Source organism: Streptomyces sp. SP18BB07 (genome assembly GCF_036322545.1).
Taxonomy (GTDB): domain Bacteria; phylum Actinomycetota; class Actinomycetes; order Streptomycetales; family Streptomycetaceae; genus Streptomyces; species Streptomyces deccanensis.
In genome coordinates this window covers 172,706-288,048 of sequence record NZ_JAQYWT010000340.1, presented here as the reverse complement: position 1 = coordinate 288,048, position 115,343 = coordinate 172,706, and the positions used below count along the sequence as shown (strand labels likewise).

Sequence of the window (115,343 nt, the reverse complement as noted above, 5' to 3'; positions counted from 1 at the left end):
GCGGGAGCGCAGCCACAGGGTCAGCATGCGTGTCGTCATCATCAGGGTCATGGCGCCCCAGAGGGCGGTCAGACCGCCGCCGAAGGTGGGGATGAGCAGGGCGGTCGGGACGAAGATCGCCAAGGTCAGGAGCATGGCTCGGGCGAGGTAGGGGCCGTCTCCCGCGCCCATCAGTACGCCGTCGAGCACGAAGACGATGCCGGAGATCGGCTGGGCGAGCGCCACCACGATCAGAGCGGGCAGTGCCGCTTCCTGGACTGTCGGATCGCTGGTGAAGAGCGGGATGAACAAGGGCCGGGCGGCGACCACCAGGAGTCCGAGCAGGGAGCCCGTGGCGATTCCCCACTGCACCATCCGGCGGCAGGCATCGCGGGCTCCTTGGGCGTCTCCAGCGCCGAGATAGCGGCCGATGATGGCCTGCCCGGCGATGGCGATCGCGTCCAGAGCGAAGGCGAGCAGGCTCCAGAGGGAGAGGATGATCTGGTGTGCGGCGATGTCCTCGTCTCCGAGGCGGGCCGCCACCGCGGTGGCGATCATGAGGATCGCCCGCAGCGAGAGCGTACGCACCAAGAGAGGTACACCCGCCTGAGCCGAGGTTCGTATGCCGGCGATGTCCGGACGCAGTGAGGCGTCGTGTCTGCGGGCGCCGCGGATCACGACCCAGAGGTATGCGGCAGCCATGCCGAGTTGGGCGATGACCGTGCCCCATGCGGACCCCGCGATACCCAGGTCGGCTCCGTAGACGAGGCCTGCGTTCAGGGCGCCGTTGGCGACGAAGCCGGCCACGGCGACGTACAGAGGTGTCTTCGTGTCCTGGAGACCGCGCAGGACACCGGTGGCTGCCAGCACGACGAGCATGGCCGGAATGCCGAGGGCCGAGATCCGTAGATAGGTCGTGGCGTAGGGGGCCGCGGTGTCCGAGGATCCGAAGAGGGCGACCAGGGTGGGGGCCGTGGGGACGACGACCGCGACGACGGCTGCTCCCAGCAGGAGGGCGAGCCAGATACCGTCCATGCCCTGGCGGATGGCGGCACGCAGATCTCCGGCTCCGACGCGCCGGGCGACGGCGGCCGTGGTGGCGTAGGCGAGGAAGACGAAGACGCTCACCGCGGTGACGAGGAGGGCCGAGGCGACACCGAGACCGGCCAGTTGTGCGGTACCGAGGTGGCCGACGATGGCGGTGTCGACCATGAGGAAGAGTGGCTCGGCGACGAGCGCGCCGAAGGCCGGAACGGCCAGCGTGATGATCTCTCGATCATGCAGACGTCGCGTGGCCCTGGTGGTCGCGGAAGCCTGTGTCATGAGCACCAATCTAATCTTCCACAGGTAAGAGATGCAATGCGCTTGTGGCTATTACACTCTGCCTGGTCGGGTGTGTTCTCGCGCACTGATCCTGATGATCTTGATCCGGTCGTGGAAGTTTTTCTTCTGCACAGCCCGTGGACGGCAAAAGTGCAGTTCAAGGCGGTAGGCCAGGCGCAACTGGAGTCTTGTTCACAGGGCTGTCCACCGAGTCGTGCACAGGTTTTGCGGGGTTCTCCACAGCATCTGGGCCGTCGTCCACATGGCCTGTGGATAACCAGATTGGCTGACGGTGCAGACGGGCCTACGGTGGTGCGGCGCCCACTCCCTGGCCGATCACGGAAACCTCGCAAAACCGACGTGCCAGAACCGGAGTTGGGCCTCTCATTTGTCAGTGTCGTGCCGTAGAAATGAGAAGCACGGCGAGGTCCGCTCGGCGGACGGGAGGAGGTCGCTCGGTGAGCATTTCCGAGCCCTTGGACGACCCGTGGGCCGACAGCGGGCCCAGTGATCGTCTGCCCCCTTCCCGTCGGCGACCGGACGGCGACCGGAGCAGGGACGAGCGGCACGACCGGGGCCGGGACAACAGGGAGTGGGACGGCGGAGGTTCGGCCTTCGAGCGCGTACCGCCGCAGGACCTCGATGCCGAGCAGTCCGTCCTGGGCGGCATGCTGCTCTCCAAGGACGCCATCGCCGACGTGGTCGAGATCCTCAAGGGGCCCGACTTCTACAAACCGGCGCACGAAACCATCTACCAGGCGATTCTCGACGTCTACGCCAAGGGTGAGCCCGCCGACCCCATCACCATCGCCGCCGAACTCACCAAGCGCGGCGAGATCACCAAGGTGGGCGGCGCCTCCTATCTGCACACGCTCGTCCAGACGGTGCCGACTGCGGCGAACGCGGAGTACTACGCGGAGATCGTCCATGAGCGGGCCGTCCTGCGCCGCCTGGTCGAGGCCGGCACTCGCATCACCCAGATGGGATACGCGGCCGACGACGACGTGGACGAGATCGTCAACAGAGCCCAGGCCGAGATCTTCGCGGTGACCGAGCAGCGCACGACCGAGGACTATCTGCCGCTCGGCGACATCATGGAGGGCGCACTCGACGAGATCGAGGCGATCGGCTCGCGGTCGGGAGAGATGACCGGTGTACCGACCGGGTTCACGGACCTCGACCAGCTCACCAACGGTCTGCACCCGGGCCAGATGATCATCATCGCGGCCCGTCCCGCGATGGGTAAGTCCACGCTGGCGCTGGACTTCGCGCGCGCTTGTTCGATCAAGCACAACATGCCGAGTGTGATCTTCTCGCTCGAGATGGGGCGCAACGAGATCGCGATGCGTCTGCTGTCGGCCGAGGCACGCGTGGCTCTTCACCACATGCGCTCCGGCACGATGACGGACGAGGACTGGACGCGGCTGGCACGCCGGATGCCGGACGTGTCCGCCGCGCCGCTCTACATCGACGACTCCCCGAACCTGTCGATGATGGAGATCCGGGCCAAGTGCCGGCGCCTGAAGCAGCGCAACGATCTGAAGCTCGTCATCATCGACTATCTGCAGCTGATGCAGTCCGGTGGCAAGCGGTCCGAGAGCCGCCAGCAGGAGGTCTCCGACATGTCGCGAAACCTGAAGCTGCTGGCCAAGGAGCTGGAGCTGCCGGTGATCGCCCTGTCGCAGCTCAACCGTGGTCCCGAGCAGCGTACGGACAAGAAGCCCATGGTCTCCGACCTGCGGGAGTCGGGATCGATCGAGCAGGACGCCGACATGGTGATCCTGCTGCACCGCGAGGACGCCTACGAGAAGGAGTCGCCGCGCGCCGGCGAGGCCGACATCATCGTGGGCAAGCACCGTAACGGTCCGACGGCCACGATCACGGTCGCCTTCCAGGGCCACTACTCGCGGTTCGTGGACATGGCGCAGACCTGATCCGGGGAAATGCGCTCGACTCCTGGTCCCGGGCCCGGTGGACTGAGCGCATGACAACACCTCACGAAGAGCTGCTTCCTGCCACGCGCCGGGCACTGTTGCACCGCATCGCCGTCGCTCAGGCCGAGGGCCGGGCACCGTCACTGGTCGCGGCGGTGGTCCGGGGCGGGGAGACGGTGTGGAACGGGGCGCGGACCTCGGTGGAGGGGCACGGGCCGGACGCGAACGTGCAGTACCGGATCGGTTCGATCACCAAGACCTTCACCGCTGTTCTGGTCATGCGGCTGCGTGACGAGGGCGCCCTGGATCTCGGTGACCCGTTGGAGAAGCATCTGCCGGGCACCGGCGCGGGGGAGGCGACCATCGCCGAACTGCTCGCCCACACGGCAGGACTTGCGGCGGAGTCTCCTTCGCCCTGGTGGGAGCGGACCTCGGGGTCCCTGCGTCCGGAGCTCGCCGATGTGCTCGGGGAGCAGCCGCACCGCCATCCCGTAGGCCGTCGCTTCCACTACTCCAACCCCGGCTTCACGCTGCTCGGTGCGCTCGTCGAGCAGTTGCGTGGTGCTCCTTGGGAAGAGGTCCTGCGACGAGAGGTGCTGGAACCCCTTGGGCTGAGCCGCACGACCTGGCACCCGGAGGCACCGCATGCCGGTGGCTGGGCCGTGCACCCCTGGGCGGACGTGATGCTGCCGGAGCAGGTCGAGGACCTGGGCCGCATGGGGCCAGCCGGTCAACTCTGGTCCACGGCCGGTGACTTGGCCCGCTTCGCGGTCTTCCTGGCGAGGGGGGACGAGCGCGTGTTGAGTGCTAAGTCGCTTCTGGAGATGCGGACGCCGGCCGCGCCGGGGGAGGCCGCCGACGTGGTGGCCGGAGCGGCGTACGGGCTCGGGATGCAGCTTCAGCACCGAGATGGCCGGTTCCTCGTCGGTCACGGAGGCTCGGTGCCCGGCTTCCTCGCCCAACTCACCATCAGTGTCGAGGACGATATGGCTGCCGTCGTGCTGACCAACTGCACCTCAGGACCGGTGTTGTCGGAGGTGGCTGCCGACCTCGTACGCATCGTGGCGGAGGCCGAGCCGCGGATCCCCGAGCCATGGCGGCCGTTGACCGAAGTGGACCCGTCGGTCCTGGAGCTGGTCGGTCCTTGGTACTGGGGGACGTACAGCTTCGTGCTGCGGCTCACCCTCGAGGGAGGACTCTCACTGGAGCCGCTGGCTGCCACCCTGCGCGGAGCTGGTTTCCGACGTAACGACGACGGCAGTTGGACGGGGCTCAACGGCTATTTCGCGGGAGAGCTGCTGCGGGCCGTACGGAGGCCCGACGGGACCGTGAGCCACCTGGACCTCGGATCGTTCGTGTTCACGCGTCAGCCGTACGACGAGGGGGCTCCGGTGCCCGGTGGAGTGGATCCCGAGGGGTGGCGCGCGATCGGGTAGGCACGGTTCTGCCGCTGTGCGGGTCCCGGCTCGCGATGTTTCACGTGAAACAGGACCCCACGGCGGTCCCCGGGGCCGCACTCACAGCGGCAGTTTGAAGCCCACATGGCTGGCCTCGAAGCCGAGCCGCTCGTAGAACCGATGGGCATCGGTGCGTGTGGCATCGGACGTCAGCTGAACCAACTGACAGCCCTGAGCCCGTGATGACTCGATCGCCCTCTCGATGAGCCGTGAACCGAGGCCGCTGCCGCGCTCGTCGGCGTGGACCCGTACGCCTTCGATGATCGCGCGGGTGGAACCGCGTCGGGAGAGACCCGGAACGATCGTCAGCTGGAGCGTCCCGACGACGCGGCCCTGACGGACGGCGACCACCACGTGTTGGTGGGGGTCACCACTGAGACGTTCCAGGGCGGCGAGGTAGGGAGCCAGATCGTCCGGTGACTCGCGCTGGGCGCCCAAGGGGTCGTCGGCCAACATCGCGACGATCTCCGGGACGTCGTCCTCGGTCGCCGGGCGAATCTCCAGATCTCCCATGCCCGCACCCTACGCGGGCACGTTCAGCGACTCCACGACGCGGACGAGTGGGGCCAGTTCGGGGTTCTCGGCGGCCGCGTCCAGGGCCTCACGCAGGGCGGCGTCGTTGGTGGGGCGTGCCGCCGCGAGGAGTTGCAGGCCTGCCTCGGAGACATCGGTGTAGATGCCCCGACGGTCGGTCGGGCACAGGTAGCGCGCAAGCAGTCCGCGATCCTCGAGCCGGGTGACCAGGCGGGTGGTCGCGCTCTGACTGAGGACGACCGCGTCGGCGACCTGCTTCATCTGGAGGTGCCCGCCCTCGCCGTCGTGCTGTCGACTCAGCACGTCCAGCAGGGAGTACTCACGCACGCTCAGGTCGTGTCCGGCCTGCAGTGCGCGTTCGATGTGGGCCTCGATCCGCCCGTGCAGCAGGGAGAGGGCGCACCAGCCCTGCGCCAGGGCGGTGAGCGCGGGATCCGTCGCTGTCATCGGTGGTCCTCCGTCCCAGAGCTGTTGTCCCAGGATAGGCCAGGTGCGCGATAGTCAGCCCAAGCACATATGGCGCGTCTGCAAGTATTGTGTACGCTCGTAAAGCGCACATGCAATCTTCTGGAAGGTGCACGCCCTCATGCCTCTCGCGCTTCTGGCTCTCGCGATCGGGGCCTTCGGCATCGGAACGACCGAGTTCGTGATCATGGGCGTGCTGCCCGAGGTCGCCGACGACTTCGATGTCTCCATCCCCACAGCGGGGTTCCTCGTGACCGGCTACGCACTCGGTGTCGTGCTCGGAGCGCCGATCATGACCGCCCTGGGCACGCGGGTGTCCCGCAAACGGATGCTCATGCTGCTGATGGGGCTGTTCATCGTGGGCAACCTGCTCTCCACGCTCGCCCCCGCCTACTCCGTCATGCTCCTCGGGCGTGTGGTCGCCTCCCTGGCACACGGGGCCTTCTTCGGTATCGGCTCGGTGGTCGCGGCCGACCTTGTCGCCCCGGACCGCAAGGCCGGTGCTCTCGCGATGATGTTCAGCGGCCTGACCGTCGCGAACGTCGTCGGAGTGCCCCTGGGCACTCTGATCGGGCAGTCCGTCGGCTGGCGGGTCACCTTCGCCGGGGTCACGGCGCTGGGCGTCGTCGGGCTGCTGGGCATTGCCCGGCTGGTCCCCGAGATGCCCAGGCCGGCAGAGGTCCGCCTCCGGCATGAACTGGCAGCGTTCAAGAACGTTCAGGTTCTGCTGGCCATGGTGATGACCGTGCTGGGCTTCGGAGGGGTCTTCGCGGCAGTCACCTACATCGCGCCGATGATGACGCATGTCGCCGGCTTCGCCGATTCCTCCGTCACCTGGCTCCTCGTTCTCTTCGGCCTCGGCATGGTCGGCGGCAACCTGGTGGGCGGCAAGTACGCGGACCGCGCGCTGATGCCCATGCTGTACGTCTCGCTGGGCGCCCTGGCCGTCGTCCTCGCCCTGTTCTCATTCACCGCTCATGACAAGATCACCGCTGCTGTGACCCTCACACTCGTCGGCGCGCTGGGCTTCGCGACCGTACCGCCGTTGCAGAAGAGGGTCCTCGACCAGGCGCACGGCGCACCGACACTGGCCTCGGCCGTGAACATAGGCGCCTTCAACCTCGGCAACGCGCTCGCCGCCTGGCTCGGCGGCCTCGTCATCGACGCGGGCCTCGGATACACGGCACCCAACTGGGTCGGAGCCGCGCTCGCTGTGAGCGCGCTCGCGCTGGCGTTCGTCGCGGCGGCACTGGAGCGCAGGCAGAGCGTCATCGGCACGGGCGTCGCGGAATCCGCGGGAGCGGACGCTCGGCGGACACCTGCCCACCACTGACGGCCGGTGGGCCGAGACCGCGGTCGTGAGCCTCAGCCCGCTGCCACGGTCAGCGGGGCGTAGCGTCGGCCCCAGTCACCGGGCAGCTCGGAGATCCCGTACGTCATCACGGCGTTGAAGGCGATCGACACCAGACCACGTTCCTTCACCCACGTCAGCAGCTCCTCGTGGCGAACGTCGAGGTCGGTGCGCAACGGCCGGTCCGTGTGAGCGGCGAGGGAAGCGATGAGCGCCTTTGCCGCCTCCGTGTCGCGGGCGATCAGTGGACCGACGACCTGGTCGTTCAGATTGGGCCAGGCGGCCGCGTATCCGATGATGCGGCCGTTCTCCTCCGCGACGCGCAGTTGATCCGCGAAGGCGGGCAGGCGGGTGAGGACGTGGGTGCGGTCCGTGCCGAAGACCTCTGCGTCGAGCCTAAGGATCGTGGGGAGGTCCTCGGCCGTGGCCGAGCGAGTGGACACCGCGGGGTCCGCACCCCCTGCCGTGAAGTGCCCGCGCACCATCTCGGCCCGTCCGGTGACCTTGAAGCCCAGCTCCTCGTAGAGCGGGCGTCCGTGCGGGGTGGCGTGCAGGGTCAGCGGTGTCGTGCCCATCTCCGCGAGGACGTGGCGCATCAGACGGCGGCCGATGCCCTGGCGGGCGTGCCGCTCGGCGACCAGCACCATGCCGATCGCTCCCAGATCCGGGCGACCCGCGGGGCCGTACTCGGTGACGACGCAGGCGGTGATCAGCCCGCCCTCGGGGTCATCGACGCCATATCCCGTGCCGGCGGACAGCAGCAGCCCCCACTTGTGCTCCTCGCGAGGCCAGCCTCGGTCCTCGGACAGGTCGGCGCAGGCGACGAGATCGCGAAGCGTCAGACGGCGAATGGGCAGAGAGGTGGAAAATGGTGTCGACACGCAGGTCAGGTTGTCCGACACACGCCTTTGACGTCCATCGGTTTGCCGTCGGACGTGCGCCGTTTTGGCCATCTCGTGCACAACCGCACAGCGCGCGGACGGATGTTTCACGTGAAACATCCGTCTCCGGGCATACGCGTGCAGGCGTGTTCGCCGCGCATCCAACCTGACGGATTCGGGGCAGGTGAACGAAGTGCACAATCGGGGGAGCGTCGTTCGCCTGCGCGCACTCGACGCCAGGATCTGTGGGATGCCTATGAATTGGTGTGACGCGCCCGGTAATTGAAGGAATCGCGGATTCGCGCCCGTTGAATTACCGGTATGGCCAGGGGGGACTTGTGTGTGACGGCCCTGCCGGTAGGGTCGAGTCCGGTTCGTGTCCGAAGCGAGATGCAGTCGTCTCATGGCGGGGGTACGAACGCAGCTCAATGCAGCCTAACCGGACAGGGAGATCGAGAACCTGCGTTTACCGTTACGGGGCGGGGGCGTTCGCGCGCTGTGGAACGCTGCCGTGAGTGCTGCGGCTCACGTCACACTCTCATCTACTTGTCCGTACGGAGCGGAAACCCGGGTTGAATGTGGCCGCATTGGTCGACGGGGAACGAACGGGGATCAGCAAGGCCGTCCGCGGGGGAAAACGTGCGACTTCCGTCTGGAGGGCGTACGCAGATCGACCGAAAGATGCTCGAGGCGAGGCAGACCATGGACGCTCCGACCACCACGTCGGCCGGCAACGGTACTTCGGGGGACACTGACGGAGGCGGTTGGTTCACGCCTCGCACATCGCCGCCGCCCCCTGGCGGGGAGCAGGAGCCGGAGGGCAACCGTCTCGCAGCCCTGCGGCCCGTCGGTCGTTCCCAGGAGCCGCCGAAGAGCCCGCAGCCGAACCGGGAGAGCGCCGCACCGGAGCGAATACCGACCGGTCCGGATTTTCCTCCCGGTGTCCCACTCAGCCCTCCGCCCGCCCCGGATCACGGCTCCGACCACTCCGTCTTCGACCCCCCTGTGTCGGACGAGCGTGCCGGACACACCGCCACCGCCTCCCCCGACGCCGTTCTCATCCGGCGGACCATGGCGGAGGTCGGACCCGTCGCCGACAAGGTCACCTCGTACTTCTACGCGCTGCTCTTCGTCCAGCACCCGGAGCTGCGCTCGATGTTCCCCCCGGCGATGGACGCCCAGCGGGACCGCCTGCTCAAGGCACTGCTGACCGCGGCCGAACACATCGACAACACCCCCGTCCTCGTCGACTACCTGCAGAACCTCGGTCGTGGCCACCGCAAGTACGGGACCCAGGCCGAGCACTACCCGGCCGTCGGCGAGTGTCTGATCGGTGCGCTGAGCCGGTACGCCAAGGGGAGCTGGAACGACGAGACCGAGGCCGCCTGGGTCCGGACGTACACCACGATCTCCCAGGTGATGATCGACGCGGCGGCCGCGGACGAGCTGCGATCCCCACCATGGTGGCTCGCCGAGGTCGTCTCACACGATCTGAGAACCGCGGACACAGCGATCCTCACCGTCCGTCCGAACCAGCCGTATCCCTTCCTCGCCGGGCAGTACACCAGCCTGGAGACTCCCTGGTGGCCGCGGATCTGGCGGCACTACTCCTTCGCCTCCGCGCCGCGCTCGGACGGGTTGCTGTCGTTCCATGTGAAGGCGATCTCCGCTGGCTGGGTCTCCAACTCGCTCGTGCACCGTGCCCGGCCCGGCGACGTGCTGCGACTGGGGCCGCCGGCCGGTGGCATGACCGTCGACCACACCAGCGACAGCGGCCTGCTCTGTCTGGGCGGGGGCACCGGTATAGCGCCGATCAAGGCCATCGTGGAGGAGGTGGCCGAACACGGACGGCACCGCCCCGTCGAAGTCTTCTACGGAGCCCGCACCGGCCAGGACCTCTACGACCTCGACACCCTGCTGCGGCTGCAGCAGAGCAACTCCTGGCTCGAAGTGCGCCCGGTCGTGGACAAGCACGGACTGCTTCAGCTGCCCGACGCCATACGTGACCACGGACCCTGGAACGGCTACGACGCGTACCTCTCCGGCCCGCCCGGCATGATCCGCAGCGGTGTGGACGCACTGAAGGCAGCCGGGGTCCCCGCGGACCGCATACGCCACGACTCGGTGGAGGAACTGGTGGCAGCCGGGGACTGACGTCCGAGATCAGGACGGCGGTGGTTGCCGCTGGTCGTCGGTGGACGGTCAGCCCAGGTCGGGCGCGTGCATCGCCCGTACGCCCTCGATGTTCCCGTCCAGGTAGTGCCGCAGCGACAACGGGACGAGGTGGACGGAGGCGATGCCGACCCGGGTGAAGGGGATGCGCACGATCTCGTACTCCCCCAGGGGCTCCTCCACCTCGGGGCCGTGCCGCTTGGAGGGGTCCATGGACTCCAGACGGCAGACGAAGAAGTGCTGCACCTTCACACCGGTGGCGCCGCCGTCCTCGCCGATGTGCTCGACGGTGTCCACGAAACAGGGCACCACATCAGTGATCTTGGCGCCGAGCTCCTCGTGCACTTCGCGGTGGAGCGCGTCGACGACCGTGGTGTCCTCCGGCTCGACCCCGCCGCCCGGCGTGAGCCAGTAGGGATCCACGCCCGGCTTGGTCCGCTTGATCAGGATCAGGTCGTCGCCGTCGAGCAGGACGGCGCGGGCGGTGCGCTTGACCACGGGTCGTACGGTCATGGGAGAAATGTGGCCCCGCATGTTCCACGTGAAACATCACCGGGGCGAGGAAGAGGGGCACCCCGGCGCTCGCTGTTGGTCCGAGCTCGGCACCCCCCTCTGTCCAAGGGCTCCATGCTTGCCTCAGGACCAGTTCGCCGCGGTCTCCAGCAGCCACTCGTGCGCCCGCGCGATGTGCGGCATGGCCAGGGTGCCGGTACGGACCACCAGGAAATAGGTCCGCAGCGGGGGCACCGCGGGTTCGAGAAGCGTGACGAGGTCACCGCGCTCCAGGGCGGAAGCGCACAGGTAGCGGGGGACCACGGCCAGCCCGGCGCCCGAGATCGCACAGGCGATGACCGCGCGCAGGTCCGGGACGACGACGGTCCCGGAGGTGGCGGGCCGGGCGTCGAAGACCGAGGCCCAGTAGCGGGTGATGAAGGGCAGTGACTCGTGTACCTCGACGAGGGGAAGCTCCTCCAGCGTGTGCGCCCCCTTGCGCCCCGGCCTCCCCGGACCGATCACGTCTGCCCACCGGGGGGCGGCCACCAGGACGTGCTCCTCGTCACAGAGGGGGGCCGCTGCGAGGAGGGCACCACGCGGCTGGGCGGTGGTGATGGCCAGGTCGTGGTGTCCGGCGGCAAGGCCCTCCAGCGCCTCGTCGGAGTTTCCGAAGGAGACCCGCAGCGCGAAGCCCTGGCCGTCGTCGCCGGTCAGGGCGGTGAGCGCGGGCAGGGCCCGCTCGGCGGTGAACTCCGGCGGGCCGGCGAGATGGAGGGTCCGTAAGGAGGAGTCGTCGTCGAGGCCGGTCTCGGCGATCTCCGCCAGCGCGTCGAGATGCGGGGCGGCCTTGTGGGCGAGCTCGTCGCCGATGGTCGTCGGCGTCACCCCCCGGGCCTTGCGCAGGAAGAGCGGGCGGCCGAGTTGCCGCTCGAGAGTGCGTATCTGCGAGGTGACGGCCGGCTGCGACAGGCCGAGCAGGGCGGCGGCACGGGTGAAGGAACCGGCCCGGTGCACGGTCACGAACGTCCGCAGTAAGGCCAGATCCATGGTCGCCTCCCCTCGCCGCCTCCGGAGCGCCCAACTATAAATAAGTCGATAGGTCTCTGTCGCTACTGTGATTGGACACTGACACAGAGTCAACTAGCCTTGTTCGCGCGGTTCTTCGCGCGCGGAACCGGGGGCGGTCCGAGCCACGAGGGGGGAGGCTCGGACCGTCCGTTGTACGTAGCGCGGTACTACTCGGTAGCGACAGCGAGCGCCCGCAGTACGTCCGCCACGAGGTCGTCCGTGTCCTCCGCACCGGCCGAGAAACGGATGAAGCCCTCCGGCACCGCGTCGCCTCCCCAACGGCCGCGTCGCTCGGCGGTGGAGCGCACCCCGCCGAAGCTCGTGGCGTCGTCCACCAGGCGGAGCGCGTCGAGGAAACGGTCGGCACGCGCGCGCGTGGGCAACGCGAACGACACCACGCACCCGTAGCGCCGCATCTGCTGCGAGGCGATCTTGTGCGAGGGATCGTCGGGCAGCCCGGGGTAGCGCAATCCGGTGACCTCGGGCCGGCCCTTGAGCGCCTCGGCCACCGCCAGGGCGTTGACGTTCTGCCGGTCGGCACGCAGCTGGAGCGTGGCGAGCGAGCGGTGCGCCAGCCAAGCCTCCATCGGGCCCGGGATCGCTCCGACGATCTTGCGCCATCGCCTCACACCGGCCATCAGCGCGGGGTCACGCCCGGCGACGTACCCGAGCAGCACATCCCCGTGACCGGTCAGCTGCTTCGTTCCGCTGGCCACGGCGAAGTCGGCACCCAGATCCAGCGGGCGCTGCCCCAAAGGTGTCGCCAGGGTGTTGTCGACGGCCACCAGACACCCACGCGCGCGTGCCGCCTCGCTGAGGCGCCGCACGTCGCACACGTCCAGCCCCGGGTTCGAGGGTGTCTCGATCCACAGCAGCCTGGCGCCGTCCAGAGCGTCGAGCTGGGCGTCGCCGCCCGTCGGTGCGCTGCGCACCTCGACGCCGTAGGACCGCAGCTGCTCGCCGGCCAGCGGAAGCACGTTGTAGCCGTCGCTCGGCAGGACGAGGACGTCACCGGAGCGGACCTGGGAGAAGAGGACGGCCGAGATGGCGGCCATGCCGGAGGCGAAGGCGACCGTCTCGACGTCGTCCTGCCCGGGGGCCTCCAGTTCGCCGATGGCCTGTTCCAGAAGGGTCCAGGTGGGGTTCTGGTCGCGTCCGTAGGCGTACGGGCCCGTGGGCTCGCCCGGCAGGTGGTAGTGGGCGGCGAAGACCGGCCCGGGGAGGGTGGGTTCGTGCTTGACGGGCTCGGGCAGTCCGGCGCGCACCGCGCGGGTGCCCTCGCCGGGGCCCGAAGCTGGGTTCTCCGCGCTCATGCGGCCCCTACCTCCACCTTTTCGCGTACGGCGGCCAGCAGACCCGGGCTCGCGGCCTCCACGAGTTCCAGGCACTCCTCGAACCCGTCCATGCCCCCGTAGTAGGGGTCCGGAACGTCGAGGTCGTCTCCGGCAGCGGGGTCGTAGGAGCGCAGGAGCCGGACCTTGTCCGCGTCCGCCGCCGTCGGCGCGAGGCGGCGCAGGGCCTTGAGGTGGCCCTCGTCGAGGGCTATGACGAGGTCGAGGCGGGAGAACCACGAGACCTGGAACTGCCGGGCCGCGTGGACGCTGTCGTAGCCGTTGGACTCCAGGACGGAGACCGTGCGCGGATCGGCGGCGTCGCCCTCGTGCCAGCCCCCGGTGCCCGCGCTGTCGACCTCGACCAGTCCGCCGAGGCCCGCCTTCTCTATGCACGTGCGGAAGACGGACTCGGCCATCGGGGAACGACAGATGTTGCCGGTGCAGACGAAGCAGACTCGGTACGTCATGCCGGACCCTCAGTCCCCGTCGGGCAGGACGAGGGAGAGCGCCCAGGAGACGATCGAGATGATCAGGCCGCCGAGAACGGCGGTCCAGAAGCCCTCCACCTGGAAACTCAGATCGAGGACGTCGGCCAGCCACGAGGTGAGCATCAGCATCAGGGCGTTCACGACCAGCGTGAACAGGCCGAGCGTCAGGATGAACAGGGGGAGGGTCAGCAGCTGCACCAGCGGCTTGACCACCGCGTTCACCAGACCGAAGACGAGGGCGACCAGCAGCAGCGTGCCGACCTTCTTGCCCGTGCTGTCCCCGGTCAGCGTGATCTTGTCGACCAGCCACACCGCGACCGCCAGGGCGCCCGCGTTGGCGATCGTCTTGACTAGGAAATTCATCATGTGTCTGATCGTGGCAGAAGCGATCGGTGCGAGTACTGGGCAGGGGCGACTAAGTCGATGAAGGCATTCCGCTTGGACGAGCTTGAGGCGGAGCGCGCCGCCAACGACGGTGCCTACCTGCAGTTCCTGCGCGAGCGGAACATGTCGGTCGGCCTGTACGCGCTCGATGCCGGTGAACTCGATCCGCAGAAGCCGCACGGCCAGGACGAGGTGTACCTCGTCGTGAGCGGCCGTGCCTCGCTCACGGTGGGGCTGGAGACGACCCAGGTGGCGCGCGGCAGTGTCGTGTACGTGCCGGCCGGGGTCGCCCACAAGTTCCACCACATCACCGAGGACCTGAGGGTCGTGGTGGTGTTCTCTCCGCCGGAGGGCTGACGTCCGCTTCGGCGTTCCCTAGGGGGACGATCAGGGTCGGACAAGGGGTGCGAAGCCCCCGGAACACCCATGCGCGGCCCTAGCATCGATGACAGACGGCAGAAAGCCCGGAATCAGTGCCCCGGTGGCGGGCGACGGGTGGAGACACAAGGAGCAAGGGCGATGCGGGAGATCTTGGCGGGGATGCCGTGGTGGGTGAAGTGGATCGCGGTGCCGGTCATCGCCCTGCTGGTGTTCGGTGGGCTGATAGTCAGCGTCGTCCAGGTCGTGGTGGGCCTGCTCTTCAAGGTGCTGGTCTTCGTGGCCCTGGTCGGCGGACTGATCTACGTCGTCAGGAAGTTCACGGCGGGATCCTCGTCGCGCGGCGACTGGTGAGACGTCAGCGGCGTGCAACGGCTGAGGCGTGAGTGGGTGAGCCCGGTCAGGGCACGCCGGTAACAGGAACGTGAGGTTCCCTCGCCAGGGGGAAGTTTCCCGGCGGGGCCGTATGCGCGCGGTGACGGGCGGCTAGAGTCCGGAAACTCGTCGCGGGCTCGATCCCCGCGGGCGGCGCATCTCCTCCCGTGTCCCCCGCACGGGCGGCCCTCCTCGCGCTTCGGGAGTGACCCTTGGCCACGGCTGACACCGCACCAGCAGAACCGCTCTCCCCGTCCGCCCGGCCACGTTCCCGGTCGGCCCAGAGCGCGGTTCCTCCCACCCAGCCGGGCCCACGATCGACACCTGCGACGGCTGCCGAGCAGTCCCGTGTGCGGGCCCCGGAGACGCACGGCCCACCATCACCTCCGCGTACGACGCCCTCGACGGCCTCGGCTCCCCCGGTGCAGCCACGTACCTCGCCGGGCGAGGAAGACGTGCGGCGGCCAGAGTCTCCCGCGCCCCGGGCGCGGACGCAGCGGCCGGCTGCCTCGGGTTCGTCCCCGGCTCAGGCACAGACGCCGTCATCATCACCGCCTACTGAAGCCCAGCTGCTGACATCACCTCGGGGCCAGGCGACAGGGCTCGTCCGCTCTGTGCCCTCGCACGGGCACGGGCCGGGGAGGAGCGCGCGCATCCCGTCTCCCGCGCCGCCGACCGTGCCGGAGTCGAATTCCGGCACCCTGATCGGTTCCGTGCAGCGGGCGATGCGGCTGCTGGAGGCCGTCGCCGAGCGGGAACACGGAGCTCCCGCCAAACAGTTGGCCCGGGACGCCGGGCTCGCGCTGCCCACGGCGTACCACCTGCTCCGCACGCTCGTCCATGAGGGCTATCTGCGGCGGGAGAAGGGATTGTTCTTCCTCGGCGAGGCGGCCGAGCGGCTGAGCAGCAGCGGAGCGCAGCAGAAACGTCGCAGCACGGTGAGCGAGGCACTGGCGCACTGGCGGGACGCCCTGGGCGTGCCCGTCTACTTCGCGATCTACCGGGACGGCGAGATCGAGGTCATGTGCGTCGCCGACAGCCCGAGCGCCCCGGCCGTCGAGGAATGGGCCGACTTCCGCGAGACGGGGCACGCCCACGCCATCGGGCAGTGTCTGCTGTCCCAGCTGAGCGAGGAGGCCCGCCGCGACCATCTGGACCGCTATCCGGTGCAGTCGCTCACCCCGTACACGGTCCGTGACGAGGAGACGCTGCTGCGGCGGCTGGGGCGCCTCGGGCGCATGGAACCGGTGGTGGAGCAGCAGGAGTACGCCCTCGGGACGGTCTGTGCCGCGATTCCCATCACCGTGGGGACGACTGCCGGGACGCTCGCCATCTCGCTGCCCGCGCACCAGGCGGCCCGGCTGATGCCAGTGGCCCGTCAGTTGCAGACGGAGATCGGAAAGCTACTAGGGACACTCGCGATCTCTATCAGCATCTGAAAAATCACTCCTTGTGATCTCACGTGTACTTTCAGCAAACTTCCAGGGGTGTCAGGCGGATGATCCTGGCCAGTCGACGAACACGGCGGGGTAGGCGATGCGCGAGTCGGTACAGGCAGAGGTCATGATGAGCTTCCTCGTCTCGGAGGAGCTCTCCTTCCGCATTCCCGTGGAGCTGCGTTACGAGACCTGTGATCCCTATGCCGTGCGGCTGACCTTTCACCTGCCCGGAGATGCCCCGGTGACCTGGGCCTTCGGGCGGGAGCTGCTCATCGACGGAGTGGGCCGACCGTGCGGGGACGGGGACGTCCACATCGCGCCCGCAGATCCGGAGACGTTCGGCGAGGTCCTGATCCGGCTTCAGGTGGGAAGCGACCAGGCGATGTTCCGGGTCGGCACGGCGCCCCTGGTGGCCTTCCTGGACCGCACGGACAAGCTCGTGCCGCTGGGCCAGGAGCGTTCCCTCGCCGACTTCGACGCACTGCTCGACGAAGCGCTGGACCGCATCCTGGCGGAGGAACAGAGCGCGGGCTGAACGTTACGGCGCCGGGGGTGCCGTAACGCTTCAGCGCTTGCGCCGACGGCCCCTTCCGCCATGGGCCGGAGCGGGCACGGACGTCGCTTCGGCGGTGTTCGGGCGGTCGGCGGAGACGACGAGGGCGGCCAGCGCGGTGGTCACCGGCACCGATGCCACCAGGCCGATCGAGCCGACGAGCGTGCGCACGATCTCCTCGGCGACCAGCTCGCTGTTGGCGACCGTGCCGACGCTGCTCTGCGCGATCGAGAAGAGCAGCAGCAGCGGCAGCGCGGCACCGGCGTAGGCGAGAACGAGGGTGTTGACCACCGACGCGATGTGGTCGCGGCCGATCCGGATGCCCGCGCGGTACAGGTTCCGCCAGCCCATCATCGGGTTGGCCTCGTGCAGCTCCCAGACCGCCGACGTCTGTGTCACCGTCACGTCGTCGAGCACACCGAGCGAACCGATGATGACGCCCGCCAGCAGCAGACCGCTCATGTCGATCGTCGGGTACAGCCCATGGATCAGACCGGTGTTGTCGTCCGTGTTGCCGGTCAGGTAGGCCCAGTCGATGAACCCCGACCCCAGCACGCCGATCAGCAGCAGCGAGATCAGGGTGCCGATCACCGCCACGGATGTCCGGGCCGAGAGCCCGTGGCACATGTAGAGGGCGATGAGCATGATGGCGCTCGCCCCGACCACCGCCACCACCAGCGGGTTCGAGCCCTGCAGGATGGCCGGCAGGATGAAGAGGGTCAGCACCAGGAAGCTGACGGCCAGCGCCACGAGGGCCATGACGCCCCGCATCCGGCCCACGACCACGACGGCGAGCGCGAAGATCCCGGCGAGCAGCGCCATCGGCAACTTCCGGTTCACATCGGTGACCGAGTACTGCAGGTCCTTCGGCGCGGCCGGTTCGTACGCGACCACGACCTCCTGACCCTGCTCCAACTGCCGTGACTGGTCCGGCTGGACGATCTCCGTGAACGTGCGGCCCTTGTCGTCACCGGTGTCGATCCGGACCGTGGCCTTCTTGCAGGTGCCGTTCGCCTGCTGCTGGGCGGACGAGCCCTCGGCGGTGGATGTGTCGCCGGTCGGAGTGCCGCCCGAGGCGTTCACCGACGAGCAGCTGACTTCTTCGACCTTGGTGACGGTGGCCTGCTGCGTCTGTCGGTCGAAACCCACCCCCGTGCGTTCGTGCGCCGGGGCGCCGCCGGGCCAGAGCACGACGAGTCCCACGACGACCGCGGTCGCGAAGGGGATCAGCACCGCCGCGATGACCTTGCGCAGATGCTGCGAAACGGGCGCGGCGGGGCCGTGGCTATGACTGTGGGAATGGCCGTGGCCGCCGTCGGAGCCATGCCCACGGCCGTTTCCGGGGCCATGGCCGTGGGGCGGCTCGGAGGGCGGAGGCGGGGGCTGCTGCGTCGTGGTCACCGACCGATCATCGCAAGAACGAGCGATGCCCACTGTTCACCGCGCCACATCTGCCGCTAGCGTGGAGGCACCTTTGCACACGCGGGAGCTCGGAGCACCGGGCTGAGAGGGCGCTGACCTCCGCAGACGCGATGTTTCACGTGGAACATCGTCGGGCGGAAATCGCTGCGTCGACCGCTGAACCTGTTACCGGGTAATGCCGGCGTAGGGAGTAGGTCTCATGACCATCGAGGACACACGCACGCCTGCCTCCAGCCAGACGGGCGGAGCCTCCGCTGCGTCCGAGGGCGACAACAGTCAGGGTGAACAGTCCCTGGAGGCCGGGAAGTCCATCGGCTGGCACAAGGCGTACATCGAGGGCTCACGCCCCGATCTGCGCGTGCCGGTCCGCCAGGTGCACCTCACCAACGGACAGTCCGTCACCCTGTACGACACCTCCGGCCCGTACACCGATCCGACCGCGGAGACCGACGTCAGGCGGGGCCTGCTCCCCCTGCGCGAGAACTGGATCATCGCCAGGGGAGACACCGAGGAGTATGCGGGCCGTCCGGTCCGCCCCGAGGACGACGGGATCAAGCACACCTCGCCGCGTGGCGGGCTGCGCAACCTCGACGCGGTGTTCCCGGGGCGACCGCGCCAGCCCCGCCGGAGCCGCGACGGCCAGGCCGTGACCCAACTCGCGTACGCACGACGCGGGGAGATCACCCCCGAGATGGAGTACGTGGCCGTTCGGGAGAACGTCTCGCCGGAGGTCGTCCGTGAGGAGATCGCCGCGGGCCGGGCCGTACTGCCCGCGAACGTCAATCACCCCGAGATCGAGCCGATGATCATCGGCAAGCGGTTCCTGGTGAAGGTCAACGCCAACATCGGGAACTCCGCGGTCACCTCCTCCATCGAGGAGGAGGTCGAGAAGATGACCTGGGCGACCCGCTGGGGCGCCGACACGGTCATGGACCTGTCGACCGGCCGGAACATCCACACCACCCGCGAATGGGTGCTGCGCAACTCCCCCGTCCCCATCGGCACGGTGCCGCTGTACCAGGCGCTCGAGAAGGTCGACGGCAAGGCCGAAGAGCTCACCTGGGAGATCTACAAGGACACCGTCATCGAGCAGGCCGAACAAGGTGTGGACTACATGACGGTCCACGCGGGCGTGCGCCTCGCGTATGTGCCGCTCACCGCGAACCGCAAGACCGGCATCGTCTCGCGCGGTGGCTCGATCATGGCGGCCTGGTGCCTCGCCCATCACAAGGAGTCGTTCCTCTACGAGAACTTCGAGGAACTGTGCGAGATCCTCGCCGCCTACGACGTCACCTACTCCCTCGGTGACGGCCTGCGGCCCGGCTCCATCGCGGACGCCAACGACGAGGCGCAGTTCGCGGAGTTGCGCACGCTCGGGGAACTCAACCGGATCGCGAAGCGTTTCCACGTACAGACCATGATCGAGGGCCCGGGACATGTCCCGATGCACAAGATCAAGGAGAACATCGACCTGCAGCAGGAGATCTGCGATGAGGCTCCGTTCTATACGCTCGGCCCGCTGACGACGGACGTCGCTCCGGCGTACGACCACATCACCTCGGGCATAGGCGCCGCGATGATCGCATGGTGGGGTACGGCGATGCTCTGCTACGTCACTCCCAAGGAGCACTTGGGACTGCCCAACCGTGACGACGTGAAGACCGGCGTCATCACCTACAAGATCGCGGCCCATGCGGCGGACATCGCCAAGGGACACCCGGGCGCACAGGAGTGGGACGACGCGTTGTCGGATGCCCGCTTCGAGTTCCGCTGGGAGGATCAGTTCAACCTGGCCCTCGACCCCGACACGGCCCGTGAGTTCCACGACGAGACGCTCCCGGCCGAGCCGGCCAAGACGGCTCACTTCTGCTCCATGTGCGGGCCGAAGTTCTGCTCGATGAAGATCTCCCAGGACATCCGCCGTGAACACGGCGGCTCCCGGGCCGAGATCGAGGCGGGCATGGCCCAGAAGTCCAAGGAGTTCGCGGAGGCGGGGAACCGGGTCTATCTGCCGATGGCGGACTGAAGTAGGTGGGCGGGAGCTTCGCGCACGGCCGTGAGTGGGTTCGTTCGCGGCTCCCGCCGCCGCGGGTGGGCGGTGGTATCGGAGGCCGGTCGTCAGTCCGGCTGGTGCTCCGGTCCGCCGAAGTCCGGGCTGGAGAAGTCCGGGCTGCTGTAGCTGGGCCGGGAGCCGGCGCTGCCGCTCTCCGGGCTGCTGCTGAAGCTCGGGCGGTTGTAACCGAGGTGCGGCATACGGCTGGGCGGGGCCGGACGGTCCGGCTCGAGCAGCAGCGCCGGACCCGGGTTCGCGAGGGCGTCACGGAGGAACGGCAGGATGCCGCGCTCCAGGAGGGCCTCGCGCCAGGCGTCCCTGGCCCGGGTCAACTCCTCGTTCAGCTCGCTGCGCACTCCGTCGTCGAGGAGCGCCGTGGCGTTGTTGCGCAGGGCGGTGAGCAACAGGCCGACGGCGGCCACCAGGATCGCGGCCGCGGTGACCGCGCCGAAGACCCAGCCCGTGGTGAGGAGGGTCTCGGCGATCGCCCGGTCGGGGTCGAGCACTTTCATGACGTACCCGACGAGCAGGAAGAGGACCGCCGCGGTCCCGGCGAGGACCGGAGCGAGCACCGCGGCGACGGCACCGGCGCCCGCACCCTCGGTGACCTCGCCCACGGTGGCGGCGAGCCCCACCGTGGAGCCGTCCGGCTCGCTGGAGCCGGACGCCGTCCCCTCGGCGGCGGGCGTGGTGGCCGACGACGGGCTGCGGAATTCGTCGCGGACCTTGACGTAGTACTGGTATTCGGTCGCCGCGGCGGCTGTGATGATCGCCGAGGCGTTGAGGGCCATGGTGCGCAGTTGTTCGAGGTTGAGCCGCTGGAGGCCTGCGGCGAATTCCGGGCGGTGTGGTGCGGAGCGCAGCGCCTCGCCGAGGATCCGCTCGTACTCCTGGCGGTCCTCACTGAGCAGGTGCTGCGGAACGCTGTTCATGTGCATCCCCCGATGCTCCGTAGGGCTTGTGGCTCGGCATGCTGACGAGCCGTCGGGCAGAAACGGAGGGGAGCCTGCTACGGATAAGCCGATGGTAGAGCGGTGACGGCAGGCGGTGACAGGGGGTTTGAAGAAATTGGCCCCTGGCCAGCGAAGTCTTCCGACGGGGGACGCCTGCCCGTTGACGGCTCAGGTAGGCAGCGGAAGTTCCTGGACCAGCAGCTTTCCGGCCATGGTCACACCGCCGTCCATGGCGACGGCCAGACCGTCCGCATAGGTGTACGGTCCGTCGACCGAGGGCCCCGTGCCGTCTTCGCCGTCCTCCGAGCCGACCTCTCCCAGGAGGTACGGAATCGGGCTATGACCATGGACGATGCGGCTGCCGCCGTAGGTCTCGAGCAGTGAGCGCACGGCATCGGCGCCCTCGTCGCGGAAGGAGAAGCGACGGGTGAACTTGCGGAAGAGGTCCCAGACCTCGTCCGGGTCGTTGCGCGTGATCGTCTCGCGGACGGTGTCATTGACCGCCTCGATGGAGTCGCCGTAGTCGCGGTAGGCGGTGGTGTCGGAATGCACCAGGAGGTGGCCGTCGACCTCCTCCATGGCGTCCAGACGGGCCATCCACTGGAGGTGGTGGTCCTGGAGGCGGTCCATGTCGGTCTTCTGGCCGCCGTTGAGGAGCCAGGCGGCCTGGAAGGTGGCCGTGCCCGCGCCGGAGTTGACGGGGGTGTCGCCGAAGCGCTTGGCGCCCAGCAGCAGCAGCTCGTGGTTGCCCATGAGGGCCTTGCAGTAGCCGCCGGCCGCGGCGGCCTCGGCGGACAGGCGCATCACGAGGTCGATGACGCCGATGCCGTCCGGGCCCCGGTCGGTGAAGTCGCCGAGGAACCAGAGCCGGGCGGTGCCCGCCGACCAGTTGCCCGCGGCGTCGACGAGGCCCTTCTCGCGGAGCGCGGCGAGGAGTTCGTCCAGGTAGCCGTGGACGTCCCCGACGACGAAGAGCGGGCTCGGCCGGGCGGAGGAAGGCTCGGCCGCCGTGGTCTCCGGGTCGATCACGACCTGGAGTGTGTCGCCCCGGTTGATCACCGGAAGGTCGCGCTGGGTCGGGGTGTACCCCTCGGGGTAGCCCTCAGGATCCTCGGCGGGCCCGGAGGCTTCGCCCGGGTCCGCGGAGTGTCCGTACGGACCGGCCTCGTGGACGTACGCGGGCACGCGGAAATCGCGCACCGTCGGCGTCCGCACCTCGGGTCCCTGACCGGCCCCCTGAGTCATCGACCCCTCCACCACCATCGCCCGCATCTGCACCGTGTCGGACTGCCTGGTCGCAGCGGCCCGCGCGGTGTGTGCGCCCATCATAGGAATGCGGATCGCGCCGTGTGATGACCCAGGGGTGGTGAAATGGCGCAGGGCCCCAGTTCACCGCGGTTTTCTCCCGAATTGGGCGGGGCTCTCCCCGCCCAATTCCCGTTCGGATCCTCAAGTGGGGCGTCAACCCGCTTCAGGTGATCGTGGTGGACTGACCGTCGTACGCGGTGGACGCCGCTCGGACGAGGTCCGCACGATCAACTCCGTCGGTATCACCTGCTCGACCGGTTGGTCCGATTCGACCCCCTCGATCGCGTCGATGAGGAGTTGGACCACAGCCGTGCCGATCCGACGCGGCTTCAGCGAGAGCGTGGTGATCGGCGGCTCGGTGGTCGCGTACACCGCCGACTCGCTGCAGCAGACCAGCAGCAGGTCGTCGGGGACGCGCAGACCGTAACGCCGGGCCGCGGCCAGCAGGTCGGTGCCGTTCGGATCGAAGAGGCCGTAGACCGCGTCCGGGCGGTCCGGCCGGGCCAGAAGTCGGTCGGCCGCGACGGCTCCGGCGCACGGATCGTGCGCCGGATAGGCCTCGTAGACAGGATCCTGGCCCACGCGCTCGCACCAGCGCAGGTATGCGGTGGTGGAGAGATGTGTGTACGTGTCCGTCGACGTGCCGGTGAGGAGCCCGATCCGGCGGGCGCCCGCGTCGGCCAGGTGGTCGAGGATGCCGAGGACGGCGGCCTCGTGGTCGTTGTCGACCCACGCGGTGACCGGCAGTGAGCCGGCCGGTCGGCCGTCGGAGACCACCGGTAATCCCTGGCGGACCAGTTCACTGACGACCGGGTCGTGGTCGGAGGGGTCGATGACCACGGTGCCGTCGAGGGCGACGTTCGACCACACGTCGTGCCGCGAGGTCGCGGGGAGGATGACCAGGGCGTAGCCCCGGGCCAGCGCGGCCGAGGTGGCGGCCCGCGCCATTTCCGCGAAGTACGCGAACTCGGTGAAGGTGAAAGGTTCATCCCCGTAGGTGGTCACGGTCAGGCCGATGAGGCCCGATTTGCCGGTTCTGAGAGTTCGGGCGGCCGCCGAGGGGCGGTAGCCAAGTCGGTCGGCGACCTCGCGTACATGGCGTCGGGTGGCGTCCGGGAGCCGGCCCTTGCCGTTGAGGGCGTCGGAAACGGTCGTGATGGAGACTCCGGCGGCGGCGGCCACGTCCCGGATGCCCGCTCGGCCCGACCGGCTGCCTCGGCGGGGAGTTTCCGCGCGGCTCACCTGGTGCTTCCCTGCTGCTGTCATGGCGAGCCGATAGTAGGGCTCATGCGGTGGGGTAGTGCGGACGCATATGCACTCGTTGACAGGCACGTTTCTGCAAGGTCACGAAGGGCCAATTTCCTTGCATTGTAAGGGAGTTGGGTCATCCCAAGTAAGGACGTGACTTGTCGACGCGCATGGGCCTGCCAAGTAGCTGATGTTTCGAAGAGGTCTCAACTCACCTGGACGGGTGATGCGCGCTACGGCGTGAGCCACCGGCGCGTGCGTTCCTGAGCGGTGCGCCCCCTGATTCGTACACCTTCGTGCCCTGATGCCCCTGGGGCGGATGTGACGGTGGAGGAGTGGGCGTGGGAGGGCGGAGGAACGGACGTGGGACGGACGGGGAGCAGACGCGGTTGTCCACAGGCCATTCGCAGGGGCGCCGAATCCTCATAAGGTGAGAAGCATTACGTCGACGAGGAGGACTGCGGTGAGCGAGACGAGCCCCAAGCTGCGAGCCGAGCTGGAGGGTATCCCCACCTACAAGCCCGGCAAGCCGGCCGCGGCGGGCGGCCCGGTGGCGTACAAGCTGTCCTCCAACGAGAACCCGTATCCGCCGCTGCCCGGTGTGCTGGAGAGCGTGACGGGTTCGGCCGCGTCCTTCAACCGGTACCCGGACATGGCGTGCACGGGGCTGATGAGCGAGCTCGCGGACCGGTTCGGGGTGCCGGTCACGGACCTCGCCACGGGCACCGGCTCGGTCGGTGTGGCTCAGCAGCTGGTGCAGGCGACCTCGGGGCCGGGCGACGAGGTGATCTACGCCTGGCGGTCGTTCGAGGCGTATCCGATCATCGCGCAGATCAGCGGGGCCACGTCCGTGCAGGTGCCCTTGACGCCGGGCGATGTGCACGACCTGGACGCGATGGCGGACGCGATCACCGACCGGACCCGGTTGATTTTCGTCTGCAACCCGAACAACCCGACGGGTACGGCGGTCCGCCGCGCCGAGCTGGAGCGGTTCCTCGACCGGGTACCCGGCGATGTGCTGGTCGTGCTGGACGAGGCGTACCGCGAATTCGTGCGGGACGTCGAGGTGCCGGACGGCGTCGAGTTCTACCGGGAGCGGCCGAACGTGTGTGTGCTGCGCACCTTCTCGAAGGCGTACGGGCTCGCGGGACTGCGAGTGGGCTTCGCGATCGCTCACGAGCCGGTGGCGGCCGCGCTGCGGAAGACGGCCGTGCCGTTCGGTGTGAGCCAACTCGCACAGGACGCCGCTGTCGCCTCGCTGCGCGCCGAGGACGAGCTGCTCGGCCGGGTCGGTTCGCTGGTCTGCGAGCGGAACCGGGTGCTCGAGGGGCTGCGCGGTCAGGGGTGGACGGTGCCGGAGACGCAGGCGAACTTCGTCTGGCTGCGGCTGGGGGAGCGCACCGTCGACTTCGCCGGCGCGTGCGAGCAGGCCGGTGTCGTCGTGCGGCCGTTCCCGGGCGAGGGCGTGCGGGTGACGATCGGCGAGACCGAGGCCAACGACATCTTCCTCAAGGTGACGGAGACGTTCCGCAAGGAGCTGTAGTCGGGGTTCCGGGCGGCCCTGCGGGGCCGTTGACCAGGGGTCCGGGGATTCTTCTCCGGGCCCCTGGCCTTTTTTGGGGACCCCTGGATCCCGCCTCGAACGGCCATGCCATAATTGCTTGTGAATGTGAACGCGTTCACAAGCGCATCCTGGTTGTCCTGAGATGTACGTGTCACCCGGGACAGGCTGCCGCAGTGCCACGGCATGTAAGGAGAAGACGTGGATCTCGCTCTGGCGCCGGAGACTCTGGCGCGATGGCAGTTCGGCATCACGACCGTCTACCACTTCCTCTTCGTCCCCCTGACGATCTCGCTCGCCGCGCTCACCGCGGGCCTGCAGACCGCCTGGGTGCGCTCGGGGAAGGAGAAGTACCTCCAGGCCACCAAGTTCTGGGGCAAACTCTTTCTGATCAACATCGCGATGGGTGTCGTCACCGGCATCGTGCAGGAGTTCCAGTTCGGCATGAACTGGTCCGACTACTCCCGCTTCGTCGGTGATGTCTTCGGAGCCCCGCTCGCCTTCGAGGCGTTGATCGCCTTCTTCTTCGAGTCCACCTTCATCGGCCTGTGGATCTTCGGCTGGGACAAGCTCCCGCAGAAGATCCATCTGGCATGCATCTGGATGGTCTCCATAGGCACGATCCTGTCGGCGTACTTCATCCTCGCGGCCAACTCGTGGATGCAGCACCCGGTGGGCTATCGGATCAACGAGGCGAAGGGCCGGGCCGAGCTCACCGACTTCTGGCTCGTCCTGACCCAGAACACCGCGCTGACGCAGGTCTTCCACACCCTCGCGGCGGCCTTCCTCGCCGGCGGAGCCTTCATGGTCGGCATCGCCGCCTTCCACCTGGCCCGCAAGAAGCACATCCCGATGATGAAGACCTCGCTGCGCCTCGGCCTGGTCACCGTCGTGGTGGCCGGCATGCTCACCGCGATCAGCGGCGACCTGCTCGGCAAGGTCATGTTCAAGCAGCAGCCGATGAAGATGGCCGCCGCCGAGGCCCTGTGGGACGGTGAGGCGCCAGCGCCGTTCTCCGTCTTCGCCTACGGCGACGTCGACGAGGGCCACAACAAGGTCGCCGTCGAGATCCCCGGCCTGCTGTCCTTCCTCGCCAACGACGACTTCGACTCGTACGTCCCCGGCATCAACGACGTCAACAAGTCCGAACAGGAGAAGTTCGGGCCCGGCGACTACCGGCCCAACATTCCCGTCGCCTACTGGGGCTTCCGCTGGATGATCGGCTTCGGCATGGCCTCCGTCGCGATCGGCGCGGCCGGCCTCTGGCTCACCCGCCGGAAGTTCCTGTTGCCGCAGCATCTGCGGGTCGGCGACGACGATGTGCCGCATCTCGTCCTGCTGCCGAAGAAGGCCCTCGGTCCGACGCTCACCAAGTGGTACTGGCGCATCGCGGTCCTGACCCTCGGTTTCCCGTTGATCGCCAGCTCCTGGGGCTGGATCTTCACCGAGATGGGCCGCCAGCCCTGGGTCGTCTACGGCGTGCTGCGCACCGAGGACGCGGTCTCCCCCGGGGTCTCCCAGGGCGAGATCATCACCTCGATGCTCGTCTTCACCACGCTGTACGCGATCCTCGCCGTCGTCGAGGTCAAGCTGCTCGTGAAGTACGTCAAGGCGGGACCGCCCGAGCTGACGGAGGCCGACCTCAACCCGCCCACGAAGATCGGCGGCGACTCCCGTGACGCCGACAAGCCGATGGCCTTCTCGTACTAGGCCGCACCGGGCCAAGGGAGCACAGTCATGGAACTTCACGACGTCTGGTTCGTCCTCATCGCCGTCCTGTGGATCGGCTACTTCTTCCTGGAGGGCTTCGACTTCGGGGTCGGTGTCCTCACCAAACTGCTGGCCCGGAATCGTCCGGAGAAGCGGGTCCTCATCAACACCATCGGGCCCGTCTGGGACGGCAACGAGGTCTGGCTGCTCTCGGCGGGCGGCGCGACCTTCGCCGCCTTCCCCGAGTGGTACGCCACCCTCTTCTCCGGCTTCTATCTGCCGCTGCTGCTCATCCTGGTCTGCCTGATCGTCCGCGGTGTGGCCTTCGAGTACCGGGTGAAGCGGCCCGAGGAGAACTGGCAGCGCAACTGGGAGACGGCGATCTTCTGGACCTCGCTGCTCCCGGCCTTCCTATGGGGCGTGGCCTTCGCCAACATCGTGCGCGGGGTCAAGATCGACCGTGACTTCGAGTACGTGGGCAGCCTCGCCGATCTGCTCAACCCGTACGCCCTGCTGGGCGGTCTGGTCACGCTGACCCTGTTCACCTTCCACGGAACGGTGTTCGTCGGCCTCAAGACCGTCGGGGACATCCGTGAGCGGGCGCGCGAGCTGGCCCTGCGCGTAGGTGCCGTGACGGCAGGACTGGCGCTTCTCTTCCTGCTCTGGACGCAGATCGAGAAGGGTGACGGCGCCTCCCTGGTCGCCGCGGTCGTGGCGATCGCAGCGCTGCTGGTGGCGCTGGCGGCGGTTCGGGCGGGACGCGAGGGCTGGGCGTTCGCCCTGTCGGGGGTCACCATCGTGGCCGCCGTCGCGATGCTCTTCCTCACGCTCTTCCCGAACGTCATGCCGTCCTCGCTGAACGAGGACTGGAGCCTCACGGTCACCAATGCCTCGTCCAGCCCGTACACCCTGAAGATCATGACGTGGTGCGCGGCCATCGCCACCCCGGTGGTCATGCTCTACCAGGGGTGGACCTACTGGGTCTTCCGCAAGCGGATCGGTACACAGCACATCGCCGAGTCGGTGCACTGAATCCCGGCGAGGAGGTGTGTTTGACGATGTTTCACGTGAAACACACATCCCCAGACCGAAGAGGCATGTTTCACGTGAAACATGCCTGCTGAGAAGAGGGTGTTTCACGTGAAACCGATCGACCCACGACTGCTCCGGTACGCGCGCGCCACTCGCCTCTTCCTGGTGGTCGTCGTCGGACTGGGTGTTGCGGGAGCCGCGCTCGTCATCGCGCAGGCCATGCTCATCGCCGAAGTGGTGGTAGGCGCCTTCCAACACGGGATGTCGGTCTCCGAACTTCGGACTCCCCTGCTGCTCCTGGCCGCGGTAGCACTCGGCCGGGCTCTGGTCTCCTGGCTCACCGAGCTGGCCGCTCACCGCGCGAGTGCCGCGGTGAAGTCGGAGCTGCGGGGTCGGCTGTTGGAACGGGCCACCGCCCTGGGCCCCGGCTGGCTGAGCGGGCAGCGCACCGGCTCGCTGGTCGCCCTGGCCACCCGTGGGGTCGATGCGCTCGACGACTACTTCTCGCGCTACCTGCCCCAGTTGGGTCTCGCCGTCGTCGTGCCCGTCGCGGTCCTCGCGAGGATCGTCACCGAGGACTGGGTGTCGGCGGCGATCATCGTCGGAACGCTGCCGCTGATCCCGGTCTTCATGGTGCTCATCGGCTGGGCCACCCGCTCGCAGATGGACCGTCAGTGGCGGCTGCTGTCGCAGCTGTCGGGGCACTTCCTGGATGTTGTCGCCGGACTGCCGACGCTGAAGGTGTTCGGCCGGGCCAAGGCTCAGGCCGAGTCGATCAAGCGGATCACCGGCGAGTACCGACAGGCGACCATGCGGACGCTGCGGATCGCCTTCCTGTCGTCCTTCGCGCTGGAACTGCTCGCGACGATCTCGGTCGCGCTCGTCGCGGTCACCATCGGCATGCGGCTCGTACACGGCGAGATGGACCTGTACATCGGTCTGGTGATCCTCGTCCTGGCTCCCGAGGCGTATCTGCCGGTGCGGCAGGTGGGTGCCCAGTTCCACGCGGCCGCCGAGGGGCTCGCGGCGGCCGAGGAGATCTTCGAGGTCCTGGAGACGCCGGTGCCGGCGTCCGGGACCGGAGAAATACCGCCTGCGGGCGATCTCCGCTTCGACGGGGTGACCGTCCGCTATCCCGGCCGGTCGTACGACGCCGTCACGAACGTCTCCTTCACCGTGGCACCCGGCGAGACGGTGGCCCTCGTCGGGCCGAGCGGTGTGGGCAAGTCGACCCTGCTGAACGTCCTGTTGGGGTTCACCGAGGCCACGGCGGGTTCCGTGCGGGTCGGTGGAGCCGATCTCGCCCAGCTCGACCTGGACGCGTGGCGAGCGCGAGTGGCCTGGGTGCCGCAGCGGCCGCACCTGTACGCCGGGACGATCGCCGAGAACGTCCGGCTGGCCCGGCCGGACGCGGACGACGCGGCGATACGGCAGGCGCTCACCGACGCGGGAGCGCTCGACTTCGTGGACGCCCTGCCCGCCGGGGTCGACACGGTCCTCGGTGAGGACGGCGTGGGGCTCTCCGCCGGACAGCGACAACGCCTCGCCCTCGCCCGGGCGTTCCTCGCCGACCGGCCCGTGCTGCTCCTCGACGAGCCGACGGCCTCGTTGGACGGGGAGACGGAGGCGGAGGTCGTCCAGGCGGTACGGCGGCTGGCGGTGGGCCGGATCGTGCTGCTGGTGGTCCACCGCCCGGCCCTGCTGGGGGTGGCGGACCGGGTGGTGCGGCTGGAGGAGGCCTCGGGGCACGGGGCGGCACCGGCCGCCGAGCGTGACCGAGCGGTCGCCGTGTCCGCTCTGCCGGAACGACAGGACGCGCTGGGGCCGGCGCCCGGGGAAGACCTGCCGCTGGAGCGGAGCGGGGGCGTGCTGACCCGGGTCCGTCGGATGGCCGGGCCGCGACGGGGACGGCTGGCCCTCGCGCTGCTGCTCGGCAGCCTCGCGCTGGGCAGCGCGGTCGGGCTGATGGCGACCTCCGGATGGCTGATCTCGCGGGCCTCGCAGCAGCCCCCGGTGCTGTATCTGATGGTCGCGGTGACGGCGACGAGGGCGTTCGGGATCGGACGGGCGGTGTTCCGGTACACCGAGCGGCTGGTCTCGCACGACGCCGTGCTGCGGATGCTGGCCGACACGAGGGTGGCCGTCTACCGGCGGCTGGAGCGGCTCGCCCCCGCCGGACTGCGGACGATCCGACGGGGCGACCTGCTCTCACGGCTGGTCGCCGATGTGGACGCGCTGCAGGACTACTGGGTGCGTTGGCTGCTGCCCGCGGGTGCCGCGGTGACCGTCTCCGCCGCCTCCGTCGGGTTCACCGCGTGGCTGCTGCCCGAGGCGGGAGCCGCTCTGGCCGTCGGTCTGCTCGCCGCCGGTGCCGGGGTTCCTCTCGTGACCGGTGCCGTGGCCCGGCGGGCGGAGTACCGGCTGGCGCCGGCCCGTGGGGTGCTGGCCACCCGCGTGGCCGATCTGCTCACCGGCACCGCAGAGTTGGCGGTCGCGGGCGCCCTGCCCGCGCGTACGGCGGAGGCGCGCCGGGCCGACCAGGTGCTGACCCGGATCGCCTCCCGGGCCGCCACGGCGACCGCGCTCGGCGACGGGCTCACCGCGCTCGTCTCCGGGCTCACCGTGGCCGCCACCGCGCTCTTCGGCGCGCAGGCGGTCGTCGACGGGCGGCTGAGCGGCGTGGCCATGGCCGTCGTCGTGCTCACCCCGCTGGCCGCGTTCGAGGCGGTACTGGGGATGCCGCTCGCCGTCCAGTTCCGCCAGCGGGTGCGCAGGAGCGCGGAGCGCGTGTACGAGGTGCTGGACACACCCGATCCCGTTCGTGAACCGGAGGAGCCGGCCGAGGCGCCGCTGTCGCCGTTCCCGCTACGGCTCGAAGGGCTCGGCGCACGGTACGCAGGGCAGGACCGGAACGCGCTCACCGCGCTGGACCTCACCCTGGAGGAGGGCCGCAGGGTCGCCGTGGTCGGTGTCTCGGGTGCGGGCAAGACGACGCTCGCGCAGGTGCTGCTGCGGTTCCTGGACCCGCGCGAGGGGACCTACACGCTGGGCGGCGTGGACGCGGGCACGCTCGACGGGGACGCCGTACGGCGGCTCGTGGGGCTGTGCGCCCAGGACGCGCACCTCTTCGACAGTTCGGTGCGGGAGAACCTGCTGCTCGCGAGGAAGGACGCCGGCGAGGCGGAGCTGCGGGACGCGCTCGCGCGGGCACGACTGCTCGACTGGGCCGACGAACTGCCCGACGGGCTCGACACCTTGATCGGGGAGCACGGGGCACGGCTGTCCGGCGGCCAGCGTCAGCGGCTCGCTCTCGCCCGCGCGCTGCTGGCCGATTTCCCGGTGCTCGTTCTCGACGAGCCCGCGGAGCACCTGGACCTGCCGACGGCCGACGCGCTCACCGCGGACCTGCTGGCCGCGACCGAGGGCCGTACGACCCTGTTGATCACCCATCGGCTGGCCGGCCTCGACGCGGTGGACGAGGTCGTCGTCCTGGCGGAGGGACGCGTCGCTCAGCGCGGTACCTACGCGGAACTGGCCCTGGTGGACGGCCCCTTGCGGGAGATGCTGGAACGGGAGGCGGCGGGGGAACTGCTGGCCGGTGTCTGAGCGCCGCGCGGCTTCGCCGGGGCTTCCGCAACGGTGACCGACGGTCGGCCGGTGTCCGGTCGGCCGCCGCGGTGCAGCTGACCGGGCCCGTTCGGTGCGGGGGCTGCCTCGGTCGCGAGGACCCGCGCCGACCGCCTCAGTCTCGGTCGCGAGAGTCCGTGCCGACCGCCTCAGTCTCGGTCGCGAGAGTCCGTGCCGACCGCCTCACCGTCTAGGTCGCACGGATCCGCGCCGAACGCCCCACCGTCCGGACCCTGTTCGGCTCCATTTCTTGGCCCGTCCGGGGCATGGTGTCCCCCGGCCGTACGACGCGAACAGGACTCTGGCGCGGGGCAGGTCCACGATCGCTGCTATGCGCTTCTCTCGCCGACACTCGCTGTTCGTCGCCGTGGTGCTGTGCGCCTCGGCCACTGTCGTGGCCCGGCCCGCGGCGGCCGACAGCGATCGCGGCGGGACCCAGGCCGCACCCGCCGAGGAGGGCATCAGCGCGCGGGTGGCGCGACTGTTCGAGGAGGCGGCGGTCGCCACACAGCGGTACGAGGCGGGGCGGCAGGCGGCGGAGGCGCAGAAGACGAAGACGGAGCGGTTGGAGAGGCTGCTCACGCGGGAGCGGAAGCAGATCGCCGTGCTCAACGCCGACCTCGGCCGGATCGCGCGGGCCCAGTACCGCGAGGGCGGCGGGGTGCCGTACACCGCACAGATGCTGTTCGCGGAGGACCCCGACGAGCTGATGCGAGGTCAGCGGGCGGCCTGGCAGGCCGATCTGGCCGTCAACAACGCCGTGGCCAAGAGCCGTCGCGCGGAGACGCGGCTCGCCGCGGACGAGGCGAAGGCGGCCACGGCGTGGCGCGCGCTGGAGGAGTGGAAGACCGGGCTCTCCGGGATCAAGAAGGCGATCGAGCAGAAGCTCGAAGTGGCGCAGTGGACGCTCCAGGGCCAGGCCGACGAAGCGGTCGCGGCCGGAGCCTGTCGGGGAGCCGTCCGCCTGGACCAGCCGGACGGCGAGCCGTCGGCCGCGTGGGTCGCCCCGGTGGCCACGTACGAACTCTCCGCCGGCTACGGCAGCGGTGGTGAGCGCTGGGCCGGTCAGCACACCGGGCAGGACTTCGCGGTGCCGATCGGCACGCCGGTGCGAGCGGTCGGTGCGGGACGCGTGGTGAAGGTGTCGTGCGGGGGCGCCTTCGGCATCCAGATCGTCGTCGAGCACGCGGACGGCTACTTCACGCAGTACGCGCACCTCGCCGCCGTCACCGTCGACCAGGGGGACCGGGTGCGCCCGGGTCAGTGGATCGGCCAGTCGGGCACCACCGGCAACTCCACCGGCCCCCACCTGCACTTCGAGGTACGGGTCACCCCGGAGCTGGGCTCGGGTGTGGACCCCGTGCCGTGGCTGCGGAAGCGCGGGGTGAAGTTGTAGGAAGTGTTCAGCAGGTCTCGCTACAGCCGCTCCGCCAGGAGCCGCTCGATCACGACCGCCACCCCGTCGTCGTTGTTGGCCACGGTCCGGCCGGAAGCCGCCGCGAGGACGTCCGGGTGCGCGTTGCCCATGGCGTAGGACTGGCCGGCCCAGGTGAGCATCTCGACGTCGTTCGGCATGTCCCCGAAGGCGACGACCTCTTCGTGCGAGATACCGCGCTCGGCGCAGCACAGGGCGAGGGTGCTGGCCTTGGAGACGCCCGGGCCGCTGATCTCCAGCAGGGCGCTGGGGCTGGAGCGCGTGATGGTGGCACGGTCGCCGACGGCGATGCGCGCGGTGGCGAGGAAGTCGTCGGGGTCGATCGACGGGTGGTACGCGAGGATCTTCAGCACCGGTTCGTGATCGGCCACACCACCGGCGGCCAGCAGTTTCTCGGCGGGCGCCAGGGTGTCGGGGACCTCCATGTGGAGCTTGGGGTAGTCGGGCTCCTGGTTGAAGCCGTACGTCTGCTCGACCGCGTACACCGTGCCCGGCGCGGCCTCACGCAGCAGCCGTACGGCGTCGAGGGCGTTCTCGCGGGGCAGTTCGCGGACCTTGACGAAGCGGTGGGCGCCGGGCCCGCCGTGCAGGTCGACCACGGCGGCACCGTTTCCGCAGATCGCGAGGCCGTGACCGTGGACGTGCTCGCTGACGACGTCCATCCAGCGGGCCGGGCGGCCGGTGACGAAGAAGACCTCGACGCCCGCCTCCTCCGCGGCCGCGAGGGCGGCGACGGTGCGGGGCGAGACCGACTTGTCGTCGCGGAGCAGGGTGCCGTCGAGGTCCGTGGCTATGAGCCGGAGCGGGACGGTCGGGGCCGGGGTCTCGGGCTGTCGCGTCGCTGAGGTCACGGGCCCCATTGTCGCGCATATGCGTGCACGGTCGTGCGGGTGCCCGCACAAGTGAGTGATCGTGGGACCCGCAGCTCCGCTGGCCGGCCTGTTGCCGGCGGCAGTTCCCGCACTTCTCCGAGCTGTGCACTCTGCCCGGCCGCGCCGGCTGTGGAGCGCGTCACGCCAACTGGGCCGGGGCCTCCATGGCGATCCGCTCGAAGACCTTCTCGTCCGCGGCGAAGTCCGAGTCCGGGATCGGCCAGTGGATCACGAGGTCGGTGACACCCAGCTCGGCGTGGCGGCCCGCGAAGTCCACGAAGGCGTCGAGGGACTCCAGGGGGCGGCCTCGGTCCGGTGTGAAACCGGTGAGGAGGATCTTGTCGAGCCGGGCCGCGTCGCGGCCGACCGCGGCGGCCGTGTCGGCCAGCTTGTCGACCTGTCCACGAATGGCCTGAACCGACTGCTCGGGCGTGCCCGACTCGAACAGCTTGGGGTCCCCGGTGGTCACCCAGGCCTGCCCGTACCGGGCGGCCAGCCGCATCCCGCGCGGCCCGGTGGCGGCCACCGCGAAGGGCAGCCGGGGGCGCTGGACGCAGCCGGGGATGTTGCGCGCCTCATGGGCGGAGTAGTAGTCGCCCTCGTACGAGACGGAGTCCTCGGTGAGCAGCCGGTCGAGCAGGGGGACGAACTCGGCGAGACGGTCGGCGCGCTCACGCGGCGTCCACGGTTCCTGGCCGAGCGCGGTGGCGTCGAAGCCGGTTCCGCCCGCGCCGACGCCCAGGGTGAGCCGGCCGCCGGAGATGTCGTCGAGGGAGATCAGTTCCTTGGCGAGGGTCACCGGGTGCCGGAAGTTCGGCGAGGTCACCAGCGTGCCGAGGCGGATACGGTCGGTGACGGCGGCCGCCGCGGTCAGGGTGGGTACGGCGCCGAACCACGGCCCGTCCCGGAAGGTCCGCCAGGACAGGTGGTCGTAGGTGAACGCGGTGTGGAACCCGAGCTGCTCGGCCCGCTGCCACATGTCACGGCCGCCCTCGTGCCAGCGGAGGTACGGCAGGATCACGGTGCTCAGACGCAGACTCATACCCCGAGCGTAAGGGCACCCGCCGAGTGGTCCCACTCAGTGCGACTCCGGGAACCGCAGGTACCGGGGCGGGACCGCCTCGGTCAGCCACACCCCGTTGTCGCTGACCCGGAAGACATGGCCGTCGCGGTGCATGGCGCCCGAGTCCACGGACAGCACCACGGGTCGGCCGCGGCGGGCGCCGACGCGGGTGGCGGTCTCGCGGTCGGGTGAGAGGTGCACGTCGTGGCGGTTCATGGCGCGCAGCCCTTCGGCGCGGATCGCGCCCAGGAAGGCCGCCACGGTCCCGTGGTAGAGGTACGGGGGTGGGGTCGCGGGAGGCAGCCCCAGGTCGACCTCGACGGTGTGGCCCTGGTTGGCGCGGATCCGGTCTCCCTCGACCGCGAAGCGTCGCTTGTCGTTGGCCTCGACCACATGGTCGAGCTCGGCCCTGGTGAAGGGGAAACCGTGGGCGGCGGCCGCCTCCATGAGCGTGTCGATCCCCACCCAGCCGCCCTCGTCGAGCGCGAGCCCGATCCGCTCCGGCTGGTGTCTCAGGTGTTTCGAGAGGTACTTCGACACTCTCACGGTACGTCGTTCGTTCATCTCGCCAGCGTGCCTGGCGAGACCCGCGTCACGCACTTGATTTTGCCGTGGATGTTTGATCCACAGACAAGTGGAGTTATCCACAGGGGAATTGAAGATTCTGTGGACAACGACCCGCCGAATTCAGGGTTGTCGCGAGCGGCACCCGCGAGATCCGTACGGCCCGCTCGTCCTTCTCGGTACCGGGGCTCACAGCGGCGGCTCAAGGCGGGCGAGGGCGCGCAGGGCTCGGGGGGTGAACCGGGCCATGAAGCGACCGCCGCGGGCTTCCGGGGTGACGGGGACGACCGCCTGGTTCCGGACGACCGCGCGCAGGACGGCCTCCGCGACCTTCTCCGGCGGGTAGTTCCGCAGTCCGTAGAGCTTCGCGGCCCTGCGCTGCCGGCGCTTCTCCTCCGCCGCGTCGACGCCCGCGAAGCGCGCGGTCGAGGTGATGCCGGTGTTGACGATGCCGGGACAGATCGCCGACACCCCGATGCCCTGCCCGGCCAGTTCCGCGCGCAGGCACTCGCTCAGCATCAGGACCGCCGCCTTGGAGGTGCTGTACGCGGGCAGCGACCGGGAGGGCAGATACGCCGCGGCCGAGGCGATGTTGACGATGTGGCCGCCCTGGCCGCGCTCGGTCATCTGCCTGCCGAAGAGCCGGCAACCGTGGATCACGCCCCACAGGTTGACGTCGAGGACCTTGCGCCACTCCTCGAAGGTCGTGTCCAGGAAGGACCCGGACAGCCCGATCCCCGCGTTGTTCACCAGGACGTCGACCACTCCGTGCTCGGCGGCGACCTTCTTCGCGAGCTTCTCCATGGCCTGCTCGTCCGAGACGTCGACCGTCTCCGCCCAGGCTTCGGGCGCTCCGACCTGCCGGGCCGACTCCGCGGTCCGTGCCGCTCCTTCGGCGTCCAGGTCGACGGCGACGACGCGTGCCCCCGCCTCGGCGAACGCGAGGGCTGTGGCCCGGCCGATGCCGCCGGCCGCGCCGGTGACCAGCACCAACTGCCCGCCGAAGCGGTCGGTGTGCCGCCCGGTGGCCATCGGCGTCCGGCGCCCTTCCTCGGTCGCCGTGACGAACTCGGTGATCCAGGCGGCCAGCTGATCGGGCCGGGTGCGCGGTATCCAGTGCTTGGTCGGCAGAGTGCGGCGGGTGAGCCGCGGAACCCATGACTCCAGGTCGTCGTGGAGCCGCTCGGAGAGGAACTGGTCGTCCAGGGGCGTGATGAGCTGCACGGGCACGTGGGCGTACGCGTCGTCCCGGGGGTCGGCCAGACGGGCTCGCATGTTGTCCCGGTACAGCCAGGCCCCGTGCGCGGCGTCGGTGGGCAGCGACGCGCTGGGGTAGTCGCCCCGGGGCAGCTTCTCGGCTCTGCGGACCAGGCCGGGCCACCACTTGCCGAGGGGGCCGCGCCAGGCGAGCTCGGGCAGTACGGGGGTGTGCAGCACGTAGACGTACCAGGATCTGGCCCCCTGGCCGAGGAGTTGACCGATCCGACGCGGGGTGGGGCGCTTCACCCGCCGCTTGATCCAGTGCCCCATGTGGTCGAGGGAGGGGCCGGACATCGAGGTGAAGGACGCGATGCGCCCCTCGGTGCGCTCGACCGTCGCGAACTCCCAGCCCTGGACCGACCCCCAGTCGTGTCCCACCAGGTGCACGGGGCGGTCCGGGCTGACGGCGTCCACGACCGCCAGGAAGTCGTCCGTCAGCTTCTCCAGCGTGAATCCCCCGCGCAGGGGCTCCGGAGCCGTGGAACCGCCGTGGCCGCGGACGTCGTACAGCACCACGTGGAAGTGCTCCGCGAGCCGTACGGCGACCTCGGACCAGACCTCCTTGGAGTCGGGATAGCCGTGCACGAGCACCACGGTCGGCCGCCCGGGATCGCCGAGTTCTGCGACGCACAACTCGACTCCGTCGGCGCGCACCCTGCGCTCCCGCGCATCTTTGAGCGTCCCGGCATCCGCCATGTCTCCCCCTTCGGGCCTCGGCAGCCGCTGCCGCGCCCGTCCTCGTACCCACCCTGGTCGACTACGTTCCGTGATCGTCATGTGACGTAGGCGAATGTGCCAGCGATCGATGGCTGCGTCAATGGGGGTGCGCGCGGGCTGTGGACAACCCCGCGACTGCGGGCCGCTCCGGAGATATGAAGAAAGGAGCGGACGCGGGCACGAAACCGCGACGTCGGTCGTTCCCTCTCCTGACGGCCCCTCGCGCGCGGCTCGGCTCTGTCCACCTGTTCGACCTCAGGGTGACCCCTAGGGGGACCGGCGATGGATGCCCCCTAGGAGCCCGTACGACTCGAGGGTGAGACCGAGACAGCTCTGCGGGCTGACGACCGCGGTGGCCCACGCCCCTAATGTCTAAATCGTGACTGTGATCGCGACCGAAAGCCTGAGCAAGCGGTTCCCGAGGGTGACCGCTCTTGACCGGCTCTCCGTGGACATCGGACCCGGTGTGACCGGACTCGTCGGTGCCAATGGCGCCGGCAAGTCCACACTGATCAAAATCCTGCTGGGTCTGTCCCCCGCCTCGGAGGGCCGCGCGGAGGTGCTCGGCCTCGACGTCGCCACCAAGGGCGGCGCCATTCGCGAGCGCGTGGGGTACATGCCGGAGCACGACTGCCTGCCGCCCGACGTCTCGGCCACCGAGTTCGTCGTGCACATGGCCCGCATGTCCGGCCTCCCGCCGACCGCCGCGCGTGAGCGCACCGCGGACACCCTGCGGCACGTCGGTCTGTACGAGGAGCGGTACCGCCCCATCGGCGGCTACTCCACCGGCATGAAACAGCGGGTGAAACTCGCCCAGGCCCTGGTGCACGACCCGCAGCTGGTCTTCCTGGACGAGCCGACCAACGGCCTGGACCCGGTCGGCCGGGACGAGATGCTCGGCCTCATCCGCCGCATCCACACCGACTTCGGCATCTCCGTCCTGGTCACCTCCCATCTGCTCGGCGAACTGGAGCGCACCTGCGACCACGTGGTCGTGGTCGACGGCGGCAAGCTCCTGCGGTCCAGCTCCACCAGGGACTTCACCCAGAGCACGGCGACCCTCGCGATCGAGGTCACCGACAGCGACGAGCACCCGGACGGCACCGGCGCACTGCGTCAGGCCCTCCACGCGCGCGGGGTCACCGTCTCCGACGGCAGCGGCCTCCCGGGCGCCGGGCACATCCTGCTGCTCACCGCCCAGGGTGACGAGACCTACGACCTGATCCGCGACGTCGTCGCCGACCTGGGCCTCGGCCTGGTCCGCATGGAGCAGCGCAGGCACCAGATCGCGGAGGTCTTCCAGGACAACGAGGAGCAGCAGGGCACGCGTAGCGCCCAGGACGCAGGAAAGGAGGCGGTCGGCCATGGCGGTTGAGCAGCACGGTGCACCGGCACCGTCCCTCGACGGCGGACAGCCCGCCCGCACGGGCGAGCAGAGCCGTATCCACAACATCGGATACCGCTCCTACGACGGCCCCCGCCTCGGTCGCGCCTACGCCCGGCGCTCGCTGTACTCGCAGTCCCTGCGCGGCGCGTACGGACTGGGCCGCTCGGCCAAGTCCAAGGTGCTGCCCATGCTGCTGTTCGCGGTGATGTGCGTGCCGGCGGCCATCATGGTGGCGGTCTCGGTGGCCACGCAGGCCAACGACCTGCCCGTCAAGTACACCGACTACGCGGTCATCATGCAGGCCGTCATCGGCCTGTACGTCGCCTCCCAGGCACCCCAGTCGGTCTCGCGCGACCTGCGCTTCAAGACCGTCCCGCTGTACTTCTCGCGCCCGATCGAGACCGCCGACTACGTCCGCGCGAAGTTCGCGGCGCTGACCTCGGCGCTGTTCATCCTCACCGCCGTGCCCCTGCTCGTGCTCTACGTCGGCGCGCTGCTGGCCAAGCTCGACTTCACCGACCAGACCAAGGGATTGGCACAGGGACTGGTGTCCGTGGCGTTGCTGTCGCTCCTCTTCGCGGGCATCGGCCTGGTGATCTCGGCGGTCACCCCGCGGCGGGGCTTCGGCATCGCGGCCGTCATCGCCGTTCTGACGATCTCCTACGGCGCTGTGTCCGTCGTCCAGGCCATCGCCACCGAGCAGAACAGCTCGGACGCGGTGCCGTGGCTCGGCTTCTTCTCGCCCATCACGCTCATCGACGGCGTGCAGACCGCCTTCCTGGGCGCCACCTCCGCCTTCCCCGGCGGGCACGGGCCCTCCGACGGGCAGGGAGCCCTCTACGTCCTCGTCGTCCTGGGTCTCATCGCCGGCTCCTACGGCCTGCTGATGCGCCGCTACCGAAAGGTCGGGCTGTGACCACGCTCAACATCGACCACGTCTCCCGCTGGTTCGGCAACGTGGTGGCGGTCAACGACGTCACGATGACGATCGGCCCCGGTGTCACCGGCCTGCTCGGCCCGAACGGCGCCGGCAAGTCCACCCTCATCAACATGATGGGCGGCTTCCTCGCCCCCTCCACGGGCTCCGTCACCCTCGACGGCACACCGGTGTGGCGCAACGAGCAGATCTACAAGCACATCGGCATCGTCCCCGAGCGCGAGGCGATGTACGACTTCCTCACCGGCCGCGAATTCGTCGTCGCCAACGCCGAGTTGCACGGCCTCGGGGCGACGGCGGCCCAGCGGGCGCTGGCCACGGTGGAGATGGAGTACGCGCAGGACCGCAAGATCTCGACGTACTCCAAGGGCATGCGCCAGCGCGTGAAGATGGCGTCGGCGCTGGTCCACGAACCGTCACTGCTGCTGCTGGACGAGCCGTTCAACGGAATGGATCCGCGCCAGCGCATGCAGCTCATGGACCTGCTGCGGCGGATGGGCGACGAGGGTCGCACGGTGCTGTTCTCGTCCCACATCCTCGAAGAGGTCGAGCAGTTGGCGGCCCACATCGAGGTGATCGTCGCCGGACGGCACGCGGCGAGCGGTGACTTCCGGCGCATCCGCCGACTGATGACCGACCGCCCGCACCGCTATCTGGTGCGCTCCAGCGACGACCGGGCCCTGGCCGCCGCGCTGATCGCCGACCCGTCGACCGCCGGGATCGAAGTGGATCTGGCCGAGGGCGCGTTGCGTGTCCAGGCCGTCGACTTCGGCCGGTTCACGACCCTGCTGCCGAGGGTGGCCCGGGACCACGGCATCCGTCTGCTCACGGTCTCGCCGTCGGACGAGTCCCTCGAGTCCGTCTTCTCGTATCTCGTCGCGGCGTAGGAGGCCGAACATGTACGACCCCACAGTCGCCCGGCTCACCTACCGGGCCCTGCTCGGCCGCCGTCGGGCCCTCATCCTCAGCGCGCTGCCCGCCCTGTTGCTCGTGCTCGCCGTGGCCGTGCGCGCCCTGAGCGGCGCCGACGACCAGGTGGCCGCGGATCTCCTGGGCGGATTCGCGCTCGCCACGATGGTGCCGATCATCGGCGTCATCGCGGGAACAGGCGCGATCGGGCCGGAGATCGACGACGGCTCCGTGGTGTATCTGCTGGCCAAGCCGGTGAAGCGGCCGACGATCATCTTCACCAAGCTGATCGTGGCGATCGCGGTGACCATGGCCTTCTCGGCCGTACCGACACTGATCGCGGGCCTGATCCTGAACGGCAACGGGCAGCAGATCGCCGTCGCCTACACGGTGGCGGCGCTGGTCGCCTCGATCGCGTACGCCGCGATGTTCCTGCTCCTCGGGACGGTCACCCGGCACGCGGTCGTCTTCGGGCTCGTCTACGCACTCGTCTGGGAGACCCTCTTCGGCTCCCTGGTGGAGGGGGCGCGCACCCTCAGCGTCCAGCAGTGGGCGCTGGCCGTCGCCCAGAAGGTCACCGACGGCGGTCTGGTGACCTCCGACGTCGGACTGCCCACCGCGGTGGTCCTGTTGACGGTCGTCACGGCCGGCGCGACCTGGTACGCGGGGCAGAAGCTGCGGACGCTGAAGCTCGCCGGCGAGGAGTGACGGAACCCTCCGGGGCGAACCGCCCCGGAGGCCCTCCTCCGATCTTGACGACGGCTTCACGCGCGTCCATGCAGACTGGGCAGGACGGATACGCGGGACAGAAGCGGGACATACACGGCCAGGAAGGGCGGCCGGAGGGCGGGAGGCACGGGGATGACGGCGGAGGGTTCGGCCGACGGCGGCGAGACGCGGGGCACGGGTGAGGACGTCTGGGACGACCTCGTGCTGGACGAGGACTTCATACGGTCCGCCGAGACGGCCGAACCGTCGGCGCGGGCCCGCATGTTGACGGCGCGGTGGCGGCGACAGGCCCCGGATCCCCAGCCTTGGCGCTCGGACGAGCCGCCCGCCGGGTGGTTCTTCAGCAAGGCGCGACGCCGCAAGTGGCGCCGCCGGTGACCGTTCGGCGTGGCCGAGGGCCGGGCGGCCGATATTCGGTGGCGGGCAACTCGGTCGCCGGGCACAGTGGTTGATGTCCAGGTCGCCGGATCGAGCGGCGCCACGTACTGGGAGAGGAGCCCGGCGATGCTGTCCTTCAGGCGCAGTACGTCGAGTTCCCCGCAGGGCAGCCCACGGCGGACTCCGGAGTAGTTACCCCTCCGTCGAGTCCGTCCCCCAGTGGGGAGCTGCCCGGGGCGGCCGCTTCGAGCGCGCGAATCGCTTCGCGTGGGCCGCCCACCCGGAGGATTGGCCGAGTGGTAAGGCACCGGCTTGCTAAGCCGTGGTCGGGTTCTGCCCGCGCACGTTCGATCCGTGCATCCTCCGCCGTTTCGCTGTCGCTGTGACGTGGCCGGGTCGTGGGGCCGGGGCCACGTGGAGAGGCTCGCAAGACTGGGCCGGGGCTACGTGTGGAGAGGCTCGCGACGCTGTGCCCGGGGGTAGGCGCAGGAAGACTCGTGAGGCTGGGCCGGGCTCAGCACGTGGGTCGATGGCGCCCGGGTGATCTGCGGTGGTGCCGCACCACTCCTGTAGGCCCTCGCCAACGCGGGGGCCGTCGGCGTCCCCCTCAGGGGAGCAGGCGTTCCAGTACCTCGGCGATGCCGTCATCCTCGTTCGAGGAGGTCACCTCGTCGGCGACGGCCTTGAGGTCGACGTGGGCGTTGGCCATGGCTACGCCGTGGGTGGCCCAGGTGAACATGGGGATGTCGTTGGGCATGTCGCCGAAGGCGATGGTGTCCGTGCGCTTCATGCCGAGGCGGCGGGCGGCGAGGGAGAGACCGGTGGCCTTGGTGAGGCCGAGGGGGAGCAGCTCGACGATGCCCTCGCCGGCCATGGCGACCGTGACGAAGCCGCCGGCGGCCTGGCGGGACGCCTCGGTGAGTTCGTCGGAGGTCAGCGTGGGGTGCTGTATGTAGATCTTGTTCAGCGGGGCGGCCCAGAGCTCGGACACGTCCGTGAGCGGGGTGGTGGGGAGCGAGCCGTGCAGGGCGGCGTATCCGGAGCCGACCAGGATCTCGCCGTCCAGGCCCGCGCGGCTGGCGGCCAGGTGCAGGGGTCCGACCTCCGCCTCGATCTTGGCGAGCGCGACCGCGGCGAGCTGCCGGTCCAGGGTGACCGCCGTGAGCAGCCGGTGCTCCCCGGCGTCGTAGACCTGTGCGCCCTGACCGCAGACGGCCAGTCCCCGGTAGCCGAGGTCGTCGAGGATGTGGCGGGTCCAGGGCACGGCCCGGCCGGTGACGACGATGTGGGCGGCGCCCGCCGCGGTGGCCGCGGCGAGCGCTTCACGGGTGCGCCGGGAGACCGAGTCGTCGGAGCGGAGAAGCGTTCCGTCGAGGTCGGTCGCGATCAGCTTGTAGGGGAAGCCCGGGGGCGTCACGGACGGGTCGGAGACCTCGGGAACCTCGGGCTCGGGGACGGACGCCCCGGGGGCTTCGGACATCGTGGTCTCGCCGGAGTCCGTGGAGCCCCCGGTGGCTGCCGCTTCGCTCACTTGGCTACCGGCTCCAGCACCTCGCGGCCGCCCAGGTACGGGCGGAGGATCTCGGGGACGCGGACCGAGCCGTCGGCCTGCTGGTGGTTCTCCAGGATCGCCACGATGGTGCGCGGGACGGCGCAGAGCGTGCCGTTGAGCGTGGCCAGCGGCTTGACCTGCTTGCCGTCACGGACGCGGATCTGCAGGCGGCGCGACTGGTACTCCGTGCAGTCGGACGTCGAGGTCAGCTCGCGGTACTTGCCCTGGGTCGGGATCCACGCCTCGCAGTCGAACTTGCGCGAGGCCGAGGAGCCGAGGTCGGCGGAGGCGACGTCGATGACCCGGAAGGGCAGCTCGAGCGACGTCAGCCACTGCTTCTCCCAGTCCAGCAGGCGCTGGTGCTCGGCCTGCGAGTCCTCCGGCGCGACGTACGAGAACATCTCGACCTTGTCGAACTGGTGGACGCGGAAGATGCCCCGGGTGTCCTTGCCGTGCGAACCGGCCTCGCGACGGAAGCAGGGGGAGAAGCCCGCGTAGCGCAGGGGGAGGCGGTCGGCGTCGATGATCTCGTCCATGTGGTACGCCGCGAGCGCGACCTCGGACGTGCCGACCAGGTACAGGTCGTCCTTGTCGAGGTGGTAGACGTCCTGGGCGGCCTGGCCGAGGAAGCCGGTGCCGGCCATGGACTGCGGGCGGACCAGCGCCGGGGTCAGCATCGGGGTGAAGCCGGCCGCGGTGGCCTGGGCGATCGCCGCGTTGACCAGGGCGAGTTCGAGGAGGGCGCCGATACCCGTCAGGAAGTAGAAGCGCGAGCCGGAGACCTTGGCGCCGCGCTCGGTGTCGATGGCGCCGAGGATCGTGCCGAGCTCCAGGTGGTCCTTGGGCTCGAAGCCCTCGGCCGCGAAGTCCCGGATGTCGCCGTGCGTCTCCAGCGTGACGAAGTCCTCCTCGCCGCCGACGGGGACGTCGGGGTGGACGAGGTTGCCCAGCTGGAGGAGGAGCTCCTGGGTCTCGCTGTCGGCCGCGTCGCGCTCGGCGTCGGCGGCCTTGACGTCGGCCTTGAGCTGTTCCGCGCGCTTGAGCAGCTCGGCCTTCTCGTCGGCGGAGGCCTTGGGGATCAGCTTGCCGAGCGACTTCTGCTCGGCGCGGAGCTCGTCGAAGCGGACGCCGGACGACCTGCGCCGCTCGTCGGCGGACAGGAGGGAGTCGACGAGCGCGACGTCCTCTCCACGGGCGCGCTGGGACGCGCGCACACGGTCGGGGTCCTCACGGAGCAGGCGAAGGTCAATCACCCCTCAAGGCTACCGGTGCGTGGTTCCGGCCCACGACTTGAATTCGCGGTACGCCCTTTATGCGGGCTATTGGGCGGAATGTCGATCACGTCGGGACGTCCTGACGGATGCCGGTGAAAGTCAATGAATGGAGGGGTGACCCCCTGAAAGGGGGCAGGCGTGCGGCGCCTGGTTGACTCGACTCCCTTGTGCGGCAAGGGACTTGGGGATCGGTCGTCCACAGGAACCCGCGGCGCCGCAGAGTTATCCACAGGCTGTGCGAAAGATCTGTGGACGTCGAGAAAGATCGCCGGGGATATAGGGCTCCGCCTTGAGGATTCCCGACCCAAACCACCTTCACGCACACTTTCGAGTGGATTGGTGGGGGAATGGGTCGCTCTAAAGGATTGACGTGAGGAAACACGTGGACGAAGGGTGACCTACGGGGTTGTGGACACAGAGGGGTCAGCGAAGGGGATTTGTCGACTGACTGGGGCTGCGTTGTCGACTTGTCCCCAGGTCGAGAAGGTGCCCTGTGGATAACTTCTGTGGACAAAGAAAATAGGCAGGTAGCACCGGCGGCGGGCCGGATCAGAAGCGGCCGTCCTGGCAGCGCGCCACCCAGTCCGACGCGGCCACGAACTCGGCGTCGGAGGTGCCCGGCAGCGTGGGCCGGACCTTCGCGGTGGCGGCGTCCGCACGCGGGTACGAGCCGAGGAAGCGCACCTGGAGGCAGACCCGCTTGAGGCCCATCAGCGCCTCCGCCACCCGGCGGTCGGAGATATGGCCCTCGGCATCGATGGCGAAGCAGTAGTTGCCGATGCCCTCGCCGGTCGGGCGGGACTGCAGGAGCATGAGGTTGACACCGCGGACGGCGAACTCGCCGAGCAGGTCGCGCAGTCCGCCGGGGTGGTCGTCGCGCTGCCAGATGACGACGGACGTCTTGTCGGAGCCGGTCGGGGCGGCGGGCCGGGCGGGACGGCCGACCAGGACGAACCGGGTCTGGGCGTTCTCCGCGTCGTGGATCTCGGTCTCCAGGGCCTCCAGGCCGTACCGCGAGGCCGCGAACTCGCCGGCGAATGCGGCGTCGTAACGGCCTTCCTGGACGAGACGGGCGCCGTCGGCGTTCGAGGCGGCGGACTCCCAGACGACGTCGGGCGGGAGGTTGGCCTTCATCCAGTTGCGGACCTGCGGCTGGGCGGCCGGGTGGGCGGTGACCGTCTTGATGTCCGAGAGCTGGGTGCCCGGCCGGACCAGGAGCGCGAAGGTGATCGAGAGGAGCACCTCGCGGTAGATCATCAGCGGGGCGCCGGCGACCAGCTCGTCGAGCGTGGTCGTGATGCCGCCCTCCACGGAGTTCTCGATCGGGACGAACGCGGCCTCGGCCTCGCCGTTGCGGACGGCGTCGAGTGCGGCGGGCACGGACACCATCGGGACGAGCTCGCGGGTCGCGGACTCCGGCAGCGTGCGCAGGGCGACCTCGGTGAAGGTGCCCTCGGGGCCGAGGTACACGTAGCTGGCTGGCATGGACTCACCCTAATGGGCCCCGGTCCGGCAGGACGACCTCCGGACCGGCGGTACGGTCCCGGTCCGGTAGGAGGGCCTCCGGACCGGCGGTACGGTCCGGGTCCGGCAGACGCCCCCCGGTCCGGCGGCCCGGTCGTCAGCCCTCCAGCAACCGCTGCCCCACGTACTCCCCCTCCGCCGCGCCTCCCGGCACCGCGAAGAGGCCGCTCGACTCGTGGCGGATGAACTTCGACAGCGCGTCGCCGCGGTCGAGCTTGCGTTGGACGGTGACGAAACCCCGCAGGGGGTCGGCCTGCCAGCAGACGAAGAGGAGACCGGCGTCGGGCACGCCCTTCGCGTCGATGCCGTCGTGGAAGGAGAACGGGCGGCGGAGCATGGCCGCGCCGCCGTTCTGGTCGGGGCGGGTGATGCGGGCGTGCGCGTTGATCGGTACGAGGAGATTGCCCTGGGCGTCCGTCTTCTCCAGATCCATCGCGGTCGTCTCCGTCGCCTTCGCGCCCCCGCTCAGCGGCGCGCCGTCGGACTTCCGGCGCCCGATGACGTTCTCCTGCTCCTTGACCGAGAGCTGCTCCCAGTCGTCGAGCAGCATGCGGATACGGCGTACGACGGCGTAGGAGCCGTTCGCCATCCACGCGGGGTCGCCGGAGGTGCTCGGTGAGGCGGACTCGGGCACGAAGATCCGCTCGTCGAAGTCGGACTCGGTCGGCTTAGGGTTGCGCGTGCCGTCGACCTGCCCCATCAGATTGCGGGCGGTCATGGGGTGGGCCGTGGCGCCCGGTGAACGGTTGAAGCCGTTCATCTGCCACCGCACCCGGGCCGCGCCACCCGCGTCCTTCTGGATCGCGCGCAGGGCGTGGAAGGCGACGAGCGCGTCGTCCGCCCCGATCTGCACCCACAGATCACCGTTGCTGCGCGCCCTGTCGAGCTGGTCCGAGGAGAAGTCCGGCAGCGGGTCCAGGGACTCCGGGCGCTGCTTCTCCAGACCGGTACGGGCGAAGAAGCTGTGGCCGAAGCCGAAGGTGACCGTCAACGACGAGGGGCCCGCGTCAAGGGCGATATCGGTGTCGTCCTGAGCCGCGGGCTCGCCTGCCATCAGCCGCCGGGCCGTGTCCGACCAGCGGCGCAGCAGAGCGGCCGCCTCCTTGCGCCCCGCCCCGGCGGCCAGGTCGAAGGCGACGAGATGGCCTCGGGCCTGGAGCGGGGTGGTGATCCCCGGCTGATGTTTCACGTGAAACCTCACCTCCCCCGCGCCGAGCGAGGACAGGGGGGTGACCTTCTCGGAGGAGGACGCGGAGGCAGAGCCGACCGCATAGCCCCCGGCGGCCCCCGCCGCACCCAGTGCGAGGCCGGTGGCGCCGGCCGTGCCGAGCAGACGGCGCCGGGAGACGGTTCCGTTCGCGAGGTTCCCGGGGGCCGGGTCTTCCTGTCTCGTCGGCGCGGCGGAGCCGTCTTCGACGAGGTTCTGGTCAGCCATGGTGTGTTTCAGCCGATCTTCGCGTTCTTGCTGACGGTCACCTGGTCGATCTCAGAGGTCCGTACGGTGATCTCGATCTTCCAGTCGCCCGCCATGGGGATCTGTACGCCACTCGCCGTCCAGTGGCCGGTGGTGACGCGGTCGGGGACCACGGGCAGGGGGCCGATCTTCTTGGCCTCCAGGGTGAAGGCGACCTTCACCTCGGGGACGTCGAAGGGTTTGCCGTCGGGCCGCTGGACATAGACGTGCATCTCGTTGGCGCCCACCCGCGCGGGGTCGATCTGCAGCCGGGCCACGCCCTGGCCGTTCTTGCCCCCGGTGTCGAACGACATGTCCAGCGCCAGCGCCCCCGACGTCTCGTCCTGCTGCGTCACGGCTGCCTTGGCCGCCTCGGCCTCCTCCACCGTGCGCCCCGGTTCGGTGGCCGTCAGCACCGTCGTGACGGCGAGCAGTACGACGGCCACGCCCGCCTCCGTCAGCACGGACCGACGCAGCCCCGTACGGCCCGGATCCGCGTTCCGTATCCGCTTCTCTCGCGCGTTCGCCATCGCCGCCCGCTGCCGGGCGAGCTGAGCGGCCCGCTCGGAACCCTCGCCGGTCGCCTTGGTGGAGCCGCCCGTGGCGTGCGCGGACACCGGCTCCTTCGCCTCGGCGGCTTCCGTGTCCACCGCGGCCGGCGCCTCCGCCAGCTGCGAGGTCCACCGGCGGGAGATCCACGCGATCCCGACCAGTACGGCCACCAGGCCGATCTTCACGAGGAGGAGCTGCCCGTACGACGTGCCGGTCAGCGCGGACCAGCTGCCGACCTGGCGCCACGACTGGTAGATCCCGGTCGCGGTCAGCACGAGCACGCTGCCGAAGGCGACCCGCGAGAACCGTCGTACGGCACCGGTCTCGATCTGCGCGTCGACGGGTGCCCGGAAGAGAGCCACGAGCAGCGTCGCGAGACCGCCCAGCCAGGCGGCGACGGCCAGCAGGTGCAGGACGTCCAGGGGCATCGAGATGCCGGTCTGGATACCGGTCGAGGCGTGCTCGGCCATCGCCCAGCTCGCGGCGAGCCCGGCGGCGACCACGCCCCCGCCGATGGCCAGCCCGAAGGTGAGGTCCCGCTGGAGGGACACGTCGTCCTTCTCGGCGTCCGCGTCGTGTTCGGAGTCCGCGTCGACATCGGGGTCCGCGTCGTGTGCGGAGGCTTCGTCATTTTCGGAGGCCGCGTCCCTTTCGGACGTGGGCTCGGTGTCGGTGTCGGTGTCGGTGGTGTCCTCGTCGTCCTCGGTCTCCTCGTCCCGTCGGGCGTACGCGCCGAAGAGCACCGCGATGAACAGTGCCGCCGCGGCGAGGAGCAGCAGTCGGGAGACGAGGGCGGCGCCGGTCTTCGTCTGGAGGACCTGGCCGAGGAGGTCGAGGTCGACGATGTCACCGAGCTTGCCGGAACCGGTGTAGGAGCCGCGCAGCAGCAGCATCGCGAGGGTGGCCGTGGTCAGCGTGAGCCACCCGGAGACCACGAGCCGCTGCACGGGCCGTACCCCGGCCCCGCGCTGCCAGCAGGCCAGCACGAAGGCCGCGCCGCCGACCAGCAGGATGAAACCGGCGTACGACAGATAGCGCGCGAAGCCGTAGAGGCCGCCGACGAGCCCGCCGCCGGCGCCCTGCTCGGGTACCGCGACCGTCGTCTTGGACGGCGCCCCCACCGAGAAGGTGAAGGCGCCGGAGACGGGGTGGCTGTCCGCCGAGACGACCTGGTAGGTGACGGTGAACGTGCCGTCGGGCAGGCCCGAGTGCAGCCCGACGGCGTAGGTGTTGCCGCCCAGGTCGGTGACCTCGCCGGTGTCGGCCTCCTTGCCCTTGGGGTCGTACACGCGCACCGAGCCGTCGGACATCGCGACCTTCTCGGAGAAGGTGAGCGACACCTGGTCCGGTGCCTCCTGGACCACGGACCCCTGTTGCGGGTCGCTGCCCGTCAGCGCGGCGTGCGCGGAGACGGGCACGGCACCGGCGAGCAGCGCTCCGACGGTGGCGAACAACAGCAACAGCAACGGCCTCAACCGGCTCACCGGTGCTACCTCCCTCAGTGACCGCTGGTCGGCTGGTACGTCGCCGACTTCACGGGCATCTCGACCGTGATGGCCTCGGACTTGGTGAAGTTCAACCGCAGGGACACCGTCTCGCCTTCCTTCGGCTTGCGCTTCAGGTTCTCGAACATCAGGTGGTTTCCACCGCTCGCCAGGACGAGTTTGCCGTCGGCGGGGACCTTCAGGCCCGCGACCTCCCGCATCGACTGCCCGGTGGTCTTGTGGACGGTGACGTCCTGGGCGAGGTCGCTGGTGACGGAGGTCAGCTCGTCCGCCGTACCGCCGGCGTTCTCGATGACGAGATAACCGGCGGCCATGGAGTCCGTGACGGGCTGCGGCATGTAGGCCGCCTTCACGGACAGCTCAGCCGCGGAGGAGTCGCCGGAGGAGGAGTCGGAGGAGCCGCAGCCGGTCAGGGCGACCAGCGCGGCGGCGGTGATCAGGACGGGGCCGGTCAGTGGTCTCACGGCTTCTCGCCCTTGAGCAGCTTCGGCAGGTCCTTCTCGTAGTCCTGCACGGTGGTGCCCTCGCCGTACAGCACATAGCCGCCGTCGGTCTTCGGCGAGAACGCGATGACCTGGGTGCCGTGCTCGGAGACGGTCTTGCCGTTCTTGTCCTTGGTCGGCGGGGCGATGGAGATGCCGACGGTGCGGGCGCCGGCCTGGATGTCGTCGAAGTCGCCGGTCAGGCCGACGATCTCGGAGTCGATGCCCTTGAGCCACTTCCCCAGTTCCGCCGGGGTGTCGCGCTCCGGGTCGGTGGTGACGAAGACGAGCCGCAGGTTCGCCAGCTCCGCCTTCGAGACCTTCTTCGCGATCTCCTTCTTGGCGACCGCGAGGTTGTTCATGGTGAGGGGGCAGACGTCGGGGCAGTTGGTGTAGCCGAAGTAGATCAGCGTCGGCTTGCCCGCGGTCTCCTTGCGGAGGTCGTACGACTTGCCGTTCGTGTCGGTGAGGACCAGGTCGGGCTTGGTGAACGGCTGGTCCAGGACCGTGGCGGCCTTCCGCGGGCCGGTGTCGGAGACCTCGGCGACCGAGGTGGTGGAGCCGTCGCCCGTGCCGCAGGCCGAGAGGCCGAGGACGGCCGCGACCAGCAGGGCACCGGCCGCGAGCGTCTTCTTGTTGGTGTGCGTGCGCATGAGAAATGTCCAGTTGGTTCGAGCCCCGGCGCGCACGGGCGTACCCGTGCGCGCCGAGGGGGAGGGCCGGGAAGCCGGAGGCTCAGGCGGTCGTGCGCCGACGGCCGGCCAGGACGCCGTACGCCACGCCCGCGGCGCCGACGACGATGCCGACGACGGCGAGGACACGGGCGGTGGTGTCGCTGCTGTCGGCGGGCGCGGCGGCGGTCTCCTTCGACGCGGCCTCGGCGTCGTCGGCGTTCTTCGAGTCGTCGGAGGCGTTCGAGGCGCCGGACGAGCCGTGGTGGTCGTCGGACGCGGCGGACAGCGCGAGCACGGGCGCCGGGTTCTCGGGCTCGTCCTGGCCCTCCTGCGGGACCTCGATCCAGCGGACGACGTCCTTGTTGGAGTACGTCTGGATGGCCTTGAAGACCAGTTCGTCGGTGTTCTCGGGGAGCTGGCCGATGGAGACCGGGAACTTCTGGAAGAAGCCCGTCGCGATGCCGTCGCCGGTCGCGGTCCAGGTGATCTTGGAGACGGCCTCGTCGATCTGCTCGCCGTGCAGTTCGAGCGGCTTGTCGAGCTTGGCCTTGGTGACCTGGATCTTCCAGCCGGGGACGGCCTCCGGCTGGGCCGAGGCGAGCGGGTGGTCCGTCGGGAAGTTCACCTCGAGCTTGGTGGTCGTGGCGTCGTCGCGCTCGTTGGGAACCTTGAAGTTGACGGTCGCGTACCCGCCCTTGGCCGCCGTGCCCTCCGCCGCGACGCTGACGTGTGCGAACGCGGGGCCGGACAGGAGAAGGACGGCCGAGCCGGCGAGGGCGCCGACGGCGGCGATACGAGAAGCCTTCATGACTGGTGACACTCCACAGTGAGTGAGAGGAAAGTACGGGAGAACAAGGGAGAAGCGAGGACGAGGGACAACGCGCGCCGACAGCCGACAGCCGAAAAGTCGATATCGGAAAGTCGATATCCGACAGCCGAGGCCGCTGGGCCGGGAGTGGGCAGCGGGTGCGCGGGTCTCGACGCCGGGCGCCGACGGACTCCCTCTCCCAGGTGTGGAGTGAGTGTGCGTCGCGTCAGGCGGCGAGGGTGAAGTCGGGTGCGGCGGTCGGGGGGCCGCGGCGGACGAGGGCGTGTTGGAGCGTGGTCGTCCGTAGGGAGGCGGGCGGGGCATAGCTGGTGCGCGGGGCGCGCGAAACGGCCTCCGGCGTGCCCGGGAGCCCGGATCGCAGGGCCCGCGCCAGCGCGAGCGCCCCGCGCAGGGACCGTACGAGCGGCTCCTCGGTCGCCAGCCGGGTCAGGCGAAGCAGTGCGAGGTCGCCGTGACGCAGGACCCACCCGGCGGCTACGGCCGCGAGGACGTGGCCGAGCAGCATGGGCAGGGACGGCAGCAGTGCGGCGGAGGAGCCCGGCACGCTCGTCATGGCGTCCGCCGGGTCGTGCGTGACGTGTGTGCCGCCGACCCCGGCGTCGACGAGGATGCGCCGGGCCTGCGTGGGGCTCAGGGCCGCGGCGGTCGTGCCGCACACGAAGCGGGCGGCGCGCTCGATGAGCGCCGCGTCCATGGCCTCCGTGGTGCGGGACGCGGCCGCGGTTCCGTGCTGGTTCAGGCCGAACAGGATGTGCAGCACGGTCTGGCCCACCGCCAGCAGTGCCGCGATGCCGGGGAGCGAGCGCTGCCGGCCGGCGAGCGGGGCGGCGACGCAGAAGGTGCCGATGAAACCGACGCCCAGGCTCCACAGCGGGACCGTCGCGCACGAGGCGAGCGCGTGTCCGGCCCCGGCCAGCACGACGCAGACCGCGGCGAACACCGCGGCCCGCAGGAACCGGAGGTCCCCTCCGGCGCGGGTGCGGCGCGTCGCGGGCGCGCGGTGGGGGTGGGGGGCAGTCATGGCGGGCCCATCATCCCACCGGGGCGCTCCGCGGGGGTCGGCGGGTTCATGGGTTGAGGTACGGGGAGGGAGGGGGCGGTGTTCAGGTGAGGGATTCGGAAGCGTTCTGTGCGCATACACCGGATGTTCGGGGGGCGCATCCGCCGTATGGGCGGAGAGACGGGTTCCGGGCGATTGCGCGTGGCCCTCGGCGGCAATACGTAACGGTATGTCGAGCCGCGGCCAGGAGGCTGGAGCATGAGCATCTGGTGGTCACTCCATTTGCGGCGTGAGGCTGCGAGCGTGCCGCTCGCCCGACGGCTGCTGATCGGCACGATGGAGACCGCGGGCGTCGATCCGGACGTCTCCTACGACCTCTCCATCGCCCTCAGCGAGGCCTGCGCCAACGCGGTCGAGCACGGCGGCGCGATCCCGGCCGGCACCACCACCGAGGCGTACCGGGTGACCGCCTACCTCGATGGTGAGAAGTGCCGGATCGAGGTCGCCGACTCCGGTCCCGGCTTCCCGCACCGCCACCCGGTCCGCCCCGCCCCCGCCGACGCCGAGGACGGCCGAGGCCTCTGTCTCATCCGGGAGCTCGCCGACCACGTCCACATCGGCAACAAACCGGGCCACGGCGGCGCGATCGTCAGCTTCGACAAGATCCTGAAGTGGCGCGACGGCGCACCCCTGGTGGCCGTCTAGCCCCACGCCGCTCCTCCGGGCCCACGGCTTCCGAGGCCCTACGACATGCGGGCCCCCACGCCTCCGGGCCCCAAGCCTCCACGGCCTCCGCCTCAGATCTGATGCGGCTCCAAATCCCTCCCCACCCGCTGCCAGCCGCGCACCAGCGTGGTCACCGGATGGCTCCGGCCCAGTAGTTGGGTCAGCCGAGTCGCCGCCTTCTCCTGGAGCCGCACAGCTTCGTCACGCCCCGTGTCCCGCAGGGTGATCGCCAGATTGCCCATGCCGACCAGCACATCGGGGTGGTCGGCGCCGAACCGTCGCCGCAGCCCCTCCACGGCCTGGCGTTCCGAGCGCTCGGCGTGGTCGTACAGGCCCCGGTCCCCGTAGGCGTTGGCCAGGTTGAGGCCGGCGGAGAGCACGGCCGGGTGGTCGTCCCCGAGCGTGGCCGCCAGGCAGTCGCGGGCGTGACGGCTCAGCTCCTCCGCCTTCTCGATGTCGCCGAGGGCCCGGTGGTACATGGCGAGGTTGTTGTAGCAGTACATGGTGAACGGGTGTTCGGCGCCGAACGAGTCCTGGTACCCGTCCAGCACCTCCTCGACCTGGTGGACCGCCCGCGCCGGACCGTCCTCGGGGTCCGTGGCGAAGTAGTCGGCGGCCAGGTTGAGCCCGCAGGCCAGGACCTCGGGGATGGTGCTGCCGTAGCGGTCGTGGTAGCGGGCGTACGTCTTCCAGGTCTCCTCGGTGATCCGCAGCGCCTCGGCGGTACGGCCCGCCTTGCGCAGCGAGACCGCGAGGCTCTTGTCGGCCTGCAACACCTCGGGCACACCCGGATTGAACACCTGTTCGAAACTCTCGCGGACCTCGCGCAGCAGCTCGGCGGAGGTCCGGTAGTCCCCGAGGTCGCGCAGGTCCCGCGCGTGGTGCCCCTTGGTGGCGAGCGTGTAGGGATGGGTCGGGCCGAGCAGCGCGGTGCGGCGGCGGACCGTGTCCTCGGTGAGCCGGCGGGCGGCTTCGCTGTCGCCGGCCAGCCGCAGGTCGATGGCCAGGTTGTTGGCCGCCGAGAGCGTACGAGGATGGTCGTCGCCGAAGATCTCCTTGAAGCCCAGGTGGATGCGCAGGTCCAGGTCGAGCGCCTCCTTGTAGCGGCCCAGCGCGCGGAGGTCGGCGGCCAGGCTGCCCGAGGTCATGAGGATGTTCGGATGGTCCTCGCCGAGCAGTCGGCGCTGGCCGTCCAGGGTCCTCTCGTCCATCGCCCGCGCGGCCTGGTAGTCGCCCTGGGAGCGCATCACGTTGGCCAGCTGGAAGCGGAGGTTGAGGACCTGCTCGTCGTCCGCGTCGAGGATCTCGTTGGTCCACAGCTCGTCGAGGTCGGTGGCCAGGTCGCGGGCCGCCTGCAGTTCGCCGCGTTTTCCCAGGTAGCGGACGCGGTCCACCATCAGCTGGCGGGGCTCCTCCTCCGCGCACTCGCGGATGTTCGAGGGCATCAGATGCGGCCAGATCACCTCGAACCCGAGCCACTGCGCGGGATCGTCCACGGCGCCCTCGCGCGGCCGGGCGGCGGCGAGGACGCGGTGCACCTCGTGGATGGTCTCCACGTACCGCTGGTCGTCCAGGCTGTCCCGCACCGCCGCCTGCACCAGCCGGTGCACCTGGATGGAGTTGTCGGCGGAGTCGACCTTGGCGAGGGCGAAGCGGTTCAGGGCCTGGGTGACGCGGCCGAGCATGTAGCGGGCGCGCAGGTCGCGGTCGTACGGCAGCAGCGCGTCGATCATCGCGTCGCTGCTGATCAGGGTCATGGAGATGGGCTCGGCCGAGAAGAAGGCGCACAGTTCGAGCAGTCGGGCCGCGGCCGGGGACTCCTCGCGCAGCCGGGTGATGGAGATGTTCCAGGTGGCGCCGACGGAGGACGGGTACTCGACCGCGTTCACCGCCTCCTGCACCGACAGCACCCGGGTGGACTGCTCCCGCAGCTGGTCGATGTACTCCTCCACCGGTGTGGCCGTCGCCTCCAGCCAGGCCGCCGCGACCTCCACCGCGAGCGGCAGGTCGCCCAGCGCGTCGGCCACCCGGTCGGCGTCGTTCTCCCGCAGTCCGGGCACCCGGCGGCACAGGTGCTCCACGCTCTCCTCGCGGGTGAAGACCTCCATCTCCAGCGACTGGACCAGCGTCGAGCCGGGCCGATCGCGGGTGGTGACCAGGATGTGGCCGTACACGTGGTCCCGCACCGGGGCCGTCTGGCCCGGGAAGAGCGGCAACGCCCGGTTCAGGTCCGGGACGTTGTCGAAGATCAGCAGCCAGCGGGCGCACGGGTCGCCCTGGCGGAGCGCTGTCATCGCCGCCTCGGCCGCCTCGGAGACGTCGTCGCCGACGGGCAGGTCCAGTTCCTGCGCGAGCGCGGCCACCTTGGGCAGGACGAGGTCCGGCTGTTCGGCGTCGATCCACCACACCAGGTCGTAGTCCGCCTTGAAGCGGTGGGCGTACTCGCGGGCCAGCTGTGACTTGCCGACCCCGCCCAGACCGTGCAGCACCTGCGGCAGCCGTTGCCCGGAGCGGCCGCTGACCAGGCGCTCGCGCAGCCGGTCCAGGATCGGTGAGCGGCCGGTGAACCAGGGGTAGCGGGGCTGGACGTTGGAGATCCGGGTGCCCGTGTTGGGGAAGCGGGCGCCGCCGTCCGGCGGCGCGGACAGGACGTCCGGGTGGTCGAGGCTGGTCAGCAGGGTCCGGTGGGCCCGTTCCTCGTCGAGCCGGGTGAGGTCGATGGCGCCCCGGGAGGAGTGCGGCAGGCTGAGCCGGACGTCGTCGACGCGGACCGCCACCGGCCGGTTCCCCGGCTTGCGCCCGTCGGCGTGCACGGCGTCCTCCCAGGCCCGGCGCGCCCGCCGGGAGTCGAGGAAGGCGGGGGAGACCACGGCGAGCAGTCGCTCCGAGCCGTCGGCCGCGTCCTCGGCGCCGGACGCCGTCCGGTCGTCGTCCCCCGGCAGCCCCCCGTCGTCCTGCGGCAGCGCCCGGACGTCCATCGGCGCCACGTCGAAGCCGGCGTTCCGCAGCACCGACTCCAGCCAGTCGACCCACATCCGGTCCTCGGAGACGTAGTACAGAACCAGCCGGGAGACGGGCAGCGGCCGTCGGCGGGTGTACGCGGCCTTGTACCGGGCGCGCTTCTCCTCGCCGATGAGGGGGAGCCGGGTGACCCGGCCCTCGGTGATGACGGAGGTGACCCGTTCGCAGGCGCTCAGCATGGTGTTGGCCGTCTTCGGTGGGTCGCCGAAGGCCGCCAGGATCTCCTCGTAGGCGTAGTACGGCTGGTAGAGGACCTCCATCGACGACCAGTAGTCGGTCAGCCGGTCGCCGTCCAGGCCGGGGGGCAGCCCGGCGAAGCGCTCCCGGGCCAGGGCGCGCCCCGCGTCGAGCTTGTCCTTCTCGCCGAGGTCGATGCGCATGGCGAGGGGCAGGATGCGGATGCCCTTGTGGCCGAACCGCTCCCGGATGCTCTGCGCGACGGTGGCGGCGCCCTCGATGCTCTGGCTGCTGAGGGTGTAGCAGACGACGAGGGTGTGGGGCATCTGCACGGTGCAGACGTCGGCGAGGTCGCTGAGTCCGGTACGGCTGTCGATCAGGGTGTAGTCGTAGTGGCGCCGCATGTCCGCGCGCATCGCCTCGAAGAACCGGCCGCCGCCGTAACTGGCGTAGAAGAGCTCCCAGTCCATGTTCCCGATCACCGGGTAGTCGTCGTGCCGGCGCCCGGCGGAGAGGAAGTCCAGGCTGCCGCCCTCGGGGAACGTCCAGTCGAGGGTGAGCGCGTGCGGGCGGACGCGGGCGTACCTGCGGTGCCAGTCGGGGGCGCGATCGGGCAGGTCGCGCAACGCCTCCCGGCGGTAGTCGCCGATGAGGTTGCTCAGTCCGGGGGTGGCCCGGAGCATCGCCGGGTTCAGAAAGGGGTGGAAGAACTTGTGCAGACCGGGTGCCTCCAGGTCCCAGTCGACGGCCAGGACGCGGTGTCCGCCCGCGGCCAGGATCCACGCCACGTTCGCGAGCGTCATGGTCCGGCCGGTGCCGCCCTTGTACGAGTAGAACGTGATGACCGTGCCGTTGCGGTTCTCCGTCATGCGCCTGCCGTCCTCCGCCCTGTCCGACCCGCTCTTGCCTGTCCGACCCGCTCTTGCCGTACTCCCGAACGTCCCGGTGTCACCGGGTCCTAGCCGCCCAGGTCCGCCGGGCCCCGCAGCCGCGGGGGTGCGACGAGGGGTCCCGCCGGTGGATAGGTCCGTGCGTGCGCCTCGTAGGAGGCGATGGCCTGCTTCACGGCCGTCTGCAGTTCGTTGCCGAAGGCGTCCAGGGTGCGGATGCCGCCGTTGAGGGTCCGGTGGCCGCTGCCCTCAGTCGTCCGCGCGGCCAGGGCTTTCTCGGTGAGCGCCGTCAGCCTCTTCTCCCGCGCGGGCCCGGCGTCGTCGTCGCACCGGGGGATCATCACGCTGATCCACGGCCGCTGCTCCTCGCACAGCCGGTCCATCAGCTCCCGGCCGCGCGCGGAGGCGAGAGCCCACCGGTCGAGCAGCAGCAGCCCGGGGGCGCGGGGCGGGCCGGGGCCGAGCAGCCGGTCGACGTCCTTCTCGAAGTCCCCGATGTTGACCTTGTAGTCCATGGTGCGCACCAGATCCGCCGCGTGTTCGCCGAGCGGGCGCGTCGACGCCGGGTGGTACGGGTTCCAGTCGCGCGGCAGTTGCCCGTAGCAGTCGGGCTCACGGCCCGGCGGCAGATCGGAGCGGGTGCACGCCATGACCGTGATGTCGAACTCCGGGGGGTGGCCCGAGGCGCCGAACGCGCTGGGCAGCGACTCGTACTCGTCGTACGTCTGCCCCTCGTCCAGCTCGGTGACCTTGGCGACGTGCACGATCTGTTTGGCCAGCCGGTACAGGGCCCGCTCGTACTCGTCCCTGAGGTAACGGAGTTTGGTGAGCCCGTAGAACCCCTCCTCCGCGTAGTCCTGGCCGAAGGACACATGGTTGAACTGCAGGTCCTTGGCCGCGTGCGGTAACTGGGCGGGTTCCACGGGCACCCATAACGCGGGGATGATCGCGTGCTCCCGGGTGGCGCCGCCGCGGGCCCGGTGGCTGATCTGTCGCTGGCTGAACGCCCACCACTCCCGCCCGCACTGCTCGCTGATGAAGTAGCGCGGCGAGTACAGGGGGACGAACACCTTGCAGCGCGCGAGGTTCTCCGACAACTCGTCCGTCCACCGGGTGCCGACCGCCATGCCCTGGTCCAGGAAGCCGGCCCGTGCGCCGCGCGGCAGATCGGTCATCTGCATGATGTGCGCGCACAGCCCGTCGTACAGCTTTCTCACCCAGATGTTCGGATCGGTGTCACCGGCGTCGTTTCGCGGCGTGTGCGCGTAACTGAGGAAGAAATAAGGGCTTCCGCCGCCCCTGGCCGCATCTCCTCGCACCCATGCCCCCCGATGCCCGGTGACTTTCCTCAGTGTAGGAAGGGGGCAGGGGCACGTGGAATATGACGAACGGGCTCAATGTCCTGGCATCGGCCCACCGACATGCGGCTCTCGAACAAGTAAGCGGAAGTAAAGGGGCCCCGCGCTCCCTCCCCCTCCCGAGCGCTCCCCCTCGCCACCCCTCACTCCCCTGCGCTCCCCACGCGCTTCCCTACGGCCGCACGGCCCGCCGGTGTTCCTCCGCCACCTGCCGGGCCGCCCGCAGGGCCTCCGCGCTCACCTCGTCCGCCGCCAGCGCCTCCCGGAGCCCGGAGACGAACCGTTGCCCGGCCTCCGTCAGCGCCCCGGAGCCCGCGAGCGTCCCCACCGCCTCCGCCGTCTGGTCCCGCCACCGGGAGAACCGCACCTCGGCCTCCCGCCCGCCCCCACCCCGCCAGCGGGCGCGCCAGAAGTCGACCACCGCGAGATGCGCGTACGTCCCCTGCAGCAACCCCTCCAGCGGGCGCGGGTCGGGACGCCAGGGCGCGTAGAACAACGTCTCGCAGGCCGGGTCGTGCAGGTCGACGAGATCCAGCACGGCCCCCAGCTTCACGTGCTGGAACTCATGGACGAGGAGCAGCGCCAGGGTCTTAGGCGCGGACGGTCGGGCGATGGCCACCGCGCCGAAGGCGTCGCGGGCGGCGGAGCTGATGTCGGCACCCTCGGGGGACGGCCTGAGCGGGGTGATCGTCCGGAGCCCGGCGGCGATGCCCGGCGCGTACGCGGGCAGTTCGCGGCGGATCCAGGCCCAGGCCTCGGTCAGCTCGGCCCGCCACGCCTCGGCCTCGCCCTCCGTGAGCCGGGGGTGCGCGGGATGTCCGTGGCAGTCCCGCCAGGGGTCGGTGTCCTCCAGGGTCACCGACCAGCCGTCCAGTTCGAACCGCCGGCTTCCCCGCCAGGCGGGATCCCCGGGGCCGCCTCGGCCGATCGCGTACGACCGGCCGATCGCGTACGTCCGGTCGCCCGCGTGGACCGTGCAGCCGTCGGCGTCCGTGCGGACCAGGGCCCGCTCGGTGTCCGCCTCCACCGTCAGGGTCCCGAGCGTGGGCAGCCGCAACAGCCCGTCGCGCACCGGGACGACCACCGACGCCGGGCGCCCGGCCCGCAGCGCCGCGGCGGCGGCGATCTCCGCCATCCCACGTGCCGCGATCGCGGCGGCTCCCGCGACGCCTCCGCTCGGTCCCGGCGCCGGACGGGCCCCGAGGGAACTCAGCGCCCAGGACCGTACATAGGGGTGGGCCAGGACGCGGTCCACGGCTTCGGGGGCCTCGTTGTCGAGGGCGGTCAGCGTGTCCCAGGCCGCCTGGGTGTCCCACGCCTCCTCGCCGGGCTCGGCCGCCGGCGCGAGCGTCGTCTCGTGCCGGACGAGGCCCAGCAGCTCGCGGGAGAGGGCGAGTTGGTGGCGGGCCAGCAGGTCGACGGTGGCGCCCGTGCCGCGACCGGTGGCCAGTTCGGCCAGATGGTGGTCGGCGAGCGCCGGCCGCGCGGACTGGTCGGTCATATGACGGTCCCGGAGGTCGGTGATGAGGGACAGCAGATCGGAGCAGTACACGGACGGATTGCGGAAGCCGCTGCCGTCGGAGCGGTACCGGTGGGCGTAGAGGCCGCCGCCGCACGAGCGCACCACCGGGCAGGCCCGGCACTCCTCGGCCAGCCCGTCCAGGCCCTGCTGCCGGGCCACGATCCCCGGATGCGCGGCCACCTCGTCCAGGGAGTTGCCGAACACGTCCAGTCCGGTGGCGGGCGCCCCGTCGTGCGCGGTCTTGAGGGAGTCCGCCTGTTCGAAGGTCCCGTCGGTCTCGATCACGGCGAGATCGGTGGGCGCCAGCCCCAGCGACTCGGTCAGGCTGCTCTCGCCGCGCAGGGTCCGCAGCACCGAGTCGAACACCCGGACGTCCATGGAGCGACCGGTCGCGGTCCAACGGTCGTGCACGGCCAGCAGCCAACGCGCGTACGCCGTTCCGGCGGTGTCCTCGGCAGGGCGCGCGGGGGGCTCGTCCCAGGTGGCGTGCGGAAGGAGGAAGTCGACGCGGGGCGGGGCGAGTTCGGCGAGCGCGTCGTGGACGGCGACCGGGTCGTTGCGCAGGTCGATCGTGCAGAGGATGCCCGCGAAGAGATGGCGGTGGCGGGGCCGGTTGAGCAGGGCGATGCCTCTGAGGACGCGGTCGTGGCTGCTGCGCCCGTCGGCGTAGCGGCGGTGCAGGTCGTTCGCCGCCCGGTCGCCGTCCAGTGAGACACCGACCTTGATGTCGAACTCGTCGAACAGGTCCAGAAACCGTTCGTCGAGCGTGACGGCGTTGGTGTGGATCCGCAGGTCCAGCTCGCACACGCCGCTCAGGGCGGTCGTCAGCTCCGTCGCGGCCCTGCGCAGCCGGGCGCGGCCCGCGAGGAGGGGTTCGCCGCCGTGCAGGACCACGTGGACGGTGTCCAGCCCGTGCGCCCCGGCGTGTTCGGCGATGCGCTCCGCCGCGCGGCGCAGGACCTCGTCCGACACCACCACGGGCCGACGGCTCCAGCTCTGGTCGGCGTGCTCGTACACATAGCAGTGGTCGCACGCGAGATCGCAGCGACTGTGCATCTTCAGCACGAACTGACGCAACGGCAGGAGCGGTCGGCCCATGACGGTCTCGACGGTCATGTGATGTCGGTGGTCTCGGCGGGGGTGGTGGGGCGGGTGGTGTCAGACGGAGGACTGGAAGGCCGCCACCGCGACCCTCGCCGGGCCCCTGCGGTCGGTGCCGCTCGACACGGCACGGGTCAGGGCGGGCGACAGCGCGCCGCCGCTCCGCGCCGCCAACTGCACCAAGGACACCCGCTCCGGACCGACGGCGGCCGTGGTGCCCGACTCTTCGGCCGTGGGGTCGAGGGATGCGTTCATGGGGACCTCATCAATCTGTGCGTGGAAACTGACGGGGTTGCGGGTGCTTGCGGCTCGATGAAGCAGATGCCGACAGGAATGTCTCACTCGAGCACCGGCCGCAGAAGAAGTTAGCGGCCGACCGGGCGAACAGCGCCGAATATCCGGTCGGCTGCTGGTTGCGACCAGAACATAGCCGACGCCGAGGAGTCTTCGGACGGCACCACAAGCCTCGTCCGTATTCGGGGCGGCAAACGTGAGAACCGTCTCACCGCCCGGCGCAAGCACGGCAGTTGAGCGGAAGGCCGCCCATTCCGGACGGCTTCGGGGTTCTCGGCACTCTCAGCCCCCGCACAGCTGCGCCTCAGCCCCCTGACGGACCGCGTCCCTACCTTCGCCGGTATGACGGGACACCACAAAAGCAAAACGATCACACGGCGCCGCGCCCTCGCGGTGACCGGAGGGACGGTCGCCGCCGGTGGACTGGCCGTCGCCGGCTACCAGTCGGCGTTCGCGGACGGAACGACGAGCGGCGCCGAGGCCACGGACACGGCTTCCACGACGAGCACCGCCGACGCGTGCATGACGCTGATGTCGAGCGTCACCGAGGGCCCGTACTACCTGGACGGCGCCCTGGTCCGCAAGGACATCACCGAAGGCAAGAGCGGTGTTCCGCTGACACTGCGGCTCACGGTCGTGGACGCCACCGACGGCTGCACCCCGGTCCCCGGCGCGGCCGTGGAGATCTGGCACTGCGACGCCTGGGGCTACTACTCCGGCTACACCACCGCGAATCCCGGCGGCTCGGCGCCCGCCGAGAGCGAGGACGGTTCGACCGCCGACGACGCCACCTATCTCCGCGGCTACCAGATCGCGAACGCGAACGGGGTGGTCAAGTTCGAGACCGTCTTCCCCGGTTGGTACACCCCGCGCACCTGCCACATCCATGTGAAGGTGCACACCGGCGGCGAGAAGGAGGACGGCACCTACGAGGGCGGCAAGGTCAACTACACCGGCCAGTTCTTCTTCGAGGACGAGATCGCCCAGCAGATCTTCACGCTGGAGCCCTACTCCCGCCACACCGGCAGCTACACCACCCTCGACGACGACATGGTCTACGACGGAGGCGGCGCCGCCGGCGGCCTGCTCACCCTGGAAGCCGTGAAGAAGGCGAACCCGGCCCGCGGTTACAAGGGCTTCCTCACCCTCGGCATCGACCCCGACGCCGAGAACACCGGCGCCGGTGCCGAGGGCGGTGGCGGTGGCGGCACACCGCCGTCGGGCGAGCCCCCGGCGGACGCCCCGACCGACAGCGCCACGGCCGCCGAGTCGGCCTCGTAGGGTACGGCCATGAGCAGCCGCGAGGACGAGACGCTCGCGCGGGCCGCGGTGGCCGCGCTGACCCGGCAGTTGGAACTCACGCCCAAGCCCGGCCTGCCCGACCCGCGCGATCTCGGCGCCCGGATCACCCGGCAGGACCACCGTGCCCTGCGCTGGTCGGCGAAGGCGCTGGTGCCCGGCCTCACGGCGATGGCGGCCTGCGCCCGCCGCCACAGTGCGGCGACGCCCGAACTCCGTGCCGAACTCGGGGCGATAGGACGCTGCACCGAACACTCGGTGCGGCTCGCCGGGGGCGGCCACCGGGGCGCCACCTGGGTGCTCGGGCTGCTGCTCGCCGCGGCGGCGATGGAGCCCGGGGCGCGGGGGCGTGAACTGGCCGCCATAGCGAAGAAGATCGCCGCGCATCCGGACCGGCGTGCGCCGCGGCGGCCGTCCCGGGGGTCGTCCGTCTCCGCCAAGTACGGGGCGGCCGGGGCCCGGGGCGAGGCGCGGGCCGGATTCCCCCATGTGCGGCGGGCGTTGGACGTGCTGGCGAGGGCCCGTACGTCGGGCACGCCGGAGGCGGACGCCCGGCTCGACGCGCTGCTCACGGTCATGTCGACGCTGCAGGACACCGAGTTGCTGTACACCGCCGGGCCGCGTGGGCTGCGGCATGTGCAGGCCGGGGCGCGGGGGGTGATCGACGTGGGGGGTACGGGCACGGCGGAGGGGCGGGCGGCGTTGAGGGCGTTCGACGTGGATCTTCAGGAGCGGGGGTGGAGTCCTCGGGGGAGCGGGGCGTTGCTGGCGGGCGCGTTGTTCGTGGACGCGCTGCCTGTCGCTGCCGCGAGGGTGGCGGCATAGCGTGCCCCTGAAGGGGCTGCGCCCCTTTGACCCCAGGCGTCCGTCCGGTGGGGCTTCTCACGCAGTTCCCCGCGCCCCTGAAAGAGGCCTGCGGCCCTTTCGGGGTGAAAAGCACGGGGCGCAGCCCCTGCTTTTCAGGGGCGCGGGGAACTGCGCGACCAGCCCCCACGCACCCGCAGACGAAAAGCCGGCCCTCTCAGCCCCGCGCACCCCGCAACGAGGCCATCCACAGCTCGACCTCGTCCGACCGGCGAGGCAGCCCGGCGCTGAGGTTGCGGTTGCCGTCGGACGTCACCACGATGTCGTCCTCGATGCGGACGCCGATGCCCCGGTACTCCTCGGGGACGGTGAGGTCGTCGGCCTGGAAGTAGAGGCCGGGCTCGACGGTCAGGACCATCCCCGGCTCCAGGGTCCCGTCGACATACGACTCGACGCGCGCGGCGGCGCAGTCGTGGACGTCCATGCCGAGCATGTGCCCGGTGCCGTGGAGGGTCCAACGGCGCTGGAGCCCCAGCTCCAGGACCCGCTCCACGGGGCCCTCGACGAGCCCCCACTCGACCAGCCGTTCGGCCAGGACGTGCTGCGCGGCGTCGTGGAAGTCGCGGTACTTGCCACCGGGCCGCACGGCGGCGATACCGGCCTCCTGGGCGTCGTACACGGCGTCGTAGATCTTCTTCTGGATCTCGCTGAACGTGCCGTTGATCGGCAGGGTCCGGGTCACGTCGGCCGTGTAGTACGTGTGCGTCTCGACGCCCGCGTCCAGCAGGAGGAGGTCGCCGGAGCGGACCGGACCGTCGTTGCGGACCCAGTGCAGCGTGGTGGCGTGCGGGCCGGCGGCGCAGATGGAGCCGTAGCCGACATCGTTGCCCTCGACCCGGGCGCGCAGGAAGAACGTTCCCTCGATGTAGCGCTCCGACGTGGCCTCGGCCTTGTCCAGCACCCGTACGACGTCCTCGAAGCCGCGCACGGTCGAGTCGACCGCCTTCTGCAGCTCGCCGATCTCGAAGTCGTCCTTGACGAGCCGGGCCTCGGACAGGAAGACCCGCAGCTCCTCGTCGCGCTCGGCGGTGACCTTGTCGGTGAGGGCCGCCTCGATGCCGGCGTCGTAGCCACGGACGACCCGGACCGGGCCGGTGGCCTCGCGCAGCTTGTCGGCGAGTTCGCGCACGTCGGCGGCGGGGATGCCGTACAGCTCCGCCGACTCGGTCAGTGAGTGGCGTCGGCCGACCCACAGCTCGCCCTGGCCGGAGAGCCAGAACTCGCCGTTCTCCCGGTCGGAGCGCGGCAGCAGGTAGATCGTCGCGTCGTGGCCCTCGCCCGAGCGCGAGGGCTCCAGGACGAGGACGCCGTCCTCCGTCTGGTTGCCGGTGAGGTACGCGTACTCGACCGACGCCCGGAAGGGGTACTCGGTGTCGTTCGAGCGGGTCTTCAGGTTGCCCGAGGGGATCACCAGGCGGTCGCCGGGGAAGCGCGCGGAGAGCGCGGCGCGGCGGGCGGCGGTCTCCGCGGCCTGGGCGATCGGCTCCAGGCCGTGCAGCTCGGTGTCGGCCCAGCCCGACTTCATGCTCTCGGCCAGCTCGTCGGACACGCCCGGGTACAGGCCGTTCTTGCGCTGCTTGATCGGCTCTTCGGCTTCGGTCGCCTCGGTCTCCGGGATCGCCGGCTCGAGCTCGTCCGCCACGGTCATCCTCCTAGGTACGGCACTGGACCCCGTCCATCGTACGGTCGCGCCGAACAGCCCGAAGGGCACATGACCAGCCCTCACAAGGGGTCACCATCCCCTCACGACAAGCAGCCGCGAGCCTGCCACCCACCACCCGCCATGAGCCGGCCACCTGGCCCGACAGGGGCAGCACGGACCCGTCCCGCTCGAACCGCCCGCCCTACTCGAACCGCGCCGCCAGCACCACGACGTCCTCCGTGCCGTGCGCCTCGTCGAGGCCGTTCGGGAGCATCGTGCGGAGGATGTGGTCGGCGACGGCGCCGGGGTCGGTGCGCAGGGCCCGGGGAACGCAGGCGGCGGCCGCGTGGAGGCGGGTGAAGGCGCGGTCGACGGGCTCGCCGGTGCGCTGGAGGAGGCCGTCGGTGTAGAGCAGGACGGTTTCTCCTGGTTCGGCGGTCAGCTCGACGCTGGGCGCCTCCCAGCAGGCGAGCATGCCGAGCGGCGCGGACAGGGACGTCTCCACGTACTCCGTGCGCCGGTCGCCGATCACCAGCGGCGGACTGTGCCCGGCCCCGGCCAGAGTGATCTTGCGCAGCGCGGGTTCGACGTAGGCGAAGAGCGCCGTGGCGGAGCGGGCCGGTTCGGTGAGCCGCAGGAGCAGCTCCAGGTCGGAGAGGACCGCGACGGGGTCCTCCCCCTCCATCACGGCGTAGGCGCGCAGCGAGGCCCGCAGCCTTCCCATCGCGGCGACCGCGCTGGGCCCCGCTCCCGTGACCGAGCCGACCGCGAGGCCGAGCGCGGCGTCCGGCAGCGGCAGCGCGTCGTACCAGTCGCCGCCGCCGCGCGGCCCGGTGCGGTGCCGGGCGGCGAGCTGGATACCTGAGACCCGGGGCAGCCGGGAGGGGAGCAGTTCCTCGGCGATGGTCGCCATGGACGCGCGCGTGCGCTCGACCTCGACGATCCGTGCGAGGTGCTCGGCGGCGTACCGCGTGTACAGCCCGACGAGATGCCGCTGCCGCTCGACCGGTTCCGCGGGCTCGTCGTACAGCCAGACGGCGGCGCCGAGCCGGCCGGCCTTCTCGGTGGACAGGGGCAGCGCGTAGCTCGCCGCGTATCCGAGCCGGGCCGCGACCTCGCGGTGGCGGGGATCGAGCCCGTCCTCGGCGAACAGGTCGGGCTGGGCGATCTCGCCGTCGCCGCCGGGCAGCCCGTCGAGGATGCGGCCGTACGGCAGGGAGCTGCGGGGCACGGTCTCGATGTGCCCGAGGTCGGCGCGGCCGAGACCGAGGCCGATGGTGGTGTCCGGGCCGAGCCCGTCGGCCGGTTCCAGGACGACGAGGCCCCGGCGGGCACCGACGAGGGCGGCTCCGGCGTGCAGGAGTTCCTTCAGGGCGCTGTCGAGCGCGTCCGTGCGGGTCAGACGTTCGGTGAGTTCGTGCAGCGTCGTGAGGTCCGAGACCCAGCCCGCGAGTCTGTCCTGGAGCACGGCCCCGGGGGCGGTGCCCGGGCCTGTGGCGGGAGGGGCCGATGGGGTGCTCGGGGGGGCGGGCGCGGGCGCGACAGTGTGTGCGGGGGAGGGAACCGTTGAATCGATTCCAGCCACTTTCGGAGGGTGAGGGGCGTTCATGGTGTCCGGCTTTCCGACCGGTGCGTATTGCTCAAAAGCATCGCAAACCCCCATGTCATTCTGCGCCGCTAGCAGTGTCTCCACATGTACACGCACTCGTGAGGGGATGTCCAGCATTGTCCTGCTGGGATATCTGGTGTCCGTGAGGCGCTGTTGGGCGACCGTCGACTTCTTGTCCAGTCCTTTGGAGAAAGCTAAGTTGGCCTAAAAGTGTTGTGGTGAACGGTGTATTGAGGTCGACTGGCCTTGTTCAACAGAGCGTCACAGCGGTCGTGATGGGTACGTACCCGGTGAAGGCCAGGGGCGGCGGAGGCCACCCGGAACCTGGCGACGGACCCGGGCGTCCTATCCACCGACGACCGAGCCCCATCCTCCCGTGGCGGAGGCGGCGAGCACATGCGGGACAGCAAAACGCCAGGCGCCGCCACCCCTACGCCATGCCCATGCTTTTGACAGACGCAAGTCGACGCAAGCGATGGACGCGGACGTAACCGAGCTCGGCCCGCAGGGCTTCCCCTTGTCCGCGACAGGGGTGTGATGCGCCAGCAGGTACGCACAGTGCAGTGAACGACACATGTTGTGATGTGACCCACGGTGTTGCCATGCGTGCAACGGAAAGGACGAGCGCTCATGCGCGAGATCCCCGGAAAGCGACGCAGGCTCCTGTCCAAGCGCAACGGCGGGAGGCCCGAGCTTCTTGAGCAGGCCCTGACGTTCGCGACGGAATGGCAGTGGCCCGTACTCCCGGGGGTGGCGCCGGACCCGCAGGGACGTGCCCGCTGCGGCTGCCCGGACCCGGAGTGCGTGGTGCCCGGCGCTCACCCCTTCGACCCCGGCCTGCTGGCCGCCACCACCGACGAGCGCATGGTCCGCTGGTGGTGGGCCAACCGGCCGACCGCGCCGATCGTGCTGGCCACCGGCGGCGCCGCCCCCTGCGCGGTGAGCCTGCCGACCCTGGCCGCCTCGCGCGCCCTCGCCGCCCTCGACCGCACCGGCATGCGCCTCGGCCCCGTGGTCGCGGCCCCGCACCGCTGGGCGATCCTCGTCGCGCCGTACTCCATGGAGCAGTTGGGCGAGCTGCTCTACGCCAAGGACTTCGTCCCGGGCTCCCTCCGCTTCCACGGCGAGGGCGGCTACCTGGCCCTGCCCCCCTCCGAGACCGGGCACGGCCTGGTCCGCTGGGAGCGGGCACCCCTGCCCGGTTCGGCCGCGCCCTGGGTGCCCGACGTCGAGGCGGTCGTGGACGCCGTCGTCGACGCCCTCACTCGTACGGGTGTGAGCGCGCCCGAGTTCTGAGCCCGCCCGGCGCGCGCGGGGCCGGGCGCCCCCGGTCGGTCGTTATCTTCCGGACATGCAGCGTCTTCCCGGGGGCCACGGGGCCCCGTCGCGCGGCCGTCACAGTGCTCCCCCATCCCGGAGCCGCAGAGCACCCGAGCCGGCGTGCGGCGGGCCGGATCCGCGTCGGCTCCGCCTCGCGGGACTGACCGTCGCGGTCGCGGTCGCCCTCGGCATCCCCCTCGTCGCCTCCGCCGGCCCGGTCGCCGACCTTCCCGCGTCCGAGCGCGCCGCCAGTCCTGAGCGCGCCTCCACTCCCGAGCGGGCTCTCCCCTCCGAACTCGAACGTGCCGCCGGGGGCGCGGCCGGGTCCGGTGGGGGCACGGACGCATCCGGCAGGGACGAATCCGGCGGGGACGTCGAGAAGTCCGCCGACCGCGCCGATCAGAAGGCGGGCGGTGCCGCCGACGAGCAGGACAACACAAGGGCTGCTGACGACACCGACACCCAGGGCGACACCGACACCCAGGGCGACGTCGAGACTCCGGGCGACGTCGAGGGTCCCGCGCGGCTGCTCGGCCTCGGACTCGCCACCGCCGCCCGCTGCGGCCCCGACCTCACCTCCCCCGACGGCATCGAGGCACAGACGTGCGTCCTCACCCAGGGCGACCGGACCTGGGCCCGTACGTACTACCGCAACGCCACCGGACGTGAACTGAGTTCGGTCCTCAGCATGATGGCGCCCGGCGGGCACACCCTACGGATCCACTGCGCCGTGGGCGCGCACGACGAGCCGGGGATGTGTGAGACGCCGAGGGAGCGTACGCGGGGCGGGGCGGGGGCGTACACGGCCGTGGCGGAGTTCGCGGCACCGGACGGCGGGGGGCCGCTTTTGCTGCGCTCAGGGAGCAACTCGGGCCGCTCGTAAGGGGGTTGACGCCCAGAGGGTTTCCGTCCAGCGAGGCCGGTCCGGAACCCGGGCATGAAAAGACCCGGTTGCTGGCGACGGGGGATGCACCAGCAACCGGGCTAATGGAACCGTAACAAGAGATCGGCGCTTCGCAAATTCGATCTCGGCTATTCGGACACGAATTTGCCTGTCACGTAGGGGAGTTGTGACAGGAGTCACCACACTTCGAACGCACTCGGTCGGCCGACCGCCCCGTCGGCGCGGGAGCGTACGTCAGCTCAGCGTGACCTGTCGGTTGGTGAGGCCACCGCGCGCCCGGCGCTCTTCCGGAGTGAGCGGGGACTCGTCGGCCAGGGCGCCGGCGAGCCGCTCGGCGAACTCCGCCGCCGGCTTCTCGATGTCGTCCGCGCCCACCCCGCTGGGGAGGTCCCAGACCGGCACGGTGAGGCCGTGAGCACGGAAAGAGCCCACCAGACGGGTGCCCTCGCCGAGGCTCGAGCGCCCCGCCGCGTGCAGCCGGGCGAGCGCGTCGAGAAGCTGCTCCTCGGCGTGCGGCATGACCCAGCGCAGGTGGTTCTTCTCGGGGGTCTCGCACCAGTAGGCCGCGTCGACGCCCGCGAGCTTCACGGTCGGGATCGCCGCGGAGTTGGCGCGCTCCAGGGAGGCGGTCACCTCCGGAGTCGCGTTCTCCGTGTCCGGGATCCAGAACTCGAAGCCCGTGTGCACAACTGGCTCGAACTCACCTTCGGGGTCGAGCAGGTCCTGCAGACGCGGACCGTCGGCCGGGGCGCGCCGCCCCTGAACCGGAGTGCCCGGCTCGGCGACGAGGGCGCGCTGCAGGGTGTCGGCGAGGTCGCGGCTGATGTCTCCGGACGCGGTGTCGTTCTGCAGGCCGAGCAGGACCGAGCCGTCGTCGCGACGCAGCGCGGGCCAGGCCATGGGCAGGACGGTGGCGAGCGTCACCGACGGGACCCCTTCGGGGAGCGCGTCCTTCAGCTTCAGCTCGACGGTGGCGGCGGGCACCAGCTCGCGCAGCGCGATCCAGTCGCCCTCGCCCGGCAGGCCCTCGAAGGGCCGCTGCACCAGCTCGGTCACCGCCTGGGCGGCGGCCCGGCCGTGGCAGGCCTTGTAGCGGCGTCCGCTGCCGCAGGGGCATTGCTCGCGCGCGCCGACAACCGGAACCTGCCCATCGGCGCTGGCGGCGCCGGCTCCGCCGGTGCCCTGCGGGCGCTTGGCCTTGGTGTGGGGTCGCTTCTTGGCCATCGTGGGTGTCTCCCGATCACGGCTCGTCTCGTACTCGCGCGAGCCTAGCCGCTCGTACGACGCCCGACGGGACCCTGTGGACAACGCACCGAGTCGTCCCGGAACCGGTGGTTCGGGGCGGGATGTGCCCGGCCCCGTGGCCGGATGTGCCCGGCCGGTCAGTGCGTGTCGTCGCCCGGCCGGGTCAGCCCGTGTCGTTGCCCGGCGGGTCAGTCCATGTCGTCGAACGCGTCCGCGAAGTCCAGGTCGGGGAGGGCGGAGACCGAGGGGGCGACGACGCGGGTGACGAAGTCGTCCCGGCGGTGGGCGCGGTAGACGTCGTCCTGGACGACGACCCACACGGTGACCTCGCCGCGGGCGTCGTCCCGTACGCCCCAGTCGTCGGCCAGTGCCGTGACGATGTTCAGCCCGCGGCCGCCGTGTGCGGTGACCGAGGGCGTCGACGGAACCGGGCGGGTCGGACCACCGCCGTCCGTCACCTCGACCGTGAGCCGCCCGGAGGGATCCATCCGCCAGGCGCAGCGCACGTCGCCGTCACCGGCCAGCGCGTCGCCGAGCGGTCTGCCGTGTTTGCAGGCATTGCTGAGCAGTTCGGAAAGGATCAGTAGGGCATCGTCGATGACCGATTCCGCCACACCGCCCGTGCGCAACTGATCGCGCATCCGGTGCCTTGCTTCCCCCACGCCCGCAGGGCCATGGGGTACGGCCATGCTCGACGACGTGGGCACCTCCTGTGCCACCACCAACGCCACCCCCGAGACCTCCTTCGCCCCACGCCACGGTGTGAATGCCCCATTGGACTGGACTGGAAACCGGCCAACCCACGTGCTCTGACGCACTCCTCACACTCGAATACATTCCGAACGCGCCGGTGTACACCCCGTAGTTACGTGGCTGAATTTCGTCCCCGATATGCCGACTTGTCCCCGGGAGTGGGTCGGTCGTCTTGGCGGAATTCTTACCTCCGCCAAGCGCCGCGCAGGGGCGGCGCCGGCGGTCGGCGGGGTGGTCGCAGATGTGAACAGAGGCGTGTTCGGAGCTGTCGCGGTGCGCGTGTGCGGAGTTGTCGAGAACGGTGTGTTCGAAGTCGTGGGAACCCGTGTGCTCGGCGGCCGAGTTGAACAGCCCGGTGGTCGAGGTGCGGGCTCAGCGGCCGAGCTGACGGAGAACCGCGCGTGGCCGATTGGTGATGATGGCGTCCACGCCCAACCCGACACAGAGGTCGACGTCCTCGGGCTCGTTCACGGTCCACACGTGCACCTGGTGCCCGGCGCTCTTCAGGCGCTCGATGTACACGGGGTGGTTGCGCACGGTCCGGATCGAGGGACCCGCGATCTGTACACCGGTCGGCAGCCGTCCGTCGCGCAGCCGGGGCGAGACGAACTGCGTCAGATAGACCGTGGGCAGGGTCGGGGACGCGGCCCGGACGCGGTGCAGCGAGCGCGCCGAGAAGCTCATGATCCGCACCGGTGAGTCGACGGGCGACTCCGGGGCGTCCAGGCCGAACCGCTTCAGCAGGACCAGCAGCCGCTCCTCGACCTGGCCGGCCCAGCGCGTGGGGTGCTTGGTCTCGATGGCCAGCTCCACCCGGCGCCCGGCGTCGGCCACGAGTTCGAGCAGGCGCTCAAGGGTGAGGACAGAGGTGTCGGCCCGGTCCTCGGGGGTGACCTCCCAGTCGGGGGCCTCGTCGCCGTTCTTCCAGGAACCGAAGTCCAGGGCGGCCAGGTCGGCGAGCTCCAGGGCGGAGACCGCGCCGCGGCCGTTCGACGTACGGTTGACGCGTCGGTCGTGGACACAGACGAGGTGGCCGTCCGCCGTCAGCCGGACATCGCACTCGAGGGCGTCCGCGCCGTCCTCGATCGCCTTCTTGTACGCGGCCAGGGTGTGCTCGGGGGCCGCCTCGGAGGCACCCCGGTGGGCGACGACCTGAATCGGGAGCTGTCGTGCGTGGGTCACCGCGTCATGGTGCCACCGTGACGGGGTACGCGTGGGGGTGGTGACCGTGGACGACCGGGTTCGTACGCACAGTACGCGCCGTTAGTCCGATAGATCCTATATAAAGGATGGTCCCGGACCCACAGGCACCGCTTATGGTGCCCTGACGGCTCGTGGGAAAAGCTGACCGCAGCACAAAACTCACGCACAGCCCTCTGTGCGACCAAGAACAACAGTCGACCCGAAACCCGAAAGACGGTCGACCCCAAGAACGACCGCCCCAAGAACGACCGCCCCAAGAACGATCGACCCGAGAACGGTCGACCGCCTACAAGGTGAAGCCGTGGACCGAGGAGAAAAGCTGTGAGCACCGAGAACGAGGGCACCGCGGTACCCCCGGCCCCGTCCGCACCTCCCGTGCCGGTGGATTCTCCCGCTGCCTCCGCGCCGGCGCCGGCGAACGAGCCGAGCGCGACACCGGCGGAGACCACCGCCCCGGCCCCCTCGGCCGCGCCCGCCGCCGACAACGCCCCGACGACCCAGCTGCCGCCGGTCCCGCCGACGGAGCAGCTTCCGCCAGTCCCGCCGACGACGCAGCAGCCCCAGCCCGAGCTGGTGTCCACGGGGGCACCCGGGTACGCGGCGAGCCACGGCCAGGTGCCCGGCGGTGGATACGGTCAGGCGCCCGGTGGCGGCGGCTACGCACAGGCACCTGGCGGTCAGGCCGGACCGGCCGGACCCGGCGGGTCCTCCGCGCCCGACGCATCCTGGCCGCCCCCGCCGCCGCCCGCCGTCCCGTCGTACGCGGACAACGGCGCAGCCGCCGGCGCGTACGGGGACAGCGCCGGCGCGTACGGCAACGCGGGCGCGGCCGGAGGCGCCGGTGGCGCGGGCGGTCCCGGTGGCCCGGGCGACGGCGGCTGGGGCTCCTCCTGGCAGCAGACGCAGCAGCCGGCTCCCAAGCCGGCCGGCAACAAGCGCGGCGGTCTGATCGCCGCGATCCTCGTGGCCGCGCTGGTCGCGGGCGGAGTCGGCGGCGGCATCGGCTACACACTGGCCGACCGCAACGACAACTCCACGGGCTCCACGACCGTCTCGGCCTCCCAGAACGGCGGTGACGTCAAGCGCGCGGCCGGCACGGTCGCCGCGGTGGCCTCCTCGGCGCTGCCGAGCACGGTCACCATCGAGGCGTCCGGCAACGACGGTGAGGGCGGCACGGGCACCGGGTTCGTGTTCGACAAGGAAGGCCACATCGTCACCAACAACCACGTGGTGGCGGAGGCCGTCGACGGCGGCAAGGTGTCGGCCACCTTCCCCAACGGCAAGAAGTACGACGCCGAGGTCGTCGGGCACGCGCAGGGCTACGACGTGGCGGTCATCAAGCTGAAGAACGCCCCGTCGAACCTGCAGCCGCTGACGCTCGGCGACTCGGACAAGGTGGCGGTGGGCGACTCGACGATCGCGATCGGCGCGCCTTTCGGCCTCTCCAACACGGTCACGACGGGCATCATCAGCGCCAAGAACCGCCCGGTGGCCTCCAGCGACGGCTCCTCCGGCAGCAAGGCCTCGTACATGAGCGCCCTGCAGACCGACGCGTCGATCAACCCGGGCAACTCCGGTGGCCCGCTCCTCGACGCCCGGGGCAACGTCATCGGCATCAACTCGGCGATCCAGTCCGCGAGCAACGGCAGCTTCGGCTCCGGCCAGGCGGGCTCCATCGGCCTCGGCTTCGCCATCCCGATCAACCAGGCCAAGAACGTGGCCCAGCAACTGATCAGGACGGGCAAGCCGGTGTACCCGGTGATCGGCGCCTCGGTCTCCCTGGAGGAGGTCACGGGCGGAGCGAAGATCACGAACTCGGGCGAGGGCGGTTCGGAGTCCATCACCGCGGGCGGACCCGCCGACAAGGCCGGCCTCAAGCCCGGTGACGTGATCACCAAGCTCGACGACCACGTCATCGACAGCGGCCCCACCCTCATCGGCGAGATCTGGACCCACCTCCCCGGCGACAAGGTCACCCTCACGTACACCCGCGACGGCAAGACCCACACGGCGGAGGTCACCCTGGGCGAACGCGAGGGCGACAGCTGACGGTTGACCGCGGACACCTACTGCCGACCGGGCGCCGGGCACCCTGAAACAGGGGTTGCCCGGCGCCCGGCCGTCCTGGGCAGTGAGGGGTGGCACTTCTGCGCGATGCCAGTGGCCGGCCAACTTCCCATGATCATGAACACAGCCGGTACGCTGTACCCGCTCCGCCCCAGGTGGGCGGGGCCCAGGTGGGTTGCCCGAGCGGCCTAAGGGAACGGTCTTGAAAAACGTGAGGACGCGAAAGCGTCTCCGTGGACCCGGATCCCGCCCACTCCGCAGGTCATAGACATGCTGGTCAGAAGGGGTGCCTCTCGCTGAGGGGCACCCCTTCTGCGCGGGGCTGTCTCACCTTGATCCGGCCCTGTCGCGGTGTGGATCAGTGCGTGTGGACCAGGCGTGGACCAAATTCCGCGCCATGGCCAGACCCGTGAAGTGCCGACTGACCAGGGCTCATCCGATGGTCTGAGCCAGCCCGCCTTTTCATCCGGCCGCCCCCGTGATGTGGACGCGACATGTGGTAGACCCTGCCTAGGGTTGGTGTGCCTTGTAGCCCTCGGCGATTTGAGATGCGGAGAGACGATGCGCCACCAAGCGGCCACTGACCGAGGCCCCACCACGCAGCCTGATCCAGACTCCAACGACAGCAAAGCACGCAAGCACCAGTTACGGCTTCTGGCGATCGGGGTGGTGGCCGGGGCGGCACTCGCTGTTGGTGGCATCCTCGCCTTTACGTCGATCATCGGCGGGAACACCCAGACGCAGACAGACGCGAAGCCGACCCCGAGTTCTGGCGGTGACAAGAGCTCTGAATCGTCGGGGCGGGGGCAGGAGTACACGCCAGCCACCGCCCCTCCTGTCAGAGTGTTCGAGCCGAGGTCGAATGACGAGGGCATCGGGACCGGGTTCGAGCACACTTCCGTCGGCGCGGTCTCTGCTGCGGTCTCCTACTGGCAGGACTTCAACTTGCGGGATGAGGTGATCGCGCGCCAGCAGTGGACTGCGGTCACATCCGAGGACTCCCCCGAAACCATCGACAGGGGGGTCAGCGGCATGGTCGGAGCGCCGCTTGGGATCACAACGCCGAAGGATGGACAGACCGTCGTGAAGGCGGTCCTCCCCCTCAGCCTTGACCACAGCGGCGAAATCGTCGTTGTTTGGATGGAGTACGACCGCCTCGTCCCTATTGGTGAAGAGAGTGCCGACAACAAGTCGCTGAAGGACGAGACCACCTACCTGATCGTCAAGTGGGAGAACGGCGACTGGAAGGTGACCGAGGAGCCGCAATACGAGGCAAAGGTGCGCGGCCCGCGTTCGTACCACCCGGACAGCAAGTGGGCTTTCGCGGACGGATGGCGGCGGGTTGCCCATGGCTAGATGTGCTGTCCCGGGACGTTGGTGACGGGCACGGGCGCGATTCGTTTGCGGTGAGGGCCGGGCGAGGCCAAGAACCGGCAGACTCTTCGGGAAAGTGCTCGTCAGAGATCTTCGCTTGTTCGGAGCGTCGACCACATCAGGACAGCACAAGGAGCCATCCTCTCCCCGGCGTGGGGTGAGGATGGCTTCTGCGGTTCGACGGACGGCCTTGCCTATTCGCCGTCGGCAGCCTCCAGGGCCCGTTCGATCTGCTCGTTCGAGCGCTGTTGGTTGCGGTGAATCGCCTTGGCGTAAAAGCGGAACAGGACTGCGATGCTGTGGCCCGCCCGGCGCGCGACCTCCGCTGGGGAGACGCCAGATTCAAGCCAGAGTGAGACGCCCGCGTGGCGCAGGGAGTACGGCACGTCAGCCAGCGGTGAGGCAGCCTCGGGCTGCGTCAGCACCGCGAGCCGGGCTGCCTTCCACGCCTCTCCGTATTCCTTGGAGAGGAGGTGGCCACCCTGGGCCGCACGAAAGAGCCGGCCATCCTCGGCGGTGCCGAACTCCTTGATGTGCTCGCGGACCAGCCTCACCAGAACGGGCGGAATCGGCACCGGCCGCGTCGCCTTGCGGGCCCGCTTCTTCAGGCCGCGCGTATCGAACGACTCGCCTGTGTCGGTCCATCCGGAGCCGACTCGGGGCATGCTCACGGAGAGCAGGACTTCACCCCAACCCTCCTTGGGGAGGGTGAAGTCGTCCTCTCGGAGACTGGTCGCCTCACCAGGGCGGTTGGCTGCGTAGTAGAGGCAGCCGAAAAACGCCATCAGGTGCCGTCCGCGCTCGCCCTGCTCGCCAACAGCGTTGATCAGTGCCTTTGCCAGCTTGGGTCCGGGGACGAACCGGAAGTCGATCTCGTCGTCCGTCTCGGGTGGAGTCCAGTCGACCTTGTCGAGGGGCAGCGTCGTCAGTAACTCTCGCTCTACCGCGTACCGGAGGCAGTTGCTGAAGACCGTCCGCTTGCGGTTCACGGTGTTCTCGGCCGCGGCCGTGCCGTCCTGCTTTAGCTTCAGCGCGTCCAGCGCAGTCCGTACCACCGAGGGCGTGTTGAGGTCGGTGATGTCTACGGACTTCCGGCCGATCCAGTCCAGCGCGGCCACGATCTCGGCCGGTGGCTCTTCGACATCGAGACGCGGCCTCAGAGTCCCGTCATCGCCGAGGACGAACCGGTAGACCCACGAGTAGAGCGCGATCCGAAGCACCTTCGGAGCCGGTGCACCACGGTTGTCCTTGACCAGCTTCGGCGTGATAGTGGCGAGCGTGTCAGCGATGCTCGCCCGGTGTTTGGCCGAGGCGCCGGACCACTTCATTTCCGCGTAGGCACGGGTGTGGGCGTACCAGGTGGCGGAGTTGAGTGCCTGCATCTCCGAGGCGGGTAGACCGGTCTCCGTGTCGAATTGGGCGCGGTTGCGCAGGGCCGTCAGCAGCTCTGCACGACGCCCGTCAGCCTGCGCCTTGATCTTGTAACTCTTGGAGAAGGGACGCGGGCCGACGCGCCAACGGAGCTGGTAGGCCGCCGCACGGCCAGACCGCTTGCGGATGCCCCAGATCTGAACGTCGTAGGTCAGCACGCTTCCTGCACCTCGCAGCCGTCGAACCAGGCGTCGAGGTCGGCCCGGCGGATACGTATCTGACCGTTGGGGAGCTTCAGGTGCTTCGGCGCCTGGCCCCGGGCGCGCATCCGGTAGAAGGCAGCGCGAGAGACCCGGATCTCAGCGAGTGCTTCGACCAGCGTCAGCGTTCGCTTGTCGGCGGTGGTCGGAGTGGTCACAGCCAGGGTGCTCCTTCGAACTTGAGGCGTTCGGCGTGCGTTCTGTCATGGCGGACCTGGGCGGCGAGGAACTCTTCGCCGGGGCGGTAGCCGCTGCTGAGGTAGGTCCATGACGAGGCGGTGACGAGGGTGGTGTTCTCGTCGTCGACTGGGAGGCCGGCGCGGATGCGGGCGGCTTCGGCTTGGGCGGTGCGCCAGGCACGGCGCACGTCGCGGAGTGCGCCGAGGGTGGTCGAGTAGGCGCGCGACTTGCTGGAGAAGTGGCCGCGGAAGCCGAGCATGTGGGCCCACTTCCAGAGCTTGAGATCGGCGAACTCGGGGAGGTGGCCGAGCGCCCAAGCTGTGCGGATCATTTGGCGTGCGTGCTGCTGCACCGGGAGATCGGCGAGGCGCTCGGCTTGGCCGGTGCCGTCGCAGTCGTCGCACAGGTCGCGGAAGCCGTCGGGGCCGCGTACGTAGCCGCGTCCGGAGCAGGGGCGGCACACGAGGGTGCGGTCCACGGTTCCCGCGCCTTCCGCGTTCTTGGTGGCGTACTTGGCGACGTATCCGGCGACCTTGGCGTCCGTGAGTTCGCCGTCTCCCAGGGCGGAGATCTGGTCCACCTTGAACCGGTCGCCCCACCGGATGACGCGATCGCCGACCGCATCCGACTCGACCGTGAGCCGGGCTCGCTCGACCGCCAGGCCGACGGCGACGCGTAGGGCGTCGAAGGTGGCCCAGGCCGGGGGCGAGGTGGTGTGGCCGTCGGGACCGTCGAAGCGGACGACCGCGTGGAAGTGGACCAGGCCGCGGTTCTGATACTCGGCGACCTTGGCGAAGGAGACGCGGAGAGCCGAGTTGAGTGCCTTCTGCGTCATGCCGAAGTGCTCGGCGAGGGCACGGCGCAGGTAGGTCGTGAAGCGCGCCCAGAGGGCCCCGGCGTGCGCGTTCCACAGCACGGCGCCGGTGTAGTCGTAGCTTGCCGGGCGGAGTGGGGTGCCGAGTTCGGGCGCGTCCTGGGAGTGGCTTTCACCGCACGCGCAGGGGCGGGGCTTGCCCGCGACGGTCGTGGGGCGGTTGTGGACGGGGCCGAAGGACGGGGCGGTGAGGGTGACGAACGCGCGGGGGTGGTCGCGGACGGTTTCGGCGACGTTCTTGCCGCCGGACAGTCCGGCCTTGATCAGGTGATAGGTGTCGGCCGCGTAGAGGCGGGAGCAGGCCGGGCAGCGGGAGGCACGACGGTTGCCGCAGGTGGTGAGGAGGCGGCCGGAGGGTTCGTCCTCGGAGCGGTAGGAGCGGACCACTTGCTTGGTGGTCTGGTCGGTGGTGATCGTCCAGCCGTGCAGGTTGACGGGACTCGTGCAGCCTCGAAGATCGCGGACCTGTTCGGTGACGCGGTCGAAGTCGTCGGTGTTGGCCAGTTCGACCAGGTCCCGCAGGCCGGGGCTGATGACGTGGCGCAGGTCGAGGGGGCGGCGCATGGGTGGCGGGGTGTCCTTTCTGGCGCGAGGGTGAGGACCTGCGGGCAGCAGCGATTCAGTGCGCTCGGGCTGCTGCCCGCAGGCATGGCGAGTCGGGCCCAGGGGGCGGTGGTGGGTGCAGGGGAGGCCGGCGAAGGGGGTGGCCCTACAGAGCGGCGTGCAGCGCGGTGGCCATGGGCAGGCCGATACCGAGGCGGGTCTTGAGCTGGGCCGCAGTGATCGGTTCACCGTGCTCGGTGTGGTGCGACGACGCGATGGAGCGTGCTTCGGTCAGTAGCGGCTCAGGAACGTTGACCACGGGCGAGGCGGGAGCCGAGGCGATCTGAGGAGCGACCGGCGCCGGGGGCGGAACGATGAGCGGCATCGCAGGGCTGGAGGCGTCAGAGCCCGTCTCAGACTCTGGTTCGATCTCGTCCGCCAGCGGAGCCGGTACGGCAGAGCGCGCAACGGTGTGGAAGGCACGCAGGAGCTGCGGGCCGACGGAACCCCAGCCGAGGAGGAGCAGCGGGGCCACCGCGTCGACGGCGGCGCGGCCGTAGTGTCCGACGACGATCGGTTCTGCGACGTTGAGGGCAAGGGTCAGCAGTCCGGAGAAGTGCATGAGGCGGGTGGCGGCCGTCATCTGGTCTGCGGGCAGGCCGCGCAGGGAGAGGTAGCGGAGGGCGACCAGCAGGCCGACCACGGACAGGTCCACCATCGGGGCGATGAGCGGTGCGATCGGTCCGGGGACGCCGAGGCGCAGGGCAAGGGACCAGACGTTGCCGAAGGAGAAGACGAACGCCAGCGCGGCAATGACGATCATGACGGCGGTGATGGTGCGCTGAGTGATCCGGTCTTCTGTCATGAGTGTTCACCTCCTCTCCTGGGGTGACGGGACGTGCGGGGGTGGTGGGGAGCACTGCTTAGGCGTCGAGCTTCGTGAGATCCACGTCCCCCATGCGAGGACCGAGGAAGGCTTCCAGCAGGGCGGACGGGTCGGCGGTGAGGTTCGCCGTCTCTTCGGCGATGCGAGCCGCTTCCGCGTCGGGTACGTAGGGCGTGCGGATGCGGGTGAAGCCGGGTTGCGACTGGTGGTTCATGGACGCGACGCCGACGTAGGTGGGGTCCTGGAGGTTGATGGGGTTGGCGTCCGGCCATTCCCGGATCTCGTCGCCGAGCGCGGCCACGGCGGCTTCGGCGGTCTTCTGGGCGAAGCTCAGGCCGACGGGGCAGACGTCGCGGATGAAGGTGGGGATTGCGTCGCCCGTGGACTTCTGAGTGGTGAGGATGACGAGTAGACCCACGGACCGGCCTTTCTTCACCAGGTCTTCCACGAGGCGGGCGTTCTCGGCGGCGAGCGCGGCCAGCTTCTTCGTCTGCTGGTCGCTGCCTTTGTGGTCGCGGAAGTAGGTGTGGGCTTCGTCGACGATCAGCACGACCAGGGGCCAGCTCTCGGAGGGGCCGACGTCCCACATGGACTTCACCCCGAGCACTTGGCGCACCGAGGCCGACCGTGCGCGGCGCAGCTCCACTAGGTGCCGGAACAGCTTGTTGGCCTCTTCCAGGTCATCGCCGACGAAGGCGAACATGCGCTGGACCCAGTCGGCGTAGTCGCCTTCATAGGCAGCCGACACCTTGCCGTCCGCACAGGCGAACTGCACTGCGGGCGAGGGTGCCCAGTCGGAGAGAAGCCGGTTGATCAGGCTGGTCTTGCCGAAGCCGGGAAGGCCGGCCACGGTCACGCCGGGGACCTGCGTGAGGTTCACAGATACGGGTTGCGCGTACTCGTCCAGGCCCAGATCCCACCGGGCTGTCTCTTCCGCTGCGTCACCCGAGGGGTGGTGCTCGGTGGGGAACTTCAGTGGGTCCAGTCGCACACCCCGGATGAGGACTTCCCCAGGCTTGTCCTGGGTGACCGCCACGCGTGTGCACCGCCAGGCGTCCGCCAGGTGCGGACCCGCTTTCTGGAACTGCTGGAGTCCTACGCCAGGCAGGCACTGTGCCCGCGCGATCACTCCGTACGCGTCGTGCTTCACCTTCAGAGCCGGGATGAGGACACGCGGCCTGTGGGGCTTGCCCTGCGTGTTCGCCAGCGACGCGAGAGCCGTCGGGGTCTTGTCCGTGGCCGACAGCTTCAGCATCGGTGCCAGTCGCTTCCAGCCCCACCGCACGCGTACGGCCTGCCGTATGGACTGCCGGGTCATGGCGTCGGCGAGCACGTAGCGGACTACCCACCAGGCCGCCCATGCGGCGAGCGAGGTCAGCGCCAGGGCGACGATGATCGGGAGGTGACCGAAAATCCCTTCCACCGGGGCGTTCGGATCCTTCATGCGTGGCTCTCCAACGGGTTGTAGAGGAAGGCCCCGAGGGCCGATTCGAGGGCCGCCCGATCCGTCGAGGCGTCGAGGTGGGGATAGCCGTAGGCGATGAGCACGGCCGCCACCGAGGTCACGAGTAATTCGGTGAACCAGGCATCCGGCCCGGCGTGAGGCAGCGGGTAGCTGCGCTCAGCGCCGGACCGGAAGACGGTGCCGCTCACGCCGCTTCGGCCGCCGGGGCCACCAGGTCCAGCCGACCCGCGCGGTAGGCGATGCCGTCCGAGAGGGAGCCGTTGAAGATCCGCGCCCACGGAGTGGCGAACAGTTCCACCGGCATGACCGGAACACCAGGACGGAGGCCGTTGGGCAGACCCGTCTCCGGGACGGTGATCTTCAGAGCCTCGGCGCGGTCCTCCTCCATGAAGAAGAGGGTGATCGTGTAGAGCTTCGCGCCGGTCTCACGGTCGGTGGCGAACTGCGTCTTCTCCTGGTCCGCGTACTTCGGCACCGGCAGGGTTCCGACCATGAATGACGAGGTGGGGAGCAGGCCAACACGGATGCGTGCCATGGGAGTTGATTCCTTTCGTTGCGCTCCACCCGGGGCGGCGGGGCGTGATCACCATTGAACATAGCTGACCTAGCAGTGTCAAGTGAATAGGGTGAGCTAGGTATCAACTGGCATGGGTCACCTATGTCAGTGGGGTGTGCTAGGGGAGCTAGGAATCGCTACTCTTGGGCCATGAGCCCCGCGCCAGAGAACAAGCAGGACCGCCGGCCGCCGTATCAACACGCTGCCGACGAACTTCGGCGCGACATCTTGCAAGGGCGGATCAAGCCGGGCGAGCAGATGCCGGCCATTCGCGAGCTACAGGAACGCTTCGGCGTGGCCAACATGACCATGAGGTCCGCGCTCAACGTGCTGCGCGAGGAGGGCCTGATCTACACGATCCATGGCCGGGGGAGCTTCGTCGCAGACCATGACGGTGGGGGCGAGTTCTCTGCCAACTACACAGCGCCAGCTTGGTACTTGTCGAAAAGTGGCCAGAAGTCAGGCCAGGCAGGGCCAGGGGAGGGAAGGCCCGACGACGCTGAAGCCGCCGGGGCCAACCTCGCTGAAATCCTCACATCACTACGCGACGAGATCCGCGCCCTCAGCGCTGATCATCAGGAACTGCGCCGTGAGGTCGAGCAGTTGAAGGCAGCGCAGCAGCCGAAGCCGTAGTCCTGAGCTGGGCCACTTCCTCTCGCAACTCCCTGGTCTCTCTGCTCAGGCGGACGACCATGGCCCGCATCTCCTCGATCAGCGCGACCACCTCATCCGTGTCCCCGACGTGAATGCTGGTCGACCCCATTTCGTTGTCCGGTATGTGCTCGGTCATCGCTCCCTGCTTGCTGCCGTGCCGTCGTTCCGCGCCGCGCTGTCCGAGCTGCCGGACCCTGCCACGGCATCCGTGCCTCTCCCCTGTTGATTGACCACTGCCCTGCGGTGCTGTTCAGAGTTTCTTTACTGGATCAAGGCGGCCCGCCTTCGGCGGTCCGCGCGCGCTGGCGGCCACGGGCCGCCGCCGCTCCCTGTCTCCGCCACCGCTGCGGCGGCCCCCGGCCGCTCAGCGCGCAACACCACCCATGCGGACAGCCAGAGCAGGAAGCAACTCGGCCGTCCCGAGCACGAGGACCAGACCGAAGCGCCCCGGTGAGGAACGCAGCGTGCCACCAGCCGTCGTATCGCGCCGGAAGGACGAAGCGGAGTGGGGTGCCGTCCGTACGTTCACAGCGCCCAGGCAGACGGGAGCACGGCCGGTGACGTATGCGGGCAACGTGGCTGAGGCCCGTACGGGGTTGCTGGAGGCACACGTGACGGGTGCTCGTTCGGCGCACCCGCCGCCGTGGTTGACTTTCGGTGGCTGAGGCCAGAACGGTTTTTCTCGACGGGACTTCATCAGGGGCTCTCTTCAACTCGACAACAGGAAGCCGAGGTTGTGGCCGCACCCGCATTCGGGCATGCCGACCACCCCGGTACCATCGGCACCGGGGTCCTGATCAGGGCTTCCACGACCGGACCACCCGGAATGCTGTCCAGGCTGAGGGGTGGTCCGGTCTGTTGTTGTCGGCCCGCCGCCGTACGAGCAACGACGGCGAGCAGGGGCGGCGATCAGCTCAGGGCTTTACCCACCTCGTAGATCGTCGGCCGGTCCTCGGGCGCGTGGCTGAGCATGGCTTCGATCAGTTCGCCCAGCTCACCGGGCGCTTTTACGGGGCGACGCCGACCGTTGGCCACGGCTTCTCTCTGCACAGGGCGAGGAGCGTCGTCCGGGTACTCGACCGCTCGCCAACCGGTGGCGGAGATGAGTAGGGACGCGCCCAGGGCGTAGATATCGGCTTCCGGCGTGGGCTCGGCTTCCCCGGTGGCGAGCACGCTGCGGGCGATCTCCGGTGCTTCGTAGTGGACGAGGCAGCCGCGGAACGGGAAGTCGTACCCCTGGGGAACGCTTCCGCCACGGGCGAGAGCGAGGTCGATCAGGTGCGTCCGCTCGGGCCCGATGATGAAGTGGGCGGGCTGCACGTCTCCGTGTGCCCAGCCCCTCACGTGGAGTTCCGCCAGTGCTTCGACGCATCCCAGGGCAACGCTGGTGTGCGGCGCGATGGACGAGTCCGGCTTACGGCAGGGTTCCCACAGTCGGTACAGGTCCGGCCCTTCGCGCCACGGCTGGAAGTTCCAGGTACCGCGCTCCCACTCGCCGTAGGCGATCTCGTGGAAGCCGAGACGGTGCAGTACGGCGCCCTCGCGCGCCGGCGCGAGTGCGGTCCAGGGCTGGGCAGCCCATTCGGCCGTGGCCTCGATCGGGTAGCCGAGCTTCACGGCGTAGTGGCCCCGATGGCTCTCCACCTCCCAGACCGTGGAGCCCCGGCGATTGGTGACCAGAACCTGAGCCGTGGGCATGAGCGCGTCGAGCACCACGATCGGCAGTTCAGCGGTTGAGCCGGACAACGTCGTCTCTCCTTCCGGGCGCACGCGACCGACCACGAGTTGAGGCCGGTCGCGTCGCTGTTGGGTGGGTCAGTCCTGACCGTAGGGTCGGCCGCAGTCCGAGTCGCACTGCGCGAGGTTCGTGCCGTCCACGGTCCACAGGTCGTCGAAGACCATGAACCCGGCCGCCTTCATGGCGTGAGCCGAGGCGGCGACCTCCTCAGGGTCGCGTGCCCCTCCGCCCGGCTTCGGGTTGTGGTGGAGGAAGCGGCCCGCGTACTGCTCGCACAGCCCGGCGTACTCCTTCGTGTGCAGGATGAGCGCGTGGAGGCCCAGGTCCACGTCATCCGACGGGACCATGGGAACCGTGGCGGTCGCCGCCGTGACCACGAACGCCACCGCCTGGTCCGCGATCCGCTCGGCACGCTCGGGCGACTGCCCGTTGTGGGTGATCACGAAATGAGTGAGGCTCTGGATCAGATCCTCACCCGCCACCGCGCGACCGGTCCTCTGGTCGTTCGCTGTTGCCGTCATGTGCAGTCTCCTCGTGTGAGGTGGAGCAGGGCACGTACCTGCCGTCGCGATCCGGAGCGCAGTTCGAAGGCGATCGCGATCGGGCTTGGAGGCCGGCCCCGAACGGGGACGGGGGAGTCGCAAAGGCACCCGTTCGGGGCGGCCGGTCTACTGGCCGATGCCGAGGGCCATACCGATCACCAATCCGCACGAACCGCTGATGCAGATGATGAACAGGACCCCGGCGTACCGGCCGACGGCGCGCATCACAGCCCGACCCGACTGTTGCCGTTCCTTGCGGCCAGACGCACGCTCAGTTCCTCCCGCGCGCTGAGCGCCTCCACGTCGTCCCGCATGGCATCCCACTCCCTGCCGCCACGGACCGGCCGCATCTGCACACGGCCGCCGACCTCACCCATGACGACCCCGATGCGTCCGGTGGCACGGTCCTTCGCCAGCTCGCTGATGCCTGGCCTGGTCTGCTGATTGCTCGCCATGCAGAGGAGCATCGCGATCAGGGGACCCCTGCCAAAAGGCCAGGCTGATTACCCAACTTGGGTAATATCGCGGCTAGTAGAGAATCCGCGACGTTGCGTAGCCCTCGCAGTGTGGGAGCTGGCCCGATGCCCGACGCCGACCGGCCGCAGGAATTACCTGCCCGGCTGCTCACCGACCCCGAGATGATCAACGCGTGCCGGGTGCGGGACTTCGCCCGAGTCTTCCGGCTGGTGAAGGCCCGTGCGGGCATCTACCCGTCGATGATCGCGAGGCGATGTGACCTGACTCCGAGTCGGGTTGGTGAGGTGATCGCCGGGCGCCGCCAGTTGCTCCACATGGACGTGATCGAGCGGATCTCGGACGGCTTGCGCATCCCAGGAGGCATGCTCGGGCTTGCTCGCCGCCCCTGGGAGACACCGCAGGCTCTCGCGGTCACCGAGCGCGAGACACCTCAAGTGCCAGAACCCGAGGAACGGTCAGCCGCTTCTCTCCCAGGCCCGGACGTGGACAGCATCTTGGCGCTGGCCACGCGGAGCAACCTCAGCGCAGCCACGCTCGAAGCGTTCCGATCTTCCATCGAGGACTACTGGCGTCGGGATGACCAGCACGGCGGCGAGGCACTGAGGCCGGCCGTCGTCGGCCAGCTCCGCTACGTCGTCGGCCTGCTGACGGAGAGCCGACCGCCGTCCATCCAGAACGGCCTGTACGGGATCGCGGCTGAGCTGGCGCGCCTCACCGGCTGGACCTACTTCGACGCCCGCCAGTACAACCAGGCCCGCGCGTACTTCACCGAGGCCCTGCAACTGGCCAAGGAGATCGACGACCGCCAGTTCATGGCCAACGTCCTGGCCTGTATGAGCTTGCAGGCGACCTACCAGGACAAGCCCGCGGACTCCCTGGCACTCGTGACCGCAGCCCAGGACCGTGCCCGCTCAGCCTTCGGCACGACACCGCGAGTGCTGTCGATGCTGTCCATGCGCGAGGCATTCGCCCACGCCACGCTCGGCAGCCACACGGCGACGCACCGAGCCATCGGGGAAGCCCACCGCCAGTTCGAGCAGATCCAGGAGAGCGACCCGGACCCGTCGTGGGTGACCTACTTCGACGAACTGAAGCTCATAGTGGACACGGGCATTGCCCACGGCCGCCTGGGCGAGGCGGCGACGGCTGAACCGTTGATCGCGGATGCCTTGCGCCGGGAGGCCCTTACCAATCAGCGGGGCCGGGCCTTTCACGCCTTCTGGCTGGCCCGTACGCAGCTGGACCAAGGCAAGCTCGACCAGGCGTGCGGGACTGCCACGCAGGCTCTGGAGTCCGCGTCGGCAGTGGCTTCGGAGCGGGTGTCCGGCCATCTCAGGGAGTTCTACGACCAGTTGGCCCCGCACAGGCAGGAGCCCGTAGCCCTGGCCTTTGAGGCACGGCTACGGGCGATGCTCCCACCGGTCAGCGGATCGCTTCATCCATGAGCAGGTAGAGAAGACCAACGAGGGTTCCGCTGCTCACGATCTCGCGGCGGTCGATCATTCCGCGCACCTCGCTGAGCGGGATCCACTCGATCCGGTCTGACTCGTTCATCTCGGTGGGCGGTCCCACGTGGGTCGCGCCGTCCGCGCGGAAGACGTGGTGCTGAGAGTCGGTGATGCCGTTGGCCGGCTCGGCATAGATGAGAGGCTTGATGGGGCCAGGCCGCCAGCCCGTTTCCTCCAGCACTTCGCGGGCCGCCGCCTCCTCGGGTGACTCGCCCTCCTCGACCAGGCCCATGGGCAACTCCCAAGCCCACGAGTCCGTGATGAAGCGGTGCCGCCACATCATCAGCACCTCTTGCCGGTCGTTGACGACGGCGGCCACGGCCAGGTGCCGGAGGCGAACGACGTGGTACTCCCACCTGCGCCCGTCAGGCTGTTGGACGTCGACCAGACACAGGTTCACCCACTTGTTCGTGTAGATCTGCCGCTCACCGTGGGTCTTCCACTCCATGCCTTCGGCCCCTCTCGATCGGACTCCAGGATCTCAGACCGCTGCGGAAGAGGGCGTCAGTTCGACGCTTTTCGCGTCACATTGACGAGATGTGTCGTGTTCCGGTTGGAGAGGCCGAACGGCAGGAGGAGTTCTCGAACCTCAGCTTGGGAGGCAGCGAGCGTTTGTGGCGCGTCGGGGCCCTGAGCTGGGCGAATGCGAGGAGCGAGGAGTCACCGGCCTTGGCCGCTTTCACCGTGATTCCCTGCTGTTCCCCGTTCTATCTGGTGCGCTTGTGGTGCGGCGGCCGCGTTCTCGCTTGGCGACGCTGAACCGTAGGCGCCGCCGTACATGTGGGCGCGGGCGCTCCTTGGCCGCTTCAAGCCGTGCGGCGTAGTCGGGCAGGAAGATCTCGCTCAGCGTCGGCGGAGCGTTTGCTGGAGGTCGATCTGCTGGCCAGGCGTGCCTCGGTCCGATACCGGTCAGAGTCAATCGCTCCGGATGCTGTCATTCCCTGTTACGCAGAAACTGTGAAGCGTCGAATTTCACCATCGAGCTGCTCGCTGGCCCAACCTCACCCCAGCAGGCTTCAGCCGGAACCGATCTGCTGTTCTGTCGAGCTCCTCGCCTCCGTGCCAGCTGCACTGCCTCTGTGGGCACACGTTTGACAGACAGCGCAAGTGGCCACCAGCTATCAAGCGGCCTAATCGTGTGTGTCGGACTCAGTAGATGGCAACGAGCCAGGCGATCCTGTCGCTTCGGATGCGGTTAGGAGATGAGATGGGTATTGAGAGTGCCATGGCGGTTGTCTCAACAAGCGCCCCTACTGGTGAGCAAAAAGCGGGCATCTATGTCACGAGAGAGTCGTTCACTTTTCCAGCCGCATCGGTGGTTTTGACTGTACTCCTAAATTTCCTTTCCGTGCCCTTCAAGGGGGCAAATACGTCATTTTGGTGGGCGCTAGGCACTGCATGCGCTTTGGGTGTGTTGATTTATGCAAAGAGCTTGACATCTCAGATGTCGCGATCGGAGAAGTGGATTTCGGCGGCGTTCGCGTTCTTGAACTCGCTCCTACTCGCCGCATCGGCACTTGGTCTTAATTCTCTTGCAGCTAGCGATCCTGCCAAATTCTGATAATGGACACGGTTCCGGAGGCCCTTTGAGGCCAAGATAACGCAGCACGTCAGGGCCTCGGGCGTGGCAGATCTGGCGAGCTGAGTCCGCAGATAGTCCACAAGCAAACGAGGGGCCCACGGAAGCTATCAGTTGGGCTGCGCCGCTGCTCATTCAGCCATGACGTGATACGAGGGCCGACGGACAGAGTCGTTACGACGACACGTGCGTCGATGTTGCGGGAATGCGCGTCTCAATGCAGCCCGCTCCTGGGTGTCGGGATTATGAGGCAGACCGTCGTACTCTTGGCGAGGGCGATTGCAGTCGGCACCTGTTGGGTGTCGGCTTTGACCGGCAAGCCGAGGAGCTAGAGATCAAGCAGTCACTGGGCAGGGGAGCCGGAGAGCCCTAACATGCCGGGCCATGGGCATCGAGGCGGAACGCATCGCACAGCTGGCTGACGAACTCAAGATTGGGTTCTGCGGTCTCAGCCTGGCCATACCTCCGCTAGCTGACCCCCGTCAGCCGCTCATGGCCATCTACCGCGACCTGTATGAGCAAACCGCTGACTCACCGCTGGTCATCTACCGCAATGACGGTACGCCGCACTCTGCGGAGCGGCTGACAGACATCTTCGCTAAGGCCAGCTCAACTGCGGGTGCTGGACTCGGCGAGGACCTGCTGAACTTCGCGACGATGCATGGTGCAGCCCGCCTGGGTGATGCCATCCAGCGCGCCGGGCTGAGTGACAGGACAAGCCCACTGCTTCAGTTCGTGCGGCACTTCCGCAACGCCTGTGCGCACGGCAATCGCTGGCACTTTCAAAACGCGGAACCGAGGCAGCCAGCAGAGTTGCGCGGCATTGTCCTGACATCGGCGCTGCACGGCTCCAAGGCGGCTGGGGGCACTGTTGGTGCGGGCGACTACCTGGACATGCTCGACGACGTGGCGGCCCACTTCCGGGCCTGAGGCTCGTCAGTCCGTCTCGATGACAGCCAGGACAAGCCGCCTCTGTCACTCGCCATCCGCTTGTGTCATCGGACCCCCGGCGCCCGCTGGATGACGGGTCATCACGGTTCCTTGGATCAAGCCTTGTCGTACAGGCTGGTCATCGACTGGTCGCGCGATACCGTGATAGGTCGGTGACAGTGCGTGTGGAGGAGGGGGCAGGTGCAGCAGCCTGATGCCCGCAACAAGACGATCAACCCCAGCGCGTACAACGCACTTGCCGACGCACTCTGGTTGATCTACTGGAACAAAGACCCCTTTGAGCTGTACGTCCGCGGGATGCTGAAGGACCACAGCGAGCTCCTGCCGCAGCTCAACTTCCAGGCCACCAAGCGCGAAGTCTCCGGCCAGTTGGTCAAGCTGCTGCGGGCCAATGAGACCCGGTACCTGGACGTGACCGTGGCACTCATGCTCGACATCGCCGCCATGGACCGGTTTCCGAACCTCGAACGACAGGTCGATGGTGACGTCATGGTGGCCAAGGCCACGGCGGCCGTCGCGGAACTGCGGCGCTGGACTGGCAAGCAGCAAAACATCATCAAGGAACACGAGGAGCACGCGGCGGCCATAGCCGAGAGTGCGAAGAAGGACCAGGATGGCCGGGTCTTCGCCCAGGCCCATGACGATCTGAAGCAACGGTTCATCGTGATGCACGCGGCAACCGACAAGCACCAGCGGGGGACGAATTTCGAGGGCTTCATCAACGAGCTCTTCGCCCTGTACGACTTGGAGCCGCGGGCGGCCTACATCATGGAGTACGAGCAGATCGATGGCGCGTTCACCTTCGACACTGACTACTACGTTCTTGAGGCCAAGTGGTGGAAGGAGCGCATCGGCCGGCGGGAGCTGGACGTCTTCAAAACCAACATCGAGCGCAAGGGCAAGAACACCCTCGGCTTGTACGTCAGCATGAGCGGCTTCACGTCCGATGCCCTGGCGATCTACAGCCTTAGCACGCCGTTCATCACGATGGACGGCGGCGACTTCATGGCTGTGCTGGACCAACGCATCCGCCTGGACGACCTGATGACCCACAAGAGGAAGCACGCTAGCCAGACTGGTCACTGCTATCTGCCCGTCTCTGAAATCTTCTCTAGGACGGAATGACATAGTAGGCGAGGCGGAGATAGACGATTGCGCCAACATCGGCTTTCTGTAAAAGTGGAGCAATGAACGCTGACGATGAAGTCTTCAACTGGCCAGAGATTGAGCAGGGGTGGCTCGGTGGCGGACAAGTCGCTTTGCCTGCCGAGATGATCGTTGGAGCCTTCAATAGTGTGGTATCGCACTTTGGGCGCACATGGATCGAGGCCTCACGAACCACTAATAGGGCCGTTGAATCAGGAGCTTTGCCGACCCTGAGCATCGTCACTCTTGGGCAGCGGCTTGAATCATTGGCCAACTCGGTCAACCCAGATGGGCTGCTTCGTAAGCTTCGGGAACGGCAGCCGGACGCATCAGGCGAGCTTACGGCCATCCATCTCGTTCGTTCAGGTGCCTCGGATGTTGCGCTTGAGCTCGAACCGCCAGGGCTTATCCCGGGTGGAAATAGAAATCCAGATTTCCGAATCAAGCAGGGCGAGTCAGACTGGACGTGCATTGAGGTTAAGCAGGCCAGCACGTCTCAAGCTCGCTCACAAGCGGAAAATGGCCTCCATCGCCTCTCTGCCGGGCTGATCGGGGATTGCGCGGGTAGCTTCACGCTTGAGGTATTTTTTAAGCGGGAGCCCACTCCCGACGAAGTCGAGGAAGTAGCCGCGCAGATCATCAGCTTGCACTCCAACCGAGGCGCAGAAGAAACAGTGCTAAGGAACGGACTCGGCACACTCTACTGGAATGACCGCACTCCAGGAAGCTTGGAAGTGGATGACCACGGTGAGCCCAGGACGCGCGTCAACATTATGGCAACCAACATGGTGGAGGGCGTAGTTCAGAGCGACATTGTTGTCCGTTGGCCGTTTGTGGATGCCAGGGCGCAAGCGTTTCTCGATAGCGCGAGGAAGCAGCTCCCGACGAATGTGCCGGGGCTCGTCATGGTCGACGTTTCAGACGCACTGGGCGCGATGAAGACCTGGCGCGCTGTGATCGAGCATCGGTTCCAACCGTCCATGTACACCCGCGTCTCTGGTGTCTGTCTGTTTTCCTCGGGCGTCCATCTGGCTGACGGTGGCTATGAGTGGCGGCCCGAGACCCAGCTCATCCGAAACCCACATGCGCGCATCGCGCTCCCCGAATGGATCGCGGAGCAGGTAGAGCGCTTCAGGCATTGACCGGTCGCTACTGCCCATCATCGGGCTAGGTCATCGTGCCGCCGGCGCGGGCGACCACAGATGGCTTCTTGCCCTGGGTCTTGTGGGGGATCTTGGTGAGCTGGGTTTTTGCTGGTCAGGGGTGGTGGGCTCGTGCGCCTAGTGGTCGTTACTCGACACTGTCGAGCGGCCTTGGACGGCGCAGGGTCGCCCAGCCTTGCCCGGTGCGGGAGCCTCGTTCGGTGACGGCTGGCATCTTCATCGTGGTCCGTCTCAGCCTCAGCCGACGAAAGCCCGCCATGATGGCGGGTCAGCTGACCGCCCAGGCGCGCGGGTGCCTCGCTGTACCCCCACTGGCCTCAACCACGCTATTTTTGTTGCCGTCAGCATCTGCTCGCTCGCCGTCGAGGTGCCCAGATCTCCCGCTTCAAGGATTTAGCGATTAACCAGTATCATTTCTGCCCCTTCCCCTGCGAGTGCTTATTTTCATCAACTCCCAATAGTGCACTATGAACCCTGCGGCCACCCCAATTATGATGACCGCCAAAACGATCCAAATAGTTGGCCATTCATCCATTCCAAATCCGGTCTGCAGAATCTCCCCAAGTCCTGCTATCCCTAGCGCGGCAATGATCGCCAGAATTGCACTCACTTTCGCCGCTTGCTTCGCTTTCTCTTGCTCCGCCTGCTGCTGAGCCAGCTTTTCTATGGTTCCTCCGAGACGCTCATGTGAAAGTCGTTCGATCCCGCGGAAGAATTTGTCGACCTTTCGATAAAAGCCGGACATCTGCAATAGCGATTGCAGCGCGTCGGCCGCATGAGGAGACGAAACAAGGGCCGGTGAAGAGAGAAGCCCTGTTGTGTAATGAAGCTCGACAGTAAAAGTGTCCAGGTTCCTTCTCTCAGCCGACATTTCGTCAGAAAGATCACTCAATTCAGCTGCCGTAGCTTTCTTTCTCTCCAGCTTTGACCATTCATCATCAAATTCATCTGACTTCTCATAGTGGCGAGCGAGCTCATTGGCCCAGCCTTCAAACAAACCGTCTAGGGAGATAACGAATTCGACTAGCGAGCCCCAAGTGCCCCTGAGGAAGTCAGGCAACCCAAGCGTCACAAGACAGGCAGTATTGCACGTTTTTACAACCCACTCCCCGGCCGGCCCCGTCAGTTCCAATAGGTCTTTTGGTCTTGAATATCTGACCCACTCTCCAGCTGACCCCACAACGCTGGGTATAGGGTTCATGAGTAGCTGAACACCTACCGCATTGCGCAACTGATCCGTGGTTGTTACCTCCGACGCTTCTTTCCGCTCAGTAGCTGGGCCTCGCGTCGTCGAAGCAGCCCCAATACTCACGAAGACGTAGTACAACCCGGGCCTTGAAATCACAGTGCGATTGCCTAGCGGGCGCCGACCTTGGTTAGGATTGGGCAGCAAGCGCTCGCCCAGATCCCATATCAGGTCCGCAGCGAGGTCGGACAACCGAGGCCAGGCGAGTGGCTGATCGTTATCAGATTCCGTACAAGTCGAGAACGAGAGGGCCATTTCACCGGATTCCGGTGCCGCCCTGAACATCATCGCATGTAGGCACTCAGCCGATACGCTGTTTAGTTCGACCTCGAAGCGAACATGATGATTTCCTAGTGCCGAGAGAACGATACCGGCGTGGAGCATGTAATAACGCTCTCCGCGCTGACCGCCCACTACAACGTCAGGAAGTTTGATGAAACATCCCGCGTAGCGGCGCTTCGACAGGTTGCTGCCGGCGGCCCAAATGTCGTCTAGCTCAAGGTTGTTGTGCACCTCAGGTGGCCTTACGCCTGCGAGCGACCAGTCGCGTGCCTTAGACCTTGATTCTTGCGCGGCCCGTTCAGGCTTGATACCCCGTGTCGCGAAGGGGTATATGTAGATCATTTTACCCTGGTCGACTCGCATCCACTCGGAATCCAGCCGACCCTGAAGTTCCATCAAGCTGAATCTCTCGGCCCGAACCTCACTGATCAGAGATTCATCTGCGATTTCCGCAGTCCGAGATTCTATTCTCCGTATCCTTTCGATCGCCCTTTCCAGGGAGTTTCCTGTTTCATAGAATGCAATTAGTGTCCGCGCAGCCAGCGCAATGGCCTCATAGCAGCAGGAACGTTGTTCAGCGTATCCGATAATGCGATCGCGTATATCGGAATACTCTTGCGAAACAGGATTGATCGCTTCGATTGCTGCCTGAGCATGCCTCACTGCACGGTCGGCTGCCTCAGCTCGCTCCCGGGGCAATCCGCTTACCATGGCGTCCTCAGTGCAAATTTGCGCACTAAGACTCTCCAGTAGCTCGAGAACCGCTTTAGTCGCCCTGGACTCGTCCCCGAATTCGACAATTAGCCCGGCGTTACGTTGAACGCAGTCCTCTGCACCTGCCAGAGTGTCCCGTAGGGGACGGAATACGTAGGAGACTTCCCACGCCTGATCCACCATGTCCAGTACAAATAGCAAAAGGCGGGCCACGCCACCTGGGTAGCCCTCAACAAGACGCATCTGCCTGGAAATTAGCTGAGCCGCCTCACGACGCCGGTCAGGGGGGGTCCGCACAGTGCGCGGATCATCCGGGACCCGCCAGGTGTCCCACCGCGGCAGCCGACTTATTGCCTCGGTGTCAACTCCCTGTCGCAACAGCCAAGATTCCTGCTGCATGGTTCCAGCGTAGGGCCCACTCGCCGTGATCGCTCGCTGAGCGTGGTTGGTGAACAGCGATCGGGGCCCCAGTGCTCTAGAGGAGATAGTTGGATCGGCAGGTGGGCCGACCGACTCTCATCATGAACCCGAGTTGCAGAAACCTGGTCGATGTCCCCAGAGTTGCCAGCCAATCATCAACAACCCAATCCAGATGGGAAGGCATCCAAGCCACCGATCGAGATCCTTTTCGATTGCCACGAAGGCGACGCCGCCACACACAAGGAGCGCAGCGAGGGTCACGGCAACTACAGGACCTGTGCACTCTGTGGCTGTAAGTTGACCTGATCCGATTTCGCCCACAGCACTCACCGTATGGGACTGCTGATCAGCTGCATCGCGGACACGCGGTTACTGTGTGGGCGCACTCGCACGGCCTCATAAAGCGATCATTGGTGCATTCTCCTCCCGCACCTCCGAGACGGCGCTTGCTGGCCAGCAGTGCCCTGCTGTACTGGCTCAACGCTCGGCAGGGGCGCCTGAAGACTTACGAGCCGCACTCGTTCGCCGCCCGCGTAAGTGAGCACAGCCCTCGCTTGCTGTTCCCTCTGGTGCTCTACAACACCGGAGCCACGCCAATCGTCGTTCAGGACTTCTGGCTACGCTTCCGGAATGAGCCGAAGACAGTGCTTCCCCTCCTATGGACAGCGCTCAGGGAAAGGATCAATTAAAGTCGTAGAGCCGACAGCCCCCAGCCACGACGTACTCCCTTCTCTGGCATCAGGTGGCTTATTGCTGTGTGCGGCACGGGTGCCGGCCGGGCTGGAGCGGGACGGAGGCAGGAGGCAGGCCCGGCCGCGCGCGGGGAGCGAAGCGAGCCGCACTTGAACCAGCAGAGAATGTCGTGACTCACAGGAGGGCGCCGCTCGGTTCGCTGTCCCGTGGCTGGCGACAGCAGGGCCAGATGGCTGGGTCCGGGACGTCGCGGACGTGGCGCTGGCAGTCGGAAGCAGGGCCAGTGGACCCCGTGTGGACCACGCCCACCGAGCACCGCCCGCGCCGGGTAGTCTGTACCCGCTCCGCCCCAGGTGAGCGGGGCACAGGTGGGTTGCCCGAGCGGCCTAAGGGAACGGTCTTGAAAACCGTCGTGGCAGCGATGTCACCGTGGGTTCAAATCCCACACCCACCGCTGTTGGTGCGTGAAAGTGCTGGTCCGAAGGGGTGTCCCGGTTTGGGGGCGCCCCTTTGTGGTGGGCGGGGAGGGTGCGAGATGCGGGGCGGGGGTGCGGCGCGGATTCTGGTGGGGACGGGATTTTCCTGTGGAAGGAGCCGTTATGTCCGTGATGGGCAAGCTCAAGCAGATGCTGAAGGGGCATGAGGAGCAGGCCGGGCGGGGTGTCGACAAGGCCGGTGACTTCGTCGACGGGCGGACGCAGGGGAAGTACAGCGGTCAGGTCGACTCGGCGCAGGAGAGGCTCAGGCAGCAGCTGGGATCGGAGCGGGCGCGGACAGAGCAGCCTGACGCCGGCCGTCCCGACGCCAGTCGTCCCGACGTAGGCCGTCCCGACATTGGCCGTCCCGATATTGGGCGGCCCGATATTGGTCGTGAGGATCCGCCTCGGTGAGGGTGTCTGTCGGCTAGGGGGCCGATCAAAGAGAGGGCTCAGTCCGGGTCGGTCCCGGTCTCGGACTCGGCCTCGGCCTCTTCCCGTGGGGCCGATTCTCGCGCCGCCATGATTTCCGTTTCGTACTGGTCGATGACCTGTTCCGCGGTGCGGCCCGTGTGGTGTGCCACCTCGTCGCGACGACCGCCCAGTTGGCCAAGGAGAGTGCGAAGGCGAGCAGTTGGTCGTCGCCGTAGGCTCGTTTGACCGTCAGGAGATACATGAGGTTCAGGTAGGGCACGAGATCGGGTTCCGAGACGTGGCCCGTGCTCGTGCGCATCAGTTCGATCGTGGTCTCCGTCGCCTCCGCGCGGAGTGGGAGCAGTCGGTCCCGTTCTCGATGGACCTCGGCGAGCATTTCTCGGCGGTGTTCCCTGTCCCAGTCCCCGTCCGAGTCCCTGTCCCAGTCCCCGACTGAGCTCCTGTCCGAGTTCCTGTCCGAGTCCAAATTGAGCCTCCGAGCGGCTGTTCCTCACACGGGCCGGGCCACGCCGGACCACGGCACCTTCAGTTCTTCCAACCACCGCTGTCCCGAAACGCCCGCCCCGGTCCCCCGTGTTGCCCCATCGCCGCCCTCACCCCCCACCCCTCGCCATCCGCGCCGCCGAGGCGATCGTCGACCTCGCCTCGCGTTCGGTGAGGCCCGTGCGTACGGCTGCCTCGAGGAGCGCTCCTGCGAGTTCGGGGCCGAGACCGTTCTCGTAGGCGCGGCAAGCCGCCCAGAAGAGGCGGGTGTTGCGTTGTCCCTCCTGGGCGGTCAGGACGAAGTGGACGAGGCCGTGGCCGTTGCCCTGGCCGTCCGTCGTCCGGGAGGGGCCCGTGCGCGGCGGTGGCAGCAGGAGGCGGAGCAGGGCCGGTGGGCAGGGGGCCGGGTGGAGGTGGGACGTGCCGGGGGCCGCGGTGTAGGCGCCGTGGTCGGTGCGGGAGCCGGGGCCGACGAGGTAGCCGCCGGCGCCGCGGATGTCGATGCCGGGGGCGAGTCGGCTGGCGGAGTTGGGGACGGCGACGTCGGGTGGGCCGGTGAGCCAGAGGTGGCGGCCGCCGCTGGGCGTCACCACGACGACCGTCTCGGGGATCGTGAAGAGGTGGCGCAGGGCCAGTTCACGCAGGGCCGCCGAGGAGTCCGTACCGGATTTCGTGTCGAGGTCGACGCCGATCAGATGGTGGGGGTGGACTCCGCAGGCGATGCCGTAGCCGGTGGCCCAGGGGGCGGCGGCGAAGAGTTCGCGGATGCGCCGGGGGTCGGTGGAGGCGTCGTACACGCCGTGGCCGAAGCGCCCGCACTCCCCATGACACGGGGGCGGGACGGGAGTAGAGGAGTGGGCCGGTCGGTGGGGGGAGCGTAGGGCCGGGAGCTTGGTGCGGGACAGGGGGATCACCGCCAGTCCGCGTTCGGCGGCTGAGAGCGCGTGTGCCAGGGCCAGGGTGCTGGCCTGCCGGTCCGTGGTGGCCATACCTCCATGTTCGTACGAGTGTTCGATAAAAGGAAGGGGGTTCGGGGTGTGCTTTCGGTCGTCGGAGGCCTGTTCGCGGGTTGGCCGGAAATGTGCCGGAACGCTTCGCCCCTTGTCTCGCTTGATCTTGTGGTCGCCTGTCGCGCTCGTCCCGCCTGAACTGGGAGTTCCTTGATCCAAGGGGGTTTATCGACTTGTCATCACGCTTCAGGGGGAATGGGAGCTTCCGGGGTAGTTCGCCGGGGATTCGGTGGGCAACTCTTGATTCGCGACGTCGAAGACCCGAAGGCACGCACCGAGGTGGTCGGCCAACTGCCTCGGCGCAACCCGTACTTGTGTGAAAGGCCCTGGAGGAAATGCACATGGCAAGCATCCGTACCGCCCGCGTTCTCGCCGTCGTCTCGGCGCTCCCGCTCGCCGCCGCCCTGTTCACCGGCGTCGCGACGGCCGACAACGGCTCCTTCGCGGACAACGGATCGAACGCCGGCGTGGCGAACATCGTCGGCAGCGGTGTCGGCCACGACAACAACGGCAACTCGTCGACCTCGCAGCAGCAGGCGAACGGCTCGGGTGCCTCGAACCAGAACAACACCGCCCAGGTCAACGGCTCCGGCTTCACGGCCATCGACCAGGACAACGCGGTCGTCAGCTTCACCAACCTCTGGTGAGCCGGGTGAGGGCGGCCGGTCGGGCCGGGGGTGGATGGATGAGGTCGCCCCGGCCCCGCGGCCACCGCCCTCGGACGACGTAGGACGTGTGGGACATGTTTGTGGGGTGTGACACGCCTGTGCGGCGGTGCTTCGGCGCCGCCGCGCAGGCGTTTTCGCGTTGTGCGCGGGCGCGCACGCCCTGGTGACCAAGGGCCGCTTCCACGAGGCCAGCCGGACGGCCCGCCGCTTCCACGAGGCCAGCCGGACGGCCCGCCGCTTCGACGAGGCCGGCCGGACGGCCCGCCGCTTCGACGTCGCGGCGCTGCGGCGACCTTGACAGTCGCGGTGGCAGGCCCTCAATCTGACGGGCAGTCAGATAAATCGGAGGGGGCTGCGCCACGATGGTCGAGGACCTGTCCGTACGGCTCAAGGCCTACGAGGGGCGCCCGGCCGTCCTCGGCGGCCGTGGCAAGGACCCCGTCAACGCGCCCATGATCCGGCACTGGTGCGAGGCCATGGGGGACACCAGCCCCGCGTACACCGGACCGGGCGCCGTCGCGCCGCCGACCATGCTCCAGGTGTGGACGATGGGCGGACTGAGCGGTCACGAGACCCGCGCTCCGGCGTACGACGAACTCCTCGCGCTGCTCGACGACGCCGGTTGCACCTCCGTCGTCGCCACGGACTGCGAGCAGGAGTACCTGCGCGCGCTGCGGCCGGGGGACGAGATCACCTTCGACTCGGTCATCGAGTCCGTGTCGGAGCGGAAGACGACCAGGCTCGGCACCGGGCACTTCGTCACGACCCGGATGGATGTGCGGGTGGGCGACGAACTCGTGGGCACCCATCGCTTCCGGATCCTCAAATACGCGCCGGCCCACGCGCCGCGAACACCGGCGCCCACGCCGCCCCCGTCCACGACCCCCGCGCCCCAGGAGCGGCCCCGCCGCCCCCGCCCCGTCGTCAATCGCGACAACTCCGGTTTCTGGGAGGGGATCTCACGGCACCGGCTGCTCATCCAGCGTTGCGCCGACTGCGCCACGCTCCGCCTCCCCTGGCTGCCGGGCTGCAACGCGTGCGGTTCGGCCGCGTGGGACACGGTCGAGGCGAGCGGCGAGGGGGCCGTGTACTCGTACGTCGTCATGCACCATCCGCGCTTCCCGGCCTTCGATCCGCCGTACGCCGTCGGGCTGATCGAGCTGGTGGAAGGCGTGCGGATGGTCAGCAACGTCGTCGGGGTGCCGTGCGACAAGGTGCGGATCGGGATGCCCGTACGGCTCGAATTCGCGCGCTGCGACGAGGAGTTGGAGCTGCCGGTGTTCCGCGCGGTCGAGGCGGGGGTGGCCGGGCGAGGGTTCGAGGAGGGGGTGGTGTCGGCGTGAGGATCGAGGCCGGGGACGTGATTCCGCCGCTGGAGATCGAGATCACCCGCACGCTCGTCGTCGCGGGGGCGATCGCCTCGCGCGACTACCAGGACGTGCACCACGATCCGGAGCTGGCGCGGCGGCGCGGGTCGCCGGACGTGTTCATGAACATCCTGACGACGAACGGGCTGGTGGGCCGGTACGTCACCGATCACTTCGGACCGGACGTCGTGCTGCGCAAGGTGGCGATCCGGCTCGGCGCGCCCAACTACCCGGGCGACACGATGGTGTTGACCGGCATGGTCGAGGCGATCGACGGCGCGACCGTCACCGTCAAGGTGATCGGCGACAACGGCGTCGGGCGGCACGTCACCGGCACGGTGACCCTGACCTCGGGGGAGGCGGCGTGAGCGTACGGGCCAGGGACGGGCTCGGCGGGCGGGCCGCGATCGTCGGCATCGGCGCGACCGACTTCTCCAAGGACTCGGGGCGCAGCGAACTGCGGCTCGCCGTGGAGGCGGTGCGCGCGGCCTTGGACGACGCGGGACTGGCTCCGTCGGACGTCGACGGCATGGTGACGTTCACGATGGACACGAGCCCGGAGATCACGGTCGCGCAGGCCGCCGGCATCGGCGAGCTGTCCTTCTTCTCCCGCGTCCACTACGGCGGCGGTGCCGCGTGCGCGACCGTGCAGCAGGCGGCGCTCGCGGTCGCGACGGGCGTGGCGGAGGTCGTGGTCTGCTACCGGGCGTTCAACGAGCGCTCGGGGCGGCGGTTCGGGTCGGGCGTACGGCACCGGGAGCCGTCGGCGGAGGGCGTGGCGCTCGGGTGGACGCTCCCTTTCGGGCTGCTCACGCCCGCTTCCTGGGTCGCGATGGCGGCGCAGCGCTACCTCTACGCGTACGGGCTGACCCCCGAGGCGTTCGGACATGTGGCCGTGGTCGACCGCAAGCACGCGGCGACGAACCCGGCGGCGTACTTCCACGGCCGCCCCATCACCCTCGACGAGCACGCGGCCTCGCGCTGGATCGTCGAGCCGCTGCGGCTGCTGGACTGCTGCCAGGAGACGGACGGCGGCCAGGCCCTCGTCGTCACCTCGGTGGAGCGCGCACGGGATCTGCCGCGGCCGCCCGCCGTGGTCGTGGCCGCCGCCCAGGGCGCGGGCCGGGCGCAGCAGCAGATGACCGGCTTCTACGACGGCGATCTCACCGGGCTGCCGGAGATGGGCGTCGTCGCCCGGCAGCTCCGGCGGACCTCGGGGCTGGGCCCCGACGACATCGACGTGGGCATCCTGTACGACCACTTCACGCCGTTCGTGCTGATGCAGCTGGAGGAGTTCGGGTTCTGCGGGCCGGGGGAGGCGGCGGACTTCGTCGCCGAGGAGCGGCTGCCGCTCAACACCCATGGCGGGCAGCTCGGCGAGGCGTATCTGCACGGGATGAACGGCATCGCGGAGGCGGTACGACAGCTGCGGGGCACCTCCGTGAACCAGGTCGCCGGTGCGGAGCGGGTGCTGGTCACCGCGGGGACGGGGGTGCCCACCTCGGGGTTGGTGCTGGGGACGGCGGGGTGAGCGGTTCCGATGGGGCGGCTGAGGGGGGCTTCGGACGCCCCGGAGTCCGGTGGGACGAGGTGCCGTACACCGTGGGCAGGTGGTTCTCAGGGGTACACCCTCAGTACCTGGGGGCTGTTCATCCACCTCCAGTAGGTGAGGTCTGCCCCACTCCTACAACCTGAGGGGGATTCGCCTTCGGGACCTGCGGCCGATCCGCCCGGCGGGGCCCGCTCCTAGCGTGGAGCCATGACCACACCCGTCTGCACCAGCGCTTCGCAGGCCGCTGCACCAGTGTCGCGGACCCTGTCGACCTCGGCCCGATCCCACTCGGCCCGTTCGCACTCGGCTCGTTCGCACTCCACCCGGCCGACGCTGTCGGGCCTGACGGACCTGTCGTACCCGTCGTTCGCGGCGTACGTGAAGGCCCGCCAGCCGGTGCTGCTGCGGACCGCCCGGTCGCTGACCGCGAACCCGTGCGACGCCGAGGACCTGCTGCAGACCGCGCTGGCCAAGACGTACGTCGCCTGGGAGCGCATCGAGGACCACCGGGCCCTCGACGGCTATGTCCGCCGGGCGCTGCTGAACACCCGGACGTCGCAGTGGCGCAAGCGCAAGGTGGACGAGTTCGCGTGCGACGAGCTGCCGGAGCCCGAGGGGGTCCAGGCCGCCGACCCGGCCGAGCAGCAGGCGCTGCACGACGCGATGTGGCGAGCGATCATGAAGCTGCCGGCGCGGCAGCGGGCCATGGTCGTCCTCAGGTACTACGAGGACCTGAGCGAGGCCCAGACGGCCGAGGTGCTCGGCGTCTCGGTCGGCACGGTGAAGTCGGCGGTGTCCCGCGCCCTGGGCAAGCTGCGCGAGGACCCCGAGCTGGAACCCGTGCGCTAGCCGGTTCGTTGGCCTGTCGGGTGGCTCCCGCAGGCTTGTCATATGGCTTTCGAACACGTCTCAGGTGGCTCCCGTGTCCGGGTCTCCGGACGGCTCTCTCTGATCGATCATCCTGACACCTAGTGACATACCGACCGGTATGTGAGCAGAATCAGCGCGACCGTTACCACCGCGTAGGCAGAGCCGCCCCGGGAGGACGCCGTGCTGAGCACCATGCAGGACGTACCGCTGTTGATCTCCAGGATCCTGACCCATGGGTCGAGCATCCACGGGACGTCGCAGGTGATCACCTGGACCGGCGAGGGCGAGCCCCACCGCCGCTCCTTCGCCGAGATCGGCGCCCGCGCCGCGCAACTGGCCCACGCCCTGCGCGAGGACCTCGGCGTCGACGGCGACGAGCGGATCGCCACGCTCATGTGGAACAACTCGGAGCATGTGGAGGCGTACTTCGCGATCCCCTCCATGGGGGCCGTCCTCCACACCCTCAACCTGCGGCTGCCCCCCGAGCAGCTCGCCTGGATCGTCCACCACGCCGCCGACCGCGTGATCATCGCCAACGGTTCGCTGCTCCCCCTCCTCGCGCCGCTCCTCCCGCACCTCAAGCCGGTGGAGCACGTTGTCGTCGCCGGGCCCGGCGACCGGTCGCTGCTCGCCGGGGCGAGCGTCCAGGTGCACGAGTACGAGGACCTGATCGCCGGCAAGCCGACCACCTACGACTGGCCCGAGCTGGACGAGCGCACCGCCGCGGCCATGTGTTACACCTCCGGCACCACCGGCGACCCCAAGGGCGTCGTCTACTCCCACCGCTCGATCTACCTGCACTCCATGCAGGTCAACATGGCCCAGTCCATGGGCCTGACGGACGCGGACCTCTCGCTCGTCGTCGTCCCGCAGTTCCATGTCAACGCCTGGGGGCTGCCGCACGCGACCTTCATGACCGGCGTCAACATGCTGATGCCGGACCGCTTTCTGCAGCCCGGCCCGCTCGCCGAGATGATCGAGACGCTGAAGCCCTCGCACGCGGCCGCCGTGCCCACCATCTGGCAGGGCCTGCTCGCGGAGCTGACCGCCCGCCCGCGCGAGGTCTCCTCCCTCAACCAGGTGACCATCGGCGGTTCGGCCTGCCCGCCCGCCCTCATGGAGGCCTTCGACAAGCTGGGGATGCGGGTCTGCCACGCCTGGGGCATGACGGAGACCTCCCCGCTCGGCACGATCGCCCGGCCTCCGGCCCATGTCGAGGCCGGCTCGGAGGAGGAGCTCGCCTACCGCCTCACCCAGGGCCGCTTCCCCGCCTCCGTCGAGGCCCGCCTCACCGGTCCCGGCGGCGAACGCCTCCCCTGGGACGGCGAGTCCGCCGGTGAGCTGGAGGTACGGGGCCCCTGGATCGCGGGTTCCTACTTCGGCGGCAGTGGTGCCGAACCCATCCGCCCCGACGACAAGTTCAGCGAGGACGGCTGGCTGAAGACGGGCGACGTCGGCACGATCAGCCCCGACGGCTTCCTCACCCTCACCGACCGCGCCAAGGACGTCATCAAGTCGGGCGGTGAGTGGATCTCCTCGGTCGAGCTGGAGAACGCGCTCATGGCCCACCCGGACGTCGCCGAGGCCGCCGTCGTCGCCGTGCCGGACGAGAAGTGGGGCGAGCGCCCCCTCGCCACGGTCGTGCTGAAGGAGGGCTCCACCGCCGACTTCGCCGCCCTGCGTTCCTTCCTCGCCGACGAGGGCCACATCGCCAAGTGGCAGCTCCCCGAGCGCTGGACGATCATCGAGTCGGTGCCCAAGACGAGCGTGGGCAAGTTCGACAAGAAGGTGCTGCGGAGGCAGTACGCGGAGGGCTCGTTGGACGTGACGCAGATCTAGGGCGCGCACATACGACAGTTGGGGCGATGTTTCACGTGAAACATCGCCCCAACGTCGTGCTCGGTGGGATCAGTTCGTGCCTACTCGTGCCAACAGGTCCACGATCCGGGTCTGTACCTCGGGGCTCGTCGAGCGTTCCGCGAGGAAGAGGACCGTCTCTCCCGAGGCCAGGCGCGGGAGTTCGGACTGGTCGACGGCGGCGGTGTAGACGACGAGCGGGGTGCGGTTCAACTGGCCGTTCGCCCGAAGCCAGTCGATGATCCCGGCCTGGCGGCGGTGCACCTGGAGCAGGTCCATCACCACGAGGTTGGGCCGCATCTGCGCGGCGAGGGTGACGGCGTCCGCGTCCGACGCCGCCCGCGCGACCTGCATGCCTCGCCGTTCCAGCGTCGCGGTCAGGGCGAGCGCGATCTCGGCGTGTTCCTCGATGAGCAGGACACGGGGCGGGTGCTGCTCGGAGTCGCGCGGGGCGAGCGCCTTCAACAGGATCGCCGGGTCGGCTCCGTACGCCGCCTCACGTGTCGCCTGACCGAGGCCCGCCGTGACGAGGACGGGGACTTCGGCGGCCACGGCGGCCTGGCGCAGCGACTGCAGTGCCGTGCGGGTGATGGGGCCGGTCAGCGGGTCGACGAAGAGTGCGGCCGGGTAGGCGGCGATCTGGGCGTCCACGTCCTCGCGGGAGTTCACGATGACGGGCCGGTAGCCGCGGTCGCTCAGCGCCTGGTGGGTCGTCACGTCCGGCGCGGGCCACACCAGCAGCCGACGCGGGTTGTCGAGCGGCTCCGGCGGCAACTCGTCGTCCATGGGCTGCGGATGCGGCCGATCGGGGACCTCCACCGCGCCGCCGGGCCCGTCGAGCGGCTCGGGTCCTTCGGCCGCGTTCTCGTCGGGCGCCCCTATGGCGTACGACCGCCCGGCACCCTCCGTGCGGCCCGCCAGCCGGGACTGCCCGGCGAGGGACGGCTGCGGCGGGAGCGGGACCTGTCCGGCGAGCGAGGGCTGCGACACCTGCGCGGCCGTCTGCGGCTGGGCCGGGGCCTGGCCGGGGGGCGGGGTCTGTCCGGCACCGAGGCGAAGGCCCGTGCCGTTGGTCGGGGTGGACTGCGGGTGGGGGCGCGCTGCCGTCTCGGGGCGGTCACCGGTGGGTTGGGGCGGTGTCCCCAGCTTGCGGCGCCTGCCGGAGCCGCCGGGCTGGTTCGGGGCGGGTGTGGATCCGGCCTGGGGCTGCGCCTGCGGCTGCGCGGCGGTCCGTACGCCGGACTGCGCCGCCTGTGCCTGCCCCTGGGCTTGAGCCTGGACCTGGGGACCGCCTTGGCGGGAGAAGGGGACACCCTGGCCGAGCGTCCGCACGCTGATCGACCGGCCCTGGGTGGAGTTGGGGTCGACGGGAGCGGGAGCGGGAGCGGGGGCGGCGGGTGCGGGGGGCGCCGGGGTGGCCTGAGCCTGAGCCCGCGCCTGAGCCTTGGCTTGGGTCGCCGCCTGGACCGGGGCCTGGACCGGGGCCGCAGCTTCGGCCGGCAACGGCTGTGCGGCGCGCGGCTGCTGCTGGACCGCGACCTCCGGTGGCAGCGGGGTGCCCGAGGACGGGGTGGACTGCGGAGGCAGCGGCGCCTGAGGAGCGGCTACGGGGATACCGGCGCCGGAGGTCGCGTGGCGGGGGTCGGGCCAGGACTGCGGCTGCTGTTGCGGTTGGGCCGCGCCGGGGCCGGCGACCTGAACGGGGGTGGGCTGCTGGACGCCGGGCACCCCTGCTGCGGGCATCCCTGCCGCGGGCACGGGCTGGGCGAGGCCCTGGACGGGCTGCGCGCCCTGCGCCCCCGGGACGGCCTGGATCCCCGGTACGCCCTGTGCCCCCGGTACGAGGACGGAGTGCCCGAGGGCTCCGGCCTGCGCCGGCACCTGCTGTCGGCCACCGGGTGCCCCTTGCGGCGGGACGACTCCCTGCACGGCACCGGGTTGTCCGACGGTGGGCTGCCCCGGGGTCTGCTGGACGATCGCGGCCTGTGCCGCAGGAGGCTGCCCGGTCACCGCCTGCCCGGGGAGGGCCTGGCCGGGAAGGGCTTGCCCAGGCAGGGCTTGTCCGGCGGCTGCCTGAGCGGCGCCGCCCGGGACCCCTTGCGGAGTGACGGACTGCGCGGCCGCGATCCCGGTCGGGACGGGCTGACCCGGAGCCACCCCGGCGGTCTGGGCGGGCACCGGCTGCGGTCCGCCGGGGACCCCCTGCACGGGCACGGCCTGCGGGCCACCCGGGATGCCCTGGGCGGAGACGGGCTGCGCGGCGGCCATCGGTGCGCCCTGGACGGGAACCGGCTGCCCGGGTCCTCCCTGCGGGGGGATGCCCTGAGCGGCAGCGGCCTGGGCCGGTGCCTGCTGTCCGGGTGCCATCGCGCCCGCGCCCTCGCCCTGCTGGGGGCCGGGCTGCCGTACCGCCCGGCGGCGGCCCGTGGGCGTGGGCACCGGGTGCGGCTGCGGCGGGGTGTGGTCGTCGCCGGGGTTGTGGAGCGCGGCGTCATGGCGCCCGTCGTCGGCACCGCCGGCCGGGGCACCCGACACCGGCCCCGAGGCGGCCACTTGGCCACCGCCGGGCACCTGCCCGACAACGGCGGCGTCACCGGCACCAGCGGCTTGACCGGTACCAGCCATCTGCCCGGCACTGGTCATCTGCCCGGCACTGGTCATCTGCCCAGCACCGGTCATCTGTCCGGCGTCGGCTGCCTGCCCCGCACCCGGCCCCGCGACGCCGCCCGGCGCCCCCGGACCGTTCTGGGGAAGCTGCTGTCCGACACCGGCGAACTGCTGCCCGACACCGGCGGCGGGCACCGGCCCTCCGACGGGCGCGACTCCCCCGGGCGGCACGGGCCCACCCACGGGACCCTGCCCTCCTCCGGGCACGGGGGCACCCCCGGGAACCTGCCCGCCCACCGGCACCGGTCCGCCGACGGCAGGAACCCCGGGCGTGGCAGGGGCGACGGCACCCGCAGCGGCGGCACCCTGGCCGCCCTCGCCGTCGTACCCCTCCCCGGCCTGCGCGGGCCCGGCCGTTCCGGCGGGCAGGGGCATCGGCAGGGGCGCGCCGGGGGCACCCGGCGCCCCGGGCAGCGGGACCGGGCCGAGGCCGGTGGCCTCCGCGTACTCGGGGCCCCGGTCGGCCTCGGCCGGTGGCAGGGCGAAGACGGCTCGCGCACCCGGCTCGGGCGCGGAGGCACGCTCCTCGCCGCCCCCGAGGGCGCGACGGCGGCGGCCGGTGGGCTGCTGGGCACCGTCTGCCTCGGCGGAGGCGGCGGCGTCGTCGGTCGCCTCCGGGACCGGGACCGGCCCCGCGGGCAGGGCCGGCGGCAGCGCGTTCTGCGCGACGGGCTCCCGGCGCGCGCGCCGTCCGCCGGGGGCGGGCACACCCTGCGGCGGCACGGTCCCGCCCAGCCCGGTGGCGGCGGCAGCGGCACCCGCCGCGTGCTCGGCCGCCGTGACGACCGCACCCTCGGCGGCCACGGCCTCACCGGCCTGCTCGGCCGAGGCGGCCCGTCCACGTCGCCGCCCGGTGCCCCCGGCGCCTTCAGCCTCGGAGCCCTGCTCGGGCCCGGCGCCCTCACCGGAACCGGCCGCGCCCGGCGCACCCGCCGCGTCCTCCGCCCTGCGCCGACGCCGTCCGGTCGGGGCGACAGGGGCCTCGACCTCCCGGCCCTCGGGAGCGTCCTCACTGTCCAGGAACGCGTCCACCGACGAACGCCGTGCCCGCCGCCGCCCACCACCGGCGGGGGCCTGCTCGGGCAGCGCGACCTCGGCACCGGTGGCCTGGGCACCGGTGGCCACGGCCCCGGGATCCTCGACGCCCATCACGGCGGGCAGCTGAGCGGCGGGCACCGCGCCGGCACCACCGCCGAGCGGCACCTCCAGTACATACGCGCTGCCGCTCATGCCCGGCACCTCGACCGTCTGGAGGACACCGCCGTGCGCCCGCACGATCCCCTGGACGATCGGCTGGTGCACCGGGTCTCCCCCGGCGTACGGCCCGCGCACCTCGATCCGCACGACCTCGCCGCGCTGCGCGGCGGCCACGACGACGGTGTTGTCCATGTAGCCGCCGACGGACATGGGCGCGTTGCCCGTCGCGTCGACACCGGCGACATCCGCGACGAGGTGGGCGAGGGCGGTCGCGAGCCGCACCTGGTCCACCTCGGCCTCGATGGGCGGCGCGTGCACGGCGAACTGCACCCGCCCCGGCCCGACCAGCTCCACGGCCCCGTCGACACCGGCCGCGACGACCGCGTCGAGCATCACGGCCGTACGCACGAGGTCGTCCTCGCCCGCGTCGATCCGCTGGTAGCCGAGCACGTTGTCGATGAGGGTCGTGATCCGCGAGTACCCGGCGGTCAGATGGTGCAGCACCTGGTTCGCCTCGGGCCACAGCTGCCCCGCGTCGTCGGCGGCGAGCGTGCCCAGCTCGCTGCGGAGCTGGTCGAGCGGGCCGCGCAGCGAGGTACCCAGCACGGCGAGCAACTGCTCGTGCCGCGCGGCCAGCGCCTCGTACCGGTCCTTCTCGCGCTCCCCGAGCGCCGCGTACCGCTCGTCCCCGGCGGCGAGTTCCTCGGCGTGCTGCTCGCTGAGCTCGGCCAGCTCGGCGGCGTGCTCCTCGCGCACCCCCGCGAGTTCCTCGGCGTGCTCCTTGGCGAGCCGCTCCAGCTCCTCCGCGTGCGTCTCGGCCTCGGCGTCCTTCTCCTCGGCGAGCTTGTCGTACGGCCGCCGGTCGGTGAACGTCATCACGGCGCCGACGAGCTGATCCCCGTCGCGTACCGGCGCGGTCGTCAGGTCGACCGACACCTTCTCGCCGTTCTTCGACCACAACACCTGCCCGCGCACCCGGTGCTTGCGCCCGGACTTCAGGGTGTCCGCGAGCGGCGACTCGGTGTACGGGAAGGGGGCGCCGTCCTCGCGGGAGTGCAGCACGAGCGTGTGCAGCTCGCGTCCGCCGAGGTCACTGGCCCGATAACCCAGTATCTGGGCGGCCGCCGGATTGACCAGAACGATCCGTCCGTCGGTGTCGGTCCCGACGACACCCTCGGAGGCGGCCCGCAGGATCATCTCCGTCTGCCGTTGCGAACGCGCGAGTTCGGCCTCGGTGTCGACGGTGCCCGAAAGATCCCGTACGACCAGCATGAGCAGCTCGTCATTGGCGTAGCCGTAACCGTCGTACGCCTGCTGGCCGTTCTCCAGATTCGCGCTTGTGACCTCGACCGGGAACTCGCTGCCGTCGGTCCGGCGGGCGGTCATCCGGGTCGGCTTGGTCCGACCCGTCGGGTCCATGGTGTCGGGCCGCCGCATGGAGCCCGGGATGAGCCGGGAGTCGAACTCGGGCAGCAGATCGAGCAAGCCGCGCCCCACGAGGGCGGTCCCCGGGGCCTCGAAGGCCTCCAGCGCGATCGTGTTGGCGTTGACGACGGTCCCGTTGGCGTTGACCAGCACCAACGCATCGGGCAGCGCGTCCAGTATGGCTGCGAGGCGAGCAGCGCCTCGGGATGGCCTGCTGCTCACGAGACGCTTCCTCCCTGTTACCGCACCTTGCCGACCGCTGGGCCCATGGCCATCTTGCCAACCGGCCCGCAACGTGTCACGCGAGGGAGTCTACGGGCAGAGGTTGCGCTCGCGACGCCGGATGAGAGGGAGGTCGCACACCGAACATACGGAGATGCCGTGACCGCGCGGGCGGGGGTGCCGTGACCGTGTGTTTTGCCGGAGGACCTTGACGGAGGCACATACGTACGGGCTGTGCGCGGGCGTGGAGGGGAGTGTCCGCGCCCCTCGGGGAGTGGCTGGTTTCGCCCCCCTCCTCTTTACGAGCGGAGGTCCGGCAGTACGGGAACCAGGGCGTCCCAGCGGGCGATCTCGCAGCCGTCGCCGCGGTCGAAGCGGGCGTCGACGCGGCGGCCGGCCCAGGTCCCGGTCACATGCGCGGTGGCCGGTCCGCCGTACTGCATCGTGCACACGGTGCCGGACCGGACCGGTGCGAACGGATCCGTGCCCCAGGTCGTCCGGCGGTCGAGCCGCCCGCACGCCTCCCGTACGTCCGGGTGGGTGCCCCCTTCCGGATGGCACCGCAGCTCGAACGTCCCGTCCGCCCCACCGCCGGCCTCGCGCACGGTGACGGTCAACCGGTCCCCGGGGCCGGCGGCGGTGGGCATCGGAAGTGAGGGGCGCGAGACCGGCTCGGCGGCGTACGCGTCCGGCGCCACCGGCGCGAGCGTGCCGACGGCGGCCGCGGCGAACGAGGCGACGGCCCCGAGGAACATCCGTCCCAGGGCGACGGAGGGGCGGGTGGGGTGTTGTGGGGCGTGGTGGGGAGTCGGGTGCGGGGCCGCCGTGGGTGGCGCGGTGGGCGACTTCGGGTGTGCTCCGGTGCCGGAGAGGCTCTGCAACATGACCTGACTAACGCCACGCCCGCCCCGCGGTTGCGGCGCCGTGGTGCGCCGTGTCCGCCCCGCGCCGAACGGTGCGTCGCACCGCTCCCGACACCGCCGTACGGCTTTGCCCTGCGGCCTCTCCGCCTAGTACCGTGGGAGGCGATTGGTGACAGCCCACCCGGCTGTGTCATCATCTGCACGCACCACTCGCGCTCGCGCGGGCGGTTGTGCTGGAGGCGTCGCCTAGTCCGGTCTATGGCGCCGCACTGCTAATGCGGTTTGGGACTTCAATCCCATCGAGGGTTCAAATCCCTCCGCCTCCGCGCTTGATCACGAAACCCCGGTCCACGCGACCGGGGTTTCGTCGTTCCCCGCCCCCGCCCCATGACCGCCTCTGTGAGGCGTTTTCCCAGGTCACAAGGGGTACAGCAAACGGATTTCACATGGCGACGGCAGTCATGTAATGTTCTTCCTGTCGCCGCGAGCGGGCCGAAAGGACCGGGACCGACGAGAAAACAGAACAAGCACTCGTAGCTTAACGGATAGAGCATCTGACTACGGATCAGAAGGTTGCAGGTTCGAATCCTGCCGAGTGCACACAGGTGAGAGGCCCCGGAGAGATCCGGGGCCTCTTGCGTTTCGGGGGCGTACAGCAGCGAAGTACAGCAACGGTGGCCCAAGGGGTCGGCCGGCTTGCGGACAGGGTCCGCGCAATCCGTATGCGACTGGGGGTCGCGCACGTGCGCAGTAGGGGAGGGGAACTTATGAAGGTCAAGACCGGCAGAGTGGTGCTCATGACCATGGTCCTGGCGGCGCTGGTGGGGTGCGGGCGCAGCGCAACCGAGGGAGCAGGGGACTCGCCCGCTCGGGCTTCAGGTGCGCCGTCGTCGGCGCAAGACGGTCTCTCTCCTGAGGATCTGCAGAGCCGATGGTGGACGTGGGCGCTGTCGGAACCCGAAGGCACCAATCCGGTCGCTGACGAGGATGGGAGCGATTGTGAGCGCAACCAGCCGCAGGACGTGTGGTTCCTGGCGGGTACCTTCGGCACTCAGGCCGAGCGCACTTGCCACGTCCCCGAAGGGGTCCCTGTCGCATTTCCCCTGGTGAACCTGATGGGTGAGCCGGCGGACTGCGCAATCTTCATGAGCAAGGCCAAGGGGTCCGCAGTCCTGGACGGCAAGAAGGTCGAATCGGAGACGAACCGCGGAGAGCCGATCTCTGTGCAGGGCGTTGCCTTCAACCCCGTCACAGGCACGGACGAGCGCCTCACGGCCACAGGGTGCGGCCTCTGGGCCCAGTTGCCCCCGCTGAAGCCCGGGAAGCACACACTGACAATTCGTGGTCAGGCCCAGGACTTCACCGTTGGTGTGGATTACTCCCTGACCGTGGATGCTGCCTAGGCGAACGACGTGCAGGGGACCCCGAGTTCGGGGTCCGCCCGCCACAACCTCGCCGTCTCTTATCACGCGGGGTGATCCTCGCCCAGAACACGCTCCCGGTCTGCCAGAACCCGCTCGCCGAGATCGAGGGCGTCCTGGACACGTCCGGCAGGGGGCTTTGTCGTGTGGTGTGGTGGCGAAGATCAAGTGATCGAGCCACTCCGGGGGCTTGCACGGTGGCGCATACTGGTCGCAATGACAAAGCCAGGTGCACCGAAGCGCTATCTGCCCACCAGCCCCTTCAAGGCCCCGGTCGCCCCGCCGCCCAAGCACTTCGCGGTGGGCGACCAGGTCACACATGACATGTACGGTCTCGGCCGGGTGATCGGCATCGAGGACGGGATCGCGGCGCTCGTCGATTTTGGTTCGGCGCGGCAGCGGATCCTCAGCCCGTACAGCAAGATGAGCAAGCTGTAGGACGACGCAGGGCCGTTGGGTTTCGCTCCGGAGGGGCGAGCCCTGCCGCTCCCGCATGCCCCGCCCCGTCGCGTCCCCGACGTCCGTATCCCGGTCGCTGGGCGGACGCGTTGTCAGTGCTGCCCTCTAATGTCGTGAGGGATGGCACGTGTGTGGAGATGTACGGGGCTGCGCTGGGGCGAGGACGGGGCCCCGTCGTTGAGGTGGGCGGGTGGACGGGGGAGTCCGCTGCCGCGGGGGAAGGTCGTGGCTTTCCGGGTCGTGGGTGACGCGCGGACGTGCGTCGGCGCTCGCGGGAACTCGTGTCCGGTGCGGGCGGAGGTGCCCGGGCGGAGTACGGGGGCCCGGTGCGAGGAGTGTGCGCGGCTCGACCGGGCGCACTCCGTGGCCGCCGACACGATCGCCGACGACCCGCGGCCGTATCACGTGTACCTCGCGTGGTTCGGGCCCGGCATGGTGAAGGTGGGGATCACCGCCGTCGAGCGGGGACCGGCGCGGCTGTTGGAGCAGGGCGCCGTCTGCTTCGGCTGGCTCGGGCGGGGGCCGTTGATGGCCGCGCGCCGCTCGGAGGAGATGCTGCGGGCCGCACTCGGGGTGCCTGATCGGATCCCGTACGCCGAGAAGCGGGTCGTGCGGGCCGACCTGCCGGCGGCGGTCGAGGACCGCGTCGGGGAACTGGCCGAGCTGCACGGGCGGGCCCAGGCACTCGCGGGGTGGCCCGAGTCGTTGGAGCGCCTTCCCTTCCGAGCCGTCGACCACTTCGGGGTGTTCGGGCTCGACGGGTTGCCGGCCGCCGACGGTGCGGTGACCGAGTTGGTCGCGGACGGGGCCGTGGGAGGGGAGATCCTCGCCGTCGCCGGACCCGATCTGCATCTGGCCACCGGAGGGGGAGTCGTCGTCCTCGACACACGGCTCATGACCGGGTGGGAGCTGACCGCACCCGCCGGTGACGGGCCTCGTGACGTCCTCACCCTGCCCGTACGGGAGTTGAGGGGGCGGGGGGACGGGAGCGTGCAGGAGGGGTTGTTCTGAGAGTCGGGGGCAGCCTCGCCCGCCCGCCCGCCCCGCCCGGCAGGCAGGCAGGCAGGGCAGGCAGGGCAGGGCGGCCGCGATCTTTGGGGGAGCGGGCGCATCATGACGGCGCTTGCATAAAGGTGGGGTCAGGGCGGGTGGTCCCGAGGTCCGGTCCTGTGGTGGCGAGGCTGTGGGCCCCCGGTGAGGCGGCCTGGGGAACGCCGTGGGAGCGGACAGAAACGTGCTGGTCGGCGGGGGTGGTGTCCGAGAAGTCGGGGATCTTCCCAGGGGTTCCCTGAGAGGTGCCTGTGCGTTTCTCAGAAAAATCACAGGTTCCGGAAAGGGTGTTCTCAGGGGGCCCCGACAAGGTGTCCAGCATGACCACGACCTCGCCCCAGGGGCGCACCGAACTGCTGAGGCCGGACGGGAGCCCCGTCCGAGTGCTTGTGGTGGACGACGAGCTGTCGATCACCGAACTGCTGTCCATGGCCCTGCGCTATGAGGGATGGCAGATCCGGAGTGCCGGGGACGGCACGGGCGCCATCCAGACCGCCCGGGACTTCCGGCCCGACGCCGTCGTCCTCGACATGATGCTGCCCGACATGGACGGGCTGACCGTCCTCGGTCGGCTGCGGCGTGAGCTGCCGGACGTGCCCGTGCTCTTCCTGACCGCGAAGGACGCGGTCGAGGACCGGATCGCCGGGCTCACCGCCGGCGGCGACGACTACGTGACCAAGCCGTTCAGCCTCGAAGAGGTCGTGGCGAGACTGCGCGGGCTGATCCGCCGCTCCGGTGCCGCCGACCGCCGCTCCGACTCCGTGCTCGTCGTCGGTGACCTCATGCTCGACGAGGACAGCCACGAGGTGTCGCGCGGCGGGGCGAACATCCATCTCACCGCCACCGAGTTCGAACTGCTGCGGTTCCTGATGCGGAATCCTCGGCGCGTGCTCAGCAAGGCGCAGATCCTCGACCGTGTGTGGTCGTACGACTTCGGCGGCCAGGCCAATGTGGTCGAGCTCTATATCTCGTACCTGCGGCGCAAGATCGACGCCGGGCGGGAGCCGATGATCCACACCCGGCGTGGGGCCGGTTATCTGATCAAGCCCGCGTCGTCATGAGCGGGCGGCGGCGGACGTGTACGCAGAGGCAGCCGCGGCCGGGGCTGAGGCGAGGACAGCCGCGCACGCTGCGTACGCGGCTCGTCGTCTCCGCGGTGGCGTTGATCGCGGTGGTGTGCGCGGTCATCGGGACGGTGACCGCGGTTGCGTTGAGCGAGCATCTCAACGAGCAGTTGAACACCCAGGTGAAAGAGGTGGCCAAGCGGGCCGCCGGTCCGCCGGACGGGAAGTTCCCCGGGGGCGGCGGTGGCGACAACATCCCGCCGGACGACGCCTTCGGGTTCGTCACCAGGGGCGGCACCGAGGAGTACACCGTCGTCGCCCAGGTGGGGACGGACGGCGGGGTCAGCAACGCGGTGGTCGCCAAGGCGAAGACGTCGGACAGCGACGGCTTCGAGGGCATGACCACCGACGCGCTGAGCGCCGAGCAGGAGGCGGCCCTCGGCTCGGTGTCGAAGACCGGTATCTCCACCGTGGACATCCCCGGCCTCGGCGAATACCGGGTCACCTATGTCGAGGGCAGCAAGGGTGACTTCTACGTCGCCCTCCCCACCGAATCCGTCACCAGCACCCTCAGCACCCTCATCGCCGTCGAACTCAGCGTCACCGGTGCCGGGCTCATCGCTGCCGGGATTGCCGGGTCCGTGCTCGTCGGTGTCGCTCTGCGGCCCCTGCGCAAGGTCGCGGCTACCGCGACCCGGGTCTCCGAACTGCCGCTGCACACCGGTGAGGTGACCCTCAACGAGCGGGTGCCGGCGTCCGAGACCGATCCGCACACCGAGGTCGGCCAGGTTGGCGCCGCGCTCAACCGTATGCTCGACCACATCCACGGCGCCCTGCACTCGCGGCAGGAGAGCGAGACGCGCGTACGGCAGTTCGTGGCCGACGCCAGTCATGAGCTGCGGACGCCGCTCGCGTCCATCCGTGGCTACGCCGAACTGACCCGGCGTGGCCGCGAGGAGATCGGGCCCGACACCCGGCACGCGCTCGGGCGGATCGAGTCCGAGTCCGGGCGGATGACCA

At 69.5% G+C, this 115,343-nt stretch carries 94 protein-coding genes, 4 tRNA genes and 2 pseudogenes (2 of these 100 running past the window's edge); 49 read left to right on the top strand and 51 right to left on the bottom strand.

Annotated elements, in window-relative coordinates:
- A protein-coding gene (locus tag PUR53_RS29410; protein ID WP_443080373.1) for an MATE family efflux transporter crosses the window boundary here: on the bottom strand, positions 1-1,311 show its 5' portion. 36 nt of this gene lie to the left of the window's left edge; the window shows 1,311 of its 1,347 coding nt (coding positions 1-1,311); it begins with the start codon at positions 1,309-1,311; the stop codon falls past the left edge of the window.
- A gap of 449 nt (positions 1,312-1,760) precedes the next feature.
- On the opposite strand from PUR53_RS29410, the gene dnaB reads away from it, so the two are divergent.
- Positions 1,761-3,236, top strand: coding sequence for a replicative DNA helicase (gene dnaB, locus PUR53_RS29405; RefSeq protein WP_184906398.1), 1,476 nt, complete (start codon positions 1,761-1,763; stop codon positions 3,234-3,236).
- A 50-nt stretch (positions 3,237-3,286) separates the two neighbouring features.
- Complete coding sequence (locus PUR53_RS29400; RefSeq protein ID WP_329910193.1) at positions 3,287-4,672, top strand: serine hydrolase domain-containing protein; 1,386 nt, start codon at positions 3,287-3,289, stop codon at positions 4,670-4,672.
- A gap of 81 nt (positions 4,673-4,753) precedes the next feature.
- Here the strand turns inward: PUR53_RS29400 and PUR53_RS29395 are convergent, their stop codons facing one another.
- Positions 4,754-5,206 (bottom strand): GNAT family N-acetyltransferase, encoded by a 453-nt coding sequence (locus PUR53_RS29395; RefSeq protein ID WP_329910192.1) that lies wholly within the window; start codon positions 5,204-5,206, stop codon positions 4,754-4,756.
- A 9-nt stretch (positions 5,207-5,215) separates the two neighbouring features.
- Positions 5,216-5,674: a MarR family winged helix-turn-helix transcriptional regulator gene (locus PUR53_RS29390; protein ID WP_329901837.1), complete on the bottom strand. Its 459-nt coding sequence runs from the start codon at positions 5,672-5,674 to the stop codon at positions 5,216-5,218.
- A gap of 139 nt (positions 5,675-5,813) precedes the next feature.
- Here PUR53_RS29390 and PUR53_RS29385 point away from each other — a divergent pair, with 139 nt between their 5' ends.
- Complete coding sequence (locus PUR53_RS29385; protein ID WP_329910191.1) at positions 5,814-7,025, top strand: MFS transporter; 1,212 nt, start codon at positions 5,814-5,816, stop codon at positions 7,023-7,025.
- A gap of 32 nt (positions 7,026-7,057) precedes the next feature.
- Here PUR53_RS29385 and PUR53_RS29380 read toward each other — a convergent pair whose 3' ends face one another.
- Positions 7,058-7,924 (bottom strand): GNAT family N-acetyltransferase, encoded by an 867-nt coding sequence (locus PUR53_RS29380; RefSeq protein WP_329910190.1) that lies wholly within the window; start codon positions 7,922-7,924, stop codon positions 7,058-7,060.
- A 681-nt stretch (positions 7,925-8,605) separates the two neighbouring features.
- Between PUR53_RS29380 and PUR53_RS29375 the strand changes: the two genes are divergently transcribed.
- Positions 8,606-10,078: a globin domain-containing protein gene (locus PUR53_RS29375; RefSeq protein ID WP_329910189.1), complete on the top strand. Its 1,473-nt coding sequence runs from the start codon at positions 8,606-8,608 to the stop codon at positions 10,076-10,078.
- A 48-nt stretch (positions 10,079-10,126) separates the two neighbouring features.
- Here the strand turns inward: PUR53_RS29375 and PUR53_RS29370 are convergent, their stop codons facing one another.
- From PUR53_RS29370 to PUR53_RS29350, 5 genes are all read right to left on the bottom strand, one after another.
- On the bottom strand, positions 10,127-10,609 hold the full coding sequence (locus tag PUR53_RS29370; RefSeq protein ID WP_329901841.1) for an NUDIX hydrolase: 483 nt from the start codon (positions 10,607-10,609) through the stop codon (positions 10,127-10,129).
- Positions 10,610-10,732: 123 nt separating this feature from the next.
- Positions 10,733-11,638, bottom strand: coding sequence for a LysR family transcriptional regulator (locus PUR53_RS29365; protein WP_329901842.1), 906 nt, complete (start codon positions 11,636-11,638; stop codon positions 10,733-10,735).
- Between the two features lie 188 nt (positions 11,639-11,826).
- Entirely contained in the window at positions 11,827-12,972 is a 1,146-nt protein-coding gene (locus PUR53_RS29360) for a cystathionine gamma-lyase (RefSeq protein ID WP_329901843.1), read from the bottom strand.
- Positions 12,969-13,460, bottom strand: a complete 492-nt coding sequence (locus PUR53_RS29355) for a low molecular weight protein-tyrosine-phosphatase (RefSeq protein ID WP_329901844.1) — start codon at positions 13,458-13,460, stop codon at positions 12,969-12,971. Before PUR53_RS29355 ends, PUR53_RS29360 begins: the two co-directional genes overlap by 4 nt.
- Before the next feature lie 9 nt (positions 13,461-13,469).
- The gene (locus PUR53_RS29350; protein ID WP_329901845.1) at positions 13,470-13,847 is read right to left on the bottom strand and encodes a phage holin family protein; all 378 of its coding nucleotides are present in this window, start codon (positions 13,845-13,847) and stop codon (positions 13,470-13,472) included.
- 57 nt (positions 13,848-13,904) lie between these two features.
- On the opposite strand from PUR53_RS29350, the gene PUR53_RS29345 reads away from it, so the two are divergent.
- The 4 genes from PUR53_RS29345 (at position 13,905) to PUR53_RS29330 (ending at position 16,592) form a co-directional block, all read left to right on the top strand.
- Positions 13,905-14,222, top strand: coding sequence for a cupin domain-containing protein (locus PUR53_RS29345; RefSeq protein ID WP_329901846.1), 318 nt, complete (start codon positions 13,905-13,907; stop codon positions 14,220-14,222).
- A 162-nt stretch (positions 14,223-14,384) separates the two neighbouring features.
- Complete coding sequence (locus tag PUR53_RS29340) at positions 14,385-14,597, top strand: DUF5326 family protein (RefSeq protein ID WP_239755821.1); 213 nt, start codon at positions 14,385-14,387, stop codon at positions 14,595-14,597.
- A gap of 734 nt (positions 14,598-15,331) precedes the next feature.
- Complete coding sequence (locus PUR53_RS29335; RefSeq protein WP_392310205.1) at positions 15,332-16,057, top strand: IclR family transcriptional regulator; 726 nt, start codon at positions 15,332-15,334, stop codon at positions 16,055-16,057.
- Between the two features lie 97 nt (positions 16,058-16,154).
- Entirely contained in the window at positions 16,155-16,592 is a 438-nt protein-coding gene (locus tag PUR53_RS29330; protein WP_033530686.1) for an SsgA family sporulation/cell division regulator, read from the top strand.
- Between the two features lie 30 nt (positions 16,593-16,622).
- On the opposite strand, the gene PUR53_RS29325 is transcribed toward PUR53_RS29330, so the two are convergent.
- Positions 16,623-18,011, bottom strand: coding sequence for a YibE/F family protein (locus tag PUR53_RS29325; RefSeq protein WP_329901848.1), 1,389 nt, complete (start codon positions 18,009-18,011; stop codon positions 16,623-16,625).
- A gap of 220 nt (positions 18,012-18,231) precedes the next feature.
- On the opposite strand from PUR53_RS29325, the gene thiC reads away from it, so the two are divergent.
- Positions 18,232-20,058 carry a phosphomethylpyrimidine synthase ThiC gene (gene thiC, locus PUR53_RS29320; protein WP_329901849.1) on the top strand — a complete coding sequence of 609 codons (1,827 nt, stop codon included), beginning with the start codon at positions 18,232-18,234 and terminating at the stop codon, positions 20,056-20,058.
- 92 nt (positions 20,059-20,150) lie between these two features.
- On the opposite strand, the gene PUR53_RS29315 is transcribed toward thiC, so the two are convergent.
- From PUR53_RS29315 to PUR53_RS29305, 3 genes are all read right to left on the bottom strand, one after another.
- Entirely contained in the window at positions 20,151-21,023 is an 873-nt protein-coding gene (locus PUR53_RS29315; RefSeq protein WP_329901850.1) for a hypothetical protein, read from the bottom strand.
- Positions 21,024-21,206: 183 nt separating this feature from the next.
- Positions 21,207-22,283, bottom strand: a complete 1,077-nt coding sequence (locus PUR53_RS29310) for a metallophosphoesterase family protein (protein WP_329910188.1) — start codon at positions 22,281-22,283, stop codon at positions 21,207-21,209.
- Positions 22,284-22,499: 216 nt separating this feature from the next.
- Positions 22,500-23,612: a LacI family DNA-binding transcriptional regulator gene (locus PUR53_RS29305; protein ID WP_239755808.1), complete on the bottom strand. Its 1,113-nt coding sequence runs from the start codon at positions 23,610-23,612 to the stop codon at positions 22,500-22,502.
- Positions 23,613-24,057: 445 nt separating this feature from the next.
- On the opposite strand from PUR53_RS29305, the gene hisC reads away from it, so the two are divergent.
- The 5 genes from hisC (at position 24,058) to PUR53_RS29280 (ending at position 32,920) form a co-directional block, all read left to right on the top strand.
- Positions 24,058-25,137 (top strand): histidinol-phosphate transaminase, encoded by a 1,080-nt coding sequence (hisC, locus tag PUR53_RS29300; RefSeq protein ID WP_329910187.1) that lies wholly within the window; start codon positions 24,058-24,060, stop codon positions 25,135-25,137.
- Between the two features lie 219 nt (positions 25,138-25,356).
- Positions 25,357-26,865 (top strand): cytochrome ubiquinol oxidase subunit I, encoded by a 1,509-nt coding sequence (locus PUR53_RS29295; RefSeq protein WP_329910186.1) that lies wholly within the window; start codon positions 25,357-25,359, stop codon positions 26,863-26,865.
- A gap of 27 nt (positions 26,866-26,892) precedes the next feature.
- Positions 26,893-27,897, top strand: a complete 1,005-nt coding sequence (cydB, locus tag PUR53_RS29290) for a cytochrome d ubiquinol oxidase subunit II (RefSeq protein ID WP_329910185.1) — start codon at positions 26,893-26,895, stop codon at positions 27,895-27,897.
- A 99-nt stretch (positions 27,898-27,996) separates the two neighbouring features.
- Positions 27,997-31,503, top strand: a complete 3,507-nt coding sequence (gene cydD / locus PUR53_RS29285; protein WP_329910184.1) for a thiol reductant ABC exporter subunit CydD — start codon at positions 27,997-27,999, stop codon at positions 31,501-31,503.
- 352 nt (positions 31,504-31,855) lie between these two features.
- Entirely contained in the window at positions 31,856-32,920 is a 1,065-nt protein-coding gene (locus PUR53_RS29280; RefSeq protein WP_329910183.1) for a M23 family metallopeptidase, read from the top strand.
- A gap of 20 nt (positions 32,921-32,940) precedes the next feature.
- Here PUR53_RS29280 and PUR53_RS29275 read toward each other — a convergent pair whose 3' ends face one another.
- The 4 genes from PUR53_RS29275 to PUR53_RS29260 form a co-directional block, all read right to left on the bottom strand.
- On the bottom strand, positions 32,941-33,810 hold the full coding sequence (locus PUR53_RS29275; RefSeq protein ID WP_329910182.1) for an HAD family hydrolase: 870 nt from the start codon (positions 33,808-33,810) through the stop codon (positions 32,941-32,943).
- A gap of 160 nt (positions 33,811-33,970) precedes the next feature.
- A complete protein-coding gene (locus PUR53_RS29270; protein WP_329901858.1) occupies positions 33,971-34,873 on the bottom strand; it encodes an LLM class flavin-dependent oxidoreductase in 903 nt (300 codons plus the stop codon).
- 36 nt (positions 34,874-34,909) lie between these two features.
- Positions 34,910-35,458, bottom strand: coding sequence for an RNA 2'-phosphotransferase (locus tag PUR53_RS29265; protein ID WP_329901859.1), 549 nt, complete (start codon positions 35,456-35,458; stop codon positions 34,910-34,912).
- A 189-nt stretch (positions 35,459-35,647) separates the two neighbouring features.
- Positions 35,648-37,414, bottom strand: coding sequence for an SDR family oxidoreductase (locus PUR53_RS29260; protein ID WP_329910181.1), 1,767 nt, complete (start codon positions 37,412-37,414; stop codon positions 35,648-35,650).
- A gap of 406 nt (positions 37,415-37,820) precedes the next feature.
- Here PUR53_RS29260 and PUR53_RS29255 point away from each other — a divergent pair, with 406 nt between their 5' ends.
- The 6 genes from PUR53_RS29255 (at position 37,821) to PUR53_RS29230 (ending at position 42,141) form a co-directional block, all read left to right on the top strand.
- Positions 37,821-38,810 (top strand): ABC transporter ATP-binding protein, encoded by a 990-nt coding sequence (locus tag PUR53_RS29255; protein ID WP_329910285.1) that lies wholly within the window; start codon positions 37,821-37,823, stop codon positions 38,808-38,810.
- Entirely contained in the window at positions 38,800-39,738 is a 939-nt protein-coding gene (locus PUR53_RS29250) for an ABC transporter permease subunit (protein ID WP_329910180.1), read from the top strand. The genes PUR53_RS29255 and PUR53_RS29250 overlap by 11 nt, the downstream gene beginning before the upstream one ends.
- The gene (locus tag PUR53_RS29245; protein WP_239755797.1) at positions 39,735-40,646 is read left to right on the top strand and encodes an ABC transporter ATP-binding protein; all 912 of its coding nucleotides are present in this window, start codon (positions 39,735-39,737) and stop codon (positions 40,644-40,646) included. Before PUR53_RS29250 ends, PUR53_RS29245 begins: the two co-directional genes overlap by 4 nt.
- A 10-nt stretch (positions 40,647-40,656) precedes the next feature.
- On the top strand, positions 40,657-41,376 hold the full coding sequence (locus PUR53_RS29240) for an ABC transporter permease (RefSeq protein ID WP_329901862.1): 720 nt from the start codon (positions 40,657-40,659) through the stop codon (positions 41,374-41,376).
- Positions 41,377-41,529: 153 nt separating this feature from the next.
- A complete protein-coding gene (locus PUR53_RS29235; RefSeq protein WP_329901863.1) occupies positions 41,530-41,775 on the top strand; it encodes an SGM_3592 family protein in 246 nt (81 codons plus the stop codon).
- A gap of 282 nt (positions 41,776-42,057) precedes the next feature.
- Positions 42,058-42,141, top strand: a tRNA-Ser gene (locus PUR53_RS29230).
- 241 nt (positions 42,142-42,382) lie between these two features.
- On the opposite strand, the gene PUR53_RS29225 is transcribed toward PUR53_RS29230, so the two are convergent.
- From PUR53_RS29225 to PUR53_RS29185, 9 genes are all read right to left on the bottom strand, one after another.
- Entirely contained in the window at positions 42,383-43,306 is a 924-nt protein-coding gene (locus PUR53_RS29225; RefSeq protein WP_329910179.1) for an HAD family hydrolase, read from the bottom strand.
- A complete protein-coding gene (gene serS / locus PUR53_RS29220; RefSeq protein ID WP_329910178.1) occupies positions 43,303-44,580 on the bottom strand; it encodes a serine--tRNA ligase in 1,278 nt (425 codons plus the stop codon). The genes PUR53_RS29225 and serS overlap by 4 nt, the downstream gene beginning before the upstream one ends.
- A 570-nt stretch (positions 44,581-45,150) precedes the next feature.
- On the bottom strand, positions 45,151-46,086 hold the full coding sequence (pheA, locus tag PUR53_RS29215; RefSeq protein WP_239755792.1) for a prephenate dehydratase: 936 nt from the start codon (positions 46,084-46,086) through the stop codon (positions 45,151-45,153).
- Between the two features lie 136 nt (positions 46,087-46,222).
- A complete protein-coding gene (efeB, locus tag PUR53_RS29210) occupies positions 46,223-47,560 on the bottom strand; it encodes an iron uptake transporter deferrochelatase/peroxidase subunit (RefSeq protein ID WP_329901866.1) in 1,338 nt (445 codons plus the stop codon).
- 8 nt (positions 47,561-47,568) lie between these two features.
- Positions 47,569-49,614: a copper resistance CopC/CopD family protein gene (locus tag PUR53_RS29205; RefSeq protein ID WP_329910177.1), complete on the bottom strand. Its 2,046-nt coding sequence runs from the start codon at positions 49,612-49,614 to the stop codon at positions 47,569-47,571.
- Positions 49,615-49,628: 14 nt separating this feature from the next.
- Positions 49,629-50,099 carry a copper chaperone PCu(A)C gene (locus PUR53_RS29200; RefSeq protein ID WP_329910176.1) on the bottom strand — a complete coding sequence of 157 codons (471 nt, stop codon included), beginning with the start codon at positions 50,097-50,099 and terminating at the stop codon, positions 49,629-49,631.
- Positions 50,096-50,770: an SCO family protein gene (locus tag PUR53_RS29195; RefSeq protein ID WP_329901869.1), complete on the bottom strand. Its 675-nt coding sequence runs from the start codon at positions 50,768-50,770 to the stop codon at positions 50,096-50,098. The genes PUR53_RS29200 and PUR53_RS29195 overlap by 4 nt, the downstream gene beginning before the upstream one ends.
- An 82-nt stretch (positions 50,771-50,852) precedes the next feature.
- Entirely contained in the window at positions 50,853-51,599 is a 747-nt protein-coding gene (locus tag PUR53_RS29190; RefSeq protein ID WP_239755787.1) for a YcnI family copper-binding membrane protein, read from the bottom strand.
- 226 nt (positions 51,600-51,825) lie between these two features.
- Positions 51,826-52,641: a hypothetical protein gene (locus PUR53_RS29185; RefSeq protein ID WP_329901870.1), complete on the bottom strand. Its 816-nt coding sequence runs from the start codon at positions 52,639-52,641 to the stop codon at positions 51,826-51,828.
- Between the two features lie 237 nt (positions 52,642-52,878).
- On the opposite strand from PUR53_RS29185, the gene PUR53_RS29180 reads away from it, so the two are divergent.
- Positions 52,879-53,325 (top strand): ATP-binding protein, encoded by a 447-nt coding sequence (locus PUR53_RS29180; protein WP_329901871.1) that lies wholly within the window; start codon positions 52,879-52,881, stop codon positions 53,323-53,325.
- A 92-nt stretch (positions 53,326-53,417) separates the two neighbouring features.
- On the opposite strand, the gene fxsT is transcribed toward PUR53_RS29180, so the two are convergent.
- From fxsT to fxsA, 4 genes are all read right to left on the bottom strand, one after another.
- Positions 53,418-57,413 carry an FxSxx-COOH system tetratricopeptide repeat protein gene (gene fxsT, locus PUR53_RS29175; RefSeq protein ID WP_329910175.1) on the bottom strand — a complete coding sequence of 1,332 codons (3,996 nt, stop codon included), beginning with the start codon at positions 57,411-57,413 and terminating at the stop codon, positions 53,418-53,420.
- An 89-nt stretch (positions 57,414-57,502) separates the two neighbouring features.
- On the bottom strand, positions 57,503-58,753 hold the full coding sequence (locus PUR53_RS29170; RefSeq protein WP_329910174.1) for a TIR-like protein FxsC: 1,251 nt from the start codon (positions 58,751-58,753) through the stop codon (positions 57,503-57,505).
- 211 nt (positions 58,754-58,964) lie between these two features.
- A complete protein-coding gene (locus PUR53_RS29165) occupies positions 58,965-61,430 on the bottom strand; it encodes an FxsB family cyclophane-forming radical SAM/SPASM peptide maturase (RefSeq protein WP_329910173.1) in 2,466 nt (821 codons plus the stop codon).
- 42 nt (positions 61,431-61,472) lie between these two features.
- A complete protein-coding gene (gene fxsA, locus PUR53_RS29160) occupies positions 61,473-61,670 on the bottom strand; it encodes an FxSxx-COOH cyclophane-containing RiPP peptide (RefSeq protein WP_329901875.1) in 198 nt (65 codons plus the stop codon).
- 381 nt (positions 61,671-62,051) lie between these two features.
- Between fxsA and PUR53_RS29155 the strand changes: the two genes are divergently transcribed.
- Positions 62,052-62,990, top strand: coding sequence for an intradiol ring-cleavage dioxygenase (locus PUR53_RS29155; protein ID WP_329901876.1), 939 nt, complete (start codon positions 62,052-62,054; stop codon positions 62,988-62,990).
- A gap of 9 nt (positions 62,991-62,999) precedes the next feature.
- On the top strand, positions 63,000-63,833 hold the full coding sequence (locus tag PUR53_RS29150) for a triphosphoribosyl-dephospho-CoA synthase (RefSeq protein ID WP_329901877.1): 834 nt from the start codon (positions 63,000-63,002) through the stop codon (positions 63,831-63,833).
- A 196-nt stretch (positions 63,834-64,029) separates the two neighbouring features.
- On the opposite strand, the gene PUR53_RS29145 is transcribed toward PUR53_RS29150, so the two are convergent.
- Positions 64,030-65,520, bottom strand: coding sequence for an aminopeptidase P family protein (locus tag PUR53_RS29145; RefSeq protein WP_443078327.1), 1,491 nt, complete (start codon positions 65,518-65,520; stop codon positions 64,030-64,032).
- Between the two features lie 196 nt (positions 65,521-65,716).
- Entirely contained in the window at positions 65,717-67,240 is a 1,524-nt protein-coding gene (locus PUR53_RS29140) for a PP2C family protein-serine/threonine phosphatase (RefSeq protein ID WP_329910172.1), read from the bottom strand.
- 513 nt (positions 67,241-67,753) lie between these two features.
- On the opposite strand from PUR53_RS29140, the gene PUR53_RS29135 reads away from it, so the two are divergent.
- Positions 67,754-68,419: a bifunctional DNA primase/polymerase gene (locus PUR53_RS29135; RefSeq protein WP_329901880.1), complete on the top strand. Its 666-nt coding sequence runs from the start codon at positions 67,754-67,756 to the stop codon at positions 68,417-68,419.
- A gap of 55 nt (positions 68,420-68,474) precedes the next feature.
- Complete coding sequence (locus PUR53_RS29130) at positions 68,475-69,326, top strand: hypothetical protein (RefSeq protein WP_443080372.1); 852 nt, start codon at positions 68,475-68,477, stop codon at positions 69,324-69,326.
- A 255-nt stretch (positions 69,327-69,581) separates the two neighbouring features.
- Here the strand turns inward: PUR53_RS29130 and PUR53_RS29125 are convergent, their stop codons facing one another.
- From PUR53_RS29125 to PUR53_RS29115, 3 genes are all read right to left on the bottom strand, one after another.
- Positions 69,582-70,571, bottom strand: coding sequence for a DUF5926 family protein (locus PUR53_RS29125; RefSeq protein WP_329901881.1), 990 nt, complete (start codon positions 70,569-70,571; stop codon positions 69,582-69,584).
- A 209-nt stretch (positions 70,572-70,780) separates the two neighbouring features.
- A complete protein-coding gene (locus tag PUR53_RS29120; RefSeq protein ID WP_329901882.1) occupies positions 70,781-71,410 on the bottom strand; it encodes an ATP-binding protein in 630 nt (209 codons plus the stop codon).
- A 307-nt stretch (positions 71,411-71,717) separates the two neighbouring features.
- Positions 71,718-72,527, bottom strand: coding sequence for a glycerophosphodiester phosphodiesterase (locus PUR53_RS29115; protein ID WP_329901883.1), 810 nt, complete (start codon positions 72,525-72,527; stop codon positions 71,718-71,720).
- Positions 72,528-72,869: 342 nt separating this feature from the next.
- Here PUR53_RS29115 and PUR53_RS29110 point away from each other — a divergent pair, with 342 nt between their 5' ends.
- Positions 72,870-74,597, top strand: a complete 1,728-nt coding sequence (locus PUR53_RS29110) for a S1C family serine protease (RefSeq protein ID WP_329910171.1) — start codon at positions 72,870-72,872, stop codon at positions 74,595-74,597.
- A 579-nt stretch (positions 74,598-75,176) separates the two neighbouring features.
- Positions 75,177-75,971, top strand: a complete 795-nt coding sequence (locus PUR53_RS29105) for a hypothetical protein (RefSeq protein ID WP_329910170.1) — start codon at positions 75,177-75,179, stop codon at positions 75,969-75,971.
- Between the two features lie 212 nt (positions 75,972-76,183).
- Here PUR53_RS29105 and PUR53_RS29100 read toward each other — a convergent pair whose 3' ends face one another.
- The 7 genes from PUR53_RS29100 to PUR53_RS29070 all read right to left on the bottom strand — a co-directional run bounded on the left by PUR53_RS29100 (position 76,184) and on the right by PUR53_RS29070 (position 82,103).
- Positions 76,184-77,578 carry a tyrosine-type recombinase/integrase gene (locus PUR53_RS29100; RefSeq protein WP_329910169.1) on the bottom strand — a complete coding sequence of 465 codons (1,395 nt, stop codon included), beginning with the start codon at positions 77,576-77,578 and terminating at the stop codon, positions 76,184-76,186.
- A complete protein-coding gene (locus PUR53_RS29095) occupies positions 77,572-77,778 on the bottom strand; it encodes a helix-turn-helix transcriptional regulator (RefSeq protein WP_059083826.1) in 207 nt (68 codons plus the stop codon). The genes PUR53_RS29100 and PUR53_RS29095 overlap by 7 nt, the downstream gene beginning before the upstream one ends.
- Positions 77,775-79,238, bottom strand: coding sequence for a replication initiator (locus PUR53_RS29090; RefSeq protein WP_329910168.1), 1,464 nt, complete (start codon positions 79,236-79,238; stop codon positions 77,775-77,777). Before PUR53_RS29090 ends, PUR53_RS29095 begins: the two co-directional genes overlap by 4 nt.
- 145 nt (positions 79,239-79,383) lie before the next feature.
- Positions 79,384-80,082, bottom strand: a complete 699-nt coding sequence (locus tag PUR53_RS29085; RefSeq protein WP_329910167.1) for a DUF2637 domain-containing protein — start codon at positions 80,080-80,082, stop codon at positions 79,384-79,386.
- Between the two features lie 58 nt (positions 80,083-80,140).
- Entirely contained in the window at positions 80,141-81,547 is a 1,407-nt protein-coding gene (locus PUR53_RS29080; RefSeq protein WP_329910166.1) for a cell division protein FtsK, read from the bottom strand.
- Positions 81,544-81,756, bottom strand: coding sequence for a hypothetical protein (locus PUR53_RS29075; RefSeq protein WP_329910165.1), 213 nt, complete (start codon positions 81,754-81,756; stop codon positions 81,544-81,546). The genes PUR53_RS29080 and PUR53_RS29075 overlap by 4 nt, the downstream gene beginning before the upstream one ends.
- The gene (locus PUR53_RS29070) at positions 81,753-82,103 is read right to left on the bottom strand and encodes an SCO3933 family regulatory protein (RefSeq protein WP_006381100.1); all 351 of its coding nucleotides are present in this window, start codon (positions 82,101-82,103) and stop codon (positions 81,753-81,755) included. The genes PUR53_RS29075 and PUR53_RS29070 overlap by 4 nt, the downstream gene beginning before the upstream one ends.
- 171 nt (positions 82,104-82,274) lie before the next feature.
- Here PUR53_RS29070 and PUR53_RS29065 point away from each other — a divergent pair, with 171 nt between their 5' ends.
- Positions 82,275-82,757 carry a GntR family transcriptional regulator gene (locus PUR53_RS29065; protein WP_329910164.1) on the top strand — a complete coding sequence of 161 codons (483 nt, stop codon included), beginning with the start codon at positions 82,275-82,277 and terminating at the stop codon, positions 82,755-82,757.
- Positions 82,758-83,687: 930 nt separating this feature from the next.
- Here the strand turns inward: PUR53_RS29065 and PUR53_RS29060 are convergent.
- From PUR53_RS29060 to PUR53_RS29050, 3 genes are all read right to left on the bottom strand, one after another.
- Positions 83,688-84,524: a protein kinase gene (locus PUR53_RS29060; RefSeq protein WP_329910163.1), complete on the bottom strand. Its 837-nt coding sequence runs from the start codon at positions 84,522-84,524 to the stop codon at positions 83,688-83,690.
- A 69-nt stretch (positions 84,525-84,593) separates the two neighbouring features.
- Positions 84,594-85,037 (bottom strand): glycine-rich domain-containing protein, encoded by a 444-nt coding sequence (locus PUR53_RS29055; RefSeq protein ID WP_329910162.1) that lies wholly within the window; start codon positions 85,035-85,037, stop codon positions 84,594-84,596.
- Positions 85,038-85,282: 245 nt separating this feature from the next.
- Positions 85,283-85,513 carry a hypothetical protein gene (locus PUR53_RS29050; protein WP_046916453.1) on the bottom strand — a complete coding sequence of 77 codons (231 nt, stop codon included), beginning with the start codon at positions 85,511-85,513 and terminating at the stop codon, positions 85,283-85,285.
- Positions 85,514-85,639: 126 nt separating this feature from the next.
- On the opposite strand from PUR53_RS29050, the gene PUR53_RS29045 reads away from it, so the two are divergent.
- Positions 85,640-86,980, top strand: a complete 1,341-nt coding sequence (locus PUR53_RS29045; protein ID WP_329910161.1) for a hypothetical protein — start codon at positions 85,640-85,642, stop codon at positions 86,978-86,980.
- Here the strand turns inward: PUR53_RS29045 and PUR53_RS29040 are convergent.
- The gene (locus PUR53_RS29040) at positions 86,958-87,491 is read right to left on the bottom strand and encodes an NUDIX hydrolase (protein ID WP_329910160.1); all 534 of its coding nucleotides are present in this window, start codon (positions 87,489-87,491) and stop codon (positions 86,958-86,960) included. The two genes, PUR53_RS29045 and PUR53_RS29040, sit on opposite strands and share 23 nt — an antisense overlap.
- Positions 87,492-88,199: 708 nt before the next feature.
- Between PUR53_RS29040 and PUR53_RS29035 the strand changes: the two genes are divergently transcribed.
- From PUR53_RS29035 to PUR53_RS29020, 4 genes are all read left to right on the top strand, one after another.
- Positions 88,200-88,604: a hypothetical protein gene (locus PUR53_RS29035; protein WP_329910159.1), complete on the top strand. Its 405-nt coding sequence runs from the start codon at positions 88,200-88,202 to the stop codon at positions 88,602-88,604.
- A 402-nt stretch (positions 88,605-89,006) separates the two neighbouring features.
- Positions 89,007-89,552 carry a hypothetical protein gene (locus PUR53_RS29030; protein WP_329910158.1) on the top strand — a complete coding sequence of 182 codons (546 nt, stop codon included), beginning with the start codon at positions 89,007-89,009 and terminating at the stop codon, positions 89,550-89,552.
- Between the two features lie 201 nt (positions 89,553-89,753).
- Positions 89,754-90,698 carry a restriction endonuclease gene (locus PUR53_RS29025; protein ID WP_329910157.1) on the top strand — a complete coding sequence of 315 codons (945 nt, stop codon included), beginning with the start codon at positions 89,754-89,756 and terminating at the stop codon, positions 90,696-90,698.
- A gap of 62 nt (positions 90,699-90,760) precedes the next feature.
- On the top strand, positions 90,761-91,861 hold the full coding sequence (locus PUR53_RS29020; RefSeq protein WP_329910156.1) for a hypothetical protein: 1,101 nt from the start codon (positions 90,761-90,763) through the stop codon (positions 91,859-91,861).
- Between the two features lie 421 nt (positions 91,862-92,282).
- Here the strand turns inward: PUR53_RS29020 and PUR53_RS29015 are convergent, their stop codons facing one another.
- The gene (locus PUR53_RS29015; RefSeq protein WP_329910155.1) at positions 92,283-94,367 is read right to left on the bottom strand and encodes a hypothetical protein; all 2,085 of its coding nucleotides are present in this window, start codon (positions 94,365-94,367) and stop codon (positions 92,283-92,285) included.
- A 1,237-nt stretch (positions 94,368-95,604) separates the two neighbouring features.
- Here PUR53_RS29015 and PUR53_RS29010 point away from each other — a divergent pair.
- Positions 95,605-95,691, top strand: a tRNA-Ser gene (locus PUR53_RS29010).
- Positions 95,692-95,836: 145 nt separating this feature from the next.
- A pseudogene (locus PUR53_RS29005) lies at positions 95,837-96,022 on the top strand (antitoxin); the annotation flags it as partial.
- 719 nt (positions 96,023-96,741) lie between these two features.
- Here PUR53_RS29005 and PUR53_RS29000 read toward each other — a convergent pair.
- Positions 96,742-97,620, bottom strand: a complete 879-nt coding sequence (locus PUR53_RS29000; protein ID WP_329910154.1) for a bifunctional DNA primase/polymerase — start codon at positions 97,618-97,620, stop codon at positions 96,742-96,744.
- 362 nt (positions 97,621-97,982) lie between these two features.
- Here PUR53_RS29000 and PUR53_RS28995 point away from each other — a divergent pair, with 362 nt between their 5' ends.
- The 7 genes from PUR53_RS28995 (at position 97,983) to PUR53_RS28965 (ending at position 103,937) form a co-directional block, all read left to right on the top strand.
- A complete protein-coding gene (locus PUR53_RS28995; protein ID WP_329901911.1) occupies positions 97,983-98,288 on the top strand; it encodes a hypothetical protein in 306 nt (101 codons plus the stop codon).
- A gap of 160 nt (positions 98,289-98,448) precedes the next feature.
- Positions 98,449-98,607 carry a hypothetical protein gene (locus PUR53_RS28990; RefSeq protein WP_329910153.1) on the top strand — a complete coding sequence of 53 codons (159 nt, stop codon included), beginning with the start codon at positions 98,449-98,451 and terminating at the stop codon, positions 98,605-98,607.
- A 64-nt stretch (positions 98,608-98,671) separates the two neighbouring features.
- Complete coding sequence (locus PUR53_RS28985) at positions 98,672-99,652, top strand: bifunctional MaoC family dehydratase N-terminal/OB-fold nucleic acid binding domain-containing protein (RefSeq protein ID WP_329910152.1); 981 nt, start codon at positions 98,672-98,674, stop codon at positions 99,650-99,652.
- Positions 99,653-99,654: 2 nt separating this feature from the next.
- Positions 99,655-100,044, top strand: a complete 390-nt coding sequence (locus tag PUR53_RS28980) for a MaoC family dehydratase (protein WP_329910281.1) — start codon at positions 99,655-99,657, stop codon at positions 100,042-100,044.
- Entirely contained in the window at positions 100,041-101,207 is a 1,167-nt protein-coding gene (locus tag PUR53_RS28975) for a lipid-transfer protein (protein ID WP_329910151.1), read from the top strand. The genes PUR53_RS28980 and PUR53_RS28975 overlap by 4 nt, the downstream gene beginning before the upstream one ends.
- A 228-nt stretch (positions 101,208-101,435) precedes the next feature.
- Positions 101,436-102,077 carry a SigE family RNA polymerase sigma factor gene (locus PUR53_RS28970; RefSeq protein WP_329901916.1) on the top strand — a complete coding sequence of 214 codons (642 nt, stop codon included), beginning with the start codon at positions 101,436-101,438 and terminating at the stop codon, positions 102,075-102,077.
- Between the two features lie 201 nt (positions 102,078-102,278).
- The gene (locus PUR53_RS28965) at positions 102,279-103,937 is read left to right on the top strand and encodes a long-chain fatty acid--CoA ligase (protein WP_329910150.1); all 1,659 of its coding nucleotides are present in this window, start codon (positions 102,279-102,281) and stop codon (positions 103,935-103,937) included.
- Positions 103,938-104,006: 69 nt separating this feature from the next.
- Here the strand turns inward: PUR53_RS28965 and PUR53_RS28960 are convergent, their stop codons facing one another.
- Positions 104,007-109,466 (bottom strand): PAS domain-containing protein, encoded by a 5,460-nt coding sequence (locus tag PUR53_RS28960; protein ID WP_329910149.1) that lies wholly within the window; start codon positions 109,464-109,466, stop codon positions 104,007-104,009.
- Positions 109,467-109,765: 299 nt separating this feature from the next.
- On the bottom strand, positions 109,766-110,350 hold the full coding sequence (locus PUR53_RS28955; RefSeq protein WP_329901919.1) for an SSI family serine proteinase inhibitor: 585 nt from the start codon (positions 110,348-110,350) through the stop codon (positions 109,766-109,768).
- Positions 110,351-110,564: 214 nt separating this feature from the next.
- Between PUR53_RS28955 and PUR53_RS28950 the strand changes: the two genes are divergently transcribed.
- The 3 genes from PUR53_RS28950 to PUR53_RS28940 all read left to right on the top strand — a co-directional run bounded on the left by PUR53_RS28950 (position 110,565) and on the right by PUR53_RS28940 (position 111,732).
- Positions 110,565-110,655: transfer RNA gene (locus PUR53_RS28950), tRNA-Ser, on the top strand.
- Positions 110,656-110,856: 201 nt separating this feature from the next.
- Positions 110,857-110,929: transfer RNA gene (locus PUR53_RS28945), tRNA-Arg, on the top strand.
- Between the two features lie 167 nt (positions 110,930-111,096).
- Positions 111,097-111,732, top strand: coding sequence for a signal protein (locus PUR53_RS28940; RefSeq protein ID WP_329901920.1), 636 nt, complete (start codon positions 111,097-111,099; stop codon positions 111,730-111,732).
- A gap of 62 nt (positions 111,733-111,794) precedes the next feature.
- Here PUR53_RS28940 and PUR53_RS48315 read toward each other — a convergent pair.
- Positions 111,795-111,866 (bottom strand): annotated as a pseudogene (locus tag PUR53_RS48315) (tetratricopeptide repeat protein); the annotation flags it as partial.
- A gap of 100 nt (positions 111,867-111,966) precedes the next feature.
- On the opposite strand from PUR53_RS48315, the gene PUR53_RS28935 reads away from it, so the two are divergent.
- The 4 genes from PUR53_RS28935 to PUR53_RS28920 form a co-directional block, all read left to right on the top strand.
- Positions 111,967-112,188, top strand: coding sequence for a hypothetical protein (locus PUR53_RS28935; RefSeq protein WP_033526723.1), 222 nt, complete (start codon positions 111,967-111,969; stop codon positions 112,186-112,188).
- 141 nt (positions 112,189-112,329) lie between these two features.
- The gene (locus PUR53_RS28930; RefSeq protein ID WP_329910148.1) at positions 112,330-113,220 is read left to right on the top strand and encodes a DUF2797 domain-containing protein; all 891 of its coding nucleotides are present in this window, start codon (positions 112,330-112,332) and stop codon (positions 113,218-113,220) included.
- A gap of 359 nt (positions 113,221-113,579) precedes the next feature.
- Positions 113,580-114,320: a response regulator transcription factor gene (locus tag PUR53_RS28925; protein WP_193241596.1), complete on the top strand. Its 741-nt coding sequence runs from the start codon at positions 113,580-113,582 to the stop codon at positions 114,318-114,320.
- Positions 114,317-115,343, top strand: partial view of a sensor histidine kinase gene (locus PUR53_RS28920; RefSeq protein ID WP_329910147.1) — the 5' portion only. Its footprint extends 704 nt past the window's final position; the window shows 1,027 of its 1,731 coding nt (coding positions 1-1,027); it begins with the start codon at positions 114,317-114,319; its stop codon lies off the right edge, out of view. The genes PUR53_RS28925 and PUR53_RS28920 overlap by 4 nt, the downstream gene beginning before the upstream one ends.

Excerpts from the sequence above, each read along its gene's own strand:
- PUR53_RS29400 (WP_329910193.1), top strand. The coding sequence starts at position 3,287 with ATGACAACACCTCACGAAGAGCTGCTTCCTGCCACGCGCCGGGCACTG.
- PUR53_RS29395 (WP_329910192.1), bottom strand. The coding sequence starts at position 5,206 with ATGGGAGATCTGGAGATTCGCCCGGCGACCGAGGACGACGTCCCGGAG.
- PUR53_RS29390 (WP_329901837.1), bottom strand. The coding sequence starts at position 5,674 with ATGACAGCGACGGATCCCGCGCTCACCGCCCTGGCGCAGGGCTGGTGC.
- PUR53_RS29385 (WP_329910191.1), top strand. The coding sequence starts at position 5,814 with ATGCCTCTCGCGCTTCTGGCTCTCGCGATCGGGGCCTTCGGCATCGGA.
- PUR53_RS29375 (WP_329910189.1), top strand. The coding sequence starts at position 8,606 with ATGCTCGAGGCGAGGCAGACCATGGACGCTCCGACCACCACGTCGGCC.
- PUR53_RS29370 (WP_329901841.1), bottom strand. The coding sequence starts at position 10,609 with ATGACCGTACGACCCGTGGTCAAGCGCACCGCCCGCGCCGTCCTGCTC.
- PUR53_RS29365 (WP_329901842.1), bottom strand. The coding sequence starts at position 11,638 with ATGGATCTGGCCTTACTGCGGACGTTCGTGACCGTGCACCGGGCCGGT.
- PUR53_RS29360 (WP_329901843.1), bottom strand. The coding sequence starts at position 12,972 with ATGAGCGCGGAGAACCCAGCTTCGGGCCCCGGCGAGGGCACCCGCGCG.
- PUR53_RS29355 (WP_329901844.1), bottom strand. The coding sequence starts at position 13,460 with ATGACGTACCGAGTCTGCTTCGTCTGCACCGGCAACATCTGTCGTTCC.
- PUR53_RS29350 (WP_329901845.1), bottom strand. The coding sequence starts at position 13,847 with ATGATGAATTTCCTAGTCAAGACGATCGCCAACGCGGGCGCCCTGGCG.
- PUR53_RS29345 (WP_329901846.1), top strand. The coding sequence starts at position 13,905 with ATGAAGGCATTCCGCTTGGACGAGCTTGAGGCGGAGCGCGCCGCCAAC.
- PUR53_RS29340 (WP_239755821.1), top strand. The coding sequence starts at position 14,385 with ATGCGGGAGATCTTGGCGGGGATGCCGTGGTGGGTGAAGTGGATCGCG.
- PUR53_RS29330 (WP_033530686.1), top strand. The coding sequence starts at position 16,155 with ATGCGCGAGTCGGTACAGGCAGAGGTCATGATGAGCTTCCTCGTCTCG.
- thiC (WP_329901849.1), top strand. The coding sequence starts at position 18,232 with ATGACCATCGAGGACACACGCACGCCTGCCTCCAGCCAGACGGGCGGA.
- PUR53_RS29315 (WP_329901850.1), bottom strand. The coding sequence starts at position 21,023 with ATGCACATGAACAGCGTTCCGCAGCACCTGCTCAGTGAGGACCGCCAG.
- PUR53_RS29310 (WP_329910188.1), bottom strand. The coding sequence starts at position 22,283 with ATGACTCAGGGGGCCGGTCAGGGACCCGAGGTGCGGACGCCGACGGTG.
- PUR53_RS29305 (WP_239755808.1), bottom strand. The coding sequence starts at position 23,612 with ATGACAGCAGCAGGGAAGCACCAGGTGAGCCGCGCGGAAACTCCCCGC.
- cydB (WP_329910185.1), top strand. The coding sequence starts at position 26,893 with ATGGAACTTCACGACGTCTGGTTCGTCCTCATCGCCGTCCTGTGGATC.
- PUR53_RS29280 (WP_329910183.1), top strand. The coding sequence starts at position 31,856 with ATGCGCTTCTCTCGCCGACACTCGCTGTTCGTCGCCGTGGTGCTGTGC.
- PUR53_RS29270 (WP_329901858.1), bottom strand. The coding sequence starts at position 34,873 with ATGAGTCTGCGTCTGAGCACCGTGATCCTGCCGTACCTCCGCTGGCAC.
- PUR53_RS29265 (WP_329901859.1), bottom strand. The coding sequence starts at position 35,458 with ATGAACGAACGACGTACCGTGAGAGTGTCGAAGTACCTCTCGAAACAC.
- PUR53_RS29260 (WP_329910181.1), bottom strand. The coding sequence starts at position 37,414 with ATGGCGGATGCCGGGACGCTCAAAGATGCGCGGGAGCGCAGGGTGCGC.
- PUR53_RS29250 (WP_329910180.1), top strand. The coding sequence starts at position 38,800 with ATGGCGGTTGAGCAGCACGGTGCACCGGCACCGTCCCTCGACGGCGGA.
- PUR53_RS29240 (WP_329901862.1), top strand. The coding sequence starts at position 40,657 with ATGTACGACCCCACAGTCGCCCGGCTCACCTACCGGGCCCTGCTCGGC.
- PUR53_RS29235 (WP_329901863.1), top strand. The coding sequence starts at position 41,530 with ATGACGGCGGAGGGTTCGGCCGACGGCGGCGAGACGCGGGGCACGGGT.
- pheA (WP_239755792.1), bottom strand. The coding sequence starts at position 46,086 with ATGCCAGCCAGCTACGTGTACCTCGGCCCCGAGGGCACCTTCACCGAG.
- efeB (WP_329901866.1), bottom strand. The coding sequence starts at position 47,560 with ATGGCTGACCAGAACCTCGTCGAAGACGGCTCCGCCGCGCCGACGAGA.
- PUR53_RS29195 (WP_329901869.1), bottom strand. The coding sequence starts at position 50,770 with ATGCGCACGCACACCAACAAGAAGACGCTCGCGGCCGGTGCCCTGCTG.
- PUR53_RS29190 (WP_239755787.1), bottom strand. The coding sequence starts at position 51,599 with ATGAAGGCTTCTCGTATCGCCGCCGTCGGCGCCCTCGCCGGCTCGGCC.
- PUR53_RS29185 (WP_329901870.1), bottom strand. The coding sequence starts at position 52,641 with ATGACTGCCCCCCACCCCCACCGCGCGCCCGCGACGCGCCGCACCCGC.
- PUR53_RS29180 (WP_329901871.1), top strand. The coding sequence starts at position 52,879 with ATGAGCATCTGGTGGTCACTCCATTTGCGGCGTGAGGCTGCGAGCGTG.
- fxsT (WP_329910175.1), bottom strand. The coding sequence starts at position 57,413 with ATGACGGAGAACCGCAACGGCACGGTCATCACGTTCTACTCGTACAAG.
- PUR53_RS29165 (WP_329910173.1), bottom strand. The coding sequence starts at position 61,430 with ATGACCGTCGAGACCGTCATGGGCCGACCGCTCCTGCCGTTGCGTCAG.
- fxsA (WP_329901875.1), bottom strand. The coding sequence starts at position 61,670 with ATGAACGCATCCCTCGACCCCACGGCCGAAGAGTCGGGCACCACGGCC.
- PUR53_RS29155 (WP_329901876.1), top strand. The coding sequence starts at position 62,052 with ATGACGGGACACCACAAAAGCAAAACGATCACACGGCGCCGCGCCCTC.
- PUR53_RS29150 (WP_329901877.1), top strand. The coding sequence starts at position 63,000 with ATGAGCAGCCGCGAGGACGAGACGCTCGCGCGGGCCGCGGTGGCCGCG.
- PUR53_RS29145 (WP_443078327.1), bottom strand. The coding sequence starts at position 65,520 with ATGACCGTGGCGGACGAGCTCGAGCCGGCGATCCCGGAGACCGAGGCG.
- PUR53_RS29140 (WP_329910172.1), bottom strand. The coding sequence starts at position 67,240 with ATGCTGGACATCCCCTCACGAGTGCGTGTACATGTGGAGACACTGCTA.
- PUR53_RS29135 (WP_329901880.1), top strand. The coding sequence starts at position 67,754 with ATGCGCGAGATCCCCGGAAAGCGACGCAGGCTCCTGTCCAAGCGCAAC.
- PUR53_RS29130 (WP_443080372.1), top strand. The coding sequence starts at position 68,475 with ATGCAGCGTCTTCCCGGGGGCCACGGGGCCCCGTCGCGCGGCCGTCAC.
- PUR53_RS29125 (WP_329901881.1), bottom strand. The coding sequence starts at position 70,571 with ATGGCCAAGAAGCGACCCCACACCAAGGCCAAGCGCCCGCAGGGCACC.
- PUR53_RS29105 (WP_329910170.1), top strand. The coding sequence starts at position 75,177 with ATGCGCCACCAAGCGGCCACTGACCGAGGCCCCACCACGCAGCCTGAT.
- PUR53_RS29090 (WP_329910168.1), bottom strand. The coding sequence starts at position 79,238 with ATGCGCCGCCCCCTCGACCTGCGCCACGTCATCAGCCCCGGCCTGCGG.
- PUR53_RS29085 (WP_329910167.1), bottom strand. The coding sequence starts at position 80,082 with ATGACAGAAGACCGGATCACTCAGCGCACCATCACCGCCGTCATGATC.
- PUR53_RS29080 (WP_329910166.1), bottom strand. The coding sequence starts at position 81,547 with ATGAAGGATCCGAACGCCCCGGTGGAAGGGATTTTCGGTCACCTCCCG.
- PUR53_RS29070 (WP_006381100.1), bottom strand. The coding sequence starts at position 82,103 with ATGGCACGCATCCGTGTTGGCCTGCTCCCCACCTCGTCATTCATGGTC.
- PUR53_RS29065 (WP_329910164.1), top strand. The coding sequence starts at position 82,275 with ATGAGCCCCGCGCCAGAGAACAAGCAGGACCGCCGGCCGCCGTATCAA.
- PUR53_RS29055 (WP_329910162.1), bottom strand. The coding sequence starts at position 85,037 with ATGACGGCAACAGCGAACGACCAGAGGACCGGTCGCGCGGTGGCGGGT.
- PUR53_RS29050 (WP_046916453.1), bottom strand. The coding sequence starts at position 85,513 with ATGGCGAGCAATCAGCAGACCAGGCCAGGCATCAGCGAGCTGGCGAAG.
- PUR53_RS29045 (WP_329910161.1), top strand. The coding sequence starts at position 85,640 with ATGCCCGACGCCGACCGGCCGCAGGAATTACCTGCCCGGCTGCTCACC.
- PUR53_RS29040 (WP_329910160.1), bottom strand. The coding sequence starts at position 87,491 with ATGGAGTGGAAGACCCACGGTGAGCGGCAGATCTACACGAACAAGTGG.
- PUR53_RS29035 (WP_329910159.1), top strand. The coding sequence starts at position 88,200 with ATGGCAACGAGCCAGGCGATCCTGTCGCTTCGGATGCGGTTAGGAGAT.
- PUR53_RS29030 (WP_329910158.1), top strand. The coding sequence starts at position 89,007 with ATGGGCATCGAGGCGGAACGCATCGCACAGCTGGCTGACGAACTCAAG.
- PUR53_RS29020 (WP_329910156.1), top strand. The coding sequence starts at position 90,761 with ATGAACGCTGACGATGAAGTCTTCAACTGGCCAGAGATTGAGCAGGGG.
- PUR53_RS29015 (WP_329910155.1), bottom strand. The coding sequence starts at position 94,367 with ATGCGTCTTGTTGAGGGCTACCCAGGTGGCGTGGCCCGCCTTTTGCTA.
- PUR53_RS29000 (WP_329910154.1), bottom strand. The coding sequence starts at position 97,620 with ATGGCCACCACGGACCGGCAGGCCAGCACCCTGGCCCTGGCACACGCG.
- PUR53_RS28995 (WP_329901911.1), top strand. The coding sequence starts at position 97,983 with ATGGCAAGCATCCGTACCGCCCGCGTTCTCGCCGTCGTCTCGGCGCTC.
- PUR53_RS28985 (WP_329910152.1), top strand. The coding sequence starts at position 98,672 with ATGGTCGAGGACCTGTCCGTACGGCTCAAGGCCTACGAGGGGCGCCCG.
- PUR53_RS28970 (WP_329901916.1), top strand. The coding sequence starts at position 101,436 with ATGACCACACCCGTCTGCACCAGCGCTTCGCAGGCCGCTGCACCAGTG.
- PUR53_RS28955 (WP_329901919.1), bottom strand. The coding sequence starts at position 110,350 with ATGTTGCAGAGCCTCTCCGGCACCGGAGCACACCCGAAGTCGCCCACC.
- PUR53_RS28940 (WP_329901920.1), top strand. The coding sequence starts at position 111,097 with ATGAAGGTCAAGACCGGCAGAGTGGTGCTCATGACCATGGTCCTGGCG.
- PUR53_RS28935 (WP_033526723.1), top strand. The coding sequence starts at position 111,967 with ATGACAAAGCCAGGTGCACCGAAGCGCTATCTGCCCACCAGCCCCTTC.
- PUR53_RS28930 (WP_329910148.1), top strand. The coding sequence starts at position 112,330 with ATGGCACGTGTGTGGAGATGTACGGGGCTGCGCTGGGGCGAGGACGGG.
- PUR53_RS28925 (WP_193241596.1), top strand. The coding sequence starts at position 113,580 with ATGACCACGACCTCGCCCCAGGGGCGCACCGAACTGCTGAGGCCGGAC.